This is a genomic window from Hyphomonas sp. J20-32 (genome assembly GCF_055808555.1).
In genome coordinates this window covers 558,240-672,030 of record NZ_CM147873.1, presented here as the reverse complement: position 1 = coordinate 672,030, position 113,791 = coordinate 558,240, and the positions used below count along the sequence as shown (strand labels likewise).

The window sequence follows — 113,791 nt, the reverse complement described above, 5'->3', positions numbered from 1 at the left end:
CGAGTGCTCCTGAAAATATTTTTTCAGTGTGAGGACGTCTGGCGGTTGAGAATGCCTGGTTGGGCCTTCAGTTGGCGGATTATTCCCCAGCCGATTGAAGTTCGGCGCCATGGGTGCGCAACCAGGCGCGATGGCGCTTCCAGTCCGGGACACACCGGGTCACATGGGCCCAGAATTTCGGGGAATGATTCATTTCAAGAATATGGGCGCATTCGTGGGCTGCCACATAATCGAGTACTTTCGGCGGCGCCATGACGAGGCGCCACGAAAAGGAAAGCAGCCCGTCAGACGTGCACGAGCCCCAGCGAGACCGCGTATCCTTGACGGAAATCGCTTTGTATTCAACGCCTAACGTCGCGGCGTGGCGGTTGACCGCGCGGGTGAGGTCGGCCTTTGCCTGCTTCTTGAGATAGCGCGTCACGCGCAAGGGCAGCGTTTCGGGATCCCCCGGCGCGCTCAGCAGAAGGGGCTCGCCTGGCCACATTTTGGGCAGGCGGGTGTCGCCATTGGCCGTCAGCTGGCAAGCCTCGCCGCGAAAACGGATGATTTCGGCTTCTTCAAAGCGCACGATTTCGGGCAAATGCTGGAGGCGCGTGGAGATCCATTCGACGCGTTCTGCAGCAAATGCAGCGGCATCCTTGATCTGGCGGTTGCTCGGCGCGACCGCCACAGCCTCGCGGCGACGCTCGTCGAGCCGTAAAATTAGCCGCCTTGCCTTGGAATTCACTTCAAATCGTACCACAACGCGCGAACCATTCGGCGCCTTCAGTGTCATTGTCTGGCCATTGTTGTATGCCATGTATCAAACTCTCAAGAGACGCGTCGGGGACACCTGCTCGCAGTTATTCAATAAAGGGACCAAAGATGAAATATCTGCTGACAGGCGTCGCCGCCCTCGCTTTGCTTACGGCATGCGGAGACAAAAACAAGGACAAGGATGGCGCCGGCCAGGCGGGAATCGAGTATTCCCAAGACAAGGCGACGAAGGTCAAACTCCGCAAAGGGGACCCAGCTACGGCGAGCCAGGTGCTGAGTGCACTGTCCTTGACCCAGTCCGGGTCGGGCCGCGTCAGTTTTGCCAGCAGTGACCTGAAAGGCGCCAAGGCCGTGTTCAAGGATGTGACGCTGCTGTCATCTGAAGATGACGGCGGAGAGGGCATCGACTTTGACAATGACGATGGCGAGCTGCACCTGAAAGGGGCCGACCTGAAGGCCGGCACGATGACGTTTGAAGGCCTCGGCATGATCAAGGGCCAGCCGAATTTCTCGCGCATCCTTCTGTCGGACATCACCTTCGTGCCGAAGAACCCGGAGGAGGCCCACGGGTCGAGCAAGATAAAATCGATGGAACTGGTCAACCCGTCGCCCGAAACGGCGGCCTGGATTGCCAGCCTGTTCGGCAAGGGCGAAGCGACAGAAATGCCTGAAGGCAAGGCGCTCGCATTCGATCTCTGGTCGATGAAGGACGTCAATTTCCAGATCGATGAGGAAGAGGGCGAAAAAGGAGCCTTCCTGGTCTCTTCGGTCGAAATCCTCGGCCTGAAAGACGAGAAAGTCGGACGGATGGCGATGAAGGGCTTCAGCCTCGACATGACCGACCCCAAGGATGATACCGACCTGACGGCGCGTCTGGGCGGTGTCGATATCCGGGGCGCGAATCTCGGCATGTTCAACGACATGGCGGACGGCGAGGCAGCCAAGGGCATGCAGTCCGGCCTGTTCGAGATGCTACAGAACGATCCGGCCAATCCGGGCTATGATTCCGTGGTGATCGACAATCTCAAAGTCGCCGTGTCTGGCGCCAGTTTCGACATGCCGAAGCTCAATTCCAAGGTCTCGCGTGACAAGAAGGGCCGGGCCGTGAAAGTGGTCACCGATCCGTTCACGATGACGCTTGCCACCGGCGAGGGCGAACTGGGCGAGAAATTCGGTTCGCAACTCGCGCTCCTCGGCTACCAGAAGCTGGAACTGAGCGGCCAGGGTGAACAATCCTACGATCCCGACAAGGACATGGTCACCATCGCCAAGGGCAAGAATTTCTGGAAGCTCCAGGACGGTTTCCGTCTCGATTTTTCGGGCAAGTATGAAGGCGCCAGCGCGGTTGCCGCAGCCCAGGCCAACGCCATGAGCGAAAACGGTCCGGCCGCGCCCGGTGAATTGATGCAGGAAGCGCTCGACAAGATGCGCATCCACAATTTCCAGCTGGCACTGGACGATGACGGTTTCGTCGACCGCGCCTTCAACGCCTATGCGGCCCAGTCGGGTGAAGACCCGCAACAGCTGCGCAGCCAGGCGGCGGGCATGGTTGCCATGATGCCTATGATGGCGGCAGGCGCCGGTATCGACGCGGAACTGGCGGGCGAAGCCGCAGCGGCCATCTCCAGCTTCCTCACCGACCCGAAGACGCTGACCATCACGCTGGCGCCAACCACGCCGCTGCGCGTGGCTGACTTCGCCGAGATGGAAGACCCGTCGGCCCTGACCAAGACCACCCTCGGTTTCAGCGCCTCAAACGAATAGGCCGGCCCTGACGCACTGAATGGCGCGCGCCTCCAGCTGGAGGCGCGCGCTTTTCTTTGTCCGCCGGACAGGGCATAGGCTTGCGGCCATGAAAATCGCATTCTTTGGAGACGTCGTCGGCAAGCCGGGCAGGGCTGCCGTCCTGGAATACCTGCCGGCCCTGAAAGCGCGCCTGCGCCTCGATTTCGTCGTGGTCAACGCCGAGAACTCCGCTGGCGGTTTCGGCCTGACGGAGGCCATCGCGAATGAATTCTTCGCCGCCGGCGCTGACTGCCTGACGCTGGGCGACCACGCCTGGGACCAGCGCGAGGCCATGACCTATATCCAGCGAGAGCCGCGCCTGCTGCGTCCAATCAACTATCCGCCCGCCGCCAAGGCGCCGGGCAAGGGCGCGCACCTGTTCGCCCTGCCGGACGGGCGCCGCGTTGGCGTTGTCCAGGTGCAGGGCAATGTCTTCATGCGCCAGAGCCTGTCAGACCCGTTCACGGCCGTCGATGAGGCGCTGGATTCCATGCCGCTGGGCGCGGTAGCGGATGCACTGATCGTCGACATGCATTGCGAGGCCACCAGCGAGAAGATGGCGATGGGCCATCATTGCGACGGGCGCGCCAGCCTCGTCGTCGGCAGCCATACGCATGTGCCGACCGCAGACACGATGATCCTGGAAAACGGCACCGCCTACCAGACCGATGCCGGCATGTGCGGCGACTATGACAGCGTCATCGGCATGCAGAAACAGAACTCATTGAACCGCTTCATCACCCAGCTGCCGGGCGAGCGCTACCAGCCCGCCCTCGGCGACGGCACCCTTTGCGGCACCTTTGTCGAGACCGACGATGCGACCGGGCTTGCCGTGCGTGTAGAGCCGATCCGCATGGGTGGGCGGCTGAGCGAGCAGGTGCCCGCCTAGGCGGCTGAGCGTCACGCCGTTCCGTCTGATTTCCACCAATCCGTCATGGAAATTGCGCGGCGCTTGCTCGTTCCGGCCAGCACGAGCAGGCCTGCCAGGATTCCGAGGTTCTTGATGAAGTTCTGCATTTCGTGCGCAGCTTCGATGCCGTCGAAGTTCCAGAAATCATGCAGCAGCGCATTCACCAAAAGAATGTAGACCACGAAGCCGAAAGCCACCAGGCGAACGTGCCGCCCACTGATCAGGGCCAGTCCGCCGGCGACGTTCACCACGGCGGCGAACCATATGAGCTGCAGGGCAAAACCAACGCCGTGATGCTCCATCAGCGCGACATGCAAGTCGGGTGCGAGAAACTTCATTACTCCCGGGACAAGAAAATACAGGCCGAGCAGGGCCCGTCCGGTCGCGATCGCCCATTTGGTTTTCGTTTCGTCCATTGGTGGATACCTTTTGCTCTATAGGTCTCTTCGCATGTTCTGACCGCCTAGGGCGTCACCACCGGGAACCAGAAGTCGGGCCGGTCGAGCGTGGCGAAGAAGGCGCCGATCATGGCCGGGTCGCCATCCACCGTGGCCGAGCCGGAGCCCAGTTGTTCCGGCAGGGTCGTCTTGCCGAGCAGCATGAGATCGAACACGGAGCGATCAATGGTGAGGGTCGCAGCTGCCGGGTCACTTGCCCCGGTACGAGGGACCATGACGGCTTGGCCGACCTCCAGCGTGACCGCTTCGTCCCGGTCCGGGAAGACCAGGTTCACGTTGAAGGGATCGCTTGTCATCTTGGCCGGATTGAACCGGGCGGCGAGAGAATCCATCAGGTCGAGCGTGTCGACGGCGCGCAGGAATTCGGCATTGCCTAGCTGTGGGTTGCCGAGGCTCGGAATGCCGTTGCGCAACTCGCTGGCGCCGACAAGGTAATAGCTGCGCCAGGCGCCGCTCTCGGCCTGAAAGCCGAGCTGCTCGTAAGCTGCCGCCAGCCAGTTGCGGGCGGTCTCGTTTTCCGGGTCGGCGAAGACGACATGGTTGAAGACTTCCGCCGCCCAGCGGAAGTCGCCCGCATCGAACGCTTTTGCGCCAAGCGCAAGCGTCGCGTCCGCTCCGCCCATCGCCTCGACATAGCGCGCCGCTGTGACCACGTGCGGCAGGGCGTTGTACTCTGCCGGAACGCCGCCCCACCAGCCGAAATAATATTGGTAGACGGCCTTGGCATTGTGATTGAGCGTGCCGTAATAGCCGCGCGTATTGAAGGCATCGGCCTCGCTTTCGAAGGCAGGCTCGCGGACGGCCTCGGCTGCCTCGGTCATGGTTGCGCCGGCATTGGCGTTGCGCAGCGTCTGGTCGTGGACGTAGCGGTAGATGTCGCGCTGGTGGGTCAGCAGGCTGTCGACATTTTCCTGCCCCCAGGTCGGCCAATGGTGCGAGGCGAAGACGACATCGGACTTGTCACCATAGGCCTGCAGCACATGGTCGATGGCGCGGGTCCAGCCGAGCGCATCGCGTACCTTGGCGCCGCGCGGGGTCAACAGGTTGTGGAACGTGGCGGTCACGACCTCTGCCGTGCACAGGGCGCGCTTTTCAGGCAGGTAGAACATGAACTCGGCGGGGGCTTCGGTGCCCGCCGCGTCGATGAACTCGAATGTCACCCCATCAACCACGCGCTGTGTGCCGCGCCCGGAAATTTCCTCGGTCGGCGCGATCAGGCTGATCGTGCCCTGCGGCAGGCCGGGGCCAAGGCCGGAACCGACATGGGCGGTCGGGCTGCGGGCAATCGTGTTGCCGAACATGAAGGTCGAGCGTCGGCTCATCTGGTTGCCCGCGATCAGGTTCTCGCTGACGGCATGCTCAAGGAAGCCAATGGGCGCGAGGATCGGCACGTTGCGGGCCTTGGCGTCTTCCTCAGTGATCACCCCGCGCGCGCCGCCGAAATGGTCGGCATGGCTGTGCGTGTACAGCAGGCCAGTGACCGGGCGCTCGCCCAGCGTGTCATTGACCAGTTCGAGGGCCGCGCTGGCGGTTTCCACACTGGTCAGCGGATCGACGATGATCCAGCCGGTCTTGCCCTCGATCACGCTCATCACGGAGAGATCGTAGCCGCGCACCTGCCAGATGCCGGGACCGACCTCGAACAGGCCATGTTCGGCAGCAAGCCGCGACTGGCGCCAGAGCGAGGGGTTCACCGTGTCCGGCGCATCGCCCCTGAGGAAATCGAATTGCGGGATCGACCAGACCACGCCGCCTTCGGCATTCAGGATGGCGGGCGCGTCGATGAAGGCGATGCGCCCACGGCTGGCATCTTCGACATCGCTTTGCTCGTCCAGCGGAAGCCGCGCGGCCAGGGCGGCATTGGCGGCCCGGGTTGCGTCCGTGGCTAGGCCTGCTGGCGGCGGGGCCGGCACAGCAGGTGGGGGCGCCAAGGCGGCCTCGACAGGTGCCGGCGCCTCGGTCAGGCTGGTGCAGGCGGACAGGACTATGGCGCTCAGCCAGAGCATGCGGTGGCGCATCTTGGTCTCCTCCCTGGAGTTTTTCCGTAACCTTCAGACATTGAAGCCTGTTGGCAAGCGCTTCCCGAACGGGTGTCGCCAAAAAAGGCACTTGCCCGAAGCAGCCACTCGCCTTCAGATGGAATTTGGGAAAAGGGAGTAGGGGCATGAGCGAGACGGTATTTGCGCCGGACGGAACAGTTTCAGGCGAAAGTGGCGGGCAGAGTTCAGCCAAACAGTCGAAAATCTCGGAACATGCCTATCCTCACGGGCCACGACCGCTCCAAGGCTTCAGCTCGCCACTGGGTGTGGGGCTGATCATATATGCAATTGCAGCATTTGCTTTAGTTCCGCTCAACCTCGTCGGCACTCTCCAGCCTCAGCTTATCGACGAGACACTAATCGAATCTGGCGAGCTTTCGGCGCTCACATTCTCTATGGCGGCCCTCGTGGTGATGGCCGCATTTTACCTTTCCTTCGTGTTTTGTATCTTCCTGACGGGGCGCTTCATGTACCGCGCCATGCGGAATCTTCACACAATCGGTTCGAAGATCGCAGATATTTCGCCCGGTTGGTCAGTCGGATGGTTTTTCGTCCCGTTCGCTAATCTGATGATGCCTTATCGGGCCATGCGCGAGATTGTCGAAGGCTCAAGCGTTGCGCTGGGAGGTTCACTTGGTAGCGAGTCTCGGCTCAGGTTCTGGTGGGGATTTTGGCTGATCAGAAACATCATCGGTAACGGGGCTGACCGCACCGTAGCGATATCCTGGCTGTATTTTACTTTGAGCGCTGTCTCGCTTGTTGCTTCAGGATTGGCGGCGCTGACGCTGAGACAAATCGTAAGGGATGTCGCAAAGCAGCAGGAGGCCATCCAACACGGCGGCGTCTCGGACGTCTTTGCCTGAACCGGGTCGCTTGGAAGTCTTGCCATCCTGCGCTAAAGGCCACGCTTCACGTTTCCGACCCCAAAGAGGTTTCCATGGCCGGCCATAGTAAATGGGCAAATATCCAGCACCGCAAAGGTGCACAGGACAAGAAACGCGCGGTCCTGTTCGCGCGCCTGTCGAAAGAGATCACGATCGCGTCCAAGATGGGCGGGCCCGACCCGGACGGAAACCCGCGCCTGCGCCTCGCCATCCAGAACGCCAAGGGCCAGTCGGTTCCGAAGGACAATATCCAGCGCGCCATCGACAAGGGCCAGGGCGGCGGCGGCGAAGACTATGTCGACATCCGCTACGAGGGCTTCGGGCCTGGCGGCGTCGGCATCATCGTCGAGGCCTCGACCGACAACAAGAATCGCACGGCGACAGACGTGCGCACGGCTTTTTCCAAGAATGGCGGCAATCTCGGCGAAACCGGATCAGTCTCCTTCGGTTTCGATCAGGTTGGCGAGATCGAATATCCTGCCAGCGTCGGCACCGAGGATGAAGTCATGGAAGCGGCCATTCTGGCAGGCGCCCAGGACGTCGAATCCGATGAGGAATCGCACTATATCTACACGGCACGCGAAGAGTTGCAGTCGGTGGCCGATGCGCTGGCCGAGCATTTCGGCGCAGACGTCGAGGCGAAATCGACAAAGCTGATCTGGAAGCCCCAGAACAATATCCCGGTCGATGGCGATTCAGCCGATACGCTGATGAAACTGCTCGATGTCCTCGACGAGCTCGACGACGTGCAGAACGTCTACGACAATTCCGAATTGTCGGACGACGAAGCCGCCCGCCTCGCCGCGAGCTAGGCTGGCACTTTTACTGGCGGGAACGCCCCGGCACGGCTGAGCGACGATGAGACCGGGTGCTGGAGGACTTTCTCCAGCCAGTGGGCCGTCTCGATCAGCTTGCCGAGATCGAGCCCGGTGTCGAAGCCTGCCCGCTCCAGCATGTAGACGACGTCTTCGGTTGCGACATTGCCTGTCGCGGCTGGCGCAAACGGGCAACCGCCTATGCCGCCGCAACTGGCGTCAATCACGTCAATGCCGGCCTCGACGGCAGCCGCCACATTGGCAAGGCCCGCGCCGCGGGTGTCATGGAAGTGCATGCGCAGGAACACGTCCGGCGCTTCCAGGCGCACCCGGTCTATACGCGCCCGCACGTCCCAGGGCGTTGCGACGCCAATCGTGTCGCCGAGGGCGAGCTCATTGACGCCTGCACGCTGGGCCTGGGCGGCTAGGTTTCCGACAATGCCGATATCGACTTCGCCATCAAAGGGATCGCCGAAGGCGACCGAGATCGTGGCCGAGAGCGGAATGCCGGCCTCCAGGACCAGCGGGGCGCACTGGGCCAGCATGTCGGCGCTGTCCTGCGGGCTCATGCCCTGGTTGCGACGACCGAAGGCTTCGCCCGCGACCAGCACGAAGTTTATTTCGTCTGCCCCGGCATCAATCGCGCGCCGCACACCTTTTTCGTTCAGGGCAAGGGCGATATGGCGGGTGGCGCGCGCCCGGTCGAGGCCAGCGAACACGGCCGCGGAATCCGCCATTTTCGGCACCGCTTTCGGATTGACGAAACTACCGGATTCCATGCGGCGCACACCGGCATCCTCAAGCCGGGAAATGAATTCCAGCTTCTGGCTGACGGTCAGGTTTGCCGGGTCGTTCTGCAATCCGTCGCGCGGGCCAACCTCTACGATATCAATGCGGCGTGTCATATGGTTCCTGTACTTTCCTAGCGGCCCTGGAAGGCCGGGGCGCGGCGCTCGACAAAACTGGCCACGCCTTCCTTGAAATCGAATGTCGTGAAGCTTTTTTCCATTTCAACATCTGCTTCGGCAAGGCTTTCCGTATAGCTCTGGAAATAGGATGCCCGGACCTGCCGTTTCATGATGGCAATAGAGCGCGGTGACACTTGCGTGGACAGGTGTTTGGCCAGTTCGTCGACATGCGCCATCAGGTCGCCTGCCGGCAAGGCCTTGTTGACGAGGCCCAGCCTTGCCGCTTCATCCCCCTTGAACACGCGGGCCGTGAACAACAGGTCGAGCGCATTCGCCTCGCCGACCAGCCGGGGCAACAGCCAGGCGACGCCATGCTCGGCGATCAGGCCCCTCTGGGAAAAGGCCGTCGTGAACTTGGCGTCCTCGGCGGCAAAGCGCAGGTCCGCGAACAGCGAGAAGATGAGCCCGATCCCCGCACACGGGCCGTTGATGGCGGCGATGATGGGCTTGGGGCAGGCATAGAGGTAACCGAACCGGCCATCATAGATTTTTTCCAGCCCTTTGGGCGCCGGGCGCGCCACACCGGCTGTCGCCGTTTTGGCCGCGCCGTCCGTATCGTCCTGGATGTCCTGCAAATGGTTCATGTCCGCGCCCGCGCAGAAGCCGCGGCCTGCGCCTGTCAGGATGATGCACCGCACATCGGCATCTTCGCCGGCCGCGCGGATGGCGGTTTCCAGCTCGGCCTGCATGACCGGGGTCCAGGCGTTCAACCGGTCCGGTCGGTTGAGCGTCAGGGTCAGGACGCCGTCCTGCCGTGTTTCCTGGATTTGCGTATAAGCCGCCATGTTGCGTGTCCTCCGATTGTTTTGGCCAGTCTAGACCGGTTTAACGGAAAAGGGCAGCGGGGCTTGACCTTGCTGGCAATCATGGGACACCGGGCAGCATGACGAACTATTCTCCCCCCCTTCAAGGCAGCGCCCAGGACGAAACGCTCGATCTGCGCCCGCGCTTCAATGCCGACGGCCTTATCGCGGCAATTGCGCAGGATGCGGCGAGTGGCGACGTGCTGATGCTCGCCTGGATGAATGCCGAGGCGCTGGCCGCGACGCTGGCGACAGGGCGGGCGACTTACTGGTCCCGTTCGCGCGGGCAATTGTGGGTGAAGGGCGAAACATCCGGCCACACGCAGGATGTCATCGAGGTGCGGGTCGATTGCGACCAGGACGCGGTGTTGCTGAGGGTCAACCAGGCAGGCGGGGCCTGCCACACCGGGAGGGCCAGCTGTTTCTATCGCGTGGTTGACGCAGACGGGCGGATGCTTTCACCGGACACGAATTCCGACTAGGCTCGCCTCAGGAAAATTACTTGAGGGGAATATGATGCGCCTGACACACTTGTTTATCGCGGCTTCGACGGCTGCCTTGCTGTCGGCCTGTACGCCGAAGACCGAAGCGCCTGCGCCGGAAGCAGCGCCGACCGAAGCCGAAGAAGCGACAGCTGAAAAACCGCTGCACGTCGCCGTGCTAGACTGCGGAACGATCAAGATTTCCGATCTCGATATTTTCTCGACGGCGGGTGATTATGCCGGCCAGTCCGACACGTTCACCGACAGCTGCTTCCTCGTGCACCACCCCAAGGGGATGCTGCTTTGGGATCTTGGCCTGCCGAGCATGCTGGCGGGGAACGGCGAGACGACCCAGGGCGTGTTCACGGTGTCGATGGAACGCACACTAACTAACCAGCTTGCGGACCACGACCTGACGCCGGCGGATATCGACTTCGTGTCTGTTTCGCACAGCCATTTCGACCATGTCGGCCAGGTCGACCAGGTCCAGGGCGCGACATGGCTGCTGAACCAGAAGGAAAAGGACGCCATGTTCCCGCCTGACGGATCGGCACCGTACGACCCGAGCCTTGCGCCGACCTTCGCCATGTTCAGCCCGATGGCGCAACAGGTGATCGGCGACGAGCATGACGTGTTCGGCGACGGCTCGGTGATCATCTTCCAGACACCGGGCCACACGCCCGGCCATGCCTCGCTGCAGCTGTTGATGCCCGAAAGCGGCCCTGTCCTGCTGACGGGCGACCTCTACCACCGCAGCGAAAGCCGTGAACTCAAGCGCGTGCCGCGCTTCAATTCAAGCGAACCGGACACGCTGGTCGCGATGGACGCGTTCGAAGCCCGCGCCGAACGGCTCGGCGCCAAGGTCATCATCCAGCACGAGCCAGCAGACATCGAACCGCTGGGCGGTATGATCCGCTAGGCTTGCCACTGAAGGCGGGGATCAGTTCCCGCCTTCGAGCAGCCGCCGGGCAATCACCATGGCCTGCACTTCGCCGGCGCCCTCGAAGATGTTGAGGATACGGGCATCGGCCAGGAGGCGGCTGATCGGGTATTCGACCGCGAAGCCGTTGCCACCATGGATCTGCAGCGCATTGTCGGCAGCGGCCCAGGCGACGCGGGCCGCGAGCAGTTTCGCCATGCCGGCTTCAAGGTCGCAGCGCTTGTCCGCGTCTTTCTGCCGGGCAGAGAAATAGGTCAGCTGCCGTACACCGATCAGTTCGGCAGCCATCATGACCAGCTTGTTCGACACGCGCGGGAAAGTGAAGATCGGGTGCCCGAACTGGTTGCGGTCGAGCGCGTATTGCAGGCCGATCTCGAAGGCGTTCTGGGCCACGCCGATGCCGCGCGCGGCCGTCTGGATGCGGGCGCTTTCGAATGTTGCCATCAGTTGCTTGAAGCCCTGGCCTTCGACGCCGCCGAGCAGGTTTTCCGATTTCACGCGGAAATCGTCAAAGCCAATCTCGTATTCCTTCATGCCGCGATAGCCGATGACTTCGATCTCGCCGCCGGTCATGCCCTCCGCCGGGAAAGGGTTGGCGTCGTCGCCGCGCGGCTTTTCAGCGAGGAACATGGAGAGGCCGGAAAAATTATTCGTGGCCGGATCAGTGCGCGCGAGCACCGTCATCACGTCGGCGCGAACCGGGTGGGTGATCCAGGTCTTGTTGCCGGTGATGGCATATTCGCTGCCATCCTCGGTCTTCACGGCGCGGGTGCGGAGGCTGCCGAGGTCCGAGCCGGTATTCGGCTCTGTGAACACGGCGGTCGGCAGGATCTCGCCGCTGGCAATCTTGGGCAGCCAATTCTGTTTCTGGTCGTCGGTGCCGCCGATCAGGATCAGCTCAGCGGCAATCTCGCTACGTGTGCCGAGCGAGCCGGTGCCAATATAACCGCGCGAAAGCTCTTCGGAAACGACGCACATGGCGATCTTGCCCATGCCGAAACCGCCGAATTCTTCCGGAATGGTCAGGCCGAACACACCGAGCTCCGCCATCTCGCTGACGACATCCATCGGGATATAATCGTTGCGGGTATGCCAGCCATGGGCGTGAGGCTTGATCTTGTCGCTGGAAAATTTCGCGAACTGCTCGCGCACCATGCTCATCGTCTCATCGAGACCGGTCTCTTCGACCGTGTTGCGCGACAGGGCGTCGGGCAGCAGGCGAGCTGCCGTCGCCATGCTGGCAGGTGTCTTGCCCTCGGTGATCAGCCGGTGAACGGCAGGATGAGCGAACAGGGCGTCGGTTTCCGCCAGCAGTCCCAGTTCGTGCGGGCGAATGGTTTCGCCTTGGTTCATCGGCACGCCGCCGACGAGTTGCGCCAGATATTCGCTGAACAGGATTTGCGATAGGAGCGACTCAATCTCGCCGAACTTGCCTTCGCTTTCGAGCCGCGTGGCCCATTCGGCCGTTTGGCGCAGCGCTTCGAGATAGGTGGCGACCCAGGACAGGCCGTGCGCCAGGTGTTGTTCACGTTCCAGTGCTTTGCGGTCCGGGCGGCCGTCGGCCGTCTTGAGCCGGGCGCCTGCGATGCGAACGGCAGCCGCGACATGGGCCTCCAGCGCCGAAACGGCGTCGGTCATGGTTGCGACAAGCCCGGTCAGGACTGGGGATGATTCGAGTTTTTCGCCTGCAGCGCCGTCCATAATTTCCTCCGCGATCTCTGGTCGTTCAGCCTAGTATAGTGTGCATGGCCGAAGAGTCATGGTCAGATTGTGCGGTGCAACAACGCAGGGGGTCAGGCGTCCATCCGCCTGTAGCGGCGCGACTGGGCCCTGACCATGGCGCGGCCGAGGGGTTCAGGAAGGATGCGGGTCAATGAGGCCAGCACCTTGTTGACCGCGCCGGGGACGACAATCGGCTGGCCCTTGTTCACGGCGTCAATGCCCGCCTTCACGACGGGCGCGGCTTCCATCCACATCCATTTCGGCATTTTGTTCGTATCGTCGCGCGTACCGTTCACGTCGTGGAATTCGCTCCAGGTGAATCCGGGGCAGAGCGCGGCGCAGTGAATGTCGGTTTGGCCGGTGGCGGCGCATTCGGCATTCAGGCTTTCGGAGAACTTGATCAACCCTGACTTGACGCTGGCATAGAGCGTGTGGCCGGCGCTGCCGGCGGCATAGCCTGCAAGTGAAGCGACATTGATGATGCGGCCATAGCGGCGCTCCGCCATGCCCGGCAGCACCTTGTGCGCGAGTTCGATCGGCGCGGAATAGAGGACACGGATAAAGGCCGCCTGTTCCTTCCAGTCGGTATTGAAAAATGTTCCGGGCAACCCGTAACCGGCATTGTTGACAAGCGCATCGACATGCCTGTCCTGGCTGGCCAGCGCACCAAGGATCTTGTCGACAGAATTGGCACGGGCAAGATCCTGGACGATCGGAATGACGCTTATGCCATGTGCAGCCTCAAGCTCGGCCGCCAGCGCCTCCAGACGGTCGGCGCGGCGCGCGGTCAAGGCGAGGTCCCAGCCAAGCGCCGCATACTGACGGGCGAAATCCGCGCCGATGCCCGCTGATGCGCCCGTGATGAGGCAAAGTCGTCTGTTCATGATGTGCCCTTTCGCGTTGTCCCTACAGCAGTGTCATAATTATCACATGAGCGGGGCAAAAATTGTCGCCTACTTGTGATTTTTCCACCGATGTCCACTCTTTATTTTGATTTTGAATGCCCAAAGGCGGTCATTCAAGATTGGACACCCAACGTCGGGCGCCCATCAAAATCCAAAGGAGGATACTCATCGTGCAGTTCAAGACTGTCCTGCGAGCTGCCACAGCTATTGTGGCCATCGCATCCATCACCGCGCCCGCCCTCGCTCAGGAAGATGCAGCGCCAGAAAGCGATCGTACACTCGAAACTGTTGTGACGCTGGGTACGCGGGTTGCCAATCGCTCCGCCCTGGATACGGCAGTTGCCGTTGACGTCGTGTCCGCCGCCACGCTTGAAAAGATCGGCATCGGCGAACTGAACCAGGCCCTGTCGGTTCAGCTCCCGTCCTTCAACTTCCCGCGCCCGGCCCTCAATGACGGTACTGACTCGGTCCGCCCGGCTACGCTGCGTGGCCTCGGCCCGGACCAGACGCTGGTGCTGGTCAACGGCAAGCGCCGTCACATGGCATCGCTCGTCAACGTCAACGGTTCGATCGGCCGCGGCACTTCGGCGGTCGACATGAACACGATTCCGACTTTCGCGGTCTCGGGCATTGAAGTCCTGCGCGACGGCGCTTCGGCACAATACGGTTCGGACGCCATCGCAGGCGTGATCAACGTCAACCTGCGCGAAGCGGCAGAAGGCGGTGCAGCAGAGGTCAGCTACGGCTGGCGCGAAACCGAATACACTGTGCCGGTTGGCACGCCCGACCCGGGCATGGGTGTAACGGTTCCGGCGAGCGGTGAGATTTCACGCGAACGTTCCGATGGACACGTCGTGACGCTTGCGGGCTGGAAAGGCTTCCAGCTCGGACAGGATGGCTACCTGACCGTTTCGGCCGAATACAAGGACCAGCAGCATTCCGAACGCTCCGGCTTCGACGTGCGCCAGAACTATCCGACGCCAACGGCCGGTGGTTTTGATCCTGGCGAGGCTGTCATCAACCGCTTCAATGCCTGGACAGGCGAGCCTGAGCTCGAGCAGATCACCCTGTTCGGCAACGCTGGTTACAATCTGGAGAACGGTGTCGAGCTTTACGGCTGGGCTAGTTACCAGGATCGCGACACGACGTCGGCTGGCTTCTACCGCCGTGCGCAAGACTCGCGCAATGTCATCGAAATCTACCCCAATGGCTTCCTGCCCCTGATCTCGCCAGAAACCACCGATGCATCGCTTGCTGGTGGCGCCCGGTTTGAAATGGGCGGCTGGAACATGGATACGTCGCTCGTCTACGGGTCGAACGAAATGCAGTTCACGATCGAGAACACGCTCAACCGCTCAATCGGTCCGTCGTCGAAAACATCGTTTGATGCCGGTGGCTTCAAGTACAGCCAGGTCGTGGCCAACCTCTCGGCGGTCAAAGGTTTTGATGTCGAAGGTCTCGCATCCCCTCTCAACGTTGCCTGGGGTGTCGAAGCCCGTCAGGAAATGTACGAGATCAATGCGGGTGAGCCGGACAGCTACCGCAATGGCGGCGTTCTTCTGAATGGCAGTCCGACATCGTCCGGTGCGCAAGTGTTCCCGGGCTTCCGCCCTGCCAATGAGGTTGACGAGGACCGTACAGCAGTCGGCGCCTATGTTGACCTTGAAGCAAATGTAACGGACCAGTTCCTGGTGTCGGGTGCCGTTCGTGTCGAATCCTATTCTGACTTTGGCGAAACGGCGACCGGCAAGCTGGCTGCCCGTTACGACTTCAATGACATGTTCGCCCTGCGTGGCTCCGTCCAGAACGGCTTCCGGGCTCCGTCACTGCAACAGCAGTACTTTGCGACCACATCGACGAACTTCATTGGCGGCGTGCCGTTCGACATCACAACCTTCCCTGTCACTGATCCGGTTGCCGTGGCCCTGGGCGCCAAGCCGCTCGATGCTGAAAACTCGGTCAACTATTCGATCGGTGCTGTTTTCCGGAACGGTCCGCTCAACGTGACGGTCGATGCTTACCGCATCGATGTGAACGACCGGATCGTGCTTTCGGAAAACCTCACCTCGCAGGACGTTCGTGACTACCTTGTCAGCGAGGGCTTCGTCGGATCAGGCGGTGGACGCTTCTTCCTGAACGGTGTTGATACCGAAACGTCCGGTGTGGACATCGTGGCCAACTATGCCTTCCCGGAAACGGAATACGGCAAGTTCGACGCGACTTTCGGTGCCAACTTCAACCAGACAGATGTGACCGCAGTGCCGGCCATTCCTCAGCTCACGGCATTGCCGTCGAATCCTGTCCTGTTTGACCGTGTCAACATCAAGACATTTGAAGAAGGTACGCCCAAGGACAAGTTCACTGGCTCCCTGAGCTGGGAGAAGGACGCGTTTGGCGCCACCATCCGGGCAATTCGCTATGGCGAAGTCCTGGTACCGAACTCCGATCCTGCCAATGACTACACGATTGATCCGAACACGCTGCTGGACATTGAAGGCCGCTATACCTGGAACGAGCGTGTCACGCTGGCGATTGGCGCTGATAACGTGTTTGACGAGTACGGCACGCCTGCTCCGATTGCGCGCAACGGCACGGGCAACACGCCGTTCTCCGGCTACATCCCGTACGGCAGCTCCGGCCGCTTCGTGTACGGCAAGGCGAGCGTGAAGTTCTAGTCGCCAGAACTTTCAGCCGACAAACAAGCGCCGCCCCCGAAAGAGGGCGGCGTTTTTTGTTTGCGTCGCGGATGGATCGCAATTCCTTTGAATCGCACAAAATGTTATGTTATAAAATAAAATATACAGAGCGTACAAAGATGCGCCATCGGAGCAGGGAGGGAGCAATATGAGAGGTCGCGCAATCCGTAGGATGGCTGAGCCCAATGTCGATCTGACCCCAATGCTGGACGTGGTCTTCATACTTCTGATCTTTTTCATCGTGACATCGACATTCGCCCAGGAAAGCGCTTTGGCACTTGAGCCGCCACCGACAGGTGGGATGACTGGTCCCACTCAGAAGGCGATGATCATCGCCATCGGAGAATCAGGCGTCATCAAGGTCGACGGCCGCCCGACCGACATCGGCTCGGTTCGCGCAAACATAGAGCGCGTGCGCGCCGCTTCACCCGATGTTCGGGTTCTCATTCAGGCGCACCCAAAGGCAAAAAGCGGCACGGCGGTGCTGATCCGGGACGCAGCTTACTCAGCCGGTTACGTGGAGGGCGTGAACTTCACGATAGATCGTCATACCTGACCGGGCGAAGCCTAGCGAATGGCGACCGGGTTGACGATGGCCTGAACCGTGCCTTCGAGGCGAGGGGCGCCAAGCGTGAAGAAGAACTCGGTGACGCCATCGGCGGCAAGTTCGTCCGTCACCATGTTTTCCAGAATGTAGACGCCGTTCTTGGCCAGCATGGTCAGGTGCCCGTCAAACGGCCGCGCCTCGTTCTCGAACGGGATGACTTCAACCGCCCATGTATCCGATCCGATGGCAACCACGCCCAGGTCTACCAGGTACTCGATGCCCTCGACGCCGATGCCCGGTTCGGCCGGGCTGAGGTCGGCCGAACCGGCCTGCGATTTCATCGTGCCGGTGTAGAAGAGCACGACGTCACCGGACTCGATGGTTACGCCCGCGCGTTTGGCGGCCGCCTCGATCTCGGCGGTATTGAACGCCGTGCCCGGCGCGACCGGGTCGCCAAATGCTTTTGTCATGTCGAGCAATACGCCCCGCGTCGCGATGGGGGGCAACAGGTGCGTGCCGAACTGCGTCAGCCCTGACGGGGTGACAAAGTCGGCCACCGGTACGCCATTATAATACTCGTGGTTGATGCCCATATGGCCCAACCCGTCGATCTGGCTGCCAATACCCACCCAGACATCGACGATATCGTCATTGCCGGTCGCCTTGTTTTCGCCGAGCGGCGTACCGGACCCATCCGACAATTGCAGGACCGTCACGTCATACTCGCGGGGACCGTAGGCGGGTGTATCGCGCCCCGTCACCATGCCCAGCGCATAGGTCTTGCCGGTCGTGACCAGTTTCGCGGCCGCTGCAGTCTTTTCTGCGCTCAGATTGTTGAGCGCGCCGAGCCGGTCGTCGGCGCCGTATTTCGACGGGTACCAGCTCTCGCTTGCCGCGCCGTCCACGACCGTCTCGTCAGCCTGTGCCGACTGGCATGCGCCAAGCGCCATCAGTCCTGCAATCATCAAACGCTTCATATTCCGTCCTCCCACGACTGGTTTTTGGCCAGCCTATATCCGGGAGGCGCAGGCGCAAGCCTTGTCAGGCCCGGCGCACGAGGAAGCCCGCCCGCGGGAAGTGGACATGGATGGTCTCCGCTTCGGGCGACGTGCGCTGCAGGATGACGCGCTGGGAATCGGCGTGCACAAGCTCACCCTCGACCCAGACCTGGCCATAATCGTCCGGCGCAACTGCCACATTGTCACCCGGGGAAAAACCCTGCGGCTCGTTGAGAGTCGTCGCGGCCACGAGGCGCGGTGCCGCCGCTTTCCCGATCGCCAGCGCTGCGGCAGACGTGATGGTCTCGGGCTCCTGGCCTTCGGCCTCGGTCAGCCGGTCGTACCAGGCGCGTGTCAATGGCGCAGACTCAAGGCACGCATTTCCGAAGTCCGGCAACGTATTCAGCACGAACCAGACATTCATGTAGGCGTGGACGTCAACGAAACCCGGCTTCGCACCGATCAGGTACAGGCCGGCGCCAGCGCCCTTGCCGGCCTGCAGGCGTTCTTCCAGCAGCATCAGCCGCGCGCGCCATTGGTCGCGCATCATCGGCGCGACCGCCTTCATGGCGTCCGTGTCGAACGGACGGCCGGAAAGCGCCTCGCGGTCTTTCCTGAAATCGTCCGGCACAGTGTCGCCCACCTCGCCGAAGATCACCGCCACGGACGACTGGAACCAGCGCCCGTCGGTCCAGCCCGCCACCATCTGCGCCAGGCCTTCATGGCCCGGTGTGCGCAGTGACGGGTTCGGGAACCGGGCTTCCAGTTCGCGCAGGATGATCGCGGTGTCGCAATAGATATCCGCGCCGATCTGCATCACCGGCGTGCGGCGATATCCGCCCGTCATCGGCATCAGGTCAGGCCGGGGCATGATCACCGGGATCTCGACGCGCGAATAGGCGAGATTCTTGAGTTTCAGCGCGAGGCGCACCTTTTCCGCGAACGGAGACGTTGGATATTCGTGCAGAATTATGCTGCGGGCATCTGCCATGGGTATGGACCCTCCCCTGTTGGCCAAACGGTTACTTTGCAGGCGTTCCGGCAAACAGGGAAGGGAATTTTCCTGCAATCACAGCGCAGCGAGAGACTGGTCGAGATCTGCAATGATATCGGCAGCATCCTCGATGCCCACCGACAGGCGAACCGTGTCGGGCGCCGCACCGGCCGCCGTCTTTTGCGCATCCGTCAACTGGCTGTGCGTGGTCGATGCCGGGTGGATGATCAGCGAACGCGTGTCGCCGATATTGGCGAGGTGGCTGAACAGTTTCACGCCTTCCACCAGTTTGACGCCGGCGGCGTGTCCGCCCTTCAGGCCGAACGTGAACACGGCGCCCGCTCCCCTGGGCAGGTATTTTTTCGCCCGGTCGAAATGCGCATCGCCATCCAGTCCGGCATACCGCACCCAGCTGACCTTCGGGTGGGCCTTCAGGTGCTTCGCCACCTGCAGCGCATTGGCGCAGTGGCGTTCCATGCGCAGCGGCAACGTCTCGCACCCCGTCATGATCAGGAATGCGTTCATCGGAGACATGGCCGGGCCGAGATCGCGCAGCGAAAATGCCCGGGCTGCGATGGCAAAGGCGATATTCACGTTCGACCCGTCCGGGCCGAGCGGCAGCGCGCCGAAGGCCTCGCCGAATACCATGTCATTGTAATAGGATTGCGGGCTGGCCATGGTCGGGAATTTGGCCTTGTGCGCCAGCCAGTCGAAATTGCCGCCATCGACGATCATGCCGCCGATCGAGTTGCCGTGGCCGCCGATGAACTTGGTCAGGCTCTCCACGATGATAGTCGCGCCATGCTCCAGCGGCCGGCAAAGGAATGGCGACGCCATCGTATTGTCGACCATGTAGGGAAGGCCGTGCTTGCTGGCGATCTTGGCGATAGATGCAATGTCGGTGACGAGGCCGCCCGGATTGGCGAGGCTTTCGGTGAAGATCACACGCGTCTTGTCGTCGATAGCGGCCTCGAACCCGGCCACATCGTCAATGTCGACGAATTTTACCTCCCATCCGAATTTCTTGAACGCATGCGACAGCTGGTTGATCGACCCGCCATAAAGCTGCCGTGCCGCGACAATATTCGCGCCAGGCTCCATCAATACATGGAAGGCGAGCAACTGCGCCGCGTGGCCGGATGCTGTGGCGACGCCCATCGTGCCGCCTTCCAGGTCGGCGATGCGGGCTTCCAGCGCGCCGGTCGTCGGGTTGCCAAGGCGCGTATAGATGTTCCCGAACTCCTGCAGCGCAAACAGGTTGGCCGCATGTTGGGCATCCTTGAACACGAAGCTGGTTGTCTGGTGAATCGGCTGGGCGCGCGATCCGGATACCGGATCTGGCGCACTGCCAGCGTGAATGGCGCGTGTCGAAAATCCCTGAGTCACGTTTGTCTCCCTGTCTGTTATGGCTGCACGTCTTTTACCGCGTGACGCCCGCCTGCACAGGGTGTTGCACTAAAAGGTGCGTTGAGATGCGGGCGGGCGCAAGAATCGGGTGGAACGGGCAAGTCCCAACAGGCAAACTGCCTGTCATGACATTGACGATAGCCCCTCTCGACGAACGCGCCCTGGCTTATGACCGCATGGCCCGCGCCCTTGATCACCTTGGCGACACCTGGCGCGACTGGCCGGACCTCGCCAGCGTGGCCGCTGCGATGAACCTGTCGCCCAGCCACTTCCAGCGCGAATTCACGCGCTGGGCCGGCATCAGCCCGAAACAGTTCCAGGCTGCACTGGCCCACGGCGCCGCCGGTGATCTGCTGCGCGATGGTGCGAGCGTGCTTGATGCCGCGCTCGAGACCGGACTGTCCGGTCCCGGTCGCCTGCACGACCTGTTCATCGCCCATGAAGGCCTCACGCCCGGCGAGGCGAAGGCGGGCGGGGCAGGGGCTGACCTGGTTCTCGGCAAGGCGCCGACCCCGTTTGGGTTGGGCGCATGGCTGATCGGTCCGCGCGGCTTGGTGGCATTGGGATTTATTGATGAGGGCGCGCCGCGACGCACAGGATTCGAGCATCAGGGCGTTGGCGAGGCACAGGCCTTTGCCGATCTTGCCGCCCGCTATCCCGGCGCCGACATCCGGCGCGACGATGCGGAGGCGGGGCGCTTTGCACGGCGGGTTTTTGAGTCAGGCGAGCCGATGCCTGTCGCACTCTACGGCACACCGTTCCGGCGGCAGGTCTGGCGCGCCCTGCTCGAGATTCCGGCAGGTACAACGCAGACATATGGCCAGTTGGCGAAAGTGTCTGGCAATCCCAAAGCGGCCCGGGCGGTTGGCGCCGCAGTGGGAGCGAACCCGATCAGCTGGTTCATTCCCTGTCACCGGGCCCTTGCAGCGGACGGTCGGCTCCATAACTATCATTGGGGTGTGGCGCGAAAGCGTGCCATGCTGACCTATGAACGCGCCCATGCCGCCTGAACAGGCGAACTGGGCAGACGGCGCCTCGCCGCAAACCCGGACCTGCCTGTTTTTCCATGCTGCCGATGATCTTGCTTTTCGTGGCCCTGCTGGCCTGGGGTGCGCACCTCGCATGGCGATGGAAAACCGCGCGCGATTTTGCGCCTGAAGTGCTCGCGGCCCGCAAGCAAACGGGTGAAATTCCCGCTGACGTTGGCGACGCAGAATTTACGGACCTCTACTTGCGCAGCGAAGGTCCGCGAGGGGCGACCTATTTCTTCGCCTGCGCCACAATCGTTTCGGTCCTCATTGCGCCATTTGTGGCTGGTTTCAACATGGTGTGGCGTGGGGTCTGGCAGGCGTCCGGGGCGTCGCCCGTGTTCGAGACCGGCACGCTGATCCACACGTTTTCTGTTTTCCTCGCCATCATGGGCTTCATGATCCTGCTGCTCGCAGCCGCGATGCGGCGGTACTATGCCCTGATGCCCCCGAACCTGAAACAGGTCGTGCGCGACCTCAATGGAGGCCTGACATGAGCATCGAATACCTTCACACGATGGTGCGCGTCGGCGATATCGACGCTGCCTTGAAATTCTATTGCGATGGTCTCGGCCTCGAACAGGTCAGCCGCTTCGACAGCGAGCAGGGCCGCTTCACTCTGGTCTTCCTCGCCTCTCCGGCGGATGTCAAACGCCTCGGCGGCATGCCCAAGGATGCCCGCCCGACCCAGACAAACATCCCGATGGTGGAACTCACCTATAACTGGGACCCAGAAGATTATGAGGGTGGCCGCAACTTCGGCCACCTCGCCTACCGCGTCGACGATATCTATGCTGCCGTTGAACGCCTTGCCGCGCAGGGCGTGACAATCAACCGCCCGCCGCGCGACGGTCACATGGCCTTTGTCCGGTCACCAGACGGCATTTCCGTCGAGCTTTTGCAGAAGGGCGAGCGCCTTGGCCCGAAAGAGCCCTGGGCGAGTGCAGAGAATATCGGCACCTGGTAGGACATAAAAACCGTGCAGTTCGCGTGAATTGCGGTAAGCCTTCCTGAAAATGGGAGGACTACCAATGACGGCTATTGCGGCTGCGACACTTTATTTCGGCCTTTTCGGCTTCCTCATGCTCGCTCTGAAACTCAACGCCGGCCGCGTCCGTGCGAGCGAGAAAATTGCGTTCGGCGACGGGGACAATGAGGTCATGCAACGGGCCCTCCGCGTCCAGGGGAATGCGGTTGAAGACGTGCCGGTCGTGCTGTTGGGGATTGCCGGTCTTGCCATGCTGTCTGCGCCTGTCATGCTTATCCATGCGCTTGGCGGCAGCTTCCTGATAGGTCGCGTGCTTCATGCCATTGGGCTTGGCGGGTCATCGGGCACAAGCTTTGGCCGGGCCGTCGGCACACTCGTTTCCGTGATTGTAATGCTGGTCACGGCAGGGGCGTGCGTCTGGTTCGCGCTGACCTAGTCCAGGGCGCCAATATAGGGCAGGCCGCGATACTTGCCCGCATCGTCCATGCCATAGCCGACCAGGTAGCGGCCGGGGGAATCGAAGGCGCAGAAATCGACACCATCCTCGCCGCGTGGGGCCCAGGGTTTCTGTGTCAGGGCGCAGGTGACCACTTCGCGGGCACCCTTGGACAGCAGGTGGTTCTTGGCGAAAGCGAGGGTTCGGCCGGTATCGAAGACATCGTCCAGCAAAAGGACACCTCGCCCTTTCACGGATCGCCCAAGATCGGCACGTACAACGACGCGGCCTGAGCTTTCGCGCGCATCGCGGTAGCTTTCCAGCCAGATCACATCCAGCACCGGGTGCACGCCCCGGCGGGCCAAGGCTTTCATCAGGTCTGACGTGAACGGTGTCGCGCCGATCAGGATCGACACCGCGGTCCAGTCGCCCGGCAGGCGCGGCACAAGTGCGTCGGCCAGCGCATCAATACGCGCCATCAATTCGTCCTCGGTGACGAGGACTTCGATCTTCGGCATGTCTGTCATTCAATCGGGCTTTCAGTCTCTGGATCGGCCGTGCCCGGCGCTGGATCATCGGTTGCAGTCTCGGGCTCGCCGCCCAGTTCCGGCTCTTGCGGTACATTCTCGCGGTCAACGAAGGACAATTCGATCTCGAAACTCTCCATCGGCGCCTGCTCGAGCACGATCTTGAACGAACCCGTGTCGCCTGCGTCGAGCTCGCCCGGCGAAATGGTGCCGAACTTCTGCGCCACCTGCTTGCCGCGCTCGTCCATCAGGCTGACGCGTACGGCGGGTGTCTCGACGGTGCTGCGGGCCACGTTCACGGCCTTGCCCGACACGGTGACGACGGGAATCGTGTCGTTGAACGTGCGGCTGCGTTCGATATTCTCGAACTCGAGGCCGAACCGGTTCACGGAGAAGCCGGCCCGCTTGTAGGCCGTGGCTGATTCCGGCCAGAATTTCACGACATCATTGCGAAAAATGATCGCGGCCAGGCCCAGCGTAAAGAATACGGCGGCCGTCACGATCCACGAGGCCAGCGCGGCAACCCGGCTCTTGCGGCGGCGTTGTTCGCGCACGCGTTCGCGGTAGACTTCGTGGGCGGCGGGCGCAGCGGCGTGTTCATGTCCGGCGACCCCTTCAGGCCGCACGAACCAGCTATGTCCGCAGGTTGCGCACTTCACAGTTCGCCCGCTTTCACCGATTGTTGAGTCATCGGCGAAATACTGGGTCTCACATGAGGGACAGGTGAGGATCATGACTTGGTCTTTCCCGCAATTCGCCCCATTAAATCAATAGCCTGAACTACCAGGCAGGAGCCCATGACCTATCCACGACACGACCTCTTTGACGACGTCGCCGTTCGACTCGATTCGGTATCGCTCCGCTATGATACCTCAGAGGACATACTTAGCGGTATTGATCTTGTCCTGAAACCCGGCTCGTTCAGCTTCCTGACCGGAGCCTCGGGCGCTGGCAAGACAAGTTTGCTAAAACTACTCTACCTTGCCTTGAAGCCAAGCCGGGGCGAAGTCAGTCTGTTCGGCCGCCCTACCAGCAACCTGACGCGTGACCAGCTTTCGTCGCTGCGTCGGCGTGTCGGGGTCGTGTTCCAGGAATTCCGCCTGCTCGAGCACCTATCGGCCTACGAGAATGTGGCGCTGCCGTTGCGGGTTCTTGGTCGCCGCGAGGCCGACTACCGCGCGGATGTCGAGGAATTGCTCGCCTGGGTTGGCCTCGGCCAGCGCCTTCATGCCAAGCCGCCGACGCTGTCGGGCGGCGAGCAGCAGCGTGTCGCCATCGCCCGCGCCGTCGTAACGCAGCCCGACATCCTCATTGCGGATGAGCCAACCGGCAATGTCGATCCCGAAATGGGCACGCGGCTGATGCGCCTCTTCCTTGAGCTGAACAAGCGACGCCAGACGACCGTGATCATCGCGACGCACGACCTCGGCCTTGTTCGGCAGGTCGAAGCGCCGGTCTACCGTCTAAGCAACCGTCTCCTGGTGCAGGATGTCGAGTTTGGCGGCGAGACGGCCCGCCGCCGAACCGATCCGGGCCTGGAGGGCTAGATGGCAAAGGAAACTCCGCTCCTTCCCGTCGAAGATGTTCGCGAAGCGGCTCTGTTCTTCGTTGTGGGCGCGCTGTGCTTTCTGGCGGCGCTGGCCGCATTGTCGGCCAAGTCGACCTACGGTGCAGCCAAGAGCTGGACGGCTGAAGTTCAGGGCGAACTGACGGTCAGCCTGCCGGATGTCGACCGGCGTGGGGCCGACGAGGCGCGCAAGATTATTGAACAAACGCCAGGTGTCCGTGTTGCCCGCGTCCTGTCCAAGGAGGAAATCGATGCGCTGCTGGAGCCGAATTTCGGCAGCCGGGGCCTTCCGGACAGCCTGCCGCTGCCGCAGCTTGTCGCGGTGGAGGCCGATCCAAATGTGCCCGACATGGGGCCGACCATCACCCGCAACCTCACGGAAGCCGGCTTCGCCAGCGCTGTCGACGAACATGCTGACTGGGCCGGCGATGTGCGCCGTGTCCTCGCCGTGGCCCGCCTGACGGCGCTCATTGCTGTCGCACTCCTGGCGTCGACGGCGGTTGCGGTGATCGCCTTTGCCACCCATGCGGCGCTGCTGGCGCGGCGCGACATAGTTGACGTCCTGCACCTGGCCGGAGCCCGCGACAGGTATATTGCCGGCCTGTTCGAGCGGCGTTTCTGGGTCCTCGGCCTGCGGGCCGGGGCGGTTGGTGCGCTCATGGCGCTCGGCGCGGCGGCGCTCATGATCTTCACTGTACAGGTCCATGGCGCCCGCGCAGGCCTCCTGCCCGAACTCAGCCTCGATTTCCTCGATCTCGTGATCCTTGTCGTCACCCCTGTCATCGCGGGCTTTGCGGCGCGTCTCGCGGCCCGGATGACGGTGATCCGGGCGTTGAAAGGCATGATGTGAAGCCCGATCGTTCCCTTTCGCGCCGCAGGTTCGGCATCTTTCCGGCGACGGTTCTGGTCCTGCTGGCCATCGCCTCGTTCGATTTCCTGATGTTTGCGCGCCGGGCGGACGAATCGGTCCCCGCAACCGTGCGGCAGGCCGATGCGATTGTGGCCCTGACCGGCGGCTCGGGGCGGCGCATTGCCGCCGGTATCGACCTCATGTCTGCCGGGCATGGTCAGAGACTGCTGGTGTCCGGCGTCAACCGGGATGTCGACATGGATGACCTGATGGCCCTCGCCGGCGGGTCACCGGACATTTATGCCTGCTGCGTCGATATCGGCTACCGCGCCGAGACGACCATCGGCAATGCCGACGAGACGGCCGTCTGGGCCTATGAGCGCGGCTACAAGCAGCTCATCATCGTCACGTCCGACTATCATATGCCGCGCAGCCTGCTGCTGCTGCAACGTGCCATGCCGGATATCACGCTCCAGCCCTATCCGGTCCGGACGGTCGTTGACCCATCGGCAGTGCTGCGCGATTCCAGGTCGTTTCGCGGCGTGCTGACAGAATGGGCAAAGTGGCGGGTGACGGCCCTCGGTTGAGCGGCTAAACGTGCTGTCCCATGATGCCGCTGCGCTCCCTCCTGTTTGTTGCCTACCTCTATGGCATGATGGCCCTGATGGGCTCGCTCTTCCTGATCGGGCTGGTCCTGCCGCGCGGGTTCATCATGTGGGGAATCAGGACCTATGCCGGTGCGCTTCGCTGGGGCATGCGGGTGATTGCCGGCATGGAGACTGAAATTCGCGGCCTCGAACACCTGCCGGACGGCCCGTTCCTCTTTGCTGGCAAGCACCAGTGCATGTTCGACATTTTCGTGCCCTTTCTCGTCGCGCCCGACCCCGCCATCATCATGAAGCGCGAGCTGCTCTGGTATCCCTTCCTCGGCTGGTACGCGCTGAAGAGCGACATGATCGCGATCGACCGGGCCGGAACCACGAAAACGCTGCGCCGGATGGTCTCGGCCGCCAAGGACCGCGCCGCCAGGGGCCGCCAGATCGTCATTTTTCCAGAAGGCACGCGAAAAGCGCCGGGCGACGGGCCACAATACCACGCCGCCGGCATCGTCGCGCTCTACAAGGCGCTGGGCGTGCCTGTTGTGCCGGTGGCCACCAATGCGGGCCTTTGCTGGCCGGCCCATGGATTGATGCGCCGGCCCGGCCGCATCGTCTACGAAATCCTGCCTCCGATCGAGCCGGGTCTGGAGCGCAAGGACATGATGAAACGCCTTGAAAGCGACATGGAAACAGCGGTTGATGCGCTGCTCCAGGAGGGCCTCGCCGCCCAGGGTCGCACGCAACCCGTACAGGACCTGCAGAGCATATGAGTGAATTTTGGACCGATCCGGACCTGGTAAAGCCGCTGGCCGAGCGCCGACGCTCGCGCTTCTGGCTGTTCTTCCCGTTCTTGCTTCTGGTCGCCGTGATCGGCGCCTATTCTGCCTACTGGATCTATGCCCGCGCTGAAATCGAGCTGGGCGTGGACAAGTGGGTCGCCGAACAGCGCGCCGAGGGCGCCGTGGTCGAGTATGAATCGCGCAAGGTCGGCGGCTATCCGTTCCGCTTCGAGCTCGATGTCGCGGCGCCGCGCTACCAGCCGCCCAACTCGGCCAGCTGGCAGGGCGAACGGCTCCAGCTCGTGATGCAGCCGTGGAACTGGCACCATGTTATCGCCCGCGCGCCCGGCCACAACGTGCTGACCGACCGGACGGGCATCCGCCACACGTTCGACCTCGACCGCAAGTCCGCCGGCAGCCTGTCCTGGACCGATGCCGGCGTGCACCGCGCCGCCATTGAACTCAACGACGCCGCCGCCCTGGTCGACGGCCACATCTACACGGCGAAGGATTTCTCGCTGAATCTCGCCCCGCGCCCGGACGCCGACGACGACCTGCTGGTGGCCCTGCAATGGGAGGCGCTGACGCTTGATGCCGCCCCGGTCGCAGCGCCCTGGCTCGGCACCGAGCTGCAGGCGAGCCGCATGATCGCCGAAGTGCACAATTTCTATCCGGCCTGGGTCCGCAGCGGCGGCGATCCGGAACGCCTCCTGGATTCGCTGCGCGAAACGGGAGGCGGCGTCGAACTCGGTCAGGCGCTGCTTAATTGGGGTCCGCTCAAGTTCGGCGCAAAGGGCTCGGTCACGCTTGAGAACGGTCTCGCAAACGGATCGTTCGGCGTGCGTATCGATGATCCCGAAGGGCTCAAGGACGCGCTCAAGACCGCAGGAAACTGGACCCTGCAGGAACAGGCGACCGTGGCGACGCTCGAGACCGCCTCGGCGAATGGCGGTTTCCTGATGTTCACCCTGAAGGACAACAAGGTCATGGTCGGCACGGTGGTTGTGGGAGAGCTCCCCGGCCCGGGCCTGTGACAGTCCCTTCGCGGGCCCGGCTCAAGGCCGCCTGCGAAACGCTGGCCCGCGCAGACCCGGCCCTTGCCCGCGCCTATGACGTGACCGGCCTGCCCGCCTGGCGCGATGGCGAGGCGACCTATGCCATGCTCGCCCGCATGATCACCCACCAGCAGATTTCCCTCGGCGCGGCGGCCGCCATCTGGGCCCGTACCGAGGCACTGCTGGGCGAGGTCACCCCCGAAGCCGTGCTGGCCGCCGATCCGGAGGTCTTGCGCGCCTGCGGCCAGTCGCGGCCCAAGGTCGGCCACCTCACGTCCATCGCGGAATCGCTCGTCACCGGCACGCTCAGCCTGCCGCGCGTCTGCACCGTGCCGCTGGACGCCGCGCGCAGGGAACTGATCGCAGTGAAGGGAATCGGGCCCTGGACCGCAGAATTGTTCCTCCTCTATGCAACCGGCGCGATGGACGCTTTCCCGGTCGGTGATGTCGGCCTCATGGAAGCGCACAGGCTGCTCGCGGCCCATGAAACCCGCATGGATATCAAGGCGTTCACGCAGCATGCAGAGGCCTGGCGGCCCAACCGGGGCGTTGCGGCCCACCTGCTCTGGGCCTGGCTGCATGCCCACCGGGGCGACGCCGTGCCGGCCGCCACCTGACCCACAACAGTTGCAATCAGCCCCGACTGTCATAATCTTATGATCAGAATCGCCTAACAGACGGGCGAGCGTGCAAAGGAGTGCTGCCTTCAGCGGGTTCAAACAGGTTACCAGTCTTCTCGTGCCGCATGGGGGTCACCATGGCTGAGATCATCACTGCGCCGCCCAATGGACGGCCTGCCCTTGTTCTGAACGCTGATTTCAGGCCGCTTTCCTATTACCCCCTGTCGCTCTGGCCGTGGCAGGAAGTGGTGAAGGCCGTTTTCCTTGATCGTGTCGATATCATTGCAGAATACGACTATGTCGTGCGCTCTCCGAGCACGGAATTCCGCCTGCCTTCCGTCATCGCGCTGCGCGACTTCGTGCGCCAGGACCGCCCGCCGGCCTTCACCCGCTTCAATGTCTTCCTGCGTGACGGCTTCCAGTGCGCCTATTGCAACACGCACGAGAACCTCACTTTCGACCATGTCATCCCCCGCTCGAAGGGCGGGCGCACGACATGGGAAAACATCGTCGCCGCCTGCAGTCCGTGCAACCTGAAAAAGGGCGGCAAGCTGCTGCGCGACAGCGAGGTGCAATTGCAGCGCAAGCCGTTCCGCCCGAACAATTACCAGCTGCAGGCCATCGGCCGCAAATTCCCGCCCCACCACCTCCACGATACGTGGATGGACTATCTCTACTGGGACGTGGAACTGGAGACGTAAGCGCCTGTCTTAGCGGTCGTGCATGCCCTTGCGGTCAAGGATGCGGGGGCTTGCTTTCGCGATCCGCGACACGCGCGTCGCCGCCTGCTTTGGCTGGGAGAAGTGCAGAACCCATCCGCGCTGACGGCCGGGCGTCAGGGCCTCGAACGCGCCTCTCAGGTCTGCGTCGGCGTCCAGCGCGTCGACTAATTCTTCCGGATACACCAGATCGTCTTTCGGAAATTCGACCTTCAGGCCGGCATTTTCCACCACCACGGCCTCGCGCACATAGGCCTTCAGGATCGGTTCCATTCGCCGTATTTCCGCGACGCTGGTGAACTTCATCATCCGCACCGAGCGCGAATTCGCCCCTGGTGCCAGAAGAATGCCCTCGGGATCCTTCAGCAGCACGCCCTTGAAGAATGACAGGGCGCAATTTGCCTTGAGACCCCAGACAGTCGCCACGTTGCTGCCGCCTGCCGTATAGACGGGCGAGCGCCACTTGAACGTCTCCGTCACAGGGCAGGCGAGCAGAATCTCTCGCAGCGCGCCAAGCTCGTCCTGCCACGGGCCTGGTTTCGCGAAGAACGCTTCGACCCTGGGGTTCTCCTTGCTCATCGCCTGCCTCGCATGCCACCTGTCGCCCGCGATCTTTGCGCAGGCCAGATTGCCTGTCCAGCGTCACTGCGCCTGTCACAAATCTGCAGGCAATCCGTCACAAAAGCCTTTTCAAATCGGCGTATGGGGCGAACCTGATGACCCATGCCCGGCCGAAATATCGCGCGATCTTTATCTCCGATGTCCACCTTGGCTCGCGCGGCAGCCAGGCCGAGGCCCTGTGCGCTTTCCTGAAGGCCAATACGAGCGAACAACTCTACCTCGTCGGCGACATCATTGATGGCTGGCGCCTGAAGAAGAAATGGTACTGGCCGCAGGCCCACACAAACGTCATCCGCCGTATCCTGACGGCGGCCAAGCGCGGCACGGATGTCACCTACATTATCGGCAACCATGACGAGTTCCTGCGCGCCTTCATGCATTTCAGGCTCAGTTTCGGCGACATCCATGTGAAGAACCGCGCCGTCCACCTGGGGGCGGATGGCAAGCGCTATCTCGTCGTGCATGGCGACATGTTCGACGGCATGATGAGGGCCGACCGCAAATGGATCATGCACCTTGGCGACCACGCCTATAATTTCCTGCTCTGGGTCAATACGAACCTGAACAGCGTGCGCCGCTTGTTCGGCCTGCCTTACTGGTCGCTCTCGGCGGCGCTGAAAAAGCGCACCAAGCGCGCCCTCAACTATATCCACAATTTCGAAGACCATGTCGCTGCTTATTGCCGCCGCAAGGATTATCACGGCGCCGTTTGCGGCCACATCCATGTCGCCGAAATGCGCGACATTGACGGCATCAGGTACATGAATGACGGCGACTGGGTCGAAAGCTGCACAGCCCTCGTCGAACACCATGACGGGCGCTGGGAACTCCTCGACTGCCGCCCGGACACGGTCCGCACGGCAGATCCCGTGTCAGAAGCCCTGTCCGTCGGCGAGCTTGAACTCGCCTGAACAAGCCCCCGCCAGGCGCGAATATCAATTCCCGCGGGAAGCCGGTATCCGCGTGTGCTCCGCAATGCTAGGTCTCTTCCGTGGTCCTGTGGGGGGATCGCGCGCACAGGGGACAAGCCGGGCATGGGCGCCACGATCCGACCAAAGAGAATCCTGCCGCTCGACAGCTGGCGCGGCATCGCTATCCTGCTGGTGCTGTGGGGGCATTTCTCCTATGTCGCATGGATGAACCTCGGCGCGTTCGGCGTGGAATTCTTCTTCGTCCTCAGCGGCCGGCTCATGGCCCAGATCCTCTATGTGAATTCCCATCCGCTGCCGGAATTCTTCTTTCGGCGCGCCACCCGCATCCTGCCGGCACTGTTCGGCTTCGTGACGATCTATCTCCTGGTTTCGTCATTCTTTGGCGAGCCGTTTTCGCTGTCGCCTGCCTGGGCGCTGACGGCGCTTACGTTCACGCTAAACTATGTCACCATTTTCACCCATGGCACGGGATGGTTCGATCATATCTGGTCGCTGTGCGTGGAAGAGCACGCCTATTTCCTGCTCGGCGGCCTCGTGCTCCTGTTCGGGCGCGGCATCCGCATGGCAGCCGTCCTGCTGGGCGGCCTGGCGGCGCTGATGATGCTCAATGGCATCGTATCCTACACGTTCCTGAACCAGTCGTTCGAAACGGTCTATCACCGCTCGGATGTCCATGTGGCGTCCGTCTTCATCGCGGCGTCAGTGTTCCTTTTCGTGCGACACCTCGCAAATGCCGCTTTGGTCCAGCGCTTTGCCCTTCCGGTCTTCCTGGTGGCGCTCGGCCTCGGCATCGGCCTCAACCTGACCGGAATGCCGTTCGTGGTCAGCTATTCGCTGGGCACGTTCTGTCTCGCCGTGGCAGTGTCGCTGGTCGATATCGCTTCAAGGCAGGTCACGGCGGTCCTCTCCAGCCGTGTGCTTACGCAGTTCGGCCTCTGGTCCTATTCGCTCTATCTCTGGCAACAACCCTTCTACAAACTGGACAGGATGTATGACGGCTTGACGGTCTGGCTCCTGTTCGGGGCCTTGGGATGCGGGATCGCCAGTTATTATATCATCGAGAGACCGGCGCGCCGCGGCCTGAACGCGCTCTGGCCCAGGGTCGAGCAGCGCCTGTCGAAGTTGCGGTCCGCGCGTACGCCGCCCGCCGCTGCCGACAAGCGCTCGACCTAGCGGCCGGGTCGAAAGCTGCGTCGCCCTCGTCGAACACCATGACGGCACCTGGGAACGCCCCGCTTGACACCTCCACCCATCCCTATCACCTGCGGCGCATGACTTCCTCCCTGAAGGCCATTCTTGGCCCCACCAATACCGGCAAGACGCATTACGCCATCGAGCGCATGCTGGGCCACGGCACCGGCATGATCGGCCTGCCGCTGCGGCTGCTCGCGCGCGAGGTCTATGACCGTGTCGTCGCCGCCAAGGGCGCCTCCCATGCCGCGCTGATCACGGGCGAGGAACGCATCGTCCCGCCGACCGCGCGCTTTTTCATCTGCACCGTGGAATCCATGCCGGTCGATGTGCGGGCCGACTTTGTTGCGATTGACGAAATCCAGCTCGCCGAGGACGAGGATCGCGGCCATGTCTTCACCGACCGTATCCTCCACATGCGCGGCCATTCCGAAACGCTGCTGCTCGGCGCAGACACGATGCGCCCCATCCTGCGTACGCTGAACCTCGGCGTCGAGACGGACACGCGTGAGCGCTTCTCCGAATTGCGCTATACCGGAAAGACCAAGATTACCAAGCTGCCCAAGCGCACCGCCGTGGTCGCCTTCAGTTCCGAGGAAGTCTATGCCATTGCCGAACTGCTCCGCCGGCAGAAGGGCGGCGCCGCCGTGGTCATGGGCGCGCTCAGTCCGCGCACGCGCAATGCCCAGGTCGCCATGTACCAGTCCGGCGAGGTCGACTATATCGTCGCCACCGACGCCATCGGCATGGGCCTCAACTTGGATGTCGACCGCGTTGTCTTTGCTTCGCGCACCAAGTTTGACGGCCGCCGCCACCGCGCGCTGACCGCTGCCGAATGCGGCCAGATCGCGGGCCGGGCCGGGCGCTTCCGCTCGGATGGCGAATTCGGCGAAACTGGCGATTGCCCGCCCTTCGAGGAGGAGATGTGGAAGCGGATCGAGCAGCACCGCTTCGATCCGGTCGACCATATCCAGTGGCGCAATTCCGCGCTCGACTACGGGTCGCTGAAATCCCTGATCCGCAGCCTTGAGCGCCCTTCGGGCAATCCGGTCCTGATCCATAATCCGAACGCGCTGGATGAATGGGTGCTGCGCCGCATGGCCGAGGACGCCGGCATCGGCCCGAACGTGACCGGCCAGGCCCGGGTGCGACGCCTGTGGGACCTCGCTCGCCTGCCGGATTTCCGCAAGGCTGGCCCCGAAGGCCATGCCCGCCTCGTGCTCGGCCTCGCTGAAACCCTCGCCGACCCGGACGCCCGCCTGTCCGATGCTGGCCTCGAACGCCGCCTTGATGACCTCAGCGGCACCGGTGGCGGCATCGCCAAATTGCAGCAACAGCTTGCCAATATCCGTACATGGACCTATGCGGCGCACCGGCCTGACTGGCTCGAAAACCCCGCCAGGTGGCAGGATCGAACGCGCGAGATTGAAGACTCCCTGTCTGATGCGCTACATACGGCCCTGACCGCACGGTTTGTGGACCGACGTACGACGGCCCTCTTGGCCAGCCTGAAGAAGGAAGACGCCCTCGTGACTGACCTGACGCCGGAAGGCGATGTGACCGTAGAAGGCCATCTCGTCGGCCGCCTGAAGGGCCTCACCTTCGAACCCGTGCTTGATGCCCGCACGCTTGAAGGCAAGGCCGTACGTGGCGCCGCGCTCGCCGCGATCCGCCCGATGCTGGTCGAACGCCTCGGCCAGATCGCCGGCGCGCCGTCAGACGCGTTCAGGCTGAACGATGAGGGCGACGTGGAATTCGGCGGCAACGTGATTGCCCGCCTGGCCAAGGGCCCGGACTGGATGAGCCCCGGCATCGACCTTGTCGGCGCCACCGAAGTCGAACCATCTGACCGCGACGCCGCCCGTGCGCGCGTTGCTGACTGGCTGGCGGCCGAGCTCGCGCGGGTCCTGCCGACGCACTGGAAGCTGCGCCATGAGAAGGCCGGCGACACGCTTGAAGGCCTCGCCCGGGGGCTTGCCTTCCGCATTCTCGAAAGCGGCGCCAGCGTGGATCTCCGTCAGGACGATCCCGGCGGCCGTCTCACGCCTGAACAGCGTGAGTCCCTCAAAGCGCTCGGCCTGCGCGCGGGCCGGGTTGCGGCCCATGCGCCCGATGCCCAGAAACCGGCCGCCCAGCGCCTCATCGCCATCCTGCGTGCGGTACAGGCCGGCTCGCCCTTTCCGCTCGCCCCGGAAGGCGCCGGCTCGTTCCCGCTCGACGGCACGTGGCCGGAAGAGGCGCTCGCCGCCAATGGCTATCTCCGCTTCGGTCGCCGCGCCGTGCGCGCCGATCTCGCCGAACGCCTCGGCTGGGAAATCGCCAAGCGCCGCAAGGAAGCCGACAAGAACGCCTTTGCCATCCCGATCGACCTTGCCTCTGTCGTCTCCTGCCCGTCCGACGACTGGCCGGCCGTTTTGAAAGGCTTCGGCCTGGCACCGGCAGAGAAGGACAAGGAAACCGACGCTGTCCTCCTCTGGCGCTATGCTGCCCGGTCGCGGCCTGATGCGCGTCCGGCCTCCCCGCGTGAGGACCGCCCGAAAGGTGGCAAGGGCAAACCGGGGGAGAGACCGCACCGGGCCAATGGCGGTTCGCGCCCGCCGCGGCAGGACGCGCCACGCCCGCGCCACACCCCTGCCGCCCGCAAGGCAGACCCTGACAGCCCCTTTGCCGCCCTCGCCGCCCTCCTGCCGCCCACCCCTCCGCCGAGGGACAAGCCCCGGCGCAAGCGCAAGCCGAAAGGGGGAGAGGCCAAGGCGTCTCCAGCCTTCACCTACACGCCTTTCCAGTGAACGAAGCGGCCTCTGTCAGGCTGGATATCTGGCTCTGGCGGGCGCGCTTCTTCCGCACCCGCGCCCTCGCCACCGACCATGTCAGGGGCAAAGCGGTGCGCATCTCCCGCAATGGCCAGACCCGTCGCACCGACAAGCCCGGCGCCGCCATTTCTGTCGGTGATGTTGTGACTTTCGGCCGGGGAGAGCATATACGAACCGTGGAAATCCTGGACCTCGGCACGCGCCGCGGTCCCGCAGAAGAGGCGCAGGCTCTGTACTGCCTGCTGGAGAACGGCACATGATGAATGCGATCAAACGCTTGTTTGCTCCCAAGACACCGGCATTGAAGGCGATGGACCCGCAGGTTGCCGCTGCAGCGCTGATGGTCGAGGCGGCGCTGATTGATGGGGTTTATGTCAATATCGAGAGTGACATGATCGCCGAAATCCTGCTCGAAGCCTTTGGATTCGATGCTGACCGGGCCGATGCCGTGCTGGCCGAAGGCGAAGCACTGGCCGAAGAGGCGGTCGATTCCTACCAGTTTACCCGCCACGTCAAGAAACTCGGCATGGCCGAGCGCGTCTCGATCATTGAGGGGCTCTATCGCGTCGCACTGTCGGATGGTGAAAAGAGCCCGATCGAAGAGGCCTATATCCGCCAGGTCGCATCGCTTCTCTATGTCGATGATGTGTCCCGCGCGGGCGCGCGCCAGCGCGCTGAAGCCCGGATCGCCGGAACGCCCTGACCTGTCCTAAACGCACGGCGCAGCTTGTCTCATTGACACACCGCCGCCCGAAGGCCATTTCGCCCGCTGCAAACCTGTTCAAGAGGCCCTCCCGTTCATGACCTATATCGTCGTCGATGCCTGCATCCGCTGCAAATACATGGATTGCGTCGAAGTCTGCCCGGTGGACTGCTTCTATGAGGGCGAAAACATGCTCGTCATCGACCCGGACGAGTGCATCGATTGCGGCGTCTGCGAGCCCGAATGCCCTGTCGAGGCGATCAAGCCCGACACCGAAGACGATCCGGACGGCAAGTGGCTGAAGCTGAACAGCGAATTCGCCAAAACCTGGCCGAATATTACCCGGTTGAAGGAGCCGCCAGCGGACCGCGAAAAATTTGCGCAGGAAACGGGTAAATTGGAAAAATATTTCAGTCCTGCGCCCGGGACCGGTGATTGAGCCTGCGCTTGATGCCGCCTGCAACAGTCATTGCAGGGACGGTCAAAAGTTAACGAAGGTATTGATTTCATTGGCGGGTCTCGCCCGGCCGATATGCCGTGCCCTGTTGTAAAACCTGCACGATTGTGATAGTCTTACGACTTGAGCAATAATTGAACCAGAGCTGAAAAGTCTCCACTCAGACCGTGACGTACGGACTGGGTCAAGACTGATTGGCTCTGAATGCGTAGAAAAGGGCGATACACTTCATGGCTAAAAAAGCAGACACCGCGGCACTTGCATTCGGAGTTGGTCAGAGCGTCGTATATCCTGCGCATGGTGTAGGAAAGATTACCAGCGTCGAAAAACAGACCGTCGCTGGCATGGAACTCGAAGTTTATGTCGTCGCATTCGATCAGGACAAGATGATCCTGCGCGTGCCAACCAACCGCGCGGAAGCCTCCGGCATGCGCGCGCTGGCCGGTTCCAAGCTTGTCGAAGACGCATTGAAGACACTTGGTGGACGCGCTCGGGTCAAGCGCACCATGTGGTCGCGCCGCGCCCAGGAATACGAAGCCAAGATCAATTCCGGCGACCTGATCTCCATCGCGGAAGTCGTTCGCGACCTGCACCGCGGCGAAGACCAGCCAGAACAGTCCTATTCGGAGCGCCAGCTTTATGAAAGCGCGCTTGACCGTATGGCCCGTGAACTGGCTGCCGTCGAAAGCATCGACAAGGCAACCGCCATGGAAAAGCTGGCAAAGGGCCTTGCCGCCAAGAAAAAAGTGGCGGCTGCAGCCTAGCGGCCACTGACCCAGACAATAGAAAGGCCCCGCACCGAAAGGCGCGGGGCTTTTTTATGCTCAAGTTTCAGCCGACCCGGCGTGTCTGCCCGGCCCAGTAGGGCTCGCGCAGATCCTTGCGAAGGATCTTGCCCGACGGATTGCGGGGCAGGGCGTCGACGAAATCGACCGATTTCGGGCATTTGTATCCGGCAATGCGTTCCTTCGCCCAGGCGATGACGTCGTCGGCCGTCGGATTCTCGCCTGGCTTTGGAACGACGATGGCCTTCACCGACTCGCCCCATTTCTCGTCCGGCACGCCAATCACCGCGACATCGGCCACGCCCGGATGCCCGAACACGGCGTTCTCGACCTCGGCCGGGTACACATTCTCGCCGCCGGACACGATCATGTCCTTCACCCGGTCATGGATATAGAGAAAACCGTCCTCGTCGAAATATCCGGCATCGCCGGTGTAGAAGAACCCGCCCCGGATGGCCTCTTCCGTGGCCTCGGGCCGGTTCCAGTAGCCCTTCATCACGAAGCCGGCCTTGATCGCGATCTCGCCGACCTCGCCCGTGGGCACTGGATTGCCCTCACTGTCGAGACAGCGCACCACGGCACCCGGCCACGGCACGCCGCAGCTGCGCAGCTTGCCCCAGGCCGGGTCATGCGCCTGCGGCGGCAAATAGGTGCCCGCGCCAACGGTTTCGGTCAGGCCGTAGAGTTGGTTGAATCCGGCATTCATGATCCGCTTGGCATCCAGCAGCAGGCTCTCGGCAATCGGCGAGGCGCCATAGGAGACAAGCTTGAGCGAGGTGAAGTCCGTTTCGCCCACATCCTTGTGCTGCACTAGCATCATGATAACCGCTGGCACCCAGAACGCATGGGCGATCTTGTGTTCCGGGATCAGTTTCAGGATCGCCGTGGGATCGATCTCGCGCAGCACAACGGTCTTCGCCCCCTGCGCAGCGGCCAGCACGCCGACATTCACCCCGGCCACATGGAAAAGCGGCATCGCGTTCATGACGGCTTCGCCAACGCCATAGCTTGACCAGTCCAGCATGGCGGCCTGCCGGAAGAAGGCATGGTAATTGGCATTTGTCAGCTGCACGCCCTTGGGCTTTCCGGTCGTGCCGGATGTGTACAGCTGGATGACATCGTCCTCGGCCAGCGGGGTCAGTCCCGGTGCCGAAGCGGGTTTGGAATTGCGCCAGCTCGGATAGTAGTCCCAGTCCTCGCGGTCGCCATCGATCGTGATGACACGCATCAGGTCCGGCAGGTCGCCCTTGATCTGGTCGATGATGGCGTAGAACTCCTTGCCGACAAACAGGACCCTGGCCTTGGAATCGGCGAGAATGAACTGGATCTCGGGCGCGGCGAGGCGCGTGTTCACGCCGGTCATCACCGCCCGCGCCTTGGCACAGCCGAACAGCATCTCGTAATAGGCGTCCGTATTCTTGGCGAGATAGGCGACCCGATCGCCGGGCTGGACACCATGGCCGATCAGGCCATTGGCAACCTGGTTTGATCGCGTCTCCAGTTCGCCGAAACTGGTCGAATGATCTTCAAACCAGAAAGCGGTCTCACTTGCGCGCCGTTCGGCCTGCACCCGCGGAATATCGGCGATGAACGGCATGGCCTGAACGTCAATCATGGTGTCCTCCGGTATTTTCCTGTTTCTGGAATGAGCTTAAGGACTTTAGCCAGAGAGTCAGCCCTTGTTTCTCCGGTCGGATGGGACCGGGGCTTGCAGCAAACCTGTGTTTCCGGCACCAGAGGGGCATGACTGTTCAATCCCAACTGCCCGACGCCGCCCTGACCGAAACCATGCTGGATATGGGCGCTCGCGCTCGCGCCGCGTCCCGCGCCCTTGGCCGCCTCAGCCCTGAGGATCGCACGCGTGGCCTGAAGGCCATTGCCGCTGCCATACGCGCCGCCGCGTCGGCGATTCTGGATGCCAACACGCAGGACATGAATGCGGCGAAGAAAAAGGGTCTCAGCGCCGCCATGCTTGACCGGCTTGCGCTCGATGCAGCGCGTGTCGAAGGCATCGCGTCCGGCGTTGATGCCATTGCCGACCTGCCTGACCCGCTTGGCCGGGAACTGGCGCGCTGGCAGCAGCCGAACGGGTTGGATTTTGCCCGCGTGGCCGTGCCGCTGGGCGTCATCGGAATCATCTATGAAAGCCGCCCGAACGTCACGGCGGATGCGGGCACGCTCTGCCTGCGCTCTGGCAATGCCGCCATCCTGCGCTGTGGTTCGGAAAGCACGCATTCCTCGCATGCCCTCGTCGACGCCATGCGTTCGGCGCTGGAGGCCGAAGGCCTGCCGGCGGATGCGATCCAGCTTGTCGGCACCACCGACCGCGCCGCCGTCGGTCATATGTTGTCCGGCCTCGATGGCCAGGTCGATGTTATCGTACCGCGCGGTGGGCGCAGCCTCGTCGAGCGGGTCCAGATGGATGCCCGCGTGCCTGTGATCGGGCATCTGGAGGGACTCTGTCACATGTATGTCGACGCAGCCGCCGATCCGCAGAAGGCCGTGGACCTGGTGGTCAACGCCAAGATGCGCCGCACCGGTGTCTGCGGATCGCTCGAAACGCTGCTGATCGACGCCGCCATCGCCGACACGATGCTGCCAGGGCTTTCATCGGCCCTTGTCGATGCTGGCTGCGAACTTCGTGGCGATTCCCGCGCACGTGCCATCGTGCCGGGCATGAAGACGGCCACCGAGGAAGACTGGGGCACGGAATATCTTGCGCCGATCCTGGCGGTTGCTGTCGTAGATGGGCTCGACGGTGCCCTTGCGCATATCGAACGCTGGTCGTCGGGCCACACGGATTCGATCGTCACCGAAGACAAGGACGTGGCCGAACGCTTCCTCGCGCGGGTCGACAGTGCCATCGTGCTGCACAACGCATCCACCCAGTTTGCCGATGGCGGCGAGTTCGGCTTTGGTGCCGAGATCGGTATCGCCACGGGCCGTATCCATGCGCGTGGACCGGTCGGCGCCGAACAACTCACGATCTACAAATATGTCGTGAGAGGCACGGGGCAGACCCGTCCTTGACCCACCTGACGCTTCCGGGACCAACACGGGGCCTGCGCATCGGCCTGTTTGGCGGAAGCTTCAATCCGGCCCATTCGGGTCATCTTCACGTGGCCGAAACGGCGATGAAACGCCTCCAGCTCGACTGGGTCTGGTGGATCGTCGCGCGCGGCAATCCGCTCAAGACATCACACGGCGACTTTGATAGTCGCGTCGCCTCCGCCCGTCAGGTCGCGCACCATCCGCGCATGATCGTCACAGATATCGAGGCGCGGCTCGGCCTGACCTATACGTCCGATACGCTGGCAGCGATTGTCGCCCGCGCGCCGGAGGCACATTTCGTCTGGCTGATGGGCGCGGACAATCTCGCTGGTTTTCATCATTGGAAAAACTGGCAGGGGATCGCACAAACCCTGCCCATCGCCGTCGTCGCGCGGCCGGGCATCGGGCCGGGCGCGCGCAATGCGCCCTTCGCACGCCGGTTCGCGAAAAGCCGTATTCCGGCCACCGCCGCCCGCACCCTTGCCACCACTCCGCCACCCGCCTGGACCTATCTCACCGCCCCCCTCGACCCCACGTCGTCCACTGCCCTGCGCGCCGCCCGTCCATGACCCTCACCTCCAAAGATATCGACCGCCACAAACGCCATATCCTGCTCAAGGAAATCGGCGGTCCGGGCGTTCAGAAACTGCGCGCAGCCTCGGTGTCGATTGTTGGGGCAGGGGCATTGGGCGGCCCCTGTGCGCTCTATCTCGCCGCGGCCGGTATCGGCGAGATGGAGGTCTGGGACGATGATCTGGTCGACCGTTCGAACCTGCAGCGGCAGGTGCAATTCGGCGAAGGCGATGTCGGTCGGCCAAAGGCCGAAATCCTGGCGGCCCGCCTTCAGGACGCGCATCCCGACACGCGCATCCGCTGGCATCGGCACCGCTGGAGCGAGAGTCACCCGCTGGCAGGCGACATCCTGGTCGACGCATCCGACAATTACCCGACCCGTTATGCGCTCAACGCCGTTGCGCATGAGACCCGCCGCGCCCTCGTCCACGGTGCCGCCGCAGGCTGGGCAGGACAGGTCAGCGTTTTCACGTCGGGTGTTCAGGCGGAAGCGCCCTGCTATCGCTGCTGGGTACCCGAGACGCCGCCGGACGCACAGGCCTGCGATGAAGTCGGCGTTGTCGGGGCGCTGACCGGCATCGTCGGCTCAGCCATGGCACTCGAGGTCGTGAAACTCGTCACCGGCGCCGGAACGCCCCTGGCTGGCCGGTTGTTACTCATCGACGGTCTTTCGGGCTCGCAAAGGGTGGTCCGATTGAAAAAAGATGCAACCTGCAGTGTTTGCAACTGATCCAAGACCAATTGACACGCGGCGCATGGTTGACACTAGTGCCGTTTGAGAAACAAAAGTCCGGGGAGGGACCTGTTCGATGTTGCGACGCCTGATGGCCGTTTTGGTCGCGCTTGCCATAATCCTGGGAGCCGGTTGGTTTGCGATGCACCGTTCGGACATCGCCTATGACCGGCTGGAATCCATGTATGCCAATACAGACAGCCGGTTCTTGCCGATGGGCGGGGACATGCGGGTCCACTACCGGGATGTCGGCCCGCGCAATGCGCCCGTCCTGGTCCTGGTGCATGGCTTCTCCGCCTCGCTGCACACATGGGAACCGTGGGTCAAAGGGTTGAGGCAGGACTATCGCGTCGTATCGCTCGACCTGCCGGGCCACGGCCTGTCGCGCTGCCTTGATGTCTCGGAGACGGGGATCCCCCAATTCGTTGACGTCATCGACCATGTGACGCGTGAACTCGGCATCGAGCACTTCACCCTTGCCGGAAGCTCGATGGGCGGACATACGGCGTGGAATTATGCGCTGGCCCATCCGGAAAGACTCGACGGGCTGGTCCTGGTCGATGCGTCCGGCTGGCCGAAATCCGACGAGGAGGCTGAATCTTCGCCGCTCGTCTTCAAGCTGCTGGCTAATCCGCTGGCGCGCAGCATCATGAAGGACCTCGACATGACGGGCATGATCCGGGGGGGACTCGAGGACAGCTTCGTCGACCAGTCACTGGTCACTGACGTGATGGTCCAGCGCTATGCCGCGCTCGGGCGCGCGCCTTGCCACCGCGAGGCCATCCTCAGCCTGATGACAGGCCCCGAAGGGCGCACCGGTGCCAGCGCCGAGAAGCTCGCAGCGATCGCTGTCCCGACCCTGATCCTGCAGGGTGACAGCGACAATCTCGTGCCTGCCTCTCATGCCGAGAAGTTCCACGCGGCCATCGCGGGTTCAACGCTCAAGCTCTATGCCAATGTCGGCCATCTGCCGCAGGAAGAGGCGACGGCACAGTCGCTGGCCGATTTCAGGGATTTCCTGTCCACGCAAGTCTACGTGCCGGTCGAGACGGCTGAATCGGAAGAGGCCGGGCCTGACTGAGCCTGGCGCCAGCGATCAGGAAACGCGTTCGACCATCATGTGCTTGATCTTGGCGATCGCCTTTGCCGGGTTCAGGCCCTTGGGGCAGACCTGCGCACAGTTCATGATCGTGTGGCAGCGGTACAGCTTGAATGGGTCTTCGAGGTCGTCAAGGCGCTCGCCGGTGGCTTCGTCGCGGCTGTCGATCAACCAGCGATAGGCCTGCAACAGGGCGGCCGGGCCGAGATACTTGTCGCCGTTCCACCAATAAGACGGGCAGGACGTCGAACAGCATGCGCACAGGATGCATTCGTACAGGCCGTTGAGTTCGTTGCGGTCGTCTTCCGACTGTTTCCATTCCTTCTCGGGGTCTGGCGTAACCGTCTTCAGGAAGGGCTGCACATAGGCATGCTGGGCGTAGAAGTTGGTCAGGTCGGGGATCAGGTCCCTGACCACGGGCAGGTGGGGCAGGGGGGAGATCGAGATGACGCCACCGGGCAGTTCATCGAAGCCCTTGGTGCAGGCGATCGTGTTGTTGCCCGCGATGTTCATGGAACATGATCCGCACACGCCTTCGCGGCACGAGCGGCGGAAGGCGAGCGTCGGATCGATATTGTTCTTGATGTAGAGCAGGACGTCCAGGATCATCGTCCCGGCCTTGTCCATGTCGACCCAGTACAGGTCCCAGCGCGGGTTGCCGCTTTCCTCGGGGCTGTAGCGGTAGATGCGGAACTGGCGCAGGTTCGTGGCGCCCTGCGGCTTCGGCCAGGTCTTGCCCTTGCCGACCTTGGAGTTCTTCGGAAGCGTTAGCTGGACCATCTTTAAACCCCTAGTAAACCCGAGCTTTTGGCTCGATGTAAGCGATCTCGTTCGACATCGTGTAATCGTGCACACCGCGATAATCGATCGTCACCTTGCCGGCGTCGGACACCCAGGCGAGCGTGTGCTTCATCCATTTCTTGTCATCGCGCTCGGAGAAGTCTTCGCGGGCATGCGCGCCGCGGCTTTCCTCGCGATTGGCTGCTGAATTCACCGTGACCGCAGCTTGCGCGATCAGGTTGTCGAATTCGAGCGCTTCGAGAAGGTCCGTATTCCAGACCATGCCGCGATCCTTCACGTCGAGTCCGGGCAGTTTCTTGTAGACCGCGTCGATGGCCTCGACGCCTTCTCGCAATACGTCGCCGGTGCGGAACACGGCGCAATTGCCCTGCATCGCCTTTTGCATTTCAAGACGCAGCTTGGCGACAGGCTGGTCGCCGGTTGCGTTGCGCAGCTTGTCGAAGCGCGCGAGGTGGCTGTCGGTTGCCCCTTTTGGCAATGCTGGCTGGGTCGCGCCGGCTACGGTCGTTTCGCCACAGCGCAGGCCCGCAGCGCGGCCGAACACGACAAGGTCGATCAGCGAGTTCGAGCCGAGGCGGTTGGCGCCGTGAACCGACACACAGGCCGCCTCACCGACGGCCATCAGGCCCGGCACGACTGCGTCCGCATCGTCGCCCTTCTTGGTAAGCACTTCGCCGTGATAGTTTGTCGGGATACCGCCCATATTATAGTGCACGGTCGGCAGGACCGGGATGGGTTCCTTGGTGACATCGACACCGGCGAAAATGCGGGCCGTCTCGGAAATGCCGGGCAGGCGTTCGGCGAGAACAGCAGCGCCAAGGTGTTCGAGGTGAAGGTAGATGTGGTCCTTTTCCGGGCCCACGCCGCGGCCTTCGCGGATTTCCACCGTCATGGCCCGGCTGACAACGTCGCGAGATGCCAGGTCCTTCGCGCTGGGTGCATACCGCTCCATGAAGCGCTCGCCTTCGGAATTGGTGAGGTAACCGCCTTCACCGCGTGAGCCTTCCGTGATCAGGCAGCCCGAACCATAGATTCCGGTCGGATGGAACTGGACGAATTCCATGTCCTGCAGCGGCAGGCCGGCGCGCAGCACCATGGCATTGCCATCGCCGGTACAAGTGTGGGCCGATGTGCACGAGAAGAAGGCGCGGCCATAGCCGCCGGTTGCCAGAATGGTCTTCTGCGCGCGGAAACGGTGCAGCGTGCCATCGTCGAGTTTCCAGGCGGTCACGCCGCGGCAAACGCCGTCATCGTCCATGATCAGGTCGAGCGCGATATACTCGATGAAGAATTCGGTCTCTTCGCGTACGCACTGGCCGTAGAGCGTGTGAAGCATGGCGTGACCGGTCCGGTCGGCCGCCGCACACGTACGCTGGACGGGGCCGGCGCCAAAGTCCCGGGTCATGCCGCCAAAGGCGCGCTGGTAGATCTTGCCTTCGTCGGTGCGGCTGAAGGGCATGCCCCAGTGCTCGAGTTCGTAAACGGCGGCGGGTGCTTCGCGGCAGAGATATTCGATGGCGTCCTGGTCTCCGAGCCAGTCGGAGCCCTTGACGGTGTCATACATGTGCCAGCGCCAGTTATCTTCGCCCATGTTGCCGAGGGAAGCGGCGATGCCGCCCTGCGCCGCAACCGTGTGCGAGCGGGTCGGGAAAACCTTGGTGATGCAGGCGGTTTTGAGTCCGGCTTGCGCAGCGCCGAGCGCGGCACGCAGGCCCGAGCCGCCTGCGCCGACGACGACAACGTCATAAGTATGGTCAACGAATTTATAGTCGGTCATCTTGGTTTCTCCCGCGGCCGCCATCAGGCGCCAGCGCCAATCCAGAGTTTCAGCACAGACAGGGCGACTGTCACGAACAGGGCGATCACCGCAAAACTGTTCAGGATCAGTAGCGCCGTGCGCGTGCTCGTCTTAGCGATATAGTCCTCAATGACGATCTGCATGCCGATCCGCATGTGGTAGAAGGCTGCGCCAGCTGTCAGGATCAGCAGGATCGCGTTCCATGGCTTGCCGGCCCATTCAGCGGCCCCGTCATAACCCAGGGATGATGCGTTGATCACCGAATACAGAAACCACGGGACCAGGAACACGAGCGCGATCGCGGTGACGCGCTGGCGGATATGATCTGTGGTGCCGGACTTGGCTGATCCGAGGCCGCGTGTGACCTTGGCGGGGGTAACGAATTCGCTGTTTGCCATGTTGAAGACCCCTTAAAGCCAGAGGATGGCGGCCCAGATGGCCACCGATCCCAGAACGGCAAAGACATAGAGAAAAACGGAGACGGCGCTGGCCGTCTTTGGCTCGAACCCGGCATGCGGGCCGTCCCAGAGCAGGAATCGTATCCCGCCCGCCAAGTGGAAGAGCACCGCAACGGTCCAGACAAACAGGATCACCTGGCTCGGCACGCAGGAAATCAGTGCCTCGGCCTGTGCGTAGGCGTCAGGCCCGGTCGCAAGGGCGATCAGCCAGGCGGCGATCAGGAATGTTCCGAAATAAAGGCCCATGCCGGTAAAACGATGCGTGATCGACGCGAACATGGTGGCATGGGGCCGCCAGATTTGCAGGTGGGGCGACAGGGGGCGGGGATCGGCCCGGTTGGTACCTGACATGAAAGCTTACCTCACCTGTAATGAAATGCTTGGCTTCGCCTTCTAGGCGCCTCTATGGTCCTGTCAACGTGAAGGGCGACAGGAGCGACAATATGAAACCGCTGATTCTGGCCATGGGCCTGCTCGTGCTGGCTACCGGGGCGCGCGCAGACGCCCTTCCTGACCCGATGGACGCACTGGTCGCCGAATTCGAAACCTATGTTCGCACGGTCAATCCGGACCAGGCGGCACGCGACGATGGCACCGCAGCGCGCCAGTGGCGCGACGTCAGCCCGCTGGCAGTCGCGGCTCAGGCCACCAGGGCGCAAGACCTTTTGCAGCGAATCGGTTCGGCTCAGACGTCGCGCACGGTCGACAAGGCGATCCTAGAACGGCTCCTGCGATCAGACCTCGACGATGCGCAATATGACGCAGCGCGCATCCCCTTCACCGGCGACTGGGGCTTCCAGGCTGAGCCGATCTTCGCGGCGATGCAGACCACGCTCGACTCGCAGGAAGATGCTGAAGCGTGGATCGCCCGGCTCAACGACGTTCCCCGCTATTTCGCCGAGAATATCGACAACATGCGCCGGGGCATCGCGACCGGCTGGACAGCCAATGCCGACCCGTTGGGCACGATGACCGACCAGATTCGCGAGCAGATCGTGACGGATCCGGCAGAAAGCAGCCTCTTCAAGCCATTCGCGAGCCTGCCGGACGACATGGCCCCTGAGATGGCGGCGCGTCTTCGCGCCGATGGGCTGGAGGCGGTTTCGCATGCCGTGGCTGCCTATCAGGACACGCTACGTTTCATCGTGACGGAGTATGCACCCCACGCGCGGGCAGGTGCAGGCATTGCTGCACTGCCGGACGGCCGGGAAATCTATACGGCGCTGGTCGAACATCACACGGCCGGTGCGGGCTATACGCCGGTCGAGATTCATGAACTCGGCAATCGCGAAGTCGCGCGTATCCGGGCGGAAATGGAAGGCATCATTGCGGAGATCGACTTCGATGGCAGCTTTGCCGATTTCCTCGCCTTCCTGCGCTCCGACCCGCAATTCTACGCCACGTCTGACGAAGACCTGATGACAAAAGCCAAGGCGATTGCCGCGCGGATGGATGCGATGCTGCCGGAATATTTCGGTCGCTTGCCCAAACTGGCCTATGATGTTGAGCCTGTGCCGGACGCGATCGCGCCGGGCTATACGTCGGGACGCTATGTCGAGGGCGATCCGGATGAGGGGCGCCATGGCATCTATTGGGTCAACACCTATGCACTCGAGCAACGCCCGCTCTACGAGCTGCCTGCGCTGACGGCGCATGAGGCCGTGCCCGGCCATCACCTGCAGATCGCGCTGGGTCAGGAAATGAGTGAGCAGCCCAAATTCCGCCAGGACTATTACGCCACCGCCTTCGGTGAGGGCTGGGGCCTTTATTCCGAGCACCTGGCCGGCGAGGCCGGGATGTATGAGACGCCCTATGAGCGCTTCGGCGGCCTGTCGATGGAGATGTGGCGGGCCTGCCGCCTTGTCGCGGATACCGGCCTGCACTGGTATGGCTGGACGCGCGAACAGGCCGAGGCCTGCTTCAAGGACAATAGCGCGCTCTCCCCACTCAACATCGATATCGAGGTGACGCGCTATATCGGCTGGCCGGGCCAGGCGGTGGCCTACAAGATAGGCGAGCTGAAAATCCGCGAGCTTCGGGCCGAGGCCAAAGCCGCTCTGGGCGAACAATTCGACATCAAGGCATTTCATGATGCCGTGCTCGAAGAAGGCGCCGTGCCGCTTGATGTGCTCGACGCGCATATCAAGGCCTGGGTCACCGGGCAGCTGCCAAAGGCGCCGCCTGCTCCATGAGGCTGACAATCGTTGAGACCGGCCTCGTCCCGGAGCCTATCCGGGCTGCGTTCGTGGATTATCCGTGCATGTTTCGTGCACTTGTTCGTGCAGCCGACCCGGCGATGGACTTCGAAACCGTATCCGTGATCAAGGGCGAGGCTTTGCCGGACCCGGCCTCGCTGGAGGCCATCCTGATTACCGGTTCGCCAGCGGGCGTCTATGATGACGACCCGTGGATCGAACCGCTGATGGACTTCACGCGCTCTGCGGCAAGGGCAGGCGTGCCCCAGGTCGGCATCTGTTTCGGGCACCAGGTTCTCGCCGAAGCGCTAGGCGGCAAGGTGACCAAGTCCCCCAAGGGCTGGGGTGTGGGACGCCACACCTATGACGTACTGGCCTGTCCCGGCCTTGTCGCAAATAATTGTCCAAAAACGATCTCGGTCGCGGTCAGCCATCAGGACCAGGTTGTCAGCCTGCCGCCGGGGGCCGACGTGATCGCGCGGTCGGACTTCACGCCTTATGCGGGCCTCTATTATGCAAATGGTCCCGCTATCAGTTTCCAGTGCCATCCCGAGTTTGACGACGCCTATTCTGCAGCACTGTATACAGCGCGCGAGGATCGCCTCGGCTCGGCTGCGGCACAGGCGGTCGCTTCGCTCGACATGCCGGGCGACAATGCCCTTGTCGGCGGATGGATCGCCGACTTCCTGAAAAGCCATGCGCGCTGAGCGATTTGGCGGTTAACATGTCGCCTCTGGCGCGAAACCTGCATCCGGTTGCCAGAAACGCCAGACTTGTGTTGAACACCTGCTGAAACCCGGAGACAGCCTGCCATGATGCCGAAGCCGCTCGCCCATATCGACGACAATACTTTGGAGTTCGAAATCCTGCCCTTGGTGAAACCCACGGGCTTTCGCGAATATGATGCGCGCTGGTGGTTCAACGGCATCGGCCACAAGAAGGCGCCGGAATTGAACTTTACCGGCGTCCAGGCCCTTGGCCTCGGCATGGCAACCCTTTTCCACGAGATGGGCGTGACGCCAAAAGTCGTGACCGGGCACGACTTTCGTTCGATCAGCCAGCCAATCAAGAATGCACTGATCCTGGGCCTCGTTCAGGGCGGCTGCGAGGTGCTGGACGTCGGCCTTGCGCTGTCGCCCATGGTCTACTGGAGCCAGTTCGAACTGGATGCTGCCTGCTGCGCCATGGTGACCGCGAGCCACAACGAGAACGGCTGGACCGGCGTGAAAATGGGCGCTGACCGGCCTTTGACCTTCGGCCCGGTCGAGATGGGCCGCCTCAAGGAAATCGTCATGGGGGGGGACTTCCAGCCACGCGCCGGCGGGGCGCACTACCGTGTTGACGGCATGCGCGAAAAATATATCGCCTCGGTGGCTGACGGCGTGAAGCTGTCGCGTCCGATCAAGGTGATCGCGGCCTGTGGCAATGGCACGGCGGGCGCCTTCGCCCCCGACGCCCTGCGTGCGATGGGCGCCGAGGTGATCGAGATGGACTGCAATCTCGACAACACGTTCCCGAAATACAACCCCAATCCCGAAGACGCCGAAATGCTGCACGAGATGTCGAAAGCCGTGAAGGAACTCGGCGCCGATGTCGTGCTCGGCTTTGATGGCGACGGCGACCGCTGCGGCGTCGTCGACAATACCGGCGAGGAGATCTACGCCGACAAGATCGGTCTCATGCTGGCCCGCGACCTGTCGAAAAACTACAAGAATGCGACCTTCGTGGTCGACGTGAAATCGACCGGCCTTTACAAGACGGACCCGATCCTCGCGGAAAACGGCGCGACGGTCGATTATTACAAGACCGGCCACTCCTACATCAAGCGCCGCACCAACGAGCTCGGCGCGCTCGCAGGGTTCGAGAAATCCGGCCACTTCTTCTTCCGCCCGCCGATCGGGCTCGGCTATGACTGCGCCCTGACGGCCGCCAAGGCGATCCTCGAAATGCTCGATCGCAACCCCGGAAAGACCGTGGCCGACCTCCGCGACGAACTGGGTGTGGCCTATACGTCGCTGACCATGTCGCCGCATTGCGGAGATGAAGTGAAGTATGACGTGGTCGACAAGATGGTTGCCGAATACGAGGCGCTCAACGGGACTGAAATTCTCGGCCGCAAAGTGATCGACGTGAACACTGTCAACGGCGCGCGTGTGACGCTGGACGATGGCAGCTGGGTGCTGGTGCGGGCCTCTTCGAACAAGCCTGAACTGGTGGTGGTCGTCGAATCCATGGCCAGCAATGACGACATGCGCGACCTCTTCCACAAGGAAGTCAAACCACGCCTCGGGAAACATGCCGAAGTCGGAGCCTATAACCAGGAGATCTGAGACGCATGTCACTCAATCCGAACTATGCAGCCGTATCCGGTCGCCAGCAGGCCACGACAAGGTGGGCGATCACGCTGCCGGGCGAGTTCAACCGGCGCGAAGAGGATGCAGGCCTTTGTTACTGGCGTCCGGGTCTGACGCTATGGCTGAAGGCGTATGGCACCGAAGACGGCGTGTCGGTCGAAGACCGAATGCTGCGAGATCGCGCGTCTGTGCCGGGCCAGGCGACGGACATCACGGAAAGCGCGGATGGGGAGGTCAGTCGTCTTTCCTATCGTCTCTCCGAGACCCGCGCCGACGGCGTGGTGGTGAACGGGCTCTACAGTTTCGTCCATGGTCGCGACGGTCAAGCCATGTTGGCGGCTTATTTCGGCGAGGATTCCGAGCTGGAAACGGCACGCCTTGTGTCCGCTTCCCTGTTGTACACCGCTTGATGGAACCGCGCTGCGGCGCGCCCCCTTGACCTGACGGCACAAAAATCGCACCCGTCGCCCGATTGGCGTCAGGGGCTTTCTAGAAGGACTATTCCATGCGCGTTGCGATGATCGGTACTGGCTATGTTGGATTGGTATCGGGAGCCTGCTTTGCAGACTTCGGTCACGTCGTGACCTGCGTTGACAAGGATGCGTCGAAAATCGAACGCCTGAAAAATGGCATCATGCCAATATTCGAGCCGGGCCTCGACGCACTCGTGGCGAGCAATGTCGAGGAAGAGCGCCTGTTCTTCACGACCGACGCCGCCGAGGCCATCAAGGATGCCGACGCCGTCTTCATCGCAGTCGGCACTCCCTCGCGGCGCGGTGATGGTCACGCAGACCTTTCCTATGTCTATGCCGCCGCGAAGGAAATCGCCGGCCTGATGGACGGCTTCACGGTGATCGTGACGAAATCGACCGTTCCGGTGGGGACGGGCGATGAGGTCGAGCAGATTGTCCGCGAAGCCCGCCCGGATGGCGACTTCGCAGTCGTGTCCAACCCGGAATTCCTGCGCGAAGGCGCCGCGATCAAGGATTTCAAGATTCCCGACCGGATCGTCGTCGGAACCGAAGACGAGCGCGCCCGCCAGTTGATGCGCGAACTCTACCGCCCGCTATTTCTCAACGAGACGCCAATCCTGTTTACGGACCGGCGCACATCGGAACTGATCAAGTATGCGGCCAACGCCTTCCTGGCGGTCAAGATCACCTTCATCAACGAGATGGCGGACCTGTGTGAAAAGGTTGGCGCCAATGTCCAGGAAGTCTCTCGCGGGATCGGTCTCGATAACCGTATCGGCAAGAAATTCCTGAATGCCGGACCGGGCTATGGCGGCAGCTGCTTCCCGAAAGACACGCTGGCCCTGACCAAGACTGCAAACGATGCCGGCGCGCCGGTGCGGATCGTCGATACGGTCGTTGAAGTCAATGCGGCGCGCAAGAAGGCCATGGCCGACAAGATCATCCGCGCCATGGGCGGGGATGTGAAGGGCAAGACGATTGGCGTTCTCGGGCTTGCTTTCAAACAAAACACCGACGACATGCGCGATGCGCCGAGCCTCGACATCTTGCCGGCCCTGATTGCCGCTGGCGCCAAGATTCGCGCCTATGATCCCGAGGCCATGACGGAAGCGGCTCACCTGCTGGAAGGTGTCGATTTCGCAACAAGTCCCTATGCCGCGATCGATGGTGCCGATGCCATGGTGATCATCACCGAGTGGGACCAGTTCCGCGCGCTCGATTTCGACCGGGTCAAGACTGCGCTGAAAAGCAATATCGTGGTAGACCTGCGCAATATCTATTCCCCCGAAGACATGGCGAGCCGAGGGTTCGCCTACACGTCCATCGGGCGGCCCTAATTCCCGCAAGCCAATCCAGACCGGAACCCTGACATGAAATTCTTCGTCGACACTGCAGACACCATGGATATTGCCGAGCTCGCCGCCACAGGCCTGATTGATGGCGTCACGACCAATCCGTCCCTGATCGCCAAGTCCGGTCGCCCGTTCGCTGAAGTGATCAAGGAGATTTGCGGCCTGACGACCGGACCTGTCAGTGCGGAAGTTGTCGCAACAGAAGCCGACGGCATGGTGCGCGAAGGGCGCAAGCTCGCCAAGATTGCCGAAAACGTGGCCGTCAAGCTGCCGCTGACCTGGGATGGGCTCAAGGCCTGCCGCACGCTGTCGGATGAAGGCACGGCCGTAAACGTCACCCTGTGCTTTTCGGCCAACCAGGCATTGCTTGCCGCCAAGGCAGGCGCGGCCTTCATCTCACCCTTTATCGGCCGCCTCGACGACATCAATCTGGATGGCATGGAACTGATCAGCGACATTCGCCAGATCTATGACAATTACCTTTTCGACACAGAGATATTGGCGGCGTCGATCCGTACGCCCAACCATGTCAAACTGTCGGCTCTTGCGGGCGCTGATGTCGCAACCATGCCGCCGAACGTGATCAAGAGCCTTGTAAGCCATCCGCTGACGGACAAGGGTCTCGAAGCCTTCCTCGCCGATGCGAAGAAGGCGGACATCAAGGTCTGACGCGCGCGATGGCCGAGGCCGAAGGCCCGCAGGGCCGTGTCCTGATCATAGCCGGATCTGATTCCGGGGGCGGCGCCGGCATTCAGGCGGATATCAAGACGGTGACGATGCTGGGTGGCTTTGCCATGACTGCTGTCACGGCGATTACGGTACAGGATACCAAGGGTGTGCATGGCGTTTGGCCCGTGCCGGTCGACGCAGTGATCGGGCAGATGCGGGTGACGCTCGCCGACATCGGCGCGGACGTCATCAAGACGGGGATGCTCGCCTCAGCGATGCTGGTCGAGGCAATTGCCGAATGCCTGGCGGAGACAGCGCCGATGTCGCCGCGCGTGATCGATCCGGTCATGGTTGCGACGTCGGGAGACCGACTGGTGGATGCCAAGGCGGTCGACGCGATCCGGTCCGAACTCGTGCCGCGCGCGCGGCTCGTCACGCCCAATGCGCCAGAGGCGGAAGTGCTGACAGGGAAAGCAGTCGAGTCCGTGGACGGTCAGCGCCGGGCTGCTGAACGCCTGCTGGAACTTGGTGCACACGGCGCGCTGGTCAAGGGCGGTCATATTGGCGGCAACAAGATCACGGACGTGCTGCAGACAACAACAGGCGAGTGGATATTTGAAGGTCCCCGCATCGTGACAATGTCAACGCACGGCACGGGTTGCACGCTGGCGTCGGCGATCGCCGCCCACCTTGCGCAAGGCGCAAGCGTACCTGACGCAGTGGAGCGTGGCCGCGACTATTTGATCGGGGCAATCCGTTCGGCCAAAGGGTTTGGCAAAGGCCACGGGCCCGTCAATCATGGCTGGGTCCTGGACAACGCGTGAGGTGCACCATTGGACGAAAGAGCACCCCAGGGTGTGACCAAGGCGGTTGACCGTGAGAGTTGGGAAGGCCAGCCAACCTCTGCCATCCAATGATGCACTTCAAGGATAGCGCCACACTTGATGAATGGTCGCTGAACGGTTTTTTGCGGAAATAGAAAAGCTGAACGCCTCGTTATGAATACTGGTTTTTCGCGCCAGCATTCCTGTGCAAGTGTGAGAGTCTGCTGACGGAGATCGCCACATGCCTGCGCTGCCATTCTACCAGGCTGACGCCTTTGCTTCCCGCGCGTTCGAGGGAAACCAGGCCTGCATCATGCCGGTCGATGCCTTTCCGGCCGACGACGTCATGTTGGCGATTGCAGCGGAAAACAACGTGGCCGAGACGGCCTATATCGTTCGCACGGGCGACGCGAGCTGGAACCTGCGCTGGTTCACTCCGGCTGTTGAGGTGCCACTGTGTGGCCATGCCACACTCGCTGCCGCGCACGTTCTGTTCACGCACGAAGGAATTACTGGAGACATTATTTCTTTCGACACAGTCAAGTCAGGACGCCTGACTGTTCGCAAGTTGGAGGATGGACGCCTTGAGATGGACTTCCCATCCGGTCCTGTGAAGGAAATAGCGGTGAGCGACGAGGTGGCTGCTGCGCTTGGGGCGAGGCCTGTCCAAGCCTGGGGCGGCATGTTCTATGCGGCGATGTTCGAGACACCGGAAGCGGTGCACGCGCTCGCGCCTGATCTCAAGGCGCTCAAATCTCTCGGCGCGCCGGGCGACGGCTGGGACCGTGGCAATTTCGGCTGCTTTGCGACGGGTGGCGACGGCGTTGACGTGACGAGCCGGTTTTTCGCGCCGGGCAGCGGCATCGACGAGGATCCCGCTACGGGCAGCTGGCACACGATGCTGGCGCGCGTAATGTCCGAACGGTTCGGCAAGGATGCGCTTGGCTGCTTCCAGGCCTATCCGGGACGGGGCGCGCGTATAGATACGGTATTGCAAGGCGACCGGGTGAAGCTGATCGGGCGCGCCGTCACGACGATCGAAGGCCGGTTCTTCCTCTAGTCTCAATCGACAATGCCACCAGGGCGCGCCAATGCCCGCCCACCCGGCAGTCGCAAGAGCTGCACTTCTGCCTTGTTGAGTATTTCGCGAAGCCATGCACCAATGACGGGCTCAGCGAGCCAGGCGATGAGCCAGGCCAACCCGATAACGGCGCCAAGCGCAAATACCAAGGCGAGGTAGGGCCTCATGCCCGTCTGGATGAGCACATGCATCAAGCCTGCGCCAACCACATTGTGAACGAGATAAAGGGGATAGGTCGCCTGTCCCAATTTTCGCGTCAGGGCGCGTGTCGTTGACGAGCGCGGGCGGAACGTGCCCGGCCAGCGAGTGAACACGAACATGAAGGCGAGGATGACCAACCAGACAATCATTGGCTCCTCAATCGAGAAAGTTGAGGCGGCGGGCGCTTCGACCGACTGCAGCGATTCCGCTCGCAGGCCGATCCCGATCAGCGCGACTCCGATCGCTGTTCCGAGGCCGAAATAGTCGAATACTACGTTTCGTCGACCGCTGGATTTCCACATCCAGATTCCGATCGCGAAAAGAGGGCCGTGTTGCAGCAGGAGCACGTCGGAATGCTGCCACACCCATCCTGACTCTGGAAGAATTCCAAGGCTGATCGCGCCGAGATAGGCGCCGCTGAGCAATGTTAGAATCCACGCATACAATGTGAGATGCCGGAACTGATGGAATACGAGCAGCAGGAAGATTGTCGCGTAAAAGCAGACTTCGACGGCCAGCGACCAATAAACGCCGTCGATCCAGTTCGGCAGGGGCCACAGGGTCATGGCGTGAACATAAGGCACCACCAGTTCTGAAGGCGGGCGGTGCGCGATGACGAGCCAAGCAATCAAGGTGATGGTCGCGCAAATCCACGCAGCCGGATAAAGGCGCAAAGCCCGGCTCTTGAGGAAGGAAATGGGCGACGCCCCATTGGCTGAATTGGCAATGACGAAGCCGGATATCACGAAGAAGACATTGACGCCGATCCAGCCGAACCAGGTAACCGATGCGATTTTCGGCAGGACATCAACATGTGCAAATATGCGCGATGTTGAAGACGCTTCCGAGGCCCAGGAATAAAAGCCGAGATGGAACACGGCAACGGAAAGCGCGGCCACAAAGCGCATGGCATCGAGCGGGTAGTGGTAGGTGCGATTCTTCGCCATCAGGTCTCCGGCGCCTTCGGAACATGCGCCGGAATAGTAGGGCTCGGAATTAACCAAATACAAGAATGTTCGCGTGTTGAGAGTTTTCTCCCAGCAGCTTCAATGAGGTTTGCGGAGATTGCCAAAGCCGGATAATGTCGGGACTTACGCAAGTCGGCATTTCTATTGGATTGTTTTGCATGAAAATTCGACCAGGAATGCGCGCGTGGCAACAGGCGGGAGTATTGCTTGTGTGCGCCATGGTGATGGCGGCTTGTTCCGATGCGGCGCCAGCGAAAACGGCGTCGATTGTGTGCGATCGCACCAAGCTGGGCGTCGAGCGGACGATCACGGTGACGGCAGATACCCGATCGATAGAGGCACTGCTGAATGACAGGGAAGTCGTCCTTACATTCGATGACGGCCCTGACCCGAGACGGACGCCTGCCGTGCTCGACCAACTCGATCGCCAATGCACGAAGGCAACATTCTTTCTGCTCGGTGGCCAGGCAGATCGGTATCCGGACATGGTTCGCGAGATTGCCAGTCGGGGTCATTCGCTGGGCGGGCATTCGTGGTCTCACGCCAATCTGACCACGCTGACAGCTGACGCGGCGCAACGCGAAGTATCCACGGGCATGGACACGGTTAACGCAGCCCTTGCCGAAACAGGCGCCAAGGCGATCATGTTCCGGTTCCCCTTCGTCGCAACGAACGCTGATCTGTCTGCCGGCGTTCGCAAAATGGGGCTGCTTGAGGTCGGCGTAACAGCGGATGGAGCAGATTGGACCAGAAACGCACCGGACGCGTCCGTGGACTTGATCCTCGAGAAGCTACAATCGGCTGGTGGGAAGGGGATCATCCTGCTTCACGATCCTTTCGACAAATCGGATGAGCGGGTCAACCTGTTGCTGTCCCGGCTGAAGCAGGACGGATACAGGATTGTCGCGCTCGGTTCGGCAGAAACCGGCCAGTAACCATTCCCGCCCCATGGCATGATATGTGCAACCGGAACCGGGAATTCCGGCGCATGTCCGGTCGCGATTTTTCGCCCTGCAGCCATAGGGGAGGGCCTCATTTTTGTCGGAACGTGGAATCCTCGCGCAGACGCGTGTGGCGCTGGTACCGACATTGCTGATGTCGGCAACCTTCGCGGTGATCGCCAGCGGATTCTCGCTGATCTTGCGTCAGCAGGCGCCGATACCGGACATGAACGTTCTGAGCCCCAAACTGGCCGCCTATCAGGCGCATGCTGACCAGTACGACACGGTCTTCTTGGGCACGTCCCGCACCTTCTACCATATTGTGCCTGACGAGGTGGAAGCTGCAGCGGAATCGGCTGGTTGCCCGCGTCCCAATGTTTTCAATTTCGGTGTGTTCGGACTTACCGGCGCCGAGCAGGATTGGCTGGTCGATCAGGTGCTCGATGCGGGACAAGGCACGCTTCGTACGTTGGTGATCGAGGACCCGCTTCCAGAAGCGCGGTCGCTGGACAATGCCACGAATGAACGTGCGCGGTTTTTTCATGGGCCGTCCGAATACGGCTCAACGGTAGAAAGCATCACCTCCTTTCCGGAGTCCGCTCCGAAGCAGGTATTCAGGCTGGGTATTTTCGGCGCTGGCGTCGCCTATGATCTTTCAGGTGTCGGACGCGCTGCGTCAGTATTCTTTCCGGCACCCGAGACACCGGATCCATTCAAGTTGGATATGGAGTTCGATGGGTTCGAAGTCCTCGGCTCCCGTCCGACGCCGGACATTGAAGCGCGCAGGAAGGACTTCCTCGACCATCCTGACACGCTCGATGTCGCGATGGCGCGCTACGGCGTGGCGAGCGACGAAAACGTTGCCGCTCGCGCGGTCTATCTTGAAGAACGCTTGCGGCACATCCGGGCGCTTGGGATCAACGCCGCGCTTTTCATCTCTCCCGACCCTGCGGAGCTCGACCGTACGCCGCGTGTCGGCGTGGAACTTGCGCGCATCGCGCCTGACCTGCCAGTACTGAATTTCAACCGGCCCGATGTGTATCCTGCCCTGTTCGAGCGCAGCCTGTGGTTTGACCAAAGCCACTATGGCGAATCCGGCGCCAGGGCACTCAGCCGCGTCGCTGGCGCCGAATTGTGCAGCCAGCTGAAGCGTTCGGATGCGGGAGGGCAGCATGCTATTCGTTGAGCCGCGTTTCTTCCTGTTCTTCGGTATCGTGTTCGCTCTGACATGGGCGCTACGCAGCAACCTTTGGCGCAAGCGCGTTCTGACGCTTGCATCTTATGTGTTCTATGGTGCGTGGGATTGGCGCTTTCTCGGGCTCATCCTGTTGATCACCGCGATCAGCTATCTCGTTGGCGTCGCGGCGAACCGCTATCCCCCGGGAGACAGGACCCGCAAGTTCGCGCTTGCATCCGGGATCATGGCGTCGCTCGGAGTGCTTGGCGTGTTCAAGTATTTCAACTTCTTTGCCGGAAGCTTTGTCGATTTTGCGGGACTCATGGGCTTCAGCGCCGGATCCGTGACGCTGAACCTGGTCCTGCCGGTCGGCATCAGCTTCTATACGTTCCAGGCGATTTCTTACATGGTCGACACACACCGTGGCGATATCGGTGCGCGGCGCTCGTTTCTGGATGTGGCTTTCTACATCGCCTTCTTCCCCCAGCTCGTCGCAGGCCCGATCGTACGGGCGTCCGAGTTCATCCCGCAGATGGATACAGCGCGCAAATGGGCGGATGTCGGTGTCCGGGCATGCCTCACGCTGTTCCTGATCGGATTCATCAAGAAGGCATGTATCTCCGACAATATCGCGCAATATGTCGACGTCATCTTCGCGGACCCATCGTCTTTCGCCGCCTCTCAGGTTGTTGCCGGCGTTTTGCTCTACGGTGTCCAGATATATTGCGATTTCTCGGGCTACTCGGACATGGCGATCGCGTGTGCCGGCCTGCTTGGGTACAAGTTCCCGGCGAACTTCGACTCGCCCTACCTGTCGCCCAATATTCAGGATTTCTGGCGCCGGTGGCACATCAGCCTGTCATCTTGGCTGCGCGACTATCTGTACATTCCACTGGGCGGAAACCGGCGCGGCAATGGGCGGCGAGACGTCAACCTGATGACAACGATGGTTTTGGGAGGCTTGTGGCACGGCGCATCGTTCAATTTCGTGATTTGGGGATTCCTGCACGGTATTGCGCTGATCGTGCAGCGTGGCTGGAACAACCTTGTCGCCCGCCGTGTGCCAGCGATGGGGCTCATCGGCGGGTTCATCGGCGGAGCAGTGACGTATTACTGGGTGAACCTGGCGTGGATATTCTTCCGGGCGGCAGACCTTGGTGAAGCGCTGGCGATTTCACGCACCTACCTGACCTGGTCGTCGACGGGCGACAATGTCTTGCCGGTCGCAGCCTGGCCACTTCTGGCAGGCCTGGGCCTGGTTCACTGGCTGTCGCATCGTTTCGGCGCGCAGGAGATGATCGATCGCCTGGAGCCGAACCGCTTCGCAGTGACCTATGGCGCCATCGCGGCCATCGCTATCGCCTTCGTGCCGCTTGGCTACCGTCCCTTCATCTACTTCCAGTTCTGACCAATGCCAGGCCCGGGTGGTACCTCTGGCCGGACTCGAACCGGCACTCTGTCACCAGAAACGGATTTTGAATCCGTCGCGTCTACCAGTTCCGCCACAGAGGCCCTTTTCAGGGAAGGCTTCTCCTGCCGCATGGCAGCATGTGCTGTCAATCGTCTCGACGCCGCCAGCAAAGATCGGTAACACAGCGCGCATGACATCCGCTTCGATTCCTGCCCAGCACACCCTTCTGCAAACCTTGGAAGCCATGGCCGCGCGTGCGCCGGAAGACGGCTTCACCCTGCACGAAATCATGGACCAGCTCGACGAGAGCGCGTTCGGGGCCGGGCTGTTCTTTCTGGCGCTGCCCTGCTGTATCCCCTTCCTCTACGGTGTGCCGCAGATCGTGTCGCTGCCCATGATGGCGCTGGCTGGCCAAATGGCCGCCGGGCGCGAGCAGCCCTGGATGCCGGAGAAGTTCGGTCACCGAAAGATCGACCGGAAGGGACTCACGCAAATGGCCACCGGCGGGCGCAAATGGCTCGGATGGATCGAATCCTTTGCCAAGCCGCGGCTTACCGGGATTACGGGAAAGAAATCCGAACGTGTGATCGGGTTTTTTCTCTGCCTGTTCAGCGCCTCGATCCTCGTTCCGCTTCCCATGACGAATACGGTGCCAGGTTTCGGCGTGGCGCTTGCCAGCTTTGGCCTGATGCAGAAAGACGGCCTGATGGTGATCGGGGGAATGGTGCTCGGCTCGGCGTGGATCATGGGGCTTCTCACGGCTGTCGCGCTCGGCCTGCACACGCTCACCGGATCGTGACGCTGCGCCGCATTGTAGGCGGCAGGTTAAGCGGTGTTAGTGACGCCATGTCGAAACTGGAAATGCTCCTGAAGGACTGGGCCTGGCCGGTGGCCGCAATGGTCGTCTCCGCGTTGATGATCGCGATAGCGCATGGCTTCGAGACGATCGGGCACCTGCCGCCATGCCCGCTCTGCCTTCGCCAACGTGAAGTCTATTGGGCCCTGATCGCGATGACGCTCACAGGCCTCGCCATCTGGAAAATTTGGCCGAAGCGGCGATTCCTGGTGGCGCTTAACGTGTTGATTGGATTGGTGTTTGGGGTCGGCGTTGTGGTGGCCGCCTTTCATGCTGGCGTCGAGTGGAAGATCTTCCCGCCGCCGACAGGGTGTGCTGCACCGGCGCTGGTCGACCCGTTCGCCGTGAAGGATCTGAACCAGTCTTTCCATGTGGCAGACTGCACGGCCGCGCCGTTTTACATTCTCGGCCTGTCGATGGCGGGCTGGAACGGTGTCATCTCACTGGTTCTGTCGGCGATCAGTTTTTTCGCTGCAGCCGCTACAGTCCGGCGCTAGAGCCCCAGAACCTTGCGGGCGATGATCGTGCGCTGGATTTCGTTCGTGCCGCCATAGATGGACTGGGCGCGCCCGGCGAAATAGGCCGACACGTCCCGCGCCGCATGGAGAGGCAGGCCCAGTTCCGACGCATTGGCGCTGAAGCCCGGCTGGGCAAAGGCCGCGGCCGTATCGAGGAAAAGCTCGGTGATCTGCTGGTGGGTCTGGGTCGCCAGGATCTTGATTGTCGAGGCTTCGTTGCCCGGAGATCCGCCCGAAGAAAGCCCGGATAGTACACGAAAGACCGTCATTTCGAGCCCGTCGACGGCCATGTCGGCTTCTGCCAGCTTGCGGGCGAAGGCCGGATCGTCGATCAGCCGGTGATTGCCGCCCTCGGGCGTGGCCGTGGCCAGCTCGCGCGCATGGCGGAGCATGGCGCGCTTGCCGCCGATGCGCGCATAGGAGGTGCGCTCGAAGCCAAGCAGGTATTGGGAATAGGACCAGCCCTTGCCTTCGTCGCCGATCCGGTAGGCTTCCGGAACTTTCACATTGTCGAACAGGACCTCGTTGAGGACGTGCTTGCCATCAATCGTGATGATCGGGATCAGCGTCACACCGGGTGCATCCATGGGGCAGCAGATGAAGGTGATGCCTTCCTGCTTCTTGCCTTCATTGCTGGTGCGCGCGAGCAGGAAGATCCAGTCGGCATGCTGGGCCGCCGAGGTCCAGATCTTGTGCCCGTTCAAAGTGTACGTTCCGTTCTCCAGGACGGCGCTAAACTGTAGCGACGCGAGATCGGAGCCGGAGCCCGGTTCGGAATAGCCCTGGGCCCAGCCGACAGACCCGTCGCGGATTCCGGGCAGCCATTTGGCCTTCTGGTCCTCGGACGCGAATGTGTAGAGCACCGGGCCGACATAGACGACGCCCATGGGGGTCACCGTCGGCACGCCGGCGCGCTCGAGTTCCTCATCGAAGACGTATTGCTCCTCGACCGACCAGCCGGGGCCGCCAAACTCGGTCGGCCAGGCGCTTGCGAGCCAACCCTTAGCGCCTAGCGCCATTTCAGATTTTCGGATGTCTTCGGTCGTGAGCGGTTTGCCCGACCGGTTTTTCGCAATGATGTCTGCGGGAAATTCGGTTTCGAAGAATTGCCGCACTTTGGCGCGGAAAATCTCGGTCTCAGGGCTGAAAGTGAGGTTCATTTGCGCGCTCCCGGCTGAGGAGCGAGCGTAGGGCAGGCCTTGGCCTTTGCAAGGCCTGCCCCAACGTCTGGTTTTGCCTATGCGGCCTTCTGTGTCGCGATCCAGGCATCGACCTTGCGCTCGAGCAGTTCAAGCGGTAGCGCGCCGCCGCCAAGAATCGTATCGTGGAAGCCGCGAATGTCGAACTTGTCGCCAAGCTCGGCTTCAGCCTTTGCGCGCAATTCCTGGATCTTGATCATGCCGATCTTGTAGGCGGTCGCCTGGCCCGGCATCACGATGTAACGCTGCACTTCAGAGCGTGCCTGCGTTTCGGTGATCGCGGCATTGTCGAGGAAGTACTGGACGGCCTGTTCTTCGGTCCAGCCTTTCGAGTGAAGTCCGGTGTCGATAACGAGCCGGATCGCGCGCCAGATTTCGGAGCCGAGGCGGCCAAAGTCCGAATACGGGTCGGAATAGGTGCCCGGCATTTCCTTGGCCAGCCATTCGGAATAGAGGCCCCAGCCTTCGGCATAGGCTGTGAAGTTTGCCTGCGTCCGGAACTGCGGCACGCCGGTCAGTTCCTGCGCGATGGCAATCTGCATATGGTGGCCCGGAATGCCTTCATGATAGGCGATGACTTCCAGTTCGCGCTTCGGCATGGCGGTCATGTCCGACAGGTGGGCGTAATATATGCCGGGACGTTTGCCATCGGGCGTGCCGGGAAAATAGTGCTGGGCGGCGCCGTCCTGTTCGCGGAAGGCTTCAACCCGCTTCACGACAAGATCCGCTTTCGGCAGGATACCGAAATAGTTGGGCAGCTCGGCCTTGATCCGGTCGATATCGGCGGTTGCATCGGTGATATAGGCGAGGCGACCTTCATCGGTGTTCGGATAGTAGAAGCGTTCGTCGTCCTTGCTGTCGCGCAGCATGGCGAAAAACTCATTCAGTGAGCCTTCGAATCCGACGGATGCCTTGATCGCTTCCATGTCGCCGCGGATGCGTGCGACTTCCGCCAGACCCAATTCGTGGATCTCGTCGGCGGTCATGGCGGTCGTCGTCTGTGTCTTGAGACGGAAGTTGTAATAGTCTGCGCCGTCCGGCTGCAGGAATGCGCCGACGGGCTGGGTCGAGTCCGGCGAGTTTGCCATGTCGGCCGTTGCGAAGGCGATCACGTCATTATAGGCGCCAAGGAAGTCGCCCATGAGGGCTTCTTCGGCCTCATCAAGGAAGGCGCCTGCCTGAACGTCGTCGATGCTGCCCGCATCGACAAGCGACTGGATGTCTGACTTGATGTCAGCAAGGATTGCGCTGTCTTCGCCATCCGTGAACGGGGCGCCCGTGATGACCTTCTTCGACTGGTCGATCACGCCTTCATAGGCGAACTTGGGGGCATGAACGCCGCGATCAGCGGATTCCTGCGCCACCTCTATGCCCTCGCGCAAAGCCTGCGCGCCTGCACTGATACGCTTGATGTAGGCTGCCATGTCATCTGGCGTGTCGACGGCATGGAAGCTGATGAGGAAGGTCGGCAGGAAGTTCTGGATGCCGTTCATCTGGTCGAAGACAAAGCCGTTATACCGATACGCGGCGCCTTCGGCGGCCTGGTCGTACTGGTACTTCCAGAGGTCGTAGGACATCTTGTCCTCGGCAGAGAGCGCATCATAGTCGAACGATGCTGCCATTTCCTCCGTCGCGGCCTTTTGCCAGGCAAGCTGTTCATCCTGGCAAGCAAAGGTCAGGCAATCGATCTGGTCATTCTTGTCCTTGCGGCCCTGGAAAGACAGTCCGATCGGGCTGAACTGCAATTGTTCTTCATACTTGGCGTCGAACCAGGCGTTCAGCCGCGCGCTCAATTCTTCAGCGGTTTCCGCTGGCGCTTCGACGGCGGCGACGGTCTCGAGGTTTTCAACAGGCACGCTTTGGCTGGCACAGGCGGAAAGGACAAAAGCGAGAGCGAGGGCAGAAACTGAGCTGCGCATGGTTAGGAACTCCCTAAAATTATTTTCGATTAACGATATGGCGACGTATCGCCTTCTGCGGCGCGCTGTCAATTGGCAAGCTTGTGGATGGCGGCTAGAGGAGTGTGATGACAGACCCACGCCGCTCTCCCGACAATGCTGCCCGCAGCGACCAGAAGATCGTGCGCATCGGTACGCGCGGATCGCCCCTCGCGCTGGTGCAGGCGCGCCAGATCGCCGCCTCGCTTGAGGTGAGTTCGGGCGGCACGCTGCGCGGCGAGATTGTCCCCTTCACGACGAGCGGCGACCAGTTGACGACCGAGCGCCTGATAAATTCCGGCGGCAAGGGACTTTTCACGCGCGAACTTGATGCGGCGCTGGATCGCGGCGAGGTGGATATCACCGTGCACAGCCTGAAGGATGTCCCGGTGGAGCTGCCGGCGGGGCAGGTTTTTGCCGCGCTGCCTGAACGCGAGGATGCCCGCGAGGGGTTCCTGTCGCCAAAGGCGACGCGCCTGTCAGACCTGCCGAAGGGCGCGAAGGTTGGTACAGCGTCGCTGCGGCGCGAGTCGCAGACCCTGGCACTGAGACCGGATGTCGAGATCGTGACGTTCCGGGGCAATGTGGCAACGCGCATGCGTAAGCTGGAAGAGGGGCTGGCCGACGCGACCTATCTGGCCATGGCGGGGCTGACGCGGCTGGGGCTGGCGCACCTGGCGACGCCGATTGCGATGGACGAGATGCTGCCGTCAGCGGGGCAGGGGATCATCTGCGTCGTGATGCGAGAAGACGGCGCGGAAGGCATTCGCGAGGCGCTCAGCCTGATCAATCATGCTGAGACCCGAGCCGCCGCAACTGCCGAGCGCGCCTTCCTGGCTGCACTCGATGGCAGTTGCCGGACACCGATCGCCGCGCACCTGTTTGACCGGGGCGAAGACTGGCAGCTGGTTGGCGAAGTGCTGGCGGTGGACGGGCAGCAGTGCTGGCGGGCCGACGGGACGTGCCGCAAGGGGGCGAGCGAGGCCCAGTTGGTAGCACTGGGGCGAGCCGTGGGCGCAGACATTCGCGAAGCGGCGGGTGGAACGCTGCCCGCTTTTGCGGGGGATTGGTGAACCTCCCTGTTATCGTGACGCGGGCCGAACCAGCCGCGGCCGATACAATCGCGCGCCTGAAAGCATTCGGATACGACGCTATTCTTTCCCCGGCCCTGATGCTGGAAAGCCTGCCCGATGCCGCCCTCGATCTGGAAGGTGTTCGCCACCTTGTTTTCACCAGCGCCAACGGCGTGCGCTACTTCCTTGAGCGCTGCGGTACGGGCGCGCTGACCGTGTGGTGCGTGGGTGAAGCGACCGCCGAAGCAGTGCGGCAGGGGGGTGGGCAGGACGTGCGCGAAGGGGATGGCAACGCCGCCGACCTGGCCCGGATGATTCTTGCCGCGCCGGAAGCACTTGATGGCGCCCTGCTTCATGTCGCGAACGAGGCTGCGGCGGGCGACCTCGTGGCGACGCTCAACAAGGCGGGCCTGGATGCGCGGTTTGCGGCGCTCTACCGGACCGTGCCGGTCAGGACGCTCAGCCCGGAAGCCGCCAGCGCGCTGGGCACGGCGCCGCGCGTGGCCGTGCTGATCCATTCGGCAAAGGGCGCGGCGGCCTTCCGCGAGGCGGCGGGTAGCATCGACCTGTCGCGGGTTATCTTTGTTGCCATTTCGCCAGCTGCCAGCCAGCCGCTGGCCGGGTGCGGCGCGCGGGCCATCGTCAATGCCGCGCGACCGAACGAGACTGCCTTGATGGACGCGCTGGATACAGCTTTGCTGGCGCTCTGAGCGCGACCTTTGATCGGTGATCGCGTATATGTCAGTGTGATTCCAAATTCCGCCTGCGAGGAGCAGACAGACAGATGAGCGACGAACCCGAGGACGATATCCCGGTCACCTCTACCGAGCCGATCGATGCCGATTTCGAACCGGCCTTCGAGGACGCGGCGCATGCGCGTGCCGGTGGTGGGGGCGGGACTGGACCGGGCTGGCTGGGTGTGGCTGTGGCTGCCCTGATCGCGGCGGGTATCGGCGGCGCCATCGGCATCATTGCAACCATGGCCATCCCGGCAAAGGGCGACGGCGCCGACGTCGCGGCGCTGACCGCTGAACTCGATGCGGTGAAGGCAGAGCAGGAAGCTGCCAGCCTGGAGCGCAACAAGGTGATCCGCGACGCGGCCGACATCGAATTGCGGCTCGACACAAGCCTGACGTCAGTTGCCTCGGCCAGCAGCGAAGACCTCGGTCCCCTGCTTGATGAACTGGATGCGGTGTCGCGGCGGCTCGACGCAGTGGCGGCCTCCGACCAGAGCGGCGCGCTGACGCATTTGTCGGAACGGCTCGATGCACTGGAAGCGGTCGATACGAGCGGCGAGGCGACAGCGGCGGAACTTGCCCGCTCGCTCGGCGCGCTTTCGGAACGCGTCACATCGCTCGAAACACGGCTGGCAAGCCTTCAGTCCGACATGCTGCGCAGCAGCGGCGATACGACCGAGCTGACTAGCCTGATCGAGAGGATGCGAAACGACGAGGCGGCGGTGCGGGCAAAGGCGGAAGCCTCCGAGACCAGTGCCGATGCCGCGCTGGCCCTGTCTGCCATCGAGGCGGCGTCGCGACGGGGCGGGTCCTTTGAATCCGACTATCGCAAGCTGCGGGCCGTGATGCCGAAATCGGCGACGGTGCGGACTCTGGGTGAGGTTGCTGCCATCGGTGCGCCAACGCTGGCCGAATTGCAGCAGAGTTTCGCCCCGGCAAGCGCCAAGGCGCGCGCGGCCGTTCCAGCCGAAAAGGCTGGCGCGCTGGGCTGGCTGAACAACATGTTCGGCGATGCCGTGACGGTGCGCGGCGCAGGCGGCGAAGATGACGGCGCATCGGTGGCGCTGTCACGTGCGAAGGCCACGCTCGATGCAGGCGACCTGGAGGGCGCCGTCGGCGCACTGGGCACCCTGACGGGCGAGCCGGCGGCAGCGATGGCTGACTGGACCGCGTCGGCAAACCGTCGCATCACTCTCGAGAGAGGGCTCGAAGCGCTCCGGCTGAACATGATCGATGGGGAGGGGCAGTTGAAATGAACCGGTTATTCCTTTTCATCGTCGTGCTCGCGATCATAGTCGGCGGCGCGCTCATTGGCTTCTGGGCCGTGACGCTGCCCGGCAGCGTGGTGATCAATGACAGCCGCGGCGAGCTCGTGTCGCTGCATTCCGGTGTCGCCGCCATCGCGCTCATCGTGTTTGGCGGCCTTGTGGCGGCGGCCTGGTGGGTGGTGAGCGGCCTGTTCGTACTGCCGGGCAAGATTGGCCGCTCGCGCCAGTCGAACCGGGCCCGGAAGGCCAACATGGCCCTGGCCGAGGGCCTGCTGGCCGCCGAGGCCGGGGATTCCACGCATGCGCTGAAACTGGCGCGCAAGGCCGTGAAACATGCCGAGGACGAGCGCCTGAAACTGTTGCTGGAAGCGCGCGCGGCCGAGGCCAATGATGACTGGGCCGGCGCTGAGCGGGCCTGGGGCCAGCTGGCCCGGTTGCCCGGCGGCCACCTGGCCGGCCTGCGCGGGTCGGCGACGGCAGCGGCCGAGCGCGGCGACCATGCGACGGCGGAAGCCCGCGCGCAGGAAGCGCTGGGCCTCAAGTCCAACGCGGACTGGCCGTTCAATTCGCTGTTCGACCTGCAGGTTGCACGCGGGGAATGGGACAAGGCCCTCGAGACACTGGCGATTGGCGAGAAGCGCGGCCTGATTTCAGGCGACAGCCTGCGGCGCCGCCGTGCGGTGCTGCATACGGCGCGGGCCGTCGGCCTGCCGCATGACCGCAAGCAGGAGGCCCAGAAGGCGCTGGCCGAGGCCATTCGCGCGGCGCCCGGCCTGCCGCCGGCGGCCTGGCACGGCGCCCGCCAGCTGATGATCGACGACAAGGCGAAGGCGGCCCAGGGCGTGCTGGAGCTGGCCTGGAAGGCGCGGCCCCACCCGGCGCTGGCGCAATTGTCACGTCGCCTTGTACCGCAGGACAGCCGCGAGAATATCGCGGCGCGCCTGAAGGCGCTGGTCGCGACCCAGCCGAACCATCGGGAAAGCCGCATCCTGGCGGGCGAACTGGCCATGGACCAGGCCGACTGGGTCGGCGCGGTGAAGACGCTGGCGCTGCTGGTCGAAGAGAATCCGACGGCACGTCTGTGCCTGCTGATGGAGCGGGCGCTGAAAGGCTATGGCGATACGGAAGAGGCCCAGCGCTGGGGCCGCATGGCGGCCTCGGCCTCGCGCGAGGCCGACTGGTCGGATATCGACCCGAAAGGCAATGCCTTCGATTTTGCCCAGCGCGACTGGAGCCGGCTGGTCTATACGTTCGGCGATGTCGGCGAACTGGTGCACCCGCGCTATGAATCCTACGGACGTGAACTGGAGGCCGGACGCGTGCTGGCGATTGCCGGCCCGGACGAGGAGGACAAGGTGGCCCCGCCCAAGGCGCCGACAGGCCGCCTGACGCCGCCGCTCGACTATGCCTCCGACGACGACTGACCCGGGCGCGGCGCCAACAGGCAAAAGCGTCTTGCGCGCCGCCGCCCGTATGGGTATTCAGGCCTCACGCTCCGTGGAGCAGGCCGCTATAGCTCAGCTGGTAGAGCATCGCATTCGTAATGCGGGGGTCAGGTGTTCAAGTCACCTTAGCGGCACCATTCCCCACAACAGGCAAGCACGGGTCTAGGCACCAGCGGCCCGAACGCCCGCATGGCTGCGCGGCATCGGCATATGGCTGTGCAATGGGGAGAAGCCTATGGAGCCAGAAGAAGCCTCGACTTCGGCTGTTATCTCTCTGTTTGTAATAACTCTTCCTGATTCATTCTTTTGTAGTATCCGCGAACGCCTTTTTTTATGAACGGATCCACTCTGCGGCGGTTTCATTGCGGCAGACATCAAGAAAAACCGCCGCAAGCTCAGTTCCGTTGGCATCCGCACCAAAATCGAGACTTGTTTCCTAACCCTCAACAATCACGTTTCAGCCTGTCTGACGGAGGCTGTCTTCCTGATCTGCAGTATTGAGCTCCCAGGCGGCTTTCTTTCTGTAGATGGTAGACGGGTTGATCTGCAGGGATTTGGCGGCGGCAACGATATTGCCGCGGTTTAACGATATCGCACGCTCAATGGCTTTCTTCTCTGTCATCCAAAGAGGCTCAGATCCAAGCCGCGCCTCATGTACCGTCGGGATTTCTGCTGCTCCCGCAATGGAAGCGCCGGCCTCCGCCGGTTTGTCCATCGTCCGCTGGACATGAGGCAGCATGTCCCTTGTGACTTCATGGCCGGAGTGAAGCACGACAACGTTCCTGATCATGTTTTCCAGTTCTCGGACGTTTCCGTACCAGGGGTGAGAAATCAGCCATTCCTGCGCGCTCCTGTCGAAGCCGGAAAATGCCTTTCCTTCCTCCTTCGAATAGCGGCCGAGGAAGAACTCTGCGAGATTCAAGATATCACTTCCCCGGTCACGGAGTGGCGGAAGCGGAAGGGGAATGACGTGAAGACGGTAGTAGAGATCCTCCCGCAGCTTTCCCTGTTGCACGGCGCTCAGCGGATCGCGGTTGGTTGCCGCGACAATCCGGATGTCTGCCGTCCGGGTAAAGCTTTCGCCGACACGGGAGAACTCACCGGACTGCAGGAACCGCAGCAACTTCGGCTGGAGGTCGATGGGCATTTCCCCAAGCTCGTCAAGGAACAACGTACCACCTTCGGCAAGTTGCGCAGCCCCCGGACGATCGCTGGTGGCGCCCGTAAACGCTCCTTTCACATGGCCGAAGATTTCACTTTCGATCAGGTCTTTCGGAATAGCCCCGCAATTCACCGCCACAAACCGGGCATTGCGACGCGGACTCAGATCATGAATCGCCCGTGCCGCGAGTTCCTTCCCCGTCCCCGTCTCGCCGGTGATGAACACGCTCGCCCTTGAAGGCGCGGCAGCTTCGATTGTCTTGAACAAGCGCTGCATGGGGAACGACTGGCCGACAATCCCGCAGAAGTCAGCGCTGTCAATTTCCACCTGACTGGCCTGGACAACCTTCTTTACCTGGAAAGTTTCCAGCGCATTCCGAACCGTGGCTTGCAGACGCTCAGCGCTCGTCGGCTTTACAACAAAGTCCACTGCGCCCCGCCTCATTGCATCGACCGCGACACTGAGGGATCCATTTGCCGTAACCACTATGACAGGCGCAGCCAGGCCTTCGCGGATCCAGAGATCCAGGAGGTCGAGGCCTTCCATATCCGGCAGTTTGAGGTCGAGCAGGATACAGGTGGGTGGTTGTTCAGCCACCAGCTGCAAGGCCTGCGCGCCACAATCAGCAACATGAATGGAGTCAAACACATGCTTGAGTTGGGCCTGATACGTACGGGCCAGTGACGGCGTATCTTCAACAATGAGCAGACGAGCGAACTTATTCATTCCCAGCCACCTCCATACAGTTTTCTGTCAATGCCAAACGGACTGTTTCTGACTCCATAGAGATCATTCCGATCAGGCCGGACATGTCTGCATCGCGGCCTTCCGCAGCAGCGGTTTCAAGTTCAGCGGCGAGCTGGCTCAGCCGCGTGGCGCCGACATTGGCGGCGGCGCCCTTCAACGAGTGAGCGTGGTGTTCAACATCCCGGACTTCCGCCGACGAGAGGGCTGGCAACCGCCACAACATCTCCTTCAGGAAAATGCCGGCAATTTCGGAGAACGTCTCCATATCGTCCTGCCACAGTTTCGCTATCAGAGCTGTATCTATGCCTGGCCCCGCCATACCCTCAGCATCTTCAACCAGATCTGCAAGCGCATGCTCTCCTTCCGGCAACCATTTTGAAAGTGCGCGGTGAAGGGCATCGCTCCTGACCGGCTTGGTGATGTAACCCACCATTCCGGCATTGAGAGCCCTGTCCCTGTCCCCTTTCAACGCATGGGCCGTCATGGCGATGATCGGCTTTTTGAATCCCCGGTCCCTCAATATACGCGTTGCCTCCAGACCATCCATTCCCGGCATGGAGACGTCCATCAGGACCAGGTCAAACTCGTCATTCAGGGCGGCTTCCACCGCGGCGGCGCCATGGGTGACATGCACGAGATGTAGTCCCATGCGGATCAGCATGGTTTTCGCTACCATTGCGTTGGTTTCGCTGTCCTCGGCCATCAGGATTCGGCCGCTGAGGAGAGACGCCTTAGACTCGCCTTCCGGTTTGCCGGCGCGAATGTCTTCTTCGTAACTGATATCAATCGGCACACTGAACCTGAATGTCGACCCGACACCCGGAGTACTAGCAACGCTTATCGTCCCCCCGAGGATCTCGACCAACTCCTTGCTGATTGCGAGACCGAGGCCGGCACCGCCGTGCTGCTTAGACCTTGAGGAGTCCGCCTGTTTGAACCGATCGAACAGGCCCCGCTGGTCCGCCTCGCATATTCCGATGCCGGTATCCCGTACAGCAAATTCGAGCTGCTTGCTTGTGCCCTCTCCCCGGAGCGAGACGGAAATGTCGATACTCCCATTCTTGGTGAACTTGAGCGCATTGCCCACCAGATTGAGCAGGACCTGCCGGATTTTGCCGGCATCCGCGCACATGGCCGCTTCGGGCACTCTCAACTGAGTACTGAGGGACAGCCCCTTTCTGGATGCTTCCGGTCCGAACAGCTCACGGGCGAGATCGACGATGTCCGCGGGCCGGAAGAAGACCGGCTCGATGTCGACTTTCCCCGCTTCGATTCGTGAGAGGTCGAGCAGGTCATCGATCAGCGTGAGCAGGGTTTCAGCCGAGCGCTCGGCGGCCCGGATCAGCCGCGCACTTCCCGAATCAACACTGGCGTCATCGATCAACGAAAGAGACCCGATCACGCCGTTTAGCGGCGTGCGCATCTCGTGCGACATGTTCGCCAGGAAGTCTGATTTCGCGACACTGGCCTTCTCGGCCTCTTCCTTTGCTGCCCTGAGCTGCTTCTCGGCTTCCACATGCATGGTCATATCGCGGACGACGCCGTGGAACAGCACGTCAGTCGAAGTCTCGATTCGCTTACCAACAACTTCTGTAGGAATACGCTTTCCCAAGGCCGTAACGAATTCGATCTTCATACGGGCATGGTTCTGCTTGAAGGCCTTTTTGGTGGCATCTACTGCCGCGGCAACCTGATCTGCAGGAACAAAATCGAATGCGCTCTTGGAAAGAAGTTCCTTCTTCGCGTATCCCACCAATTCGCACGCTCGGGAATTCACATCCACGATCTTGCCGGCGCCGTCCATGACGACAATGGCATCGGGCGAAAGCTCGAACAGGCTCTGGAACCGCTCCTCGGATGCGCGCAGTTTCCGCTCGGCAATTTTCGCCTCGGTAATGTCCCGCAGGTGCGCGAGGAAACACATTTCATCGTCAAAATCGACGGGCGACACGGTTAGCTCGACATCCAGCGTTTCCCCTGTCTTGTTAACAGCCGGCACCTCAATACGCTGGTTGAGCACCGCATGCTCACGCGTATCCAGGTAGCGCTGCATTCCCTTGCGGTGAGCGTCCTGCAGATGTTCAGGAATGATCAGGCTGGCCATTTCGACACCGATCGCCTCGTGGCGCGCATACCCGAATGTATTCTCGGCCGCCTGATTGAACTCCAGGATCACCCCGTGCCGGTCGATCAGGATCACGCAATCGAGCGCGGCACCGATCATCGCATCGACCAGAATGCGGTCACGCATCTTCCTGATTTCAACGCCATCCGCCATGAGCATTCTCTCTGCACCAGACTTTTATTTGCGACCCCGGCCCGCAAATGGCCCCAGCCGCTGTCTGCACGCTGCAAAATGTGTGACGCAGCCCGCACTATAAAATCTTGCAATAATACAGACAGTTACATGACGGATTTAAGAATACCTGCATACGGTCGTGCAAATTGCAGCAATCAGTGCCGCAATTTGCACGACACCTGTCGCATTCTGCGACAGTCTTTTCAGCATTCTGCCACTCAGTACGCCCCGCGAGCGGCCAGGACGGCAACCGGTGTCTGTGCGAGTATCCATACGTCCTGCCAGACAGATTGCGATTTCATATATGCCACATCCAGTTCCACCTGCTGGGCGAATGGAATATCCGCCCGGCCGGAAATCTGCCAGGTGCAGGTCAAGCCCGGCTTGGTGAGAAGGCGACGGCGCGCAGATCGGGAATATTTCTCAACCTCCACAGGCAGTGCCGGGCGCGGCCCCACGAGGCACATTTCGCCCCGGAGGACGTTCCAGAGTTGGGGCAGCTCGTCGATGGAGTACTTGCGGATCATCGCACCGACCCGGGTAATTCTCGGATCGCGCTTCAGCTTGAACGTGACGCCGTCGTCCCGGTCATTCGACTTTTGCTTGAGCTCTTCCTGCGATGGACCGTTGATACGCATCGAACGGAATTTGAGCAGTTCGAAGGTCTGGCCGTGCTTGCCAACCCGGATTTGCCGGAAGAGTGCCGGACCCGGGCTTTCCAGGCGGATCGCTATTGCCGTCAACAGCAACAGCGGAAAAAGGAAAGCCAAACCAGCTGCGGCGCCCAGGATGTCTACCGCCCGTGACGCTCCCCGGTCCAGAAGCCTGACGGCTTTTTGCCGACGCCGGATCATGACGTGCCTGACTGCGTGAGTGAGAAAGGTCATGTTCCCTATAAGATACCGGCGCCACATACGCCGGGGCTCGCGTCGGAACCGGTATAGCCATTCGATTCCAGCCGAGCGCATCCATCCCGGCGCCCGGGGAATACGCTCCGACACGAAATCCAGCAGGCCACCCACCCCCAAGATGACCGGCGCATTCAGCCGATGACGGACGCGCGCGATCCAGACGTCCTGATCGGGAACCCCGAATGCGACGAACACAACCCGCGCACCGGAGCGATTGATCTCGTCGATGACTTCATTCTCGTCGCGCGGACCGAAGAAGCCGTGCCGGGTGCCGGCCACGCGAAGGCCGGGATATTTCCGCTCGGCATTTGCGGCCGCTTGTTGACCTACACCTTCACCGCCACCGAGGAAAAAGACCGGGATCTTTCTCAAGGCGAGACTGCGGCAAAGCGGACCGAAAAGATCCGTTCCGTTCAGGTTGCTTTGAAGCGGCACCCCTGCAAGACGCGCAGCAAGTGCGATACCTGACCCGTCAGGCAATAGCATTTCTGCATTTTGAAGAGCGTCCATATATCGCCAGTCCTTACGGGCGGCATTTGCACAGTGCGCATTTACAAAAGCCACATGCGTTGGGGTACGCGACTGAGCGCGTTCGACAATACCGTAGGCGACTTCCGCCATAGTTCCGTGTACGAGCTTAAATCCGAGCACAGACCGGATTCTGAGGCCTCGCGCCGGGCCTATTGCCGGTCGATGGCGCCACACGGAACCGCCTGACCATGGGTTAGAAAGATAGTTCAACATGCCCCTGCCTCCTGCTTGGGTAATAACCCCCGCGCATGCGCATAAGGCGTGCCGCATTCCCGCATTTCAGACTTTTTTAATACTAACAAGGCGTTACAAAAATCCCGGCCATACTGCCGAATTTTCTTGTCGTTTTCGGCAAGATTTGAGTGCTGCATTTTGCAGGTTTTACTGCGTTTTGCGGTCAGTCCCGTGGCGTGCCAAAATTATATTTATTCTATAAAAACAAGGCGCTTTACGGCGATCGAAGCGCCTTTACGAACTGGCCGTATTCTTGAATTGACCAAGACAGTCGCACGGAGCCCACATGCCGTCTGTCCTGGTGAAACTTCTAAAGCGCCTGATGCGCAGCAAGCTGACCCGCAACCTTGGCTGGCTGACGGGGGCCGAAGCTGTGAGCCGGATCGGACGCATTTTCACGGCCATCGTGCTCGCCAGACAACTGGACGCCACAGCCTTCGGCATTGCAGCTCTGGCTTTGACCGTATTCGAACTGACCCGCATCTTCACTGAGAACGGAGTCGGCGCTGCGGTCATTCGTGCGACAGCTGATAATCTTGCCCGGACCGCAAACACTGCCCACCGCATGATGTGGACTGTCTGTTTGGCACTTGCCACCCTTCAGGTCGCGGCAGCTTTCGTGGTGGACGCCCTCCTGCCGGGCAGGTCGCTCGGTCTCATGATCGGCGCCCTGGCCGGTGTCTACCTCATCATGCCCTTTGGCCTGTTGCACGCCTACATGCTGCAGCGCGCCGAAAACATGAAACGGCTCGCATCGGTCAGTGCTAGCCAGGCAATGGCAGACCATATGCTGACCGCACTTCTCGCGCTAACCGGGTTTGGCGCCTGGGCCATCGTCCTTCCCAAGCTTCTGACAGCTCCGATCTGGCTGTTCGGCGTCCGCAGGGGAGGCCCGTGGCGCCGGGACAGGGCCGCCGGGTATGCCCCCGTCGGTGAAATCGTTCGGTTTGCTGGTCTCGTACAGGCATCGGAACTCGTCACGGCCTGCCGCGAGAACGGCGACAAACTGATTGTCTCCGCACTGCTCGGCGTCGATGCGCTGGGCATCTACTATTTCGCGTTCAATGCCGGTCTGGGTGTATCGACCGCGCTCAATCGCGGATTCCTTGGTGCACTCTACCCGCATCTATGTGCTTCTGACGATCGGTCCGGGGCTTACCGGTCGGCAGTGTTCAAACTGGGCCTTCCGCTCAGTGCAGCCTACCTGCTGCAGGCGACGGCGGCCCTCATTTATGTGCCGATCGTCTTCGGAGCCAACTGGGCTTTCGCGGCGCCACTCGTTTCGATCATCTGCCTCGGCGGAACCGCGCGGCTCATCCAGGACAGCCTGCGAATGAAAGCCAGAGCCGACGGCCGTCCCGGCCAGGAGTTCTTTTCAGCGCTTGTCTTTACCACAAGCATTCTCTGCGCCTTCGCAGTATTCGCGCCGCTCGGACTGTTCGCGGCCAGTATCGCCTCGGTCGTGGCCGGCACACTCGCGGTCACAATCCTCTTCATTGCCGCGTCAGCCCCCCATCGGACACCGGTTCTCACCCCCCGGCCGGAGACCGCCTCCTCATGAACCACTCCCCCAAATACTCCATAATCATGCCGGCCTATAACGCCGCCAACACCATTGTGCGGGCAATCCGGAGCGTACAGGCGCAGACCTGTACAAGCTGGGAGCTGGTCATTGTCGATGACGGTTCTAACGATGGTACGGCACAAATCTGTGAGAGCCTTTGTCGCCGGGATTCTCGCATCACGGTTCACCAACAGGAAAACGCCGGCCCATCCGCGGCCCGCAATCGCGGCCTGGAATTGGTGATAGGCAGCCTGATAGCTTTTCTCGATGCTGACGATTTCTGGGCCCCGGAGCGCCTGAAAGGATTGCTGGAGAAACTGGAGGCATCACCGTCTTCCGGCGTGGTATTCAGTCGGACCCGGTTCTTCTGTGCCACGACCGGCAATGCCGGATTGTTGACGCCACATTTTGCAAACCTCTCACTCGAACAGCTGCTTGCTGAAAACCCGACCTGCAGCACATCCAATCTCGTCTGCCGCAGGGAAGTCTTTGAAGATGTCGGTCAGTTCGGCGCAGGACTGGATTTTGCGGAGGATCAGGATTGGCTGGTCAGGGTTGCCGCGAGCCGCCGATGGGAAATATCGGGCGTCGATGCTGAGTGGTTTTACTACCAGTCATCCGCCTTCAGTCAGTCTTCCGATCTCACGGCCATGCAAATGGGATGGCGGTCCCTGATCGTGAGCGTGCAGACGGCCTGTCCGGATGTGCCGGCTAGCATGCTCAGAAACGCGTACGGTTCGTTCCACCGTCAACTCGCCCGCAGGGCCTTGAGAATGCATCGCCCAGGGCTTGCCTTGGCTTATGTCTGGACTGGCTTGGTCCGAAATCCGTCCCTGATCCTCCGGCAACCGAAGCGTACAACACTGACGATCCTGGGCGCACTCCTTGGATGTCTGCCCGGTCCGTACCTCAAGGAGCTGGTTGCGCGATGACTACGTCTCCGACAGTATCCGTCATTGTCCCGGTCTATAATACCGAGGCGTATGTGAGAGAGGCGATCGACTCCGTCCTCAGCCAGACATTCGAGGGATTCGAACTCCTCATTGTTGATGATGGCGGAACAGATAATTCTATCAGCATCTGCCAGAGCTACAAAGACTCGAGAATTACCATCATCGCACAGGAAAACAGAGGACTGGCCGGTGCACGAAACACCGGAATCCGACATGCGAAAGGCATGTATCTGGCATTTCTGGATTCAGACGACGCATGGGAACCCAACAAGCTCGCACTTCATGTCCAGCATCTGGACTCAGCACCGGAAGTCGGGATCAGCTACGCCGCTTCGTCCCTGACCGACGATCATGGGCGGCCTCTTCGCGTCGTGCAGCGGCCCCGACTACTCCGTATACGCCCTGATATCGTGTTCCTTCGCAACCCTGTCGGGAACGGCTCCGCTCCGGTGATCCGGCGGGACGTATTCGACGACATCGCCTTTCTGGGATTGCGCAACGAACCGGAGTATTTTGATGAACGCTTCAGGCAATCCGAAGACATCGAATGCTGGATCCGGATTGCCCTGACGACCGCGTGGAAATTTGAAGGCATCGACGGTGTCCTGACCCGCTACCGCATCAATGAGGGTGGTCTGTCAGCAAATATCGTCCGCCAGTATGAATCCTGGCTCAAGGTTAGAGATAAGGTGCGGACGATTGCCCCTGACTTTGCCAAGCGTTGGGAAAAGAAAGCCGAAGCTTACCAACTCCGCTATCTTGCCCGACGCTGCATACGCATGTCCGATGGCGCGATGGCCTTGAGCCTTTTGAAGTCATCTTTGGCGAAGCACCCTGCAATGCTTCTGGCTGAGCCGCTGAAGACAAGCGCAACACTCTGCCTAGCCATCCTTATGCGTAACTTCCCGGCGTTTACGGCGAGATCCCTCAGCCAGGGTCTCTCGAAAGGATGACTATGGATCGCCGCCCCCTGATTGCTCATATTCTGGACGATGTTTCAGTAGGTGGGGTCACGCGTGCTCTCGGGAATTTCGATCACCCGAAACTGGCGGAGCCTTTCAGACATGAAATCTTGAATCTGAATACGTGGCGCGAATGCCCACAGCGGGAGTTTGACGTCGGCGTCGTTCACTTCACGATGAACTGGCGAAAGCTGCCAATACTCTTTTCTCTCAAAACCAGCGGGCGCTTCCGGCGGCTGATTCTTGTCGAGCACAGTTATACGAGAGGCTTTGAAGAGAACTGTGTTGAAAACCAGAGGCGTTTTCACCGGATGTTGAGATACGCTTATGGCCTGGCAGATATGGTTGTCGCGGTCTCTCACCAACAACATGAATGGATTTTGGAGAACACCCTGGCCCAGCCGGCCGGAACAACCACTATTCCTCAGTCCCTTGACTATAGAGCATTCTTCAAACTTGAACCAGCGCGCCGGAAATCTCCCGCGCTTCGCATTGGCGCGTATGGCCGGTTTCACCCGCAAAAGGGGTTTCGCTTTCTAGTGCAGGCTATGCAAGAAATTTCCCCTTCGGAGGCAACACTTCACATCGCTGGCCGCGGACCAGAAGCAGACATGCTCTACCGCCTTGCTGCACCCCTGCCGCATGTAACCATTCAAAATGAATTCGTAGAACCGGAACACTTCCTTCCGACCACCGACTGCATCTCCATCCCGTCCCCTTGGGAAGCTTTCGGACTTGTCGGAACGGAGGCGCGGGCGGCGGCCCGTCCCATCATCGCCGCCCGCGCCGACGGTTTGCTAAGTCAAATCGGGGATCACAGCTTCTCGCACGCCCCAAATGATGTCGTTGATCTTCGCCGGGCTATCCTCGAGGCGGTGAATTGCCGGGATCTCGAAAGACGAGGGAAAAGAGCCCGGGAGCATGTGTTTGGCGAATTTGAAGATATGCTCAATGCGTGGGCAGACCTGTTACGCCAGCTGACCCAGACGAGCTCGTATCCGCGCCTGGAAAGTTTCGCCTGACACCTCAGCCTTACTGCATGGATGAAAGCCGGCGGCATTCAGAGAACGCTATTCCCATGACCAGAAGTCCCGGCCACATCAGATAGGCAAGAATCTCCAGGTTTTCCCCAACGGAGTAGAGCAACATCGTTGCCGTTACTGCAAACGCGACCTGCCCTGCCCGAGACTTCAGAATGCTCAATATCGCAAACTCTGCCAGACTCCAGATCAGTGGCACCAGCAAAGCCAGAACACCAACCGCGCCTTTGACGAACAACAGTCCGTACCAGGTGTGGTGACTGCCGATCGGCATGAACTCCACAAAATGCGGACCACGTTCCACGATCCCGTGCCCCCAAATGGGCGCCTCCGTCCACCAGCGGTACACTGCAATTTCTCCAAGCGCCTCCCTTACCCGGGTGGAATCAGCCCGCATGGATTTCACCGAATTCAGTGTTCCTTCGAGCATATCCAGAAGAGATTGAGCGAACGGGGAAAGAGCCATGACTCCAAAAGCCGCAAGCAGCCACAAAGACGGTTTCCGCGAATTGCTGATGGCCATGGTGAGAGGCCAGACCATGAGCGCAACGGCCAAAGCCAGCCGGGATTTTGACAAGACAATCATCGCGACCGCTGAGACGATCCCTATCAGCTTCCAAAACCGGCTGCGGTCCGCCAATGCGAAGACAAGATAGAAATTTCCTATCAGGCCTGCTGCGGGAGACCAGGGCGTGAAGTATCTCAGCCGCGTCGACCCGTCTGTGGGTTCTATGGAGTAAAGCTGGACAGCAAAGAACTCTGGCCCCGGACCGCCGACAAATTTGAATGGGGATACGTATAGCACCTCCGGCATCCCCAGGAGCGGCGCCAGCATGAATGCGGGGGTGACGATCAGTGTTCCCGCAGCGACAGCACGGGCTGCGACAATTATCGTTTGCAGACGAATGTTCAGGCAGGCGCCAGCAAGCGGAAACATGGCAAGAAGCGCCCAACCCTTGGCCCATCCGATCGTCGACTTGATCGTCTGACCGAGTCCAAGCCGCTGATTCATGTGCGCTATCGCCAAAGCCATCAACATGAGCGCCATGCCCGCGATCCAGAACCAGACTCCGACTGGCACCGGTTCTAATTTGGTATTGTTCAGCCGGGTTCCCGCCAGATAGGATCTAAGCAGGATCAGCCCTGTCAACGCTACAGCGAGTACTGGCCCAAGCACATACAGTCCCCCTACGGCATAAACCGGCCAGGTGACAGCGAGAGACCAGAAGACTATATGGTCTTCAGCAGGGCGCGAATTATTGGAAGCCGTATCCAAAGCAATACCAGTCCGATGGTGTAGAGAAACAGTGTCGCAATCGCCCCAAGGGCTGCCAATTTCCTGGACGGAGAGACGGGTGAGCCCGGCAAAACTGGAGTCTCAATAATCTGAGTGAGCGGATAGGAGGCGAATATGTCTGTGCGATTCGAATCGATCCGCGCCAAAGCGGATGCCAGCACTGTTTCCGCAACTTTATGTACACGTAGCAAGGCTTCAAGACGCGCCGCCGGCTCGGCGAGCGCCTGAATGCTGACCTGATTTTCCTTGAGCTGGCGGCGGATCGTTTCGAGACGCTGCCTTTCCCCTTCGTAATCGGCAGACAAATTCAGGAGTTCTCCCGCCAACCCGGAAAACTCGCTGGACTGAATGAAATGGCTTCCCTCAAATTGCGAGAACGCCTTGGCGCCTATCAACATCCTGCCCCGCGAATTACGCGCCGCACCTAAGCCCCCCATTTCCTCAACGACAGCCGCCAGATCGGGGTGATTTATTCCAAACATCCGGCAGAGCTCGGCGTACTGTATTTCTACCTCTGACAACGCTTTAGACAAAGCCTGGAAGCTCGCATCTGACTGGAGCGTCAGAAAGTCTGCGGCCTTCTCGGGTGTCAGATCGAGAAGCCCTGTTATCTGATCCAGTTCTCCGCGAAGTGAGGATGCTTCCGTTTCGGCACTCACCAGATCTGACCTTAGCGCGTTTCCACGCGACACCTCCTGCTGAAACTGTTCCAACGACATCAGGCCAGTTTCCGTCTGAAAATCGACGATGCTTTGCTGCGCGACATCAACCGCCGTTTGGAATCTTCTGATCGTGTTGCGGTATGCTTCTTCCCGGATAGCTTGCTCTTCCACTCGCAACTCAGCGAGCTGGTGTTCGAATGCGCCGAGCCATGCGTCTGCAAGACGCTTCACTTCATCTCCTGAAGCGCCCTTCAGGGACACGTACATGAGCTTGGTCTGGTTCGCCAATCGCACCTGAGGCGCCGGCGTGTCGGCAATTGAGCGCCCAACCTCATCCGCAACGATTCCGCGTAATCGGTAGGATTGTAGAAGGCGCTTGTAGTTCTCGGTGGGGCTCAGACTGTGGTCGCCGAAGGGCGAGACGGAATTGCTACTAGCCTGCCCGAGCGATTCCAGGTTTACCGAGGATGACGGGCCTGCGCCCGGCAAAATGATCGTGAAGCCACTCTCATAGACACGTGGACTAAAAAGGATAAACGCAAGTGCGATCGCCAGGATCGCGCCGTAACCACCCAGCAGAACGAAGGCGTATCGCCGGTATCTGCCTTCTGCTGGACCACCGGTCAGGATGGGCCAGAATCTCACTCTGCAAGCCCCCCGATAAGGGCGGCATTTAGGACTGGCACTGTTGATCCCAGTACGAGCGAAAGCACGTCCCGGACATTGGTGACGTGAGAGTCGTAACAGGCTATCGCGTCATTGGGCAGAAGCACCGGGTTGAAGTCATCGCGATCCGCCCGGCGGACGAGGTCCTCTATCGACCGCGCGATTACTTCGCTTTCTTCGGTGACCGGGTTTCGTGAAATCAGGACGCCCCAACGGCGCGCATTGGTCGACTGCGTGCCTCCGACACAGTTCGCCGATATCAACCCCTGGAGAAACCGCGTGCCGTAAGGCAGGCTAGTCGCTTCCCGACCAATCGCCGACGCCCCATTGGACGCGGCGGGCTGCGTGAGATTGGACATGAATACCCGGACGCCGGGCGGCGTTATTCGCGACGGACGTGCCAGTGCAAGCTGAAAGCATTCCCGAGACGGAACATGTATCCTATCGCCAGCCACAAGAAGCGGATCCTCCAGTCGCCCCCCATTCAGGACGCCGCTCATATCAAGCATCCGGCGGTTTCCGGCGCGCACCAGAATTACGTTTCGCAAGTCGGCGTCCGGCCGTACGCCAGCCGCCGCGACAAGGGCGGCCGACAGTGTTCTCTGGACAGCCAAGTCTCCAGACGCCTTCAGTCTCGGTGCGGACTCATCTTCCGCCTTGCGTTCATTCAGAACGACGTTGCCTGTCTGGAAAACTGCGCCGGACACCGACACCTGCACAGGAGCCCAGTGAAGGACAGAAACACTGGTTCTCACAAATCCAGGTTGAAAGAAATCTCCTGCTACCAGCAGCCTGGAAACAGAATGCTCAAGCGCCTCCAGGCTTGTGCCGCCCGCTGGCACGTCACCTATGTATGGCATCCGGATATAACCGTCCGGAGCGACAACAAACTCTCCCTCGAATCCTTCGCCACGCACGATCTCGACCCGGACCAGGTCCCCCGGTGACAGGATCAGCTCGTCATCCCTGAGCAGCGGAATATGTGCACCACCATTGTCGGCTGATAGCGCCAGATCCAGATCTGCACACCGGCCGGCATTCTGATAGGCGGATGTCGTATATGGAAGGCCAAGGGGCTCTTCCGACATCGGCTGACGCTGGGCCTGGTACCCCTCCGTCCGCATGTCCGCCAGATTGCGTGGTACGTCGAATGAGCCCACGCATCCGGCAACAACAGCCATGCACAGCGTCGCCAAGCCGGCGCGCAGAGCGGCCAGATGGAAATGTCCCATCTTCTGCCTGGATTTGAAAAATTGCGACAATTCCGAACGCCTCACTAGACAGACGACGTACTGCAATTTTCAACGCAGAATATTTTGTCAAAAGAATCAGTGTGCTATGCCGAGACAAGCGGGCGATTGCTGCACATTGCATCTTCGCCTTTTGCGCCCCGCAGCACACGTGTTGCAAAATGCATCAGACAAACTCGGACGTAAATCGCCTCAGAAATGGCCATTTCTGCTGTATTTATTGGTGATTTTGGACAAGAAAAAACCGCTCCGGAGAGCGGCATGGTGCCAGAAGAGGACTGATCCCTCGAATTCGTTCTCAATAAATTCCATATAATTCATATGGTTGGGGGCGTCTAGTTTTTCGGGTACAATCTCTAAAATCTATTTCTTTGTACCTGTCAGTGTCACCATGTCGTCTAAGAGCATTCATGCGCCTCACGGAATTTCTCGCCGTAATACTGAGCGGATGTTACGAATCTCGGCGGACCCGCCCAAGTGCGATTTCAGGCGGGCGCGGTAACCAGCGTCGGTCGGCCGCCACAACCGACCAAGAGGGATTCTTAAGTGAAACTCACCGACACCGGGATTTTGTTCTCGCCTTCCGACCTGATCACCTTCATGGAATCTCCGTTCGCTTCGGCAATGGAGCGCAAGCGCCTTTTTGACCCATATCTATCGGAGTTGATGGACAAGGCCGACCCAATGCTGCTGAACCTTCAGCGGAAGGGGGATGCGCACGAGAAGAAGTTTCTAAATGACCTTTCGGCTGCAGGAAGGGACGTCGTTAGTATCGAAACCGTCGAACCGGATGACCGCGCGCGGATGACGCTTGAAGCGATGCAGGCTGGGCGGATGATCATCGCCCAAGGCTATCTTGCACTGGGACGTTTTGCAGGCTTTGCGGACTTTCTGGTCAGAGTCCCCGGGAAGTCCTGGTTCGGCGATTTCCACTATGAAGTTTGGGACACGAAGTTATCCCACAAGGTGAAGCCCTACTTCGCCATCCAGCTGGCTTGCTATGTTGATATGCTGGAAGCCATGCAGGGGCTTAGGCCAGAACGAATGTCAGTCGTGCTAGGCGACGGAACCAAGGTCGATCTCCGGGTCGCATCCTACTTCGCCTATTATCAGTCCCTGAAGAACCGGTTCCTCGATTTCCACGATACCGACGGACCGACACCCGATCCAGCAGCAAGTGTCACGCACGGTAGGTGGAGCAATTTGGCGGCCGATCTTCTGGAGAAGCGCGATCATCTCTCGAGAGTCGCAAATATGCGTCGCTCGCAAGTGCTTGCACTGGAGCGCGCCGGGGTCACGACCTTGACCGAACTCGCTCGGACGCCACTACAAAAAGTTCAAGGCATGGGCGATGAGACGCTTACCCGGTTCAAGTTTCAGGCAGCACTGCAACTGGCTTCGGTGACCGAAGACGTCCCACTTTATGAAGTTTTGCCGCATGACTCCGCGCTTCCACGAGGCTTGTCGCTGCTGCCGCCTGCCAGCCCGAATGATGTGTTCTTTGACATCGAGGGCTACCCAATGATCGAAGGGGGGCTCGAATACCTCTGGGGCGCTGCCTACTTCGACAACTCGGGCCAACGCCAGTTCCGTGATTTCTGGGCACACAACGAAAAGCAAGAGAAGGTTGCGTTCAGCGGATTTATAGACTGGGTCTACGCTCGGTGGCGCTCCGACCCAACAATGCGAATCTATCACTATGCGGCCTATGAGGTGACTGCCGTTCGACGCCTTATGGGACGCTATGGCGTTTGCGAAGAGCAGGTCGACAATCTGCTCCGCAACCACGTGTTCGTTGACCTATTTTCGGTCGTGCGTCAGGGGCTCATCATCGGAACCCCAAATTACTCAATTAAGAGTGTCGAGCACATTTATCGAAGCAAACGCGCCACTGACGTCGCGACAGGGGCCGACAGTATTCTCGTATATGAAGCTTGGCGCGAGAATCCGGACGGTGATACTTGGCAGACTTCGGAGGTACTTAAGTCCATCCGAGAATACAATATTGACGATTGCAACAGCACGCAGGAATTGGCGGCGTGGCTGCGCAACGAGCAGTCTAAACACGAGATCGTTTTCGCCGGACCGGTTGGCGCCGGAGAGCAAGAAATTGGAGAGGAGATCACCAAAAGGCTGCTTCTCAGGGACCGCTTGCTCTTGAGGGCTGAGAATGAAACGGACAAACGGGCTGCGGATATGCTTGAGACGCTCGCGTGGTCGCTGGAGTTTCATCGGCGAGAGCATAAGCCTATGTGGTGGCGATATTTCGATCGACAGGGTTGGTCGGAGGACGAAATTTACGACGACATGGACTGCATAGCAGGGGTGGAGCGAACAGATAAGCCTTCATGGAAGCCAACGCGGGGCCATCCGATTTCCGAATTTCGCTTTGATGTAGACCAGCCCTTCAAAGGCAAGGCGAAAAGTTTTTATGTGCTTGACCAAGATCTCATGAAAGTGACGACTAAAGAATATGATCCTGAAACAGGGACTATCAGCTTCGCTTCGAAAAATGACCTGCCATCACGGATGAATCTACTGCCGGACGAATACGTCAATCCGAAACCTATTCCTGGCGCCATCGAGTATGTTGTCGACAATCTAGTGAGTGGTTCAGCCGAGCCGCGGGCTATCGCTGACTTTCTGGCTCGCCGTAGACCCAACATCACGGGAAATACCGAAGGCCCGATCTTGAAGAACAAATCAGACTTCTTGGTGGAGGTGATAGAGGCCGCCGCGAATCTCGACTCGAGTTATCTGTGCATTCAGGGTCCGCCTGGCGCCGGGAAAACTTATACTGCCAAGCATATCATCGGCGAGCTTCTTCGGCGCGGCTTGCGCGTTGGGATTTCCTCCAACAGTCATAAGGCAATCAATAATCTTCTAGAGGGGGTGGCGGATCATATCAAACAGCAGGGCATCACGGCGAGCCTGATCAAGGTTCATAGCGACCAGACTGATCCCATCTTCGAACGCGGTGACATTGTACACGCAGGCACCATAAAAAATGTTTCGCTTCCCAGAACTGTCTGCCTAGGTGGAACAGCGTGGGCATTCGCAAGTGAAGCGGTCGAAAGCGAGTTCGATTACCTGTTCATCGACGAAGCGGGCCAGGTTTCGATCGCGAACCTGATAGGTATGAGCCAGTCCACGCGCAACATTGTGCTGATGGGTGATCAGATGCAACTGTCCCAGCCAACCCAAGGTGTCCACCCAGGCAACAGCGGCCAGTCGATCCTTGACTTTCTACTTCAGGGCAAGGCGACGATTCCAGACGATCTTGGCGTCTTTCTGCCCGAGACCTACCGCATGCATCCGGACGTTTGCGGTCTGATTTCGGATCAGGTCTATGACGGCCGGCTCGGGTCCAACTCAAGGACGCTAGAGCATGTGATCAAAGTCAACGGACCGACGATAAAGAAACAGTCCGGCATCTGCTTTGTGCCAGTTGAGCATCAGGGCAACACACAGGCGAGCGATGAGGAAGTCGCGGTGATCAAGGTCTTGATTAGTGAGTTGACCGGCGCAGAGCTTTGGCCGGACGCGCAAGGTAGGCCAAAAAAAATTGGTCCAAACGATATGCTGATCGTTGCGCCTTATAACTATCAGGTCAACAAGCTCAAAGCTGCTCTCGGACCGGGCGCCCGTGTTGGTACAGTCGATAAGTTTCAGGGCCAAGAAGCGCCGGTGGTTATCCTTTCAATGTGCACTTCCGATGCATCGGAAAGCCCCCGCGGTATCGACTTTTTGTTCTCGAAGAACCGCTTAAACGTCGCGATCTCTCGGGCCCAAGCTCTCGCAATCGTCGTCGGCCACCCCAGCCTTGCGACGACAGCGGTCGCCGATCTCAAGCAGATGGAACAGATAAACTTTTTCTGTGAGGTTTTGAACCATTCAGAACAATCCAACTTACATGGAGAAAAAGAATATGACTGAACGAGTGGAGATTTTTCGCTTTCAACGTCCACCGGCAAACGCAACAGCACGGCTGCTCGATGGTGAGCGGATGATTGTTGCCAAAGGGTCTACCGCTATCGCTCAAAGTACTGCGAATAAGAAGCGGGAAGAGGCGTTGCGGATTGATCTTGTCGCGAAGCGAATCTTGGCGCCTCATCCGGAAGATCCTGATCTCTATATATTCAAAGAAGATTTCGAGTTTAATAGTCCATCTCAAGCTGGGGGGGTCGTGCAGGGCTCCAACTGCAGTGGGCGCGAAAAATGGTTTCATATTGCGACGGGACTCTCGTTGAAGAGCTGGGCGGACCAATTGTCGAATGAAGGTTCGGATTTGTTGGACAGCGCTGAGGATGACATTGAGCGCAATATTAGGAACGATTCCACCCTTGGCGAAACTGAGCGACAATCGCTCATCCAAGCTCGTCGAGGGCAAGGAACGTTTCGGAGAAATGTGATGGCGATTGAGCGAGCGTGTCGTGTTACAGGTGTCGAGGATGAGCACCTTCTAATTGCTAGCCATATTCTGCCTTGGCGCGAGTGCGAGACGGCTCAACAGCGACTTGATGGCAATAATGGTTTACTTCTTACGCCGACGATAGATCGCTTGTTTGATCGAGGCAGGATTTCATTCGCAGACGATGGCGATGTGCTAGTCGGCGACAATTGCAGTAGCGCGACATTGGAAAAACTTGGCTTGCAGAATCTATCAGACCAAAGAGTTGGACCATTCCGTCCACAGCAATGCGTCTATTTGAATAAGCACCGAACGTTTTTTGGGTTTCCAGAACGAATGCCATCCTGAATCCTCGCATCCCGGTAGTGCAGCAAAACTAACTATGGGAGACTATCCAAGGCTCAGTCGGCGCCGAAAAGCTTTGGATCGGCGAATAGCTAAACAGATTCGGGATACGCCCAGATTTGCTTCGCTGTTTGGAACAAATTCGCGCTTCGTTGTTCGATAAGATCGTCATCCCATTTGTCATTCTCGGCAAGCTCTCTGTTGAGAAGTAGAACCGACTGCTCGTTTAGAGCTGATCGCTTGCCTGGAATCTGTTGACCGCGGACACTGAGAAAACTCATCCACGGGTAATTTTGCTGCGCAATATTCAGTCGATTTGTGAGCAACGTTAAATTTCCAATCGAATGCAAATGAGCATCACGTCGTATTTGAGCTGCGACTTTTTCGGGCCCCTCTGCGAGCGGCCAATGTTCTTCCCACGTTTGAGGGAGTACATGTTCAATCGTCAAATTACGTTGGCAACGGCGCTCTTCGGTTTTCGCCGTTCTCTTCGCCTCTTCCAATGCCTCGAGTAGCATCCGAACGCGCGAGCGCGTGAGCTTTGAGTAGATTGGGAGCGTCATCCAGGCGTTCAGAAACTCTGCGTCGTTTGGCCATCGTTCGTTATCGCCCTGGCTCTCCAGCAGCCGAGCTTGAACGACGCCCGGCAGATCAGCGGATTTAGAGTCGGCCGACTGAACGAGATCGAGGAACAGTCGATTATATCCTCTGGTATCCAGTCGGCAAATCATTCTGCGCACCAGGAAAGATTCTATCAGATCTGTAACTCGTCCATGAAGCTCCGTTTCGCCGGGATGATGTTCGAGCATGGATATCAGAAATGGATAGGCCGTCCCGGTGTCCATAGCTTCAAGACGGTACAAAAATGTCTGCAATTTGAAATCTTCAACGCCGTTGACCAGCCTCTTGTAAATTTTTCCAATGGACTGGAATCTCTTTAGGCGATCGGCAGCTGATGCTGCCCCCGAACTATCCGCATAGCGACGGTACGATAAGTAGAGTTCGGATGGGACGACTTCCTGTTGGGAGATAAGGCTGATTGCATGCTGCATGAGCAATTCCAATCGTGGTTTCCGTGCATGGCCCCTTCCGATCTGGTGTCGCCAGAAGTTGCTGTCTTTGTCAAAGTCTTCCCAATAGACACGATATGATCTCTCGAGATTGGCGCCCTCCCGATCTAATTCGCTCAGCAGGGAGTTTTTCACCAGATCAGCTGCAAGAAGCGGCGCCCCCCGGGCGTTCATCGTTTCGAAGATCATTTGAGCGTCATCGTCCTTGCCAAGCTCGATGACAACCATGACGAGCTGGCCGGAAATGGCACCATGCAGGGCAGACAATCGATTGTCAGGTATTTCGCCTTCCATGACCCAATCCAGGATATTGCGATAAAAATACAGATAGGCATCTGGAATTGGTTTGCCAGTTGAAGCGGTATTCGCTTTGAAGCCCATGCTTGCGAGCATGGTTTCAGGATTCTCAGCGCTCATGACGTCACGAAACGCGTCTCGGTCGGCATTGGTTGGAAGCACCTTGAATTTGTCATCAGGCTCTTCGCTCAGGGCGTGGTCGTTGAAGGCCATTCTCGCGAATGCGTTCGAATACCGGTCGAAACCGATTGACTTCGAGAGGTCATGGCACGCCTTGGTTATAAGCTGGAGCGTGGTAAGTCGCTGTTGGCCGTCGATGACCAACCGAGTTGGTTGCGTGCCAGGTGGAACGGACATCACTTCGTGGACAGTAGGCCCCATGAAGTGATCTGGAATTTCTCGTCCATCAATGGTGGCTTCTGCTAGGCGAACCAAATCGGCCAGGAGATATTGCCACTGTTCTTCTTCGTTCCAGACGTACGGGCGTTGGTAAAGCGGGATGCGGTACTGAACATCGTGTTCGATTAAATGTTGAAGTTTTAGAGCGTTTACCTGCATCAACCATTCCTCGTATTCAACTGGCCCCAGTTTGATGAAAGCTTTGTTTTCATCGACAGGTTGAGCTACTATCAAAAGGTTCGATTTGTCGACCTGTAAAGAATGGCAGTCGCCTTTCAGTTCCCCAAGTCACCGTTACTGGAGAGAACCGTGTTTCAACTGCACTACGCGATCGGTGTCTTCTTAGTGGGAACAGTCATCGGAGCGTTCACGACAAAGTCAACGATTGCGCGGGGAGTGCTCTTGGTAGCAGGCTTCACAATGACCTTTGGCGTGCATTGGGGATTCGTAACGCTCATTGAGCTCGCCTTAGGATTCATGGCTGGCAACATTCTTTTTGCTAGACGAAAATCAAATACAAGGTTGCTCCACGAGTATTTCATTTCGACTCCTGGGTCGATTGTCGTTTCAGAGGCGGGCAACACCCGTAACGTTGCGAGACAGCACCAAACACAAGGACGCCGGGGCGGGGCCAGCGGGGCGACCCGCAATCCAGCCTTCGACACACCACTAAAGACAGGAAAGAATCAGGAAGCGACTGCACCCGTCCCTCTTCGAGAGGCGTCCCCAGCTCGCGGAAAATCCTTCACATGGGCGAAGTGTGGTAATTGCGGGCACCAGAAAGTTTTCTCAACGAAGGAGATTGCGGAATTGGAGCGAAAGCAGCCTCAACTCTTCAAACCAGAGGCTTTAGGGTCTTCCCGAAGGCTTCTTTCCTCGAAGGCTCTCCGCTGCACCAAGTGCGGTTCGAAGGAAACGAACGTGAAACTGATTTGAGGGTCAACACTTGCCGTTTGTGTAGCTCGATGCCTTATGATCGGTATGGATTTTAATGCGCTATTTGGAGGTTTTGACCTGCCAAGCACAAACCTGCTGGGCGGGGCGATCTTGGTTCTGTTGTCCTTCCTTGCGAATGGGCAGCTCAATCGCATGGCTGATCGAAGAGCTGCTAGAATTCAATTCGTAGAGGACCAGTTACAGTTTCTCTACGGGCCGCTCTACGCCATCACGGAGTCCAACCAGGCTATTTATGAAAAGTTTTCTGTTGGTAACGCGGAGCTTGTTGGCAGCGTCGTAGGCGGCAAACAGCTGACGGATGAGAATTCTCAAGCAAGTGATGTGTGGAACTCATCGGTGTTTCAACCGAGCAACCGACGGATGCGTGAAATCATCGAAACCAACGCCCACCTCTTTACCTCTAAGACGATGCCCCAAACGGTCGTCGAGTTTCTTGCGCACGTCGAGAACTGGGAGGCGATTCTATCCGGTCGTGCGGCGGAGAGGAGGTTCGATGTAGTCGAGTATGCGCCCTTTCCCACCAATTTCCCTTACTACGTTCGAACCGAGTATGAGCGGGTATCCAAACGACATGCTCGGCTCGTCGGGAAGCATCGGAACGCCCGTTAGGGAAGACTGAAAATTGCCCCAAAAATGCGAGCCCTCATGAAGTAGTGCCCCATCGGCAGGTTCCCCCCCATGCCCCCCCTACGATGATCAAAGCTGAGCGATATCCCAACCCACTACCAGGTTCTCGACTTCAATCTCCGAACGAGAGGGTGTTCGATCTTCAAATGCAAATTCAAATGCAAATTCGAATGAGGAGAACACCTTGACTTTGCAAGTCTGTTTGACCGCCTCAAAGGTCTCTTCGACCTGCCTTCGGACGCAACAAATCATGTCACTGGATAGACACTCATCTGACGTCGGCTTCGTCGAATTGCTCTGCAGTGCATTGCGGTTATCAGGGAAGCAAAGATAACCCACACCTTTGATGAAAACGAGTTCATTGAGGGGGCGTCGACCACCTATCGCGAGGTTGTAGTCTCCTCGAATACCAAACCGTTTGAAAGTCATCTCGTCCGGCTCCCATTTCATGGAGAAGTTGCCAGGTCGGTTCAGCGCAAAGTGTATTTCAAATCCGAAATCATCCGGCGACGGGCTGCCGTCTCCACTCACGTTAGCTTCCACTATAGAGCGATCGATGTATTCGTGGATCCAGGGCCGCTCTGTTGCTGGTATCTCTAGGCTTCGCCAAGCTTCTTCGAACCTACGCAGATCGGTATAGGGGCTTATGGATAGTCTATCGAACTCCGAGCTCATATGATCAATGTAGCTTTGTGCCGTGAGATCGCTCTTCCAGCCAAGCGGCCGGTATCCGAATGGAAGCGCATTCATGCGTGATCACATCTCTGATTGTTGGAGGGACAAGGTATATGGGAATCAACGCTGGCAATTACTAGCGGCAGGGCAAGTGCCGCATAATCAAGGTGTTAAGCCCGATGGACTCAATAGACCAAGCCCTAGTGACGCCTCCAGACCCCGCTGCAATGGAGCGTCAAAAGAGTGGTATTTGACTTTTGAAGCTTAAAGCATCATAGGGTCATGAAGCTATTGAAGCTTGGAGATTCAGCATGATCATCGGTTACGCACGGACATCAACAGTAGACCAAGAGGCTGGGCTTGAGGCTCAGATCCGTGATTTGCAGGCCGCAGGGGCCGAGAAGGTGTTCACTGAACAGACCTCTGCGAAAGGTCGTCGAGATGGGCTGTCTCAGGCGCTCGATTACCTGCGCGACGGCGACACGCTCCTCGTCACGAAGCTGGATAGGCTGGCGCGCTCCATACGAGACCTCATGGAGATCGTCGACAAGGTCCGCGCCAAGCAAGCATCCCTCCGAATCCTCGCCATGGATCTCGACACGTCCAATGCAACAGGAAAGCTGATGCTTGGTATCCTGGGGTCTGTCGCGGAGTTCGAACGGGAGATCATGCTGGAGCGCCAACGAGAAGGCATCGCGAAGGCTAAGGCGGCGGGTAAGTATGCCGGTAGGAAACCCACGGCCCGCATGAAGGCTGATGAGGTGAACCGGCTCTTGAGCGAAGGTAAGACAGAGACTCAGGTTGCTGATGAGACTGGAGTGAGTCGATCGAGCGTGCAGCGCATCAAGCGAATGGGTTGACGCTAATTTTCGGATTGGCGTTTATCGTACGACATAGCCCGGAATTTCTCGAAATGAGCGTCCCAGCACTCGCTGCACTGCGCCGCCGAATAGGAAATTAGGTTGTATTGGATGGCGGTGCCACACTTTCGTGACGACTCTGCATTGCAACGGAACGTGTAGAATGCATCAACAGCTTCTGAAGTCGAACAAAGTAGAGAGCGCTTCACTTTGATAACCATCCTTGCGCGCACCATCTGTTTCTCGCCTCGGTTAACGTACCACCATCGAACAACGATGAAGGCTGCGGCTGTCGACAGGTTGGAGGCCCACAGGTTGGGCAATTGGTATATGTTTTCATGCTCCCCGATGAAGAAAGCAAAATAGAAAAATAACCACCCACCTATGTAACTGATTGGGGCCTCAATGAAGTGCTGGTATCTGGTGAACAGCATCGATCCTGTCTCCGTTTGGCTGCACTGTTAAGATGATATATCGATTGTACAAGCGACGAGACAGAGCTTGCGACTGCGCCCGTGACTGCGTCATGGGGGCGTCGAGTTTAGCCTGTCTCAACCCGGGCGATTTCCACCAACGCGCCAATGTGCTCCGACACGACCAACCCGCAAGCCTCTTCCAGATCTCGTCCAAGATACCGCAAGACCTTCCCGCGGCTGTGCGGATACTTGTGCAGTTCGGTCACCACCGTCTCCGTTGTAATATGGTTTGCGATACGTCTCGGTATCTCTCGTTCCCAGCGCTTGTGGGATCCTGAAGCAAGCCTGTGGAGGAGCTTTGCCCCCTGTACGCGCTTGAATTCGAGGGTGCCATCGGGCTGAACGTCCAGGCGAACCGCAAGTTCAACGACGAGCCAGGCCTCGAGCACTTTCACGGGGGCCACAGAGGCCTCTCTGAGTCTCGCCCAGGCCTTTCGCGCGCGATCCGTTGGAGACATCCCCGCCAGACGAAACGCCTCTACATGAGGCCCTGAGCGAGCATACAGACCATTGATGCGATCGAGTGCATTCGCGACCCAGCGATCCTCCAAGTTCTTCTTGAGCCACGCCCCGATAGTCTTGCGGTATGGGGTTAGCTCCTTGGCAGTGTAAGATCGTTTGTATGGGCTCCCGTGGCGACTGTAGTGGTCGGCATGTCTCCGACAGAACCTTGTGTCCAGCCCCTTGGTCGTCCCGGCACGAGTTGGTTGGCCGCAGCCGATCACCCGACAATAGGCGAACATGTGGTTGGGCCGTTGGGCTCGTTTGGTGACATTGCTTCCCTTAGGCACTGAAGCTCTCGCCCACAGCGCTGCCATCGAACAATTCCGACGTTATGGTCGGTGCCACGCCCAGTCGCTCCTCGAAGGCGTCGCTCAGTAGAACTCGCGGCAGCTGCTGCCTGACTACATGGTACAAGCAGAGCGTCATGAAGGGGCAAGGCGGAGAAACCTGCGGCAAAGCATCTAAGCGTCGCATCAATAATGATCTCGCTTTCATGCCACATGAGTTCTGCTCCACAGGGATCAGGCGCGCCGAGCCTGTCTGCGATTGGTTGGTTGCGTTGCCGGATGAAGGCGAACACCTGGCCCGCTAGATAGGCTCTGGGAATCATTGACCGAGCTGCCTCAGCCATGGGTGTTCCCTTCTTCACGTGACTCCAGAGCATCTGCATCAACGCCAATTTGACCGCATCCCTCGGAATGTCTCCGGGGGAGTCCAGAGTATAGGGGTCACCGTCCGGGCGAGTGCCCTCAAGTGCATATGCAATCGACGGCATGGCTGCCTGGATATCCAATTCCGCGATAGGTTCTCCGTCGATCCGAAGGGCTTCCCGGCGGATGTCTTTACGGAGGCTCAACCAGAATGCTGGACCGCTGAGTCGGCCGCCCCGCTCGAAGGATCCGTCCAGGAACGCACGTGATACCCGGCGGCGCCTAACGTCGATCCTGATGCTTCCGTAGGGATTAGCTTTAAGTTTGGCGCTTTGCAGGTGCTGGTTTATGATCGTAAGCTTGCGCTCGATGGTCAGGGTCTGCTCGGTTGGATCAAAGGCTAAGACAGGGCGCCTGCTGTCCAATCCCCGTGGCTTTCGACCGCGAAGTTCGATCTCCGGGGATGTAATCTCTACTCCGATGTCATCCGCAGTGACATTGAGATGGGCGACTGCAGTCAAGAGTTCGGGACCGGCCCAGATGAACGTTACATAGCGATTATTGATCTTTGCGGATCGATCCACACCGATCCAATTGGCGATTTCAAGATCATAGAGTCGGTCATTTACCGTTCGGTTCCTGGCGAGCAGATCGTTAGGTCCGGCCGATAGCCAATTCTTGTCCAGCTTGATGACCAAAGGCTCGGGAACGCCGGAGAGGTGGTGCGCTAGTGTATCTAGGACCAATGCTTCAACAGTTCTCCGTTCCTTGATGGCCCGCTCCCCTTGATTCCGACGCGCCTCGGATCCACTCAGGGCTCCTCTGTTTGATCGTGCCTGGAACTGGGCTTCTAGCGCTTGGTCTACGAGAGCGTTAGCGCAGGTTGAGTTGGCAATGGTGGCAGGATCCCAGGGACGGGATTGTTGGTCTGTCTTCATTGGTGCTCCAACACTGAGTAAACCTAAGGGTAGGCCTAATGGGCTTGGTTTGGGGGGTTAACTTGATGGAGTTATCTCCATTGTCGTCATCACTTAGTGTCTCTCCTAAGCGATACTAAGGGGGGGCAGGGAGGCCCACCTTATAAGCCAGATAAGGATGGGACCAACTCGGCTTAGGTTGGCCTCCGCGGCCTGTCTTCGCTGGGAAGATCGAATCGCCGAGCATTTACGTTAAAAGGACGAGTTGCACGAAAACGGCTCCAGATAGCCTGTTTGGGCGCGATTTCGAGGTCTGTTTGACAATAGCCGAGGCCGCTCCTAACTTATCAACAACGTTGGTGTTCTCCACCAATGTGTGTGTGAACTAGCCCCCGCTCGGTCCTGCTGAGCGGGGGTTTTCTTTAAGCGTTTTCCCGCACCTGCCTGAGCGCCCTTGAGAACATCAGGGCGAACACCCGGTCCCTGGCCTCAGGGTCACTCAGGATGACGTTCTGCATCTCGCGGTCCCGCTGGAAGGCGCGTATGGCGCCCTTGTAGAAGGCCTGGTCGAAGGCGCCCTTCGAAACATCGGGCGGGTTGTTCAACAGGGTCGCGATCATGTCCGCATCGAGGATCGTGTCCTTCACCGCCTCGAACCGCAGGAAGTCGGACTCAGAGAACTCGGTACCGTGCTTGGAGTTGAACGCCTCGATGATCTCTGAGAGCGACTTCTCTTCTTCCTCGGTGAAAGGCTTCGCTGCGAACTCGCTGATAGGTGTCAGTTTCGCTTCATCGCCGGGAGACAGAGAGGCCCTCCCGCTTTCCTTCTGCTCTATCCTGATGGCCTGTAGCCGCAGCATCTCGTCAGTGATCTCGATGTCCTCTGGTGGCTCGCGTCCAGGAAGCAGGCGAGAGAGCCAGCTGGCGTACTCATAGAGCTTCTCCAGGTCAGGATCTTCCAGCGCCATGATCTGAGCGAGGAAGGTGTAGAAGCGCTGGTAGCTCTTCAGCAGCTGGCGGAACTCCTCCTGCTGGGCTTCTTCCTGTTCCGCTTCGAACCGCGCCACAGCGTTGCGAATGAGCGCCTCGATGGCGATCCTGTCCTGAGCGGTCAGCTTGCGCGCGTAGAACAGCTCAGCAAACCGGTCGATCTCTGCCTGGTCCAGGAAACCAAAGCCCTTGAGGCGATCTTGCAGGATGTAGATCTGGTTGGGGTCGGAATTGGCTTCCAGGCTGGTCGTCTCAAAGTAGGGCCGGAAGGCGTTCTGGATGTCTTCAATCGAGTTCTGGAAGTCCAGCACATAGGTCCGCGATTTGCCTGACTTGGTCCGGTTGAGGCGTGACAGGGTCTGCACGGCCTGCAGCCCTGAGAGCTTCCTGTCGACATACATGGCGCACAGCTTCGGCTGGTCGAAACCGGTTTGGTATTTCTCGGCCACGACCAGGACATGGTAGTCACCCTTGTCGAAGCGCTTGGTGAGTTCCGTCTCGGCAAACCCGTTGATCTCGGCTTCAGTGTACTTGTGCCCGTCGATCTCCAGGTCACCTGAGAAGGCCACCAGCGCCCCCAGGGGATAGCCGTTCTCCTTGATGTAATGCTCGATGGCGCGGTGATAGCGGAACGCCTCCTCGCGGCTTCCTGTCACCACCATTGCCTTGCCTTGCCCATCGAGCTCCTGCATCACATGGCGGCGGAAGTGCTCGACGATAACCTCGACCTTTTGCGCGATGGCTGTGGGGTGCAGCTTTGCAAACCTCGCCACCTTGCGCTGCGCCGTGCTCCCCTGGAACTTTGGCTCGTCCTCAATGGCCTTCTCCAGCGCGTAGTACGCCTTGTAGGTCATGTAGTTCTGCAGCACGTCGAGGATGAAGCCTTCCTCAATCGCTTGCCTCATGGAGTAGAGGTGGAATGGTTGGGGCAGTCCGTCTGCCCCCTTGGTCCCGAAGCGTTCCAGGGTGACGTTGCGCGGGGTCGCCGTGAACGCGAAGTAGGAGATGTTCTTCTGTGGGCCTCGCTCGCGCTGGTAAGCGGCGATGACCTCCTCAAGTGCATCGGGCGGCAGTTGTTCCTCTTCTTCCCGTGTGAGGGCCTGAGACAGCGCTTGTGCTGACTTCCCCGATTGTGAGCCGTGGGCCTCATCCACGATCACGACAAAGCGTCGATCAGCTTGGCCTGAGACGACCTTGAGGTGCTCTGTGGAAAACTTCTGGATCGTCGTCACGATGATCTTCGCGCCGCCCTGAATGGCCGCCTTCAGCTGACGAGATGTGCCGTCAATGGTCTTCACAACGCCTGGCGTCTGCTCAAGGTCCGTCACGGTCTTCTGGAGTTGTCGGTCGAGCACAAGGCGATCGGTCACGATGATAGCCGTGTGGAACACCGGCTCATCCGCATCGGTGTGGAGGTTGACGGCCTGATGGGCGGCCCAGCCTATCGTGTTGGACTTGCCAGATCCCGCCGAGTGCTGGATCAGGTAGTTCTGCCCAGGACCAAGTGCCTTTGCGTGCGCCATGAGCTTGCGCACAGCATCCAGCTGCTGGAAGCGTGGAAAGATCAGGGTCTCCTCAACTACGATCGTGCCATCGTCGCGCTCTTTCTCTTCCCGCTCGACGAAGACAAACCGCCCGATGATGTCGAGCAGGATCTCCCGGCCAAGCACGGCCTTGCCCTCTGGCTGGTCCTCATAGAGATAGGCGATCCGGAACTCACCTTCGATGTCCGGATTCCCCGCGCCGCCATCCCGGCCCCGGTTGAACGGCAGGAACCGCGTCTTACCGTTCATCAGCCGGGTCGCCATCGAGATATAGTCCTGGTCGACCGCGAAGTGGACCAGTGCGCCACGCTTGAAGGTCAGGAGGGGTTCTCCTGCTGGCGAGCGGTCCGTCTTGTACTGCTTCTCTGCGTGCTTGTGCGTCGTACCTGTGAGGCTGTTCTTTAGCTCCATCGTCGCAACTGGCAGGCCGTTGACGAACAACACCACATCGATGCGCCCGCCGTGCTTGGTGCTGTACTCGACCTCTTCAATGACCGACAGGATGTTCGAATTGAACTTGCGGATGAGATCCGGATTGAGCGCTGAGGCGGGCTTGAAGAAGCAAAGGCTGAACTTGATGCCGGGCACAAGCTTCAGGCCGCGGCGGAGAACATCCAGCGCCCCGCGGTCCTTGAGTGCCCGAGCCAGCTGGTCGAACAGCGTTTCTTCGGCTTGCCCCGCATAGTGGTCGACCAGCTTGGCCCATTCTTCCGGTTGCGAGCTGGACAGGAACTCAACGACAAGGCCGCGGTCCACGGCCAATGCGCGGTCATGGTTGGTCGGCTGGCGTCTTCTGAAACCTTGCTGGTCGATCAGCTGTTCGACCAGATGCTCCTGGACGACACGCTCAGTGTGAAGATTACGCTTAGAAAGCTGCACTACGATACCTCTCTTGGATTGTCGTCGCCGCTGTCTGAGCAATCTCCGTTTCCGTCTTGGGCGCCGTCACCGCCGCCAATCTGTTTCTTCTCCCAATCGGCGTAGGTTTCGTTTGTTCCTTCGATTTTCCACTCCCTTGGCCCGCTGGTCGGACGTCCATTGATGACAGCAGCGGCTGCAGAAACACTGGGGAATGCATAGTTTTCATTGAACTTACACAAGTCGCCAACAGGCATCAGGACACCTGACTCAAGAAGCTCCTCGTGTCGTCTCTTGTAGGAGTGATGCTCTTTTGAGTCCGACGACCATTTCAAACGAGCGTCCGAATCTTTCAGGACAACGAACTCTCCATCAATCAGTTGGGCGTGGGCTGTTATGCCTTGTGTCAGGTTTCTTAGGATGAATCTTACAGAAGGTGTTGGCGAATCCGCAGTATCGACTTTTGACGGTCGTGTTTTGGAGAGAAACGCATCGATCCTGACAGCCGGTAGGATTGCGATCAGGTTGTCCAGGAATGTCTCCATGTCCGCGCGACCGGCTTCTGACAGACCTTGCGGCGTCGGGCTTGTTACATTGTCCGTCTTTACACGAGCCTCATGGATCAGGCGCGCCTCGAGATATCGGATTTCCGCCTTGTTTAAGGTGTTGGCTTGATTCGAAATGAAAACAACTGTTTGCCACCAATCTTTAGCTGCATGATGAGACCGAATCCGGGACGACATGTTGTCACCCTCACCAACATAAATGCAGTCTTCGTCCTCTTTCTCGCCAAGGAGCAAATATACGCCTGTGCGTGTAGCCTCAGGACGCGTTAAAGCTTGAGGAAGCTGCGTTCTTGGAGCGACCAGCACGTGACCCGGCCAGTTAGGCGTCTCAGCCGTCCGCATGCCTTCAGGTCGACCGTCTACAAAGAACAGTCTTAGGGAACGCCCGCGCCCCTCGCTCATTGTGATGCCTCCGCTTCGAGTTTCTCGAGGTGGCGCTCGGTCTTGCCTTGCTTGCCCCAGGTCGAGACGTCGATCTGGCCCGTGACCGCGGCAGTGATCAGGGCGGAGCGGTATTCTTTAAGGCGGTCGATGGAGCCAGAGATCGCTCTCATCAGTTCATTATATTTTCGTTTTCGTCCATTCAACTTGGTCAGGACACCTTGTTGGTCAGCCAGAGGCGGGAGTAGCACCGGCATGTTCTCAAAACCTTGCCGATTTACATATCGTATTGTCGTTGTTGTAGACACGGCATCGAAGTACTGCCGACACAGTCTCACAATTTCCAAAAGGTATTCAGGGAGAATATCTTGTGAGCATACAAATCCCTGAATCTGTTGGTTCGGGACGCAGTCAACCCTAGCTGTCGTTGCCTTTCCAAAGGTTCCCACACAACTCGCCAAGACTGTATTTTTCGGGAATATTGTGGATGCAGTGGCGCTGATAGCCTTTGTTGTTATGAAATATTTCGCTGAATCATTTGAAATTTCATCTGACTGAAGCAGGTCTGCCGTTACCCATGGCAAACCTTCTGTTTCATTCAGCTCGGGTTTGGCCCGCTGTGGTACGATTATTCTGGATACATACTTTGCTTTAGTTAGACTCCACCCGCGATGATGCTCTCCAATCCAATTGCCGTTGGAGCAATTGTTCGCTTGGTCTTCCCCTTCATTTGTTCCGGTCACGATCCTCCTAACTTCGATGGACAACTTCTCCTCCAATAAGCTCATCAATCTCTGCTTCTTGGTTAAGAGGAGGTCTATTCTTGCGGTCTCACGGTCCAGAAAGTCGGCAATCTGGCGTTGGGTGGTGAGGTCGGGGCGGTATACCCAGTCGTTTGGAAAGTCAGCGAACTTCACAGACTGACGAACACCGCCACCAAGGGAATAGTAGTGCTTCGCCAAATCGAGCGCGAGCAATGAGTAGAACCAGAAGCGAGGATCATTGTCGCGTTGAACTTCGACCGCGTCATACGCCGACGTGATGATTCCGCGCTGAGTGACGAGACCCTGCCGCAGACTACGTTTGTCGTTTTGTAGGTCTGTCAGACGAAGAACGATATTGCCCGGTTCGACAATCTGATATCCTTCGAAATTCTCGGGCAGCAAACCATCTGCGGTGTCGATATCTTTCTGAATGATGCGCCCGTAACTCAGCGACAGAAGGTTATCCTCTTTCATCCCACTATTCTTGTTGCCGCGGCGGACGCGAAACACCTGGTGTAGCTTGTCCAGCTGCCAGTTGTCCGGTTTCGGAGCGGCGTGAACGCGCTCTTGGAGTGTGATCACTCAACCACCTCCTGCAGCAGACCTGCGATCTCTGCCTCCAGGGCCTTCAACTCGGCATCGATCTCTTCGAGCGGGCGGGGTGGCACGTACTTGTAGAAGTAGCGGTTGAAGTTGATCTCATACCCAACGCGCCCGACAGCTCCATCCTGCGAATCCGTATAGCTCTCATCCACCCAGGCGTCCTGCACGAAGGGCAGAACCTCGCGTTTCACATAGTCTCGCCAATCCTCGCTCAGCGGCACCAATTCATGGTCGCGCAAATCAGTGTCGGCTTCAGGGTTGCCGTTGCTGTCGGTGCAGACTTTTGCGTCCTCATTGCGCTCAGACACCGCAGACAGGATCACCTTCCTGACCGGCGCGCCAATCTTCACGCCAGACGCCTTGAGAGCAGCTGTGAGTGCCTTGTCGAATGCGCCGCGATCAATCCACCGCTTGCCACTCGGAAGCGCCACCAGCGCCTCTAGAATGCCCCTCTGGTCATCCTCATCGAGCCGCATGAAAGGCTTTGCCTCGCGCAGGGAATCAAGCGCCTCAGCCGTCACCACAAAGGCAAGCTTCAGCGGGCGCTCGACGCGGATCTCGCGATACCCGAAGTCAGTCGTGTCGAACACCTTCGAGACGCTTTCGTCCGCCTTGTCGAAGGCTGCATAGAGCCGGAGGATTTCCTCCCGTGCCTCATCGGGGATTTCTCTTCGCTTGGAGCCGAGGCTCTTGCGCATGGATTTCCAGAACTGCTCGCCAGAGGCATCGATCAGCTGCACCTTTCCTTGGCGCTCCTGTGCCTTTCGATTCGTCAGCAGCCAGACATAGGTCTGGATGCCTGTGTTGTAGAACAGGTCAGTCGGGAGGGCGATGATCGTATCGACCCAGTCATTCTCTAGCATCCAGCGGCGAATCTCGCTCTCGCCTGAACCTGCGCCCCCAGTGAACAGCGGGGAGCCGTTCATGACGATACCAATGCGCGAGCCTGCCTCATCGTCCCGCATCTTGGAGATCATGTGCTGCAGGAAGAGCAGCTGGCCATCAGAGATACGCGGCGTGCCAGCACCAAAGCGGCCATCGCGCCCTTGCTCTTTGGCTTCAGTCTCGATTGGCTCCCGGTATTTCTTCCAGTCTACTCCATAGGGCGGGTTGGACAGCATGTAGTGGAACTTGCGAGCCCCGTGTGCGTCGTCGGTCAGCGTGTTCCCGAAGGCGATCTGGTCAGGGTCGTGCCCGGTCACCAACATGTCTGACCGGCAGATGGCAAAGGACTGGGGGTTGATCTCCTGTCCATAGAGCTCCACCCGGATGTCAGGGTTATGCGCCTTGAGGGCTTCTTCAGTGAGCGACAGCATGCCGCCCGTGCCCGCTGCAGGGTCATAGACTTGCCGGATCACACCCTTGCCGGTGAGACGTTCTTCCTCTGTTGCAACCAGGAGGTCCACCAGCAGACGGATGACCTCGCGCGGCGTGAAGTGCTCCCCCGCCGTCTCGTTGGAGATCTCCGAGAACTTGCGGATCAGCTCCTCAAACAGGTAGCCCATCTCCAGGTTCGAGATGACGTTGTTGTGGAGGTCGATCTGCGTGAATCGCTCAAACACCGGCCATAGGATCTTGGCATCTCTCAGGCGCTTAAGCTGGTCGATGAAGAGGAATTTCTCGATGAAGATGTCCCGGACATTGGCCGAGAACTTGGTCACGTACTCGACCAGGTTGTCGTAGAGCTGAGCAGGGTCCTGGTTCTTGAGCGTGTCCAGAGTGAAGCGGGAAAGGTTGTAGACCTTCACATCCCCGCCGACCGCATCGAGCAGCATCAGATCGCGTGTCTGTTCGTCGATGTTCTTGGGCAGGCTCTCAGACGCATCAAGCACGGCCTGCTTGGACGAATCCAGGATGCAGTCAAGGCGACGCAGCACCACGAAAGGTAGCACGATGTTGCCATACTCGGACTGTCTGAAGTCACCCCTGAGGACCTCTGCAACCGACCAGACGAAAGAGGAGAGCGACTTGATCTGCTCTGACGCTTGTATGGCCATTCAAAAAGCACCTATCTAATTGATTCTGTTGCGGCTCCATCTACATCACGTCGTTGGCGCAATGGCCAGTCGCTCGCCTTAGATCCTATCCTTCTGCGCCCACCTTCAGCAGCTTCGGATCATACAGAACTTCATCAACCTTCCCAAGAAGCGGGATGGCCCGGGACAAAGCATCAAATGTCTCTTCGAGAGGCAGCTCTTTAGCGCCGTATTGAGCGCGCTTTCGGCCCAGCGCCCGCTTGCGGACAGCATGTGCGAGATCTGGTGTCTGGTCGAGCGCAGCCGCCATTGTGTGACGGAAGCTGTAGCAGACGAGCTGAGGCGAACGCGCGACGCCTGCTGCTCTGATGACGCTGTTTATCCGCGCTGAGATGGCTTGATTATCGTTCGATTTACCCGAGCTTGGCGCCAGCGATGGAAATAGCCAGCCAGACGCATGGCGCTTCTGTGCGAATCTCGCAGCCTCAAGGGCATTTCCTAGCAAAGGGACGCGGCGCTCGCTGTCATTCGTCTTGAGCCGCCGGTCTTCGCTCCAGCGCACGAGGGCAAAGGGAATCGCGCCATCCAGTGACAAGTCTTTACCCTTGAGGCCGCCGATCTCACTCGGTCTGCAGCCCGTATTCTGCAGAAGTGCGATGACCCACCGGGTCTCTTCCTGCACACGACTCGCGGCGAGATAGGCGTCGAGTGCGTCCAGATGAACGCGATGAAACGGCAGGCGGTCCAGTGTCGCTTTTGCGTGGTCTGGCGGCTGGTGGCCGACAAAGGGATTGTTGCCGTCGAACGCGCCCCGCTTCTTCGCGAAATTGACAATCGCTTTCATGGCCCCAAGGCGCTTTTTGACTGTTTCGTAGCCATGGCTTCTTTCATCGACGAGATGGTCGAGCCAGTCCATTACGCGCGCACTTCGGATCGTGTTGAGCGGCACGTTTCCGTTGAACTCGATAAACTGTTCAGCTGCTGCTTTGGCGGATCGATCAACTCGACCGGCCTTCTTTTTCTGGGTGTAGAGCTCGAAAGCTTGTTCCACATTCAGGGGAGGAGGGGTCAGGCTCCCCTTGTTCAATATCTCAAGCTTGAGCGCCTCTTCCGCAGACAGCTCTGCCGGGTTTCCGCCTCGATCTATACCCGACCTTTTCGCCGCAGCTGCAAGAATGCGCTCCGTCTCCAGGTCAGCGGCTGTTTCCCTAAAGAGGACCTCGTCCCCGTAAGGGTCATAGTCCACGCTCTCGCTAAGCACGGTTTCAAAGTCGCCCTTGTTTTCGGTGTACCAGGCCTGGACGCGCTGTGTGAGTTCCCAGGGTGGCAGTTGGCCTTGGTTTTCGCGGATCTTGCGAACGGTTTGATCAAACTGCCGTTCAAGGGCTACTGAGAGAACGATTGCGCCATCGCGTGCCACGGATGCTGCGAACGTTCGCTTAAGCTCGCGGCCCAGCTCAGGCAGTGCCTGACGGACGTCCTGCGGCCAAACTCGGCGGTATTGGTACTTTCCGTTTGGGAGTAATTTCAGGTTCTTCAAGACAACTCGCATAGGGTTGTTTTTGTACCTCGTTTTGTACCCGAGGTCCGCCCTGAAATCCAAAAAATCTTTTAAAGACAACGCGTTAAGCGTAATTTTCTGGTGCCCAGAAGAGGACTCGAACCTCCACTCCCTTGCGAGAACTACGACCTGAACGTAGCGCGTCTACCAATTCCGCCATCTGGGCACGGGGTAGGAAGGCGGTCAGATACGTGCTGATGCGCCGGGCGTCAACGGGGAATGCAGCGCGGCCAGCCGTGTCGAGGTAAAAAACCGCTTTCCGTTGCGCCTGCGGCCGGATCAGGACTGGACGACGAAGAGGCCAGCGATGATCAGGCAGGCGCCGATGGCGTATTTCACCGTCAACGGCTCCTTCAGGAAAAAGGCGGCCATCAGCGGCACCAGCACGAAGGTGAGGGCCATGAAGGAATAGGCCATCGAAAGCGGCACCATTTTCAGGACATAGACCCAGGCGAGCGTGGCGATGCCGTAAAGCGCGACCGCGACGAGGAAGACCGGGCTGAAGAAGACGGTATAGAAGGGCGCCTCGGGCCGGTCCGCGAGCTGTGTACCGGCCTGCTTGAACAGGACCTGACCGAACGCGATGGTCATCGGCGTCAGCACGAGCAGGCCGTATACCGGCAGAGTCAGGGCTTTCATCGCGCTCATTGGCCTTCGGCAGCCCGCTGGGCAGGCGAGCCGGACGCTGGCTGGTCATGACGGCGGTCGACAAGCGGCGTCGTGCCGGCGCGGTAATGCTCTCCGCGCGAGGGGGCGATCGAGAGATAGTGGATGCGCTTCTGTTCGGCGCGGCCGCGGGCAACCGAGTCGAGGACGACGCCGGCAATGAAGGTCATCATGGCGCCGAGCAGGAGCGTCATGGCGAGCATCCATGTCGGGATGCGGTCGACAAGGCCAGTGGAGAGATAGTCGCGGATCACCGGCGCCATCAGGAAGACGGATGCGGCCAGGAGGAAGGTTGCGACATAGCCGAAGAACAGGAAGGGACGTGTTTCCTTCATCAGCATGCCCATCATGCGCAGGATGCGGAAACCGTCGCGGAAGGTCGACAGCTTGCTTTCCGAGCCTTCCACGCGGCGGCCATAGCTGAACTCGACCTCCGATACCGGCAGGCGCAGCATCGACGCGTGCACGGACATTTCCGTTTCGATCTCGAAGCCGGGTGAGGAGGCCGGGAAGCTCTTGGCAAACCGGCGCGTGAAAGCGCGGTAGCCGGAGAAAATGTCGGTGAATTCATTGCCGAACAGCGCCTTGTACACCGTGTTGAACAGGCGGTTGCCGAAGGCGTGGCCATTGCGGCCGGCGTCCTGCTGGACATTGCGGCGCGTACCGACAACCATGTCGGCGCGGTCGTCCAGAAGGGTCTGGATCATTTTCGGCGCGGCGGTCGGGTCATAGGTGCCGTCGCCATCGGCCATGAGGTAGATGTCGGCATCGATGTCGGCAAACATCTGGCGCACGACATTGCCCTTGCCCTGGCGCTTTGACGGCACGACCGTGGCGCCCGCGAAGGCGGCCTGCTGCGAGGTATCGTCCTTCGAATTGTTGTCATAGACGAAGATGCGGGCGCCCGGGAGCGCCTTGCGGAAGCCAAGCACAACCGCAGCAATCGACTTGCCCTCGTTGTAGCAAGGCAGAAGTACTGCGATATTCAGGTCGCTGAAAGAATTGCCGGTCACGCGTCCACCCATTGCCTCAATTTAGGCATTTCTATACCGGCGAAGGTTAAGGTCGCCTTTCAGGCATGTGACGGGGCAGGGGAAGAGCGATGGATAAACCAGCCGATACCCGAATGGCCGATCGGGCAATAACCCTCGGTTTTGGCCTCATGATGGCGGCCACGCTTCTTTGTGTGAGCGCCGTATCGGGATTGTTTTCCGCCACAAGCATAAGCGCCGACAATGCGATGCGACTGGTCGAGATACAGGATTATCTCGGCGGCCAGGACTGGTTCGATGTCAGCCAGGCGCGGCTTGGCCCGGAGGGCGGAACGGCCATGCATTGGTCGCGGCTGGTGGACTTGCCGATTCTGGCGATGGCGTCGCTGCTGGATGTTTTCATGCCGTCGGACGCAGCCTTGCATTGGGCGACGGTCGTCTGGCCGCCGATCAGCGTGTTGCTGCTGGTCGGGGCGCTGGGCGCGGGCGCGCGTTTCCTTGGCGGGCGGGAAACACTTGTTTTCACCTGCATCATCGCGGCGACGATCCTGTTCCGGCACCAGAACTTCCTCAGCGGCAGTATCGACCACCACAATTTGCAGCTCGGGTTCCTGGGGCTGGCGTTGGCCTTTTCGATCGATCCGCAACGCCGGCCGGCCAGCCTGGCGATTGCCGGCACGGCGCTGGCGTCCTCGGTTGCGGTGGGGGCGGAAGTCTACCCGTTCGTGGCGGTGATCTGTGCCTTCCACGCGCTAGACTGGGCCTTTACCGGACGCGCGGCGCAGCGCGGCGCAATGGCGTTCGGACTGAGTTTCGCTGCCATGACGGCCGTATTCTTTGCCGCTTCGGTTGCGCCGTCGAACTATGCCGCCGTCTATTGTGATGCATTATCACTTGTGACGGTGTGCGCCGCCCTGGTGGGCGGGATGGGCCTCGCGCTGGCAGCGGCGAGCTTGTCCGGCACGTCCCGCCCGTGGCGCCTGGCCGGATTAGGCGTGATCGGGATTGGCTGCGGACTGCTCCTGACGCTGCAGGCGTCGCAATGCCTTGCCAGCCCGCTGGACGGGCTGCCGTCGATTGTCCGCACGCTCTGGCTGGAGAAGGTCGATGAGGCCCGGCCGCTGTTTGCGGCGCGGCCGAACGCCTGGCAGGAAATCCCGTTCATGGTCGGGATTTCCCTCGTCGCCGTGATCGTTTCCATCTTCCAGATCGAACTGGGGATCCACCGGCGCGCCCACATATTGTTCCTGTTCCTGCTGGCGCTCGATCTCGTGCTGACATTGCAGCAGGTGCGCTTCTATGCCTTCGGGCACATATTCGCGATCCTGCCGCTTGGTGCCTGGGTGGGAGGGCTGTTTGCCCGCAAGCCGGACGGGCGCGAACGCGGTGTGGGTTATATCCTGGCCCTCGCCGTGTCGGTGCCGCTGGTCTGGGGCGCGCCCGGCATGTTCCTGAAACCGGCGCCGGATGGCAGCGCCCCCGTCGCGGCGGCCTCTTGCGCCAGCCCGGAGATCCTGTCTGCGCTCGATGCGCAACCGGAGGGGCTTGTGCTGGCGGTTGCAGATGCAGCGCCCGATATCCTGCGTTACACGCGCCAGCGGGCTCTTCATGGCCATTATCACCGCAATGCCGCCGGGATCGAAATGGCGCTTCACATGTTTATCGCGCCCCCGGACGAAGCGGCAGGCCTGATGCGCTCCAATGGGGTCACCTATGTGATCGCGTGCCCGGCGCATGGTGAAATGCAGATGCTGGCCAAGGCGCATCCGGACGGGCTGGCCGCGCGGCTCGCGGCAGGCGACAGGATGGATTTCCTGACGCGCGTGGCAGGCAATGAGGGCGGCGAAACGCTCTATGCCGTGACCCGCTGAGGCTCCGGATCAGCCGCCCAATACATAGTCAGCCTCGGCGACGTACCGGCTCGGGCCATCGCCCATATGACTGGAATAGAGATGGAAGCTGTCCACCCAGAAGGCATCGCTGCAATAGGCGTGGCGCGGCTCGGCCCAGGCGGTGACTTCTTGCGGCGTTGTGCCATGCAGGTAGGCGAGGGTGACATGGGGCGTGAAATTGCGCCGGTCTGCCGGCAGGCCGAGACGCCGGGCGGCACGCTCGCACTGGCCGGCCAGCGCCCGCAGTTCATCCGTCTCGCGCACCCTGGCCCAGACGGCGCTCGGTTCGCGACGGCCGAACCAGCCGACCCCCTCGAGCCGGATCTCTAGCCAGGGCGCCCGGATGTCTCCCAGCAGGTCGTCAAGGTCGCGGGCCTGCATATGGCTGAGATCGCCGAAGAAGCGGAGCGTGATGTGGAAATTGCGCTCGGGGCGCCAGCTCGCACCGGCAAGGCCTGTCTGAAGGGCTTTCAAACCGGGCGCGATATCCGGATCGACGGGAAGGGCGGCGAACAAGCGATACATGCGGCCAATCTGAAACAGGATTGCGGGCAAAAGAAAACCCGGCCCCACCTGGCCAGGTTTCCAATTTTCTTCTCGATTTAAGTGGTTCAGCCGGCGAGATCGCCGAGCTTGCCGAAATGTTCGGCCAGCAAATAATAGAACGTCACGCGCGATTTCGTGCCGCCTTCTGGTTGCAACTTGTCGCAGACAGCCTTGATCGCCGCGTCGAGATCGTCCTTGTTTTGGGCGAGTCCGAGCTTGCCCCGGCACCAGCGCTCGCGCACCCGGTCAAGTTCCCCTGAATCCGAGCAAGCAACCATGGAACTGTCACGGTTACGTAGCGCAATGCCGAGGTGACCCACGATTTTCTCTGCCGCGGCCTGATTGTAGCCATTTGCGTATTTCTTGATGTTTTCGGCGTATGCCGATGCGTCTGCCATTGTATATCCCCTTAGTTTGTCTGGTGCCCCAACCGTTGGAACTACACCAGATTGGGGAAATTACCCTTTGGTTAATATGAGTCAATGCAAAACGCGAAAGTCCAAAGTCTTGGATTCGCGCCCGCATGGGTATTGTTCACTTGATTGATGTGGTGATGTTGAAGCAAAAGACCAGTATAGTTTCTCTATGCTGCAACTATGTTGGGCCCAATCACCTGTATTCGTGCCAGCGCGGCTGCGGCGGGCATGGTCCCGTCAAGGCGCCACGCCCGGTTTTCCTTGCAGACGCCATCGAGTTTCACCATATTCCATCCCAGACGCACGTGTTTACGTGTGGATCAAAACAGAAGGGTATTAAACCTATGAACGAATTCAATCGGGCCTATTCGCCAAAAACCGGCGCCGACTCGATGGACACGTCTGTCAATGAAGGGCTTCGGGCCTTCATGCTCGGCGTTTACAACAAGATGGCGCTCGGCCTCCTGCTGACGGCAGGCCTCGCCTATGCCTTCGGGGCCATGGTTCCGGAGAACGTGACGCTGACCCTGCTGACCGGACCGATCGGCCTGGTTATCATGTTCGCACCACTCGCCATCCTGCTCCTGTCCGGCTTCGTCATGAAGAACCCGTCGCCGCTGGCGGCAAACCTCGTCTACTGGTCGGTCGTGTCGCTGATTGGCGTCGGCATGGGCGCGATCGTCTATGTTTATGCGCGCCAGCCTGACGGCATGATGATCGTCTCGAAAGCCTTCCTGACGACGGCTATCGCTTTTGGCGGCCTGTCGCTCTGGGGCTACACGACCAAGCGGGACCTGTCGGGCTTCGGCACGTTCCTGATCATGGGCGTGGTCGGTATCATCGTCGCGTCGATCCTGAACATGTTCATCTTCAAGTCGAGCATGATGCATATGGTCATCTCGGTGATCGGCCTGTTGCTGTTCGCCGGCCTGACGGCATTCGATACGCAGCGCCTGAAGAACATGTATTTCCAGCTTGTCGGCGATTCACGGGCGATGGCGGTGGCGACCACCTATGGCGCGTTGAGCCTCTACCTGGACTTCGTGAACATGTTCCAGTTCCTGCTGGCGCTGATGTCAGGCCGCGACTAGGCGGCTCTCCAGACCTGAACCCAAAGCCCCGCCCTCACCGGCGGGGCTTTCCTTTTTGGCGCATTGCGAAATGGCGACGGCTCGGCTAACCCTCCGGGCCAGACATATCCCCAACGCTTTCAGGAGTTTTTGACCCATGGCCCGCAAGAAAATCGCGCTTATCGGATCCGGCATGATCGGCGGCACGCTCGCCCATATCGCAGCTCGCGAGGAGCTTGGTGATGTCATCCTGTTCGACATTTTCGAAGGCCTGCCACAAGGCAAGGCGCTTGATATCGCCGAGTTGACCCCGGTCTACAACGCATCCGTCAGCCTCAAGGGCGCGAACGATTATGCCGACATTGCCGGCGCTGACGTCTGCATCGTGACGGCCGGCTTCCCGCGCAAGCCGGGCATGAGCCGCGATGACCTGGTCTCCAAGAACCTCGGCGTGATGAAAGCGGTTGGCGAGGGCATCAAGGCGAACTGCCCGAACGCGTTCGTGATCTGTATCACCAACCCGCTCGACGCGATGGTCTGGGCCCTGCAGCAATTCTCCGGCCTGCCGACCAATATGGTCGTCGGCATGGCGGGCGTGCTCGACAGCTCGCGCTTTGCCTATTTCCTGTCCGAAGCTACCGGCGTCTCGGTGGCCGACATTCACGCCTGGACGCTGGCCGGGCACGGCGACAGCATGGTGCCGATGGTGCGCCACTCGACTGTGGGCGGCCTGCCGCTGCCGCAACTGGTCAAGCAGGGCTGGCTGACGCAGGACAAGCTGGACGCGATTGTCGACCGGACGCGCAAGGGCGGCGGCGAGATCGTCGCGCTGCTGAAAACCGGCTCGGCCTATTATGCGCCCGCCGAATCGGCCATTGCGATGGCAAAATCCTTTCTCGGCGACCAGAAACGCGTCCTGCCGGCGGCCAGCTGGTGTGAGGGCGAGTATGGCGTGAACGGCATGTATGTCGGCGTACCGACCCTGATCGGCGCCGGCGGCACCGAGAAAGTCATCGAATTCGACTTCAACGATCAGGAACAGGCCATGTTCACCGCATCGGTCGCTGAAGTTCAGAAACTGATCGACGACTGCAAAGGGCTCGAGCCCTCGCTCGCCTAGGAGCCGGACATGGCCATCGGGCCGACAATCGAAACAGAGCGCCTGATCCTCCGCCCGCCAAGGGCGGAGGATTTTAACTCATGGGTCGCCTTTCATGGCGACGCTGAGGTCATGGAACACCTTGGCGGTGTGCAGGGACCAGAGCTGACGTGGCGGTCCATGTGCACGATGACCGGTGCCTGGACGGTCAGGGGCTTCTCGATGTTTTCCGTGATCGAGAAGGCGACCGGCAACTGGGTCGGACGCCTCGGCCCGTGGCAACCTGAGGGCTGGCCGGGCACGGAAGTCGGCTGGGGACTTGCCCGCAGCGCCTGGGGCAAGGGCTATGCGACCGAAGGCGCGTCGGCAGCTATCGACTATGCCGTGGACATCCTTGGCTGGGACGAGGTGATCCACACAATCGACCCCGCCAATGCCGGTTCGATCAAGGTGGCCGAACGGCTCGGCAGCCGCGTGCTGCGCCAGGCTTCGGCGCCGCCGCCCTTCACAGGCACGCAGTGGGACGTCTATGGCCAGACCGCAGATGACTGGCGTTCACGACGGATCAAAGGCGCGTGAGGCAGGCCTGAACCGGGTCGCCGCCGCCGATGTAAGCGTCTAGCGTGACGGTCAACCGCTCAAGGAGACCTCCCATGATACGCACCCTTTCGCTCGCTTCCGTATTTGCCCTCCTGCCCGTCGCGGCCGGTGCCCAGGGGACAACCGAAGAGGCCCTCAACGCCAAGGCGGCAGAAGCCGAAAAGGCATTGGAGGTACAGGCCGAAACGCCGGATATCGGCCTGCCGGACGGTGCCGAAGCCCCAGCGGCGAGTCTTGTCGATACGGCTGGCGTCACCCAAACCTTTGAGTCGCTGGCAGGACCGAAAGGCACGGTTGTCGCTTTCGTTCGCTCGGCTGACTGGTGCCCCTATTGCAAGAAACAGCTGATCGATCTCGAAGCGGCAGCTGCGCCGCTGGCTGAGGCAGGCTGGACGCTTGTCGCGGTGTCCTACGACCCGGTTGAAACGCTGGCCGCGTTCAAGGCGGACAAGGGCCTGTCATATGAACTTCTGTCGGATGAAGGGTCAGCCGCGATCAGGGCGTTCAACCTGCTGAACGCGGATATGAAACCGGGTTCGCGCTATCAAGGGATTCCGCACCCAGCCATCGTGTTCATCGCGGACGGCAAGATCGCCAAGACGCTGCGCGAAGAGGGTTACAAGGCGCGCCCGGCGGTCGATCTCGTGATAGAGACTGCCCAGGGCTTGTAGGTTTTCGCGACCGCCGCCCTTTCATGGTGCGGCGGGGTGGCTTAGCGTGCCGGCATCAGACAGCCGGAGATGAAGCCATGTTGAGAACCCTGACCCCGTTTGCGCTGGCGGCCCTCGTCGCCGCGATGCCGGCGACCGCCGACCAGGCCAGCGGTCTGGACCCGGCCATCAGGGCCCAGGCTGAAGCGCTCATGGAATCAGGCCTCAAGGATGATGTCGGGCTTGAGTTCACCGAAAGCCTGACGACCGAGATTGGCCCGCGCCTAGCCGGGTCCGACGCCGAATGGCGGGCCCGGCAATGGGCCATGATCAAGCTGAAGGACCTGAACTTCCAGCAGGCCTATATTGAAGACTTCAACCTGCCCTATTGGGAGCGCGTGAGTGAATCCGCGTCGGTTGTCGGACCGAACCCGCAGACACTGGTCGTGACGGCGCTCGGTGGATCGAAGGCGACCCCGAAGGACGGCCTTGAAGCCGATATCGTCCGCTTCACGAGCCTTGCCGCCCTGCAAGCCGCGCAGGCGGGATCGCTGAGAGGCAAGATTGCCTTCATAGACGAGCGCATGGTTCGTAGCCAGGACGGGTCCGGCTATGGGGCGGCAGTGGCCAAGCGCGGGGGATGTGCGGAGGCGGCAGCAGCGGTCGGTGCCGTAGCCTGCTTGATCCGCTCGGTCGGTACGGATGATCATCGCATGCCGCATACAGGTGGCATGAAGCGGCAGGGTGCCCTGGGCGCCCTGCCGGCGGCAGCCCTCTCGCCGCCGGACGCAGACCAGCTTGCGCGCCTGCTGGAGCGCGGGCCGGTGAAGGTCAACCTGAACATCCAGGTGAAGACCTCGGCTTCGGCGGCCTCCGGCAATGTAATTGCGGAAGTGGAAGGCTCCAGCCACAGGGATGAGATTGTGCTGATCGGGTGCCATCTCGACAGCTGGGACCTCGGCACAGGCGCAATTGATGACGCCGCCGGGTGCGGAATTGTGGTGGCAGCGGCGAACCTGATCCAGCAATTGCCGGGGAAGCCGAAACGGACAATCCGGGTTGTGCTGTATGGAGCCGAAGAAGTCGGCCTGTTCGGCGGCAAGGCCTATGCCGAGGCGCATGCGGATGAACTGGGCCAGCATGTCCTGGCGGCCGAGAGCGACTTCGGGGCGGGACGGATCTGGCGGTTGACCACGGGCATGGGTGACGGAGCGCTGGACTATGCCAAGGCGATGCAGGCAGTGGTTGCGCCACTCGGGATCATACCGGGCGACAACAGCTCGACGGGAGGTTCCGATATTTCGGTCCTGGGTGCTGCGGGCGTACCGATCCTTGCGCCCGACCAGGACGGAACCGACTATTTCGACCTGCACCACACGCCCGATGACACGTTTGACAAGATTGATCCGGCCGCCTTCCGGCAGAACGTCGCCGCCTATGCGGCGCTGACCTACATTGCCGCTCAGACGGATTGGGATTTCCGCAAGATGGCGGCACCAGAGAGCGAAGACCACTAGGGATGCCGGACCGGCAGGGGCGGATCGCCGCCAGTCTGGATTCAGTCCACGAGTCCCTGCGCATGGTCCGGCGGGAGCTGTCGGGTGTTGGTGAGGATGCGGCGCGGTGGCGCTGGGTGTCGGTTGGGATGGTGATCGCGCTTCAGGGCGCCCTTGTCGCGGCGCTGAGCGGGTATGAGACGGCGGCGGACGACGACGTTGTCGATCCATCCAGTCCGGAGCGCTATGCGCCGGTCACGCTGCTCCTGCGGCGGGCCCGGTCGGAGGAATTTCTCAATATGCCGGAGCGCGTCGAGATGACCGGCTCGGTACTCCGCCAGATCGAGCGCCTGGTGACTTTCCGCAATGGCGTCGTGCATGGGCTGGGCGCGAGCGACGACGAAGGACTGGCAAAAGGGTGCCGGAAGGGGCTGGACGTTGTGCGCCATCTGGTTCTGTCGCATCCCGCATTCGACGCCTCGCGGCACCATCTTGTTTGCGCCCTGATCTCGGATGAGATTACAGCGATCGAGCGGCTGCCCGCAGGCAGGTGTTAATGTCCGGGTCATGCGGGCATGGCATGAATGCCGGTCATGCGACCTCTTTTGCGCCCGCTTCTTTTGTCATGTGCTGCCTTCGCGCTGATCGCGGCGGCGCCGGATACGTTTACGCGCGAAGAACTCG

General features: G+C 60.4%; 103 protein-coding genes and 3 tRNA genes (1 of these 106 running past the window's edge). 64 read left to right on the top strand and 42 right to left on the bottom strand.

Annotation, left to right across the window (positions count from 1 at the left end; all coding sequences use genetic code 11):
• Positions 1-79: 79 nt before the first annotated feature.
• The gene (locus AC0L7I_RS03190; protein WP_473398089.1) at positions 80-799 is read right to left on the bottom strand and encodes a M48 family metallopeptidase; all 720 of its coding nucleotides are present in this window, start codon (positions 797-799) and stop codon (positions 80-82) included.
• A gap of 65 nt (positions 800-864) precedes the next feature.
• On the opposite strand from AC0L7I_RS03190, the gene AC0L7I_RS03185 reads away from it, so the two are divergent.
• Both AC0L7I_RS03185 and AC0L7I_RS03180 read left to right on the top strand, forming a co-directional pair.
• Positions 865-2,520 (top strand): hypothetical protein, encoded by a 1,656-nt coding sequence (locus AC0L7I_RS03185; RefSeq protein WP_473398088.1) that lies wholly within the window; start codon positions 865-867, stop codon positions 2,518-2,520.
• Between the two features lie 88 nt (positions 2,521-2,608).
• Positions 2,609-3,430 (top strand): TIGR00282 family metallophosphoesterase, encoded by an 822-nt coding sequence (locus AC0L7I_RS03180; protein ID WP_473398087.1) that lies wholly within the window; start codon positions 2,609-2,611, stop codon positions 3,428-3,430.
• 11 nt (positions 3,431-3,441) lie between these two features.
• Here the strand turns inward: AC0L7I_RS03180 and AC0L7I_RS03175 are convergent, their stop codons facing one another.
• Both AC0L7I_RS03175 and AC0L7I_RS03170 read right to left on the bottom strand, forming a co-directional pair.
• A complete protein-coding gene (locus tag AC0L7I_RS03175; RefSeq protein WP_473398086.1) occupies positions 3,442-3,867 on the bottom strand; it encodes a DoxX family protein in 426 nt (141 codons plus the stop codon).
• A 47-nt stretch (positions 3,868-3,914) separates the two neighbouring features.
• Complete coding sequence (locus AC0L7I_RS03170) at positions 3,915-5,927, bottom strand: alkyl/aryl-sulfatase (RefSeq protein ID WP_473398085.1); 2,013 nt, start codon at positions 5,925-5,927, stop codon at positions 3,915-3,917.
• Between the two features lie 146 nt (positions 5,928-6,073).
• Between AC0L7I_RS03170 and AC0L7I_RS03165 the strand changes: the two genes are divergently transcribed.
• Positions 6,074-6,811, top strand: a complete 738-nt coding sequence (locus tag AC0L7I_RS03165; protein ID WP_473398084.1) for a DUF4328 domain-containing protein — start codon at positions 6,074-6,076, stop codon at positions 6,809-6,811.
• Between the two features lie 74 nt (positions 6,812-6,885).
• Entirely contained in the window at positions 6,886-7,644 is a 759-nt protein-coding gene (locus AC0L7I_RS03160; protein ID WP_473398083.1) for a YebC/PmpR family DNA-binding transcriptional regulator, read from the top strand.
• Here AC0L7I_RS03160 and AC0L7I_RS03155 read toward each other — a convergent pair.
• Both AC0L7I_RS03155 and AC0L7I_RS03150 read right to left on the bottom strand, forming a co-directional pair.
• Positions 7,641-8,552, bottom strand: coding sequence for a hydroxymethylglutaryl-CoA lyase (locus tag AC0L7I_RS03155; protein ID WP_473398082.1), 912 nt, complete (start codon positions 8,550-8,552; stop codon positions 7,641-7,643). The two genes, AC0L7I_RS03160 and AC0L7I_RS03155, sit on opposite strands and share 4 nt — an antisense overlap.
• A gap of 17 nt (positions 8,553-8,569) precedes the next feature.
• On the bottom strand, positions 8,570-9,400 hold the full coding sequence (locus AC0L7I_RS03150; protein ID WP_473398081.1) for an enoyl-CoA hydratase: 831 nt from the start codon (positions 9,398-9,400) through the stop codon (positions 8,570-8,572).
• 98 nt (positions 9,401-9,498) lie between these two features.
• On the opposite strand from AC0L7I_RS03150, the gene hisI reads away from it, so the two are divergent.
• Positions 9,499-9,900 (top strand): phosphoribosyl-AMP cyclohydrolase, encoded by a 402-nt coding sequence (gene hisI, locus AC0L7I_RS03145; protein ID WP_473398080.1) that lies wholly within the window; start codon positions 9,499-9,501, stop codon positions 9,898-9,900.
• Between the two features lie 31 nt (positions 9,901-9,931).
• Entirely contained in the window at positions 9,932-10,819 is an 888-nt protein-coding gene (locus tag AC0L7I_RS03140) for an N-acyl homoserine lactonase family protein (protein ID WP_473398079.1), read from the top strand.
• A 21-nt stretch (positions 10,820-10,840) separates the two neighbouring features.
• Here AC0L7I_RS03140 and AC0L7I_RS03135 read toward each other — a convergent pair whose 3' ends face one another.
• Positions 10,841-12,541 (bottom strand): acyl-CoA dehydrogenase family protein, encoded by a 1,701-nt coding sequence (locus AC0L7I_RS03135; RefSeq protein WP_473398078.1) that lies wholly within the window; start codon positions 12,539-12,541, stop codon positions 10,841-10,843.
• Between the two features lie 92 nt (positions 12,542-12,633).
• A complete protein-coding gene (locus AC0L7I_RS03130) occupies positions 12,634-13,446 on the bottom strand; it encodes an SDR family NAD(P)-dependent oxidoreductase (RefSeq protein WP_473398077.1) in 813 nt (270 codons plus the stop codon).
• A gap of 191 nt (positions 13,447-13,637) precedes the next feature.
• Here AC0L7I_RS03130 and AC0L7I_RS03125 point away from each other — a divergent pair, with 191 nt between their 5' ends.
• Positions 13,638-16,142, top strand: coding sequence for a TonB-dependent receptor plug domain-containing protein (locus AC0L7I_RS03125; RefSeq protein WP_473398076.1), 2,505 nt, complete (start codon positions 13,638-13,640; stop codon positions 16,140-16,142).
• A 193-nt stretch (positions 16,143-16,335) separates the two neighbouring features.
• Complete coding sequence (locus AC0L7I_RS03120) at positions 16,336-16,719, top strand: ExbD/TolR family protein (RefSeq protein ID WP_473398075.1); 384 nt, start codon at positions 16,336-16,338, stop codon at positions 16,717-16,719.
• Positions 16,720-16,730: 11 nt separating this feature from the next.
• On the opposite strand, the gene AC0L7I_RS03115 is transcribed toward AC0L7I_RS03120, so the two are convergent.
• The 3 genes from AC0L7I_RS03115 to AC0L7I_RS03105 all read right to left on the bottom strand — a co-directional run bounded on the left by AC0L7I_RS03115 (position 16,731) and on the right by AC0L7I_RS03105 (position 20,088).
• On the bottom strand, positions 16,731-17,687 hold the full coding sequence (locus AC0L7I_RS03115; protein WP_473398074.1) for a cyclase family protein: 957 nt from the start codon (positions 17,685-17,687) through the stop codon (positions 16,731-16,733).
• 64 nt (positions 17,688-17,751) lie between these two features.
• Positions 17,752-18,699, bottom strand: coding sequence for a glutathione S-transferase family protein (locus AC0L7I_RS03110; protein WP_473398073.1), 948 nt, complete (start codon positions 18,697-18,699; stop codon positions 17,752-17,754).
• A gap of 78 nt (positions 18,700-18,777) precedes the next feature.
• Positions 18,778-20,088 carry an O-acetylhomoserine aminocarboxypropyltransferase gene (locus tag AC0L7I_RS03105; RefSeq protein WP_473398072.1) on the bottom strand — a complete coding sequence of 437 codons (1,311 nt, stop codon included), beginning with the start codon at positions 20,086-20,088 and terminating at the stop codon, positions 18,778-18,780.
• A 146-nt stretch (positions 20,089-20,234) separates the two neighbouring features.
• Between AC0L7I_RS03105 and AC0L7I_RS03100 the strand changes: the two genes are divergently transcribed.
• The 4 genes from AC0L7I_RS03100 to AC0L7I_RS03085 all read left to right on the top strand — a co-directional run bounded on the left by AC0L7I_RS03100 (position 20,235) and on the right by AC0L7I_RS03085 (position 22,561).
• Positions 20,235-21,119, top strand: coding sequence for a methylated-DNA--[protein]-cysteine S-methyltransferase (locus AC0L7I_RS03100; protein ID WP_473398071.1), 885 nt, complete (start codon positions 20,235-20,237; stop codon positions 21,117-21,119).
• 56 nt (positions 21,120-21,175) lie between these two features.
• Positions 21,176-21,634, top strand: coding sequence for a hypothetical protein (locus AC0L7I_RS03095; RefSeq protein WP_473398070.1), 459 nt, complete (start codon positions 21,176-21,178; stop codon positions 21,632-21,634).
• Positions 21,631-22,104: a VOC family protein gene (locus tag AC0L7I_RS03090; RefSeq protein ID WP_473398069.1), complete on the top strand. Its 474-nt coding sequence runs from the start codon at positions 21,631-21,633 to the stop codon at positions 22,102-22,104. Before AC0L7I_RS03095 ends, AC0L7I_RS03090 begins: the two co-directional genes overlap by 4 nt.
• Before the next feature lie 64 nt (positions 22,105-22,168).
• Positions 22,169-22,561, top strand: coding sequence for an MAPEG family protein (locus AC0L7I_RS03085; protein ID WP_473398068.1), 393 nt, complete (start codon positions 22,169-22,171; stop codon positions 22,559-22,561).
• Here AC0L7I_RS03085 and AC0L7I_RS03080 read toward each other — a convergent pair.
• Both AC0L7I_RS03080 and AC0L7I_RS03075 read right to left on the bottom strand, forming a co-directional pair.
• On the bottom strand, positions 22,558-23,088 hold the full coding sequence (locus AC0L7I_RS03080; protein ID WP_473398067.1) for a phosphoribosyltransferase: 531 nt from the start codon (positions 23,086-23,088) through the stop codon (positions 22,558-22,560). The genes AC0L7I_RS03085 and AC0L7I_RS03080 overlap by 4 nt on opposite strands.
• A complete protein-coding gene (locus AC0L7I_RS03075) occupies positions 23,085-23,822 on the bottom strand; it encodes an MJ0042-type zinc finger domain-containing protein (protein ID WP_473398066.1) in 738 nt (245 codons plus the stop codon). The genes AC0L7I_RS03080 and AC0L7I_RS03075 overlap by 4 nt, the downstream gene beginning before the upstream one ends.
• Positions 23,823-23,885: 63 nt before the next feature.
• Between AC0L7I_RS03075 and ftsE the strand changes: the two genes are divergently transcribed.
• From ftsE to AC0L7I_RS03040, 7 genes are all read left to right on the top strand, one after another.
• Positions 23,886-24,635, top strand: a complete 750-nt coding sequence (gene ftsE, locus AC0L7I_RS03070) for a cell division ATP-binding protein FtsE (protein ID WP_473398065.1) — start codon at positions 23,886-23,888, stop codon at positions 24,633-24,635.
• The gene (locus AC0L7I_RS03065; protein ID WP_473398064.1) at positions 24,636-25,505 is read left to right on the top strand and encodes a cell division protein FtsX; all 870 of its coding nucleotides are present in this window, start codon (positions 24,636-24,638) and stop codon (positions 25,503-25,505) included. It begins immediately after the preceding gene.
• Complete coding sequence (locus AC0L7I_RS03060) at positions 25,502-26,092, top strand: YdcF family protein (protein ID WP_473398063.1); 591 nt, start codon at positions 25,502-25,504, stop codon at positions 26,090-26,092. The genes AC0L7I_RS03065 and AC0L7I_RS03060 overlap by 4 nt, the downstream gene beginning before the upstream one ends.
• A 20-nt stretch (positions 26,093-26,112) precedes the next feature.
• A complete protein-coding gene (locus AC0L7I_RS03055) occupies positions 26,113-26,874 on the top strand; it encodes a lysophospholipid acyltransferase family protein (protein ID WP_473398062.1) in 762 nt (253 codons plus the stop codon).
• A complete protein-coding gene (locus AC0L7I_RS03050; RefSeq protein WP_473398061.1) occupies positions 26,871-27,917 on the top strand; it encodes a DUF2125 domain-containing protein in 1,047 nt (348 codons plus the stop codon). Before AC0L7I_RS03055 ends, AC0L7I_RS03050 begins: the two co-directional genes overlap by 4 nt.
• A complete protein-coding gene (locus AC0L7I_RS03045; RefSeq protein ID WP_473398060.1) occupies positions 27,914-28,555 on the top strand; it encodes a DNA-3-methyladenine glycosylase family protein in 642 nt (213 codons plus the stop codon). Before AC0L7I_RS03050 ends, AC0L7I_RS03045 begins: the two co-directional genes overlap by 4 nt.
• 140 nt (positions 28,556-28,695) lie before the next feature.
• Positions 28,696-29,259 (top strand): HNH endonuclease, encoded by a 564-nt coding sequence (locus AC0L7I_RS03040; RefSeq protein WP_473398059.1) that lies wholly within the window; start codon positions 28,696-28,698, stop codon positions 29,257-29,259.
• Positions 29,260-29,268: 9 nt separating this feature from the next.
• Here the strand turns inward: AC0L7I_RS03040 and AC0L7I_RS03035 are convergent, their stop codons facing one another.
• Positions 29,269-29,856 (bottom strand): YdeI/OmpD-associated family protein, encoded by a 588-nt coding sequence (locus tag AC0L7I_RS03035; RefSeq protein ID WP_473398058.1) that lies wholly within the window; start codon positions 29,854-29,856, stop codon positions 29,269-29,271.
• Positions 29,857-29,993: 137 nt separating this feature from the next.
• Between AC0L7I_RS03035 and AC0L7I_RS03030 the strand changes: the two genes are divergently transcribed.
• From AC0L7I_RS03030 to AC0L7I_RS03000, 7 genes are all read left to right on the top strand, one after another.
• On the top strand, positions 29,994-30,809 hold the full coding sequence (locus AC0L7I_RS03030; RefSeq protein ID WP_473398057.1) for a UDP-2,3-diacylglucosamine diphosphatase: 816 nt from the start codon (positions 29,994-29,996) through the stop codon (positions 30,807-30,809).
• 123 nt (positions 30,810-30,932) lie between these two features.
• Positions 30,933-32,003 (top strand): acyltransferase family protein, encoded by a 1,071-nt coding sequence (locus tag AC0L7I_RS03025; RefSeq protein ID WP_473398056.1) that lies wholly within the window; start codon positions 30,933-30,935, stop codon positions 32,001-32,003.
• A gap of 98 nt (positions 32,004-32,101) precedes the next feature.
• Positions 32,102-34,810 carry a helicase-related protein gene (locus tag AC0L7I_RS03020; RefSeq protein WP_473398055.1) on the top strand — a complete coding sequence of 903 codons (2,709 nt, stop codon included), beginning with the start codon at positions 32,102-32,104 and terminating at the stop codon, positions 34,808-34,810.
• Complete coding sequence (locus AC0L7I_RS03015) at positions 34,807-35,094, top strand: RNA-binding S4 domain-containing protein (protein ID WP_473398054.1); 288 nt, start codon at positions 34,807-34,809, stop codon at positions 35,092-35,094. Before AC0L7I_RS03020 ends, AC0L7I_RS03015 begins: the two co-directional genes overlap by 4 nt.
• The gene (locus AC0L7I_RS03010) at positions 35,091-35,537 is read left to right on the top strand and encodes a tellurite resistance TerB family protein (protein WP_473398053.1); all 447 of its coding nucleotides are present in this window, start codon (positions 35,091-35,093) and stop codon (positions 35,535-35,537) included. Before AC0L7I_RS03015 ends, AC0L7I_RS03010 begins: the two co-directional genes overlap by 4 nt.
• 97 nt (positions 35,538-35,634) lie before the next feature.
• On the top strand, positions 35,635-35,976 hold the full coding sequence (fdxA, locus tag AC0L7I_RS03005; protein WP_340692315.1) for a ferredoxin FdxA: 342 nt from the start codon (positions 35,635-35,637) through the stop codon (positions 35,974-35,976).
• Between the two features lie 248 nt (positions 35,977-36,224).
• The gene (locus AC0L7I_RS03000; RefSeq protein WP_473398052.1) at positions 36,225-36,758 is read left to right on the top strand and encodes a CarD family transcriptional regulator; all 534 of its coding nucleotides are present in this window, start codon (positions 36,225-36,227) and stop codon (positions 36,756-36,758) included.
• Positions 36,759-36,825: 67 nt separating this feature from the next.
• Here AC0L7I_RS03000 and AC0L7I_RS02995 read toward each other — a convergent pair whose 3' ends face one another.
• Positions 36,826-38,394 carry a long-chain-fatty-acid--CoA ligase gene (locus AC0L7I_RS02995; protein WP_473398051.1) on the bottom strand — a complete coding sequence of 523 codons (1,569 nt, stop codon included), beginning with the start codon at positions 38,392-38,394 and terminating at the stop codon, positions 36,826-36,828.
• Between the two features lie 128 nt (positions 38,395-38,522).
• Between AC0L7I_RS02995 and AC0L7I_RS02990 the strand changes: the two genes are divergently transcribed.
• The 4 genes from AC0L7I_RS02990 to AC0L7I_RS02975 all read left to right on the top strand — a co-directional run bounded on the left by AC0L7I_RS02990 (position 38,523) and on the right by AC0L7I_RS02975 (position 42,217).
• Positions 38,523-39,809, top strand: a complete 1,287-nt coding sequence (locus AC0L7I_RS02990) for a glutamate-5-semialdehyde dehydrogenase (RefSeq protein WP_473398050.1) — start codon at positions 38,523-38,525, stop codon at positions 39,807-39,809.
• Complete coding sequence (locus AC0L7I_RS02985; RefSeq protein ID WP_473398049.1) at positions 39,806-40,399, top strand: nicotinate-nucleotide adenylyltransferase; 594 nt, start codon at positions 39,806-39,808, stop codon at positions 40,397-40,399. Before AC0L7I_RS02990 ends, AC0L7I_RS02985 begins: the two co-directional genes overlap by 4 nt.
• A complete protein-coding gene (locus AC0L7I_RS02980; protein WP_473398048.1) occupies positions 40,396-41,133 on the top strand; it encodes a HesA/MoeB/ThiF family protein in 738 nt (245 codons plus the stop codon). The genes AC0L7I_RS02985 and AC0L7I_RS02980 overlap by 4 nt, the downstream gene beginning before the upstream one ends.
• A 79-nt stretch (positions 41,134-41,212) precedes the next feature.
• Complete coding sequence (locus tag AC0L7I_RS02975) at positions 41,213-42,217, top strand: alpha/beta fold hydrolase (RefSeq protein WP_473398047.1); 1,005 nt, start codon at positions 41,213-41,215, stop codon at positions 42,215-42,217.
• A gap of 15 nt (positions 42,218-42,232) precedes the next feature.
• Here AC0L7I_RS02975 and AC0L7I_RS02970 read toward each other — a convergent pair whose 3' ends face one another.
• From AC0L7I_RS02970 to sdhC, 4 genes are read right to left on the bottom strand one after another with little or no spacing between them, the layout of a single operon-like run.
• Positions 42,233-43,015 (bottom strand): succinate dehydrogenase iron-sulfur subunit, encoded by a 783-nt coding sequence (locus AC0L7I_RS02970; RefSeq protein WP_473398046.1) that lies wholly within the window; start codon positions 43,013-43,015, stop codon positions 42,233-42,235.
• 10 nt (positions 43,016-43,025) lie between these two features.
• The gene (gene sdhA, locus AC0L7I_RS02965) at positions 43,026-44,813 is read right to left on the bottom strand and encodes a succinate dehydrogenase flavoprotein subunit (RefSeq protein WP_473398045.1); all 1,788 of its coding nucleotides are present in this window, start codon (positions 44,811-44,813) and stop codon (positions 43,026-43,028) included.
• Positions 44,814-44,836: 23 nt separating this feature from the next.
• The gene (sdhD, locus tag AC0L7I_RS02960; protein ID WP_473398044.1) at positions 44,837-45,232 is read right to left on the bottom strand and encodes a succinate dehydrogenase, hydrophobic membrane anchor protein; all 396 of its coding nucleotides are present in this window, start codon (positions 45,230-45,232) and stop codon (positions 44,837-44,839) included.
• Between the two features lie 12 nt (positions 45,233-45,244).
• Positions 45,245-45,643 carry a succinate dehydrogenase, cytochrome b556 subunit gene (sdhC, locus tag AC0L7I_RS02955; RefSeq protein WP_473398043.1) on the bottom strand — a complete coding sequence of 133 codons (399 nt, stop codon included), beginning with the start codon at positions 45,641-45,643 and terminating at the stop codon, positions 45,245-45,247.
• Between the two features lie 92 nt (positions 45,644-45,735).
• On the opposite strand from sdhC, the gene AC0L7I_RS02950 reads away from it, so the two are divergent.
• The 8 genes from AC0L7I_RS02950 to AC0L7I_RS02915 all read left to right on the top strand — a co-directional run bounded on the left by AC0L7I_RS02950 (position 45,736) and on the right by AC0L7I_RS02915 (position 54,219).
• The gene (locus AC0L7I_RS02950; protein ID WP_473398042.1) at positions 45,736-47,484 is read left to right on the top strand and encodes a DUF885 domain-containing protein; all 1,749 of its coding nucleotides are present in this window, start codon (positions 45,736-45,738) and stop codon (positions 47,482-47,484) included.
• Positions 47,481-48,194 (top strand): type 1 glutamine amidotransferase, encoded by a 714-nt coding sequence (locus AC0L7I_RS02945; protein WP_473398041.1) that lies wholly within the window; start codon positions 47,481-47,483, stop codon positions 48,192-48,194. Before AC0L7I_RS02950 ends, AC0L7I_RS02945 begins: the two co-directional genes overlap by 4 nt.
• Positions 48,195-48,302: 108 nt before the next feature.
• Complete coding sequence (locus tag AC0L7I_RS02940) at positions 48,303-49,817, top strand: phosphomannomutase/phosphoglucomutase (protein ID WP_473399110.1); 1,515 nt, start codon at positions 48,303-48,305, stop codon at positions 49,815-49,817.
• A 5-nt stretch (positions 49,818-49,822) separates the two neighbouring features.
• Positions 49,823-50,251, top strand: coding sequence for a hypothetical protein (locus AC0L7I_RS02935; protein ID WP_473398040.1), 429 nt, complete (start codon positions 49,823-49,825; stop codon positions 50,249-50,251).
• A gap of 95 nt (positions 50,252-50,346) precedes the next feature.
• Positions 50,347-51,651: a UDP-glucose dehydrogenase family protein gene (locus AC0L7I_RS02930; protein ID WP_473398039.1), complete on the top strand. Its 1,305-nt coding sequence runs from the start codon at positions 50,347-50,349 to the stop codon at positions 51,649-51,651.
• 33 nt (positions 51,652-51,684) lie between these two features.
• Positions 51,685-52,335: a fructose-6-phosphate aldolase gene (fsa, locus tag AC0L7I_RS02925; protein ID WP_473398038.1), complete on the top strand. Its 651-nt coding sequence runs from the start codon at positions 51,685-51,687 to the stop codon at positions 52,333-52,335.
• Between the two features lie 8 nt (positions 52,336-52,343).
• Positions 52,344-53,159, top strand: a complete 816-nt coding sequence (thiD, locus tag AC0L7I_RS02920; protein ID WP_473398037.1) for a bifunctional hydroxymethylpyrimidine kinase/phosphomethylpyrimidine kinase — start codon at positions 52,344-52,346, stop codon at positions 53,157-53,159.
• A 241-nt stretch (positions 53,160-53,400) separates the two neighbouring features.
• Positions 53,401-54,219, top strand: a complete 819-nt coding sequence (locus AC0L7I_RS02915) for a PhzF family phenazine biosynthesis protein (RefSeq protein ID WP_473398036.1) — start codon at positions 53,401-53,403, stop codon at positions 54,217-54,219.
• A gap of 2 nt (positions 54,220-54,221) precedes the next feature.
• On the opposite strand, the gene AC0L7I_RS02910 is transcribed toward AC0L7I_RS02915, so the two are convergent.
• Entirely contained in the window at positions 54,222-55,388 is a 1,167-nt protein-coding gene (locus tag AC0L7I_RS02910; RefSeq protein WP_473398035.1) for an acyltransferase family protein, read from the bottom strand.
• 179 nt (positions 55,389-55,567) lie between these two features.
• Between AC0L7I_RS02910 and AC0L7I_RS02905 the strand changes: the two genes are divergently transcribed.
• The 3 genes from AC0L7I_RS02905 (at position 55,568) to AC0L7I_RS02895 (ending at position 58,935) form a co-directional block, all read left to right on the top strand.
• Positions 55,568-56,344: a polysaccharide deacetylase family protein gene (locus AC0L7I_RS02905; RefSeq protein WP_473398034.1), complete on the top strand. Its 777-nt coding sequence runs from the start codon at positions 55,568-55,570 to the stop codon at positions 56,342-56,344.
• Positions 56,345-56,447: 103 nt separating this feature from the next.
• On the top strand, positions 56,448-57,536 hold the full coding sequence (locus tag AC0L7I_RS02900) for a hypothetical protein (RefSeq protein ID WP_473398033.1): 1,089 nt from the start codon (positions 56,448-56,450) through the stop codon (positions 57,534-57,536).
• Positions 57,523-58,935 (top strand): MBOAT family O-acyltransferase, encoded by a 1,413-nt coding sequence (locus tag AC0L7I_RS02895; RefSeq protein WP_473398032.1) that lies wholly within the window; start codon positions 57,523-57,525, stop codon positions 58,933-58,935. Before AC0L7I_RS02900 ends, AC0L7I_RS02895 begins: the two co-directional genes overlap by 14 nt.
• A 17-nt stretch (positions 58,936-58,952) precedes the next feature.
• Here the strand turns inward: AC0L7I_RS02895 and AC0L7I_RS02890 are convergent.
• Positions 58,953-59,039 (bottom strand) — tRNA-Leu (locus AC0L7I_RS02890).
• Between the two features lie 89 nt (positions 59,040-59,128).
• On the opposite strand from AC0L7I_RS02890, the gene AC0L7I_RS02885 reads away from it, so the two are divergent.
• Together AC0L7I_RS02885 and AC0L7I_RS02880 are read left to right on the top strand one after the other, a co-directional pair.
• Entirely contained in the window at positions 59,129-59,737 is a 609-nt protein-coding gene (locus AC0L7I_RS02885; RefSeq protein WP_473398031.1) for an exopolysaccharide biosynthesis protein, read from the top strand.
• Positions 59,738-59,784: 47 nt separating this feature from the next.
• Positions 59,785-60,291 carry a disulfide bond formation protein B gene (locus AC0L7I_RS02880; RefSeq protein WP_473398030.1) on the top strand — a complete coding sequence of 169 codons (507 nt, stop codon included), beginning with the start codon at positions 59,785-59,787 and terminating at the stop codon, positions 60,289-60,291.
• Here the strand turns inward: AC0L7I_RS02880 and AC0L7I_RS02875 are convergent.
• Positions 60,288-61,472 carry an acyl-CoA dehydrogenase family protein gene (locus AC0L7I_RS02875; RefSeq protein ID WP_473398029.1) on the bottom strand — a complete coding sequence of 395 codons (1,185 nt, stop codon included), beginning with the start codon at positions 61,470-61,472 and terminating at the stop codon, positions 60,288-60,290. The genes AC0L7I_RS02880 and AC0L7I_RS02875 overlap by 4 nt on opposite strands.
• A gap of 77 nt (positions 61,473-61,549) precedes the next feature.
• Positions 61,550-63,430: a DUF885 domain-containing protein gene (locus AC0L7I_RS02870; RefSeq protein WP_473398028.1), complete on the bottom strand. Its 1,881-nt coding sequence runs from the start codon at positions 63,428-63,430 to the stop codon at positions 61,550-61,552.
• A gap of 107 nt (positions 63,431-63,537) precedes the next feature.
• On the opposite strand from AC0L7I_RS02870, the gene hemC reads away from it, so the two are divergent.
• The 5 genes from hemC (at position 63,538) to AC0L7I_RS02845 (ending at position 68,108) form a co-directional block, all read left to right on the top strand.
• Positions 63,538-64,521 carry a hydroxymethylbilane synthase gene (gene hemC, locus AC0L7I_RS02865; RefSeq protein WP_473398027.1) on the top strand — a complete coding sequence of 328 codons (984 nt, stop codon included), beginning with the start codon at positions 63,538-63,540 and terminating at the stop codon, positions 64,519-64,521.
• Positions 64,518-65,231 (top strand): uroporphyrinogen-III synthase, encoded by a 714-nt coding sequence (locus AC0L7I_RS02860; protein WP_473398026.1) that lies wholly within the window; start codon positions 64,518-64,520, stop codon positions 65,229-65,231. Before hemC ends, AC0L7I_RS02860 begins: the two co-directional genes overlap by 4 nt.
• A 74-nt stretch (positions 65,232-65,305) precedes the next feature.
• A complete protein-coding gene (locus AC0L7I_RS02855) occupies positions 65,306-66,514 on the top strand; it encodes a COG4223 family protein (protein ID WP_473398025.1) in 1,209 nt (402 codons plus the stop codon).
• Positions 66,511-67,950 (top strand): heme biosynthesis HemY N-terminal domain-containing protein, encoded by a 1,440-nt coding sequence (locus AC0L7I_RS02850; protein ID WP_473398024.1) that lies wholly within the window; start codon positions 66,511-66,513, stop codon positions 67,948-67,950. The genes AC0L7I_RS02855 and AC0L7I_RS02850 overlap by 4 nt, the downstream gene beginning before the upstream one ends.
• A gap of 82 nt (positions 67,951-68,032) precedes the next feature.
• A tRNA-Thr gene (locus AC0L7I_RS02845) sits at positions 68,033-68,108 on the top strand.
• A 320-nt stretch (positions 68,109-68,428) separates the two neighbouring features.
• Here the strand turns inward: AC0L7I_RS02845 and AC0L7I_RS02840 are convergent.
• The 3 genes from AC0L7I_RS02840 to AC0L7I_RS02830 form a co-directional block, all read right to left on the bottom strand.
• On the bottom strand, positions 68,429-69,859 hold the full coding sequence (locus AC0L7I_RS02840) for a sigma-54-dependent transcriptional regulator (protein ID WP_473398023.1): 1,431 nt from the start codon (positions 69,857-69,859) through the stop codon (positions 68,429-68,431).
• Positions 69,852-72,104, bottom strand: coding sequence for a PAS domain-containing hybrid sensor histidine kinase/response regulator (locus tag AC0L7I_RS02835; RefSeq protein ID WP_473399109.1), 2,253 nt, complete (start codon positions 72,102-72,104; stop codon positions 69,852-69,854). The genes AC0L7I_RS02840 and AC0L7I_RS02835 overlap by 8 nt, the downstream gene beginning before the upstream one ends.
• Positions 72,105-72,397: 293 nt before the next feature.
• A complete protein-coding gene (locus AC0L7I_RS02830; RefSeq protein ID WP_473398022.1) occupies positions 72,398-73,711 on the bottom strand; it encodes a WecB/TagA/CpsF family glycosyltransferase in 1,314 nt (437 codons plus the stop codon).
• Between the two features lie 430 nt (positions 73,712-74,141).
• Between AC0L7I_RS02830 and AC0L7I_RS02825 the strand changes: the two genes are divergently transcribed.
• The 4 genes from AC0L7I_RS02825 to AC0L7I_RS02810 are packed head-to-tail and all read left to right on the top strand — an operon-like array spanning position 74,142 to position 78,356.
• Entirely contained in the window at positions 74,142-75,416 is a 1,275-nt protein-coding gene (locus AC0L7I_RS02825) for an oligosaccharide flippase family protein (protein WP_473398021.1), read from the top strand.
• A complete protein-coding gene (locus AC0L7I_RS02820; RefSeq protein ID WP_473398020.1) occupies positions 75,413-76,351 on the top strand; it encodes a glycosyltransferase family 2 protein in 939 nt (312 codons plus the stop codon). Before AC0L7I_RS02825 ends, AC0L7I_RS02820 begins: the two co-directional genes overlap by 4 nt.
• On the top strand, positions 76,348-77,325 hold the full coding sequence (locus tag AC0L7I_RS02815) for a glycosyltransferase family 2 protein (protein WP_473398019.1): 978 nt from the start codon (positions 76,348-76,350) through the stop codon (positions 77,323-77,325). The genes AC0L7I_RS02820 and AC0L7I_RS02815 overlap by 4 nt, the downstream gene beginning before the upstream one ends.
• Before the next feature lie 2 nt (positions 77,326-77,327).
• A complete protein-coding gene (locus AC0L7I_RS02810) occupies positions 77,328-78,356 on the top strand; it encodes a glycosyltransferase (RefSeq protein WP_473398018.1) in 1,029 nt (342 codons plus the stop codon).
• Positions 78,357-78,366: 10 nt separating this feature from the next.
• Here AC0L7I_RS02810 and AC0L7I_RS02805 read toward each other — a convergent pair whose 3' ends face one another.
• From AC0L7I_RS02805 to AC0L7I_RS02795, 3 genes are all read right to left on the bottom strand, one after another.
• Positions 78,367-79,524 (bottom strand): O-antigen ligase domain-containing protein, encoded by a 1,158-nt coding sequence (locus AC0L7I_RS02805; protein ID WP_473398017.1) that lies wholly within the window; start codon positions 79,522-79,524, stop codon positions 78,367-78,369.
• Between the two features lie 80 nt (positions 79,525-79,604).
• Positions 79,605-80,978: a GumC family protein gene (locus tag AC0L7I_RS02800; protein WP_473398016.1), complete on the bottom strand. Its 1,374-nt coding sequence runs from the start codon at positions 80,976-80,978 to the stop codon at positions 79,605-79,607.
• Entirely contained in the window at positions 80,975-82,231 is a 1,257-nt protein-coding gene (locus tag AC0L7I_RS02795) for a polysaccharide biosynthesis/export family protein (protein ID WP_473398015.1), read from the bottom strand. The genes AC0L7I_RS02800 and AC0L7I_RS02795 overlap by 4 nt, the downstream gene beginning before the upstream one ends.
• 564 nt (positions 82,232-82,795) lie before the next feature.
• Between AC0L7I_RS02795 and AC0L7I_RS02790 the strand changes: the two genes are divergently transcribed.
• Positions 82,796-86,185 (top strand): TM0106 family RecB-like putative nuclease, encoded by a 3,390-nt coding sequence (locus AC0L7I_RS02790; protein ID WP_473398014.1) that lies wholly within the window; start codon positions 82,796-82,798, stop codon positions 86,183-86,185.
• Positions 86,163-87,008 carry a DUF4357 domain-containing protein gene (locus tag AC0L7I_RS02785; protein WP_473398013.1) on the top strand — a complete coding sequence of 282 codons (846 nt, stop codon included), beginning with the start codon at positions 86,163-86,165 and terminating at the stop codon, positions 87,006-87,008. Before AC0L7I_RS02790 ends, AC0L7I_RS02785 begins: the two co-directional genes overlap by 23 nt.
• 89 nt (positions 87,009-87,097) lie before the next feature.
• Here the strand turns inward: AC0L7I_RS02785 and AC0L7I_RS02780 are convergent, their stop codons facing one another.
• Positions 87,098-89,005: a DUF262 domain-containing protein gene (locus AC0L7I_RS02780; RefSeq protein WP_473398012.1), complete on the bottom strand. Its 1,908-nt coding sequence runs from the start codon at positions 89,003-89,005 to the stop codon at positions 87,098-87,100.
• 738 nt (positions 89,006-89,743) lie between these two features.
• Between AC0L7I_RS02780 and AC0L7I_RS02775 the strand changes: the two genes are divergently transcribed.
• Positions 89,744-90,337: a hypothetical protein gene (locus AC0L7I_RS02775; protein WP_473398011.1), complete on the top strand. Its 594-nt coding sequence runs from the start codon at positions 89,744-89,746 to the stop codon at positions 90,335-90,337.
• Between the two features lie 87 nt (positions 90,338-90,424).
• On the opposite strand, the gene AC0L7I_RS02770 is transcribed toward AC0L7I_RS02775, so the two are convergent.
• Positions 90,425-91,105, bottom strand: coding sequence for a hypothetical protein (locus tag AC0L7I_RS02770; protein ID WP_473398010.1), 681 nt, complete (start codon positions 91,103-91,105; stop codon positions 90,425-90,427).
• Between the two features lie 236 nt (positions 91,106-91,341).
• On the opposite strand from AC0L7I_RS02770, the gene AC0L7I_RS02765 reads away from it, so the two are divergent.
• On the top strand, positions 91,342-91,890 hold the full coding sequence (locus AC0L7I_RS02765) for a recombinase family protein (protein ID WP_473398009.1): 549 nt from the start codon (positions 91,342-91,344) through the stop codon (positions 91,888-91,890).
• A gap of 541 nt (positions 91,891-92,431) precedes the next feature.
• Here the strand turns inward: AC0L7I_RS02765 and AC0L7I_RS02760 are convergent.
• The 10 genes from AC0L7I_RS02760 to AC0L7I_RS02715 all read right to left on the bottom strand — a co-directional run bounded on the left by AC0L7I_RS02760 (position 92,432) and on the right by AC0L7I_RS02715 (position 105,359).
• On the bottom strand, positions 92,432-92,770 hold the full coding sequence (locus AC0L7I_RS02760) for a hypothetical protein (protein WP_473398008.1): 339 nt from the start codon (positions 92,768-92,770) through the stop codon (positions 92,432-92,434).
• A gap of 317 nt (positions 92,771-93,087) precedes the next feature.
• Positions 93,088-94,218: a hypothetical protein gene (locus AC0L7I_RS02755; protein ID WP_473398007.1), complete on the bottom strand. Its 1,131-nt coding sequence runs from the start codon at positions 94,216-94,218 to the stop codon at positions 93,088-93,090.
• 641 nt (positions 94,219-94,859) lie between these two features.
• The gene (locus tag AC0L7I_RS02750; protein WP_473398006.1) at positions 94,860-97,850 is read right to left on the bottom strand and encodes a type I restriction endonuclease subunit R; all 2,991 of its coding nucleotides are present in this window, start codon (positions 97,848-97,850) and stop codon (positions 94,860-94,862) included.
• Positions 97,850-98,797, bottom strand: a complete 948-nt coding sequence (locus AC0L7I_RS02745; RefSeq protein WP_473398005.1) for a GIY-YIG nuclease family protein — start codon at positions 98,795-98,797, stop codon at positions 97,850-97,852. Before AC0L7I_RS02745 ends, AC0L7I_RS02750 begins: the two co-directional genes overlap by 1 nt.
• The gene (locus tag AC0L7I_RS02740; protein WP_473398004.1) at positions 98,794-100,122 is read right to left on the bottom strand and encodes a restriction endonuclease subunit S; all 1,329 of its coding nucleotides are present in this window, start codon (positions 100,120-100,122) and stop codon (positions 98,794-98,796) included. The genes AC0L7I_RS02745 and AC0L7I_RS02740 overlap by 4 nt, the downstream gene beginning before the upstream one ends.
• Positions 100,119-102,140, bottom strand: a complete 2,022-nt coding sequence (locus tag AC0L7I_RS02735; protein ID WP_473398003.1) for a type I restriction-modification system subunit M — start codon at positions 102,138-102,140, stop codon at positions 100,119-100,121. The genes AC0L7I_RS02740 and AC0L7I_RS02735 overlap by 4 nt, the downstream gene beginning before the upstream one ends.
• Positions 102,141-102,225: 85 nt before the next feature.
• Positions 102,226-103,659 (bottom strand): tyrosine-type recombinase/integrase, encoded by a 1,434-nt coding sequence (locus AC0L7I_RS02730; protein ID WP_473398002.1) that lies wholly within the window; start codon positions 103,657-103,659, stop codon positions 102,226-102,228.
• Between the two features lie 100 nt (positions 103,660-103,759).
• Positions 103,760-103,846: transfer RNA gene (locus AC0L7I_RS02725), tRNA-Leu, on the bottom strand.
• A gap of 113 nt (positions 103,847-103,959) precedes the next feature.
• Positions 103,960-104,328: an EamA family transporter gene (locus tag AC0L7I_RS02720; protein ID WP_473398001.1), complete on the bottom strand. Its 369-nt coding sequence runs from the start codon at positions 104,326-104,328 to the stop codon at positions 103,960-103,962.
• Positions 104,325-105,359, bottom strand: a complete 1,035-nt coding sequence (locus AC0L7I_RS02715) for a glycosyltransferase (protein ID WP_473399108.1) — start codon at positions 105,357-105,359, stop codon at positions 104,325-104,327. Before AC0L7I_RS02715 ends, AC0L7I_RS02720 begins: the two co-directional genes overlap by 4 nt.
• An 89-nt stretch (positions 105,360-105,448) precedes the next feature.
• On the opposite strand from AC0L7I_RS02715, the gene AC0L7I_RS02710 reads away from it, so the two are divergent.
• On the top strand, positions 105,449-107,209 hold the full coding sequence (locus AC0L7I_RS02710) for a hypothetical protein (RefSeq protein ID WP_473398000.1): 1,761 nt from the start codon (positions 105,449-105,451) through the stop codon (positions 107,207-107,209).
• A gap of 9 nt (positions 107,210-107,218) precedes the next feature.
• Here the strand turns inward: AC0L7I_RS02710 and thpR are convergent, their stop codons facing one another.
• Together thpR and AC0L7I_RS02700 are read right to left on the bottom strand one after the other, a co-directional pair.
• Positions 107,219-107,755: an RNA 2',3'-cyclic phosphodiesterase gene (thpR, locus tag AC0L7I_RS02705; RefSeq protein WP_473397999.1), complete on the bottom strand. Its 537-nt coding sequence runs from the start codon at positions 107,753-107,755 to the stop codon at positions 107,219-107,221.
• A gap of 86 nt (positions 107,756-107,841) precedes the next feature.
• On the bottom strand, positions 107,842-108,174 hold the full coding sequence (locus tag AC0L7I_RS02700; protein ID WP_473397998.1) for a DUF2853 family protein: 333 nt from the start codon (positions 108,172-108,174) through the stop codon (positions 107,842-107,844).
• A 362-nt stretch (positions 108,175-108,536) separates the two neighbouring features.
• On the opposite strand from AC0L7I_RS02700, the gene AC0L7I_RS02695 reads away from it, so the two are divergent.
• The 7 genes from AC0L7I_RS02695 to AC0L7I_RS02665 all read left to right on the top strand — a co-directional run.
• On the top strand, positions 108,537-109,283 hold the full coding sequence (locus AC0L7I_RS02695; protein ID WP_473397997.1) for a Bax inhibitor-1/YccA family protein: 747 nt from the start codon (positions 108,537-108,539) through the stop codon (positions 109,281-109,283).
• A gap of 136 nt (positions 109,284-109,419) precedes the next feature.
• The gene (gene mdh / locus AC0L7I_RS02690) at positions 109,420-110,382 is read left to right on the top strand and encodes a malate dehydrogenase (RefSeq protein WP_473397996.1); all 963 of its coding nucleotides are present in this window, start codon (positions 109,420-109,422) and stop codon (positions 110,380-110,382) included.
• 9 nt (positions 110,383-110,391) lie between these two features.
• Positions 110,392-110,940: a GNAT family N-acetyltransferase gene (locus AC0L7I_RS02685; protein WP_473397995.1), complete on the top strand. Its 549-nt coding sequence runs from the start codon at positions 110,392-110,394 to the stop codon at positions 110,938-110,940.
• A gap of 74 nt (positions 110,941-111,014) precedes the next feature.
• Entirely contained in the window at positions 111,015-111,632 is a 618-nt protein-coding gene (locus tag AC0L7I_RS02680; protein ID WP_473397994.1) for a peroxiredoxin family protein, read from the top strand.
• A gap of 77 nt (positions 111,633-111,709) precedes the next feature.
• Positions 111,710-113,128 (top strand): M20/M25/M40 family metallo-hydrolase, encoded by a 1,419-nt coding sequence (locus AC0L7I_RS02675; RefSeq protein ID WP_473397993.1) that lies wholly within the window; start codon positions 111,710-111,712, stop codon positions 113,126-113,128.
• 62 nt (positions 113,129-113,190) lie between these two features.
• Complete coding sequence (locus AC0L7I_RS02670) at positions 113,191-113,664, top strand: hypothetical protein (protein WP_473397992.1); 474 nt, start codon at positions 113,191-113,193, stop codon at positions 113,662-113,664.
• 36 nt (positions 113,665-113,700) lie between these two features.
• On the top strand, positions 113,701-113,791 hold the beginning of the coding sequence (locus AC0L7I_RS02665) for a murein hydrolase activator EnvC family protein (protein ID WP_473397991.1). The gene runs 1,133 nt beyond the window's last position; only the first 91 of its 1,224 coding nucleotides appear in the window; its start codon is at positions 113,701-113,703; the stop codon falls past the right edge of the window.

Excerpts from the sequence above, each read along its gene's own strand:
- AC0L7I_RS03190 (WP_473398089.1), bottom strand. The coding sequence starts at position 799 with ATGGCATACAACAATGGCCAGACAATGACACTGAAGGCGCCGAATGGT.
- AC0L7I_RS03185 (WP_473398088.1), top strand. The coding sequence starts at position 865 with ATGAAATATCTGCTGACAGGCGTCGCCGCCCTCGCTTTGCTTACGGCA.
- AC0L7I_RS03180 (WP_473398087.1), top strand. The coding sequence starts at position 2,609 with ATGAAAATCGCATTCTTTGGAGACGTCGTCGGCAAGCCGGGCAGGGCT.
- AC0L7I_RS03175 (WP_473398086.1), bottom strand. The coding sequence starts at position 3,867 with ATGGACGAAACGAAAACCAAATGGGCGATCGCGACCGGACGGGCCCTG.
- AC0L7I_RS03170 (WP_473398085.1), bottom strand. The coding sequence starts at position 5,927 with ATGCGCCACCGCATGCTCTGGCTGAGCGCCATAGTCCTGTCCGCCTGC.
- AC0L7I_RS03165 (WP_473398084.1), top strand. The coding sequence starts at position 6,074 with ATGAGCGAGACGGTATTTGCGCCGGACGGAACAGTTTCAGGCGAAAGT.
- AC0L7I_RS03160 (WP_473398083.1), top strand. The coding sequence starts at position 6,886 with ATGGCCGGCCATAGTAAATGGGCAAATATCCAGCACCGCAAAGGTGCA.
- AC0L7I_RS03155 (WP_473398082.1), bottom strand. The coding sequence starts at position 8,552 with ATGACACGCCGCATTGATATCGTAGAGGTTGGCCCGCGCGACGGATTG.
- AC0L7I_RS03150 (WP_473398081.1), bottom strand. The coding sequence starts at position 9,400 with ATGGCGGCTTATACGCAAATCCAGGAAACACGGCAGGACGGCGTCCTG.
- hisI (WP_473398080.1), top strand. The coding sequence starts at position 9,499 with ATGACGAACTATTCTCCCCCCCTTCAAGGCAGCGCCCAGGACGAAACG.
- AC0L7I_RS03140 (WP_473398079.1), top strand. The coding sequence starts at position 9,932 with ATGATGCGCCTGACACACTTGTTTATCGCGGCTTCGACGGCTGCCTTG.
- AC0L7I_RS03135 (WP_473398078.1), bottom strand. The coding sequence starts at position 12,541 with ATGGACGGCGCTGCAGGCGAAAAACTCGAATCATCCCCAGTCCTGACC.
- AC0L7I_RS03130 (WP_473398077.1), bottom strand. The coding sequence starts at position 13,446 with ATGAACAGACGACTTTGCCTCATCACGGGCGCATCAGCGGGCATCGGC.
- AC0L7I_RS03120 (WP_473398075.1), top strand. The coding sequence starts at position 16,336 with ATGGCTGAGCCCAATGTCGATCTGACCCCAATGCTGGACGTGGTCTTC.
- AC0L7I_RS03115 (WP_473398074.1), bottom strand. The coding sequence starts at position 17,687 with ATGAAGCGTTTGATGATTGCAGGACTGATGGCGCTTGGCGCATGCCAG.
- AC0L7I_RS03110 (WP_473398073.1), bottom strand. The coding sequence starts at position 18,699 with ATGGCAGATGCCCGCAGCATAATTCTGCACGAATATCCAACGTCTCCG.
- AC0L7I_RS03100 (WP_473398071.1), top strand. The coding sequence starts at position 20,235 with ATGACATTGACGATAGCCCCTCTCGACGAACGCGCCCTGGCTTATGAC.
- AC0L7I_RS03095 (WP_473398070.1), top strand. The coding sequence starts at position 21,176 with ATGCTGCCGATGATCTTGCTTTTCGTGGCCCTGCTGGCCTGGGGTGCG.
- AC0L7I_RS03090 (WP_473398069.1), top strand. The coding sequence starts at position 21,631 with ATGAGCATCGAATACCTTCACACGATGGTGCGCGTCGGCGATATCGAC.
- AC0L7I_RS03085 (WP_473398068.1), top strand. The coding sequence starts at position 22,169 with ATGACGGCTATTGCGGCTGCGACACTTTATTTCGGCCTTTTCGGCTTC.
- AC0L7I_RS03080 (WP_473398067.1), bottom strand. The coding sequence starts at position 23,088 with ATGACAGACATGCCGAAGATCGAAGTCCTCGTCACCGAGGACGAATTG.
- AC0L7I_RS03075 (WP_473398066.1), bottom strand. The coding sequence starts at position 23,822 with ATGATCCTCACCTGTCCCTCATGTGAGACCCAGTATTTCGCCGATGAC.
- ftsE (WP_473398065.1), top strand. The coding sequence starts at position 23,886 with ATGACCTATCCACGACACGACCTCTTTGACGACGTCGCCGTTCGACTC.
- AC0L7I_RS03065 (WP_473398064.1), top strand. The coding sequence starts at position 24,636 with ATGGCAAAGGAAACTCCGCTCCTTCCCGTCGAAGATGTTCGCGAAGCG.
- AC0L7I_RS03055 (WP_473398062.1), top strand. The coding sequence starts at position 26,113 with ATGATGCCGCTGCGCTCCCTCCTGTTTGTTGCCTACCTCTATGGCATG.
- AC0L7I_RS03050 (WP_473398061.1), top strand. The coding sequence starts at position 26,871 with ATGAGTGAATTTTGGACCGATCCGGACCTGGTAAAGCCGCTGGCCGAG.
- AC0L7I_RS03040 (WP_473398059.1), top strand. The coding sequence starts at position 28,696 with ATGGCTGAGATCATCACTGCGCCGCCCAATGGACGGCCTGCCCTTGTT.
- AC0L7I_RS03035 (WP_473398058.1), bottom strand. The coding sequence starts at position 29,856 with ATGAGCAAGGAGAACCCCAGGGTCGAAGCGTTCTTCGCGAAACCAGGC.
- AC0L7I_RS03030 (WP_473398057.1), top strand. The coding sequence starts at position 29,994 with ATGACCCATGCCCGGCCGAAATATCGCGCGATCTTTATCTCCGATGTC.
- AC0L7I_RS03025 (WP_473398056.1), top strand. The coding sequence starts at position 30,933 with ATGGGCGCCACGATCCGACCAAAGAGAATCCTGCCGCTCGACAGCTGG.
- AC0L7I_RS03020 (WP_473398055.1), top strand. The coding sequence starts at position 32,102 with ATGACTTCCTCCCTGAAGGCCATTCTTGGCCCCACCAATACCGGCAAG.
- AC0L7I_RS03010 (WP_473398053.1), top strand. The coding sequence starts at position 35,091 with ATGATGAATGCGATCAAACGCTTGTTTGCTCCCAAGACACCGGCATTG.
- fdxA (WP_340692315.1), top strand. The coding sequence starts at position 35,635 with ATGACCTATATCGTCGTCGATGCCTGCATCCGCTGCAAATACATGGAT.
- AC0L7I_RS03000 (WP_473398052.1), top strand. The coding sequence starts at position 36,225 with ATGGCTAAAAAAGCAGACACCGCGGCACTTGCATTCGGAGTTGGTCAG.
- AC0L7I_RS02995 (WP_473398051.1), bottom strand. The coding sequence starts at position 38,394 with ATGATTGACGTTCAGGCCATGCCGTTCATCGCCGATATTCCGCGGGTG.
- AC0L7I_RS02990 (WP_473398050.1), top strand. The coding sequence starts at position 38,523 with ATGACTGTTCAATCCCAACTGCCCGACGCCGCCCTGACCGAAACCATG.
- AC0L7I_RS02980 (WP_473398048.1), top strand. The coding sequence starts at position 40,396 with ATGACCCTCACCTCCAAAGATATCGACCGCCACAAACGCCATATCCTG.
- AC0L7I_RS02975 (WP_473398047.1), top strand. The coding sequence starts at position 41,213 with ATGTTGCGACGCCTGATGGCCGTTTTGGTCGCGCTTGCCATAATCCTG.
- AC0L7I_RS02970 (WP_473398046.1), bottom strand. The coding sequence starts at position 43,015 with ATGGTCCAGCTAACGCTTCCGAAGAACTCCAAGGTCGGCAAGGGCAAG.
- sdhA (WP_473398045.1), bottom strand. The coding sequence starts at position 44,813 with ATGACCGACTATAAATTCGTTGACCATACTTATGACGTTGTCGTCGTC.
- sdhD (WP_473398044.1), bottom strand. The coding sequence starts at position 45,232 with ATGGCAAACAGCGAATTCGTTACCCCCGCCAAGGTCACACGCGGCCTC.
- sdhC (WP_473398043.1), bottom strand. The coding sequence starts at position 45,643 with ATGTCAGGTACCAACCGGGCCGATCCCCGCCCCCTGTCGCCCCACCTG.
- AC0L7I_RS02950 (WP_473398042.1), top strand. The coding sequence starts at position 45,736 with ATGAAACCGCTGATTCTGGCCATGGGCCTGCTCGTGCTGGCTACCGGG.
- AC0L7I_RS02945 (WP_473398041.1), top strand. The coding sequence starts at position 47,481 with ATGAGGCTGACAATCGTTGAGACCGGCCTCGTCCCGGAGCCTATCCGG.
- AC0L7I_RS02940 (WP_473399110.1), top strand. The coding sequence starts at position 48,303 with ATGCCGAAGCCGCTCGCCCATATCGACGACAATACTTTGGAGTTCGAA.
- AC0L7I_RS02935 (WP_473398040.1), top strand. The coding sequence starts at position 49,823 with ATGTCACTCAATCCGAACTATGCAGCCGTATCCGGTCGCCAGCAGGCC.
- AC0L7I_RS02930 (WP_473398039.1), top strand. The coding sequence starts at position 50,347 with ATGCGCGTTGCGATGATCGGTACTGGCTATGTTGGATTGGTATCGGGA.
- fsa (WP_473398038.1), top strand. The coding sequence starts at position 51,685 with ATGAAATTCTTCGTCGACACTGCAGACACCATGGATATTGCCGAGCTC.
- thiD (WP_473398037.1), top strand. The coding sequence starts at position 52,344 with ATGGCCGAGGCCGAAGGCCCGCAGGGCCGTGTCCTGATCATAGCCGGA.
- AC0L7I_RS02915 (WP_473398036.1), top strand. The coding sequence starts at position 53,401 with ATGCCTGCGCTGCCATTCTACCAGGCTGACGCCTTTGCTTCCCGCGCG.
- AC0L7I_RS02910 (WP_473398035.1), bottom strand. The coding sequence starts at position 55,388 with ATGGCGAAGAATCGCACCTACCACTACCCGCTCGATGCCATGCGCTTT.
- AC0L7I_RS02905 (WP_473398034.1), top strand. The coding sequence starts at position 55,568 with ATGAAAATTCGACCAGGAATGCGCGCGTGGCAACAGGCGGGAGTATTG.
- AC0L7I_RS02895 (WP_473398032.1), top strand. The coding sequence starts at position 57,523 with ATGCTATTCGTTGAGCCGCGTTTCTTCCTGTTCTTCGGTATCGTGTTC.
- AC0L7I_RS02885 (WP_473398031.1), top strand. The coding sequence starts at position 59,129 with ATGACATCCGCTTCGATTCCTGCCCAGCACACCCTTCTGCAAACCTTG.
- AC0L7I_RS02880 (WP_473398030.1), top strand. The coding sequence starts at position 59,785 with ATGTCGAAACTGGAAATGCTCCTGAAGGACTGGGCCTGGCCGGTGGCC.
- AC0L7I_RS02875 (WP_473398029.1), bottom strand. The coding sequence starts at position 61,472 with ATGAACCTCACTTTCAGCCCTGAGACCGAGATTTTCCGCGCCAAAGTG.
- AC0L7I_RS02870 (WP_473398028.1), bottom strand. The coding sequence starts at position 63,430 with ATGCGCAGCTCAGTTTCTGCCCTCGCTCTCGCTTTTGTCCTTTCCGCC.
- hemC (WP_473398027.1), top strand. The coding sequence starts at position 63,538 with ATGACAGACCCACGCCGCTCTCCCGACAATGCTGCCCGCAGCGACCAG.
- AC0L7I_RS02855 (WP_473398025.1), top strand. The coding sequence starts at position 65,306 with ATGAGCGACGAACCCGAGGACGATATCCCGGTCACCTCTACCGAGCCG.
- AC0L7I_RS02850 (WP_473398024.1), top strand. The coding sequence starts at position 66,511 with ATGAACCGGTTATTCCTTTTCATCGTCGTGCTCGCGATCATAGTCGGC.
- AC0L7I_RS02840 (WP_473398023.1), bottom strand. The coding sequence starts at position 69,859 with ATGAATAAGTTCGCTCGTCTGCTCATTGTTGAAGATACGCCGTCACTG.
- AC0L7I_RS02835 (WP_473399109.1), bottom strand. The coding sequence starts at position 72,104 with ATGATCGGTGCCGCGCTCGATTGCGTGATCCTGATCGACCGGCACGGG.
- AC0L7I_RS02830 (WP_473398022.1), bottom strand. The coding sequence starts at position 73,711 with ATGGCGGAAGTCGCCTACGGTATTGTCGAACGCGCTCAGTCGCGTACC.
- AC0L7I_RS02825 (WP_473398021.1), top strand. The coding sequence starts at position 74,142 with ATGCCGTCTGTCCTGGTGAAACTTCTAAAGCGCCTGATGCGCAGCAAG.
- AC0L7I_RS02820 (WP_473398020.1), top strand. The coding sequence starts at position 75,413 with ATGAACCACTCCCCCAAATACTCCATAATCATGCCGGCCTATAACGCC.
- AC0L7I_RS02815 (WP_473398019.1), top strand. The coding sequence starts at position 76,348 with ATGACTACGTCTCCGACAGTATCCGTCATTGTCCCGGTCTATAATACC.
- AC0L7I_RS02810 (WP_473398018.1), top strand. The coding sequence starts at position 77,328 with ATGGATCGCCGCCCCCTGATTGCTCATATTCTGGACGATGTTTCAGTA.
- AC0L7I_RS02795 (WP_473398015.1), bottom strand. The coding sequence starts at position 82,231 with ATGGGACATTTCCATCTGGCCGCTCTGCGCGCCGGCTTGGCGACGCTG.
- AC0L7I_RS02785 (WP_473398013.1), top strand. The coding sequence starts at position 86,163 with ATGGAGAAAAAGAATATGACTGAACGAGTGGAGATTTTTCGCTTTCAA.
- AC0L7I_RS02775 (WP_473398011.1), top strand. The coding sequence starts at position 89,744 with ATGATCGGTATGGATTTTAATGCGCTATTTGGAGGTTTTGACCTGCCA.
- AC0L7I_RS02770 (WP_473398010.1), bottom strand. The coding sequence starts at position 91,105 with ATGAATGCGCTTCCATTCGGATACCGGCCGCTTGGCTGGAAGAGCGAT.
- AC0L7I_RS02765 (WP_473398009.1), top strand. The coding sequence starts at position 91,342 with ATGATCATCGGTTACGCACGGACATCAACAGTAGACCAAGAGGCTGGG.
- AC0L7I_RS02745 (WP_473398005.1), bottom strand. The coding sequence starts at position 98,797 with ATGAGCGAGGGGCGCGGGCGTTCCCTAAGACTGTTCTTTGTAGACGGT.
- AC0L7I_RS02735 (WP_473398003.1), bottom strand. The coding sequence starts at position 102,140 with ATGGCCATACAAGCGTCAGAGCAGATCAAGTCGCTCTCCTCTTTCGTC.
- AC0L7I_RS02720 (WP_473398001.1), bottom strand. The coding sequence starts at position 104,328 with ATGAGCGCGATGAAAGCCCTGACTCTGCCGGTATACGGCCTGCTCGTG.
- AC0L7I_RS02710 (WP_473398000.1), top strand. The coding sequence starts at position 105,449 with ATGGATAAACCAGCCGATACCCGAATGGCCGATCGGGCAATAACCCTC.
- thpR (WP_473397999.1), bottom strand. The coding sequence starts at position 107,755 with ATGTATCGCTTGTTCGCCGCCCTTCCCGTCGATCCGGATATCGCGCCC.
- AC0L7I_RS02700 (WP_473397998.1), bottom strand. The coding sequence starts at position 108,174 with ATGGCAGACGCATCGGCATACGCCGAAAACATCAAGAAATACGCAAAT.
- AC0L7I_RS02695 (WP_473397997.1), top strand. The coding sequence starts at position 108,537 with ATGAACGAATTCAATCGGGCCTATTCGCCAAAAACCGGCGCCGACTCG.
- mdh (WP_473397996.1), top strand. The coding sequence starts at position 109,420 with ATGGCCCGCAAGAAAATCGCGCTTATCGGATCCGGCATGATCGGCGGC.
- AC0L7I_RS02685 (WP_473397995.1), top strand. The coding sequence starts at position 110,392 with ATGGCCATCGGGCCGACAATCGAAACAGAGCGCCTGATCCTCCGCCCG.
- AC0L7I_RS02680 (WP_473397994.1), top strand. The coding sequence starts at position 111,015 with ATGATACGCACCCTTTCGCTCGCTTCCGTATTTGCCCTCCTGCCCGTC.
- AC0L7I_RS02675 (WP_473397993.1), top strand. The coding sequence starts at position 111,710 with ATGTTGAGAACCCTGACCCCGTTTGCGCTGGCGGCCCTCGTCGCCGCG.
- AC0L7I_RS02670 (WP_473397992.1), top strand. The coding sequence starts at position 113,191 with ATGGTCCGGCGGGAGCTGTCGGGTGTTGGTGAGGATGCGGCGCGGTGG.